This window comes from Azospirillum formosense, assembly GCF_040500525.1.
In the GTDB taxonomy this organism is placed as follows: Bacteria; Pseudomonadota; Alphaproteobacteria; order Azospirillales; family Azospirillaceae; genus Azospirillum; species Azospirillum formosense_A.
On record NZ_CP159402.1, the window covers coordinates 1,232,991 to 1,343,551 of the forward strand.

The following is a 110,561-nucleotide window of genomic DNA, read 5'->3' on the forward strand; positions in this document are numbered from 1 at the left end:
GCTTCCGGCATCATCCGAAGGAATGGGCGTTCCGACCGAAGGCTTGATGTGCCCGCCGGCCCCACGGCGTTACACTGACGTCGGTTACAGTTCGAGTCGGGATTGCGCCTGTTCATCGGTGGAGGCGACCCATGATGAATCTCCCACCCCTCTCGCGGCCACTCACCTCCCACAACGATCCTTCGCGGCCCGGCGGACGGCAGGATGGCGACGGGTGGATCGGCGCGGTGGCCGTCATCGTCCTGTCCATGGCCCTGGCCGTTGCCCTGCTCGGCGTCGATTGGCATCGGATGCTGGTCCGCGGGGAATCGGTGCTGCCGGAAAACCAGCGCTCCATGGTGGTCACGCCCATGCCCCGCTGAACCGCCGTCCAAGCGGCGGTGCGTTGGTCCGATGACCGGCCGGGCCAACGCCCCATCGCTTGGGCCTGCCCGTCTATCGGGGTTGCGGGTCGTCGTAGATCAGGCGGTTGTCCGCGGCCTCGCCGGCCGGGTCACCGATGTCGCGTTTCCACTCGCCGCACCAGTCGGTGGAGAGGGTGATCGGAAAGCGCCCTTCCGTGTCGCGCGGCGTCACCTGCGGCGGAAAGCGGCGGCACAGGCCCTTCGGTCCCCTTTGGCGGATGCCCTGCCCTTCCCAGAACAGGCAGGTGTAGCAATTGTCGATTCGCTTCATCGTGGGGACGCGCTCCTTCCTTCAACGGCGGCGTCCCGGTCCGGCGGCCCGGCCCGGGAGCGGCGGCAGTGTCGGTCAGCCGCCCCCTCCGCGTCGATCAAGAAATGCGCGCCCCGAAGGGTGGAGCGTCACTCGTGCCGCGGCTTGCCCTTGCGCATGTCGTCGGAATGCTGGGCGTAGAAGGCTTTGATATCCGCATCCAGTTCGAGCTTCCGGCGCTCGCCGGACGAACCGGCCGGCTCGTCGGCGAGACGCTGAAACTCCGCCACCGCCTGTTCGAGTTCGCGTTCGTTGTTGATGGGCATCGGTCCCTTCCTTCGTCGTGTCGCTGCCATGGGTAACGTCGCGCGGACGGTGGAGGTTTCACCGCTCCCACAGCGAACGCCGGTCGCATCGGAGAGGCCCTTGATGGTTGCGCGGCGGCCCTCATGTTTAATTCGGGGATCGAGCTATCCGGCGTCCCGCCCGACTCGACTCCGGCAAGGGAGGGAAGCATGACGGGTCGCTGGCGCCGCATCCCCTGGACAACCGCCTTCCATGCCAGTGTCCTTGCCGCCGTCATGGCGGCGCTTCTTCCCCTGAGCGCGGTGCGGGCGGACCAGCTCGACGCGGCGAAGCTGGCGGGGGCCTTGGTCCGCATCTCCGCCACGATCCTGCCCGACAGCCAGAGCGCCCGTTCGCTCGGCACGGAGCGTGAGGGAACCGGCGTCGTCATCGACGGCTCCGGCCTGATCCTGACCATCGGCTACACGATTCTGGAGGCCTCGCAGCTTCAGGTCACCACCGGCGAAGGGCGCGGCTACCCGGCTGAGTTCGTGGCCTATGATCAGGCCAGCGGATTCGGTCTGCTGCGCGCCGGCATGGGCTTCAGCGCCGCTCCGGTCCGGCTCGGCGATTCCGACGCGATCAAGGAGGGGGAGCGCGCCATGGTGCTCACCCGGCAGGGGTCCACCGGGGTGCAGCCGGTGCTGATCGCCGCCAAACGCGAGTTCGCCGGCTACTGGGAATATCTGCTGGACGAGGCGATCTTCACGACGCCGCCGATCATGGGCTTCAACGGCGCCGCCCTGATCGACCGCAAGGGCGAACTGGTCGGGATCGGCTCGCTGATCGTGCGCGACGCGGTGCCGGCCCATGGCGGCATCCCCGGCAACATGTTCGTTCCGGTCTCCGCCCTGAAGCCGATCCTGGCCGATCTGCTGGCCTTCGGGCGGCGGCAGGAGCCGGCGCGGCCCTGGCTGGGCGTCACGCTGCGCGAGGAGCAGGGCCGCCTGATGGTCGAGCGGGTCACCCCGCAGAGCCCGGCCGCGACCGTGGGAATCCAGCCGGGTGACATGATCGTCGGGGTCGCCGGCCAGAGGCCGAAGGGGCTGGCGGACTTCTATCGGAAGGTCTGGGATCTCGGCCCCGCCGGCGTCACCGTGCCGTTGGAGCTTCTGCGCGGCCCAAAGCTGGAGCCGGTCGCCGTTCCCTCCGCCGACCGTTACAGCACGCTGAAGCTGAACCCGACCTTCTGAGAGGCTATCCGGCTGAAAGGCCGTCCGGCCGCCTCGCCGTGGCCGGGCGGATGCGCTACATCCTTGGACCGTGCCCGCACCGCCAGCCAAGGAGTCCCGCCCGTGGATCACCCCGACATCGAGGTCCAGGAGAAGAAGAGAGCCTACGACGGCTATCTCAAGGTCGACGTCTACCGCCTGCGCCACAGGAAGTTCGACGGGTCCTGGAGCGGCGTCCTGCCGCCGCGGGAGGTCTGCGTGCGCGGCGAGGCCGTGGGCGTACTGCTCTACGATCCGGACCGCGACAGCGTGGTTCTGATCGAACAGTTCCGGGTCGGCTCGGCCTCGGCGGGCGGGCGGGCGTGGCTGACGGAGATCGTCGCCGGCCTTCTGGACGAGGGTGAGACGCCCGAGCAGGTGGCGCGGCGCGAGGCCATGGAGGAGGCCGGCTGCACCGTCCAGGACATCGAGATGATCGGCGACTACTACCCCAGCCCGGGCGCCTACGACGAGCATGTCACCGTCTTCTGCGGACGGGTGGACAGCCGGGGCCTTGCCGCGACGGGCGGCTGCGCCGACGAGCACGAGGACATCCGCATCATGGTCGTCCCGGCGGACGAGGCGATCCGGCTGCTCGACGAGAACCGGCTCAACAATTCCATCGCCATCATCGCGCTCGGCTGGTTCGCGCGGAATCGTGACCGGCTGCGCGGCCAGTGGATTGGGAAATAGAAAGAACGATTTGATTTCGTTCAATGCTGCATTTCACAAGCCGACCTTGAATTCCCTGATGCGCAATCCGATAGTGTTGCCCGGTTCATCATTCGATTCGGGAGACAGTCCGTGGACATCCGCACCGGCTTCATCGGCTCCATCGGCAACACGCCGCTGATTCGGCTGGAAGGGCCGTCGAAGGCCACGGGATGCGAGATCCTGGGCAAGGCGGAATTCCTCAACCCCGGCGGCTCGGTGAAGGACCGCGCGGCCCTGGCCATCGTCCGCGACGCCGAACGCCGGGGCCTGCTGCGCCCCGGCGGCACCATCGTGGAAGGCACGGCGGGCAACACCGGCATCGGGCTGGCGCTGGTCGGCAACGCGCTCGGCTACCGCACCGTCATCGTGATGCCGGAGACGCAGAGCCAGGAGAAGAAGGACATGCTGCGCCTGATCGGCGCCGACCTTCGTCTGGTGCCGGCGGTGCCCTATTCCAACCCCGACAACTATGTCCGCTATTCCGGGCGTCTGGCCGAGGAGCTGGCGAAGACCGAGCCGAACGGCGCCGTCTGGGCCAACCAGTTCGACAATGTGGCGAACCGCGAGGGCCATCGCCTGACCACCGGGCCGGAAATCTGGACCCAGACCGAGGGGCGGATCGACGCCTTCACCTGCGCGGTGGGCAGCGGCGGCACGCTGGCCGGCGTCGGGCTGGCGCTGAAGGAGCGCAACCCGGACGTCCGCATTGTCCTGGCCGACCCGATGGGCGCCTCGCTCTACCATCACTACGCCCATGGGACGCTGAAGGCCGAGGGCAGCTCGATCACCGAAGGCATCGGCCAGGGCCGGATCACCGCCAACCTGGAGGGCGCTCCGGTCGATCAGGCGCTGCAGATTACCGACGAGGAAGCGCTGCCGGTCATCTTCGACCTGATCAAGTCGCAGGGGCTGGTGCTGGGCGGCTCGTCGGGCATCAACGTGGCGGCGGCCATCCGCATCGCCAGGGAGATGGGGCCGGGCCACACCATCGTGACGATTCTCTGCGACGGAGGGCAGCGCTACCAATCGAAACTCTTCAATCCTGCCTTCCTGCGTGAGAAGAATCTGCCTGTGCCCGATTGGCTGGATTCGTAAACGCACCCGAGGTTCCATGGAGCTGATCTTCCGCGAGGACGCCTACGCCGCCTCCTGCACCGCCACCGTGACATCCGTGGACGAGCGGGGCATCCGGCTCGACCGCACCGTCTTCTACCCCAACGGCGGCGGCCAGCCCGGCGACACCGGCCGGCTCCGCTTCGCTGACGCCACGCTGCGCATCGTCGACACGGTGAAGGGCGACGGGCCGGACGACGTGATCCATGTGCCGGAGCCCGGCGCCGCCCTGCCCGCCCCCGGCACCCCGGTGGAGGCCGAGATCGACTGGGACCGCCGGCACCGCCACATGCGGATGCACACGGCGCTGCACCTTGTCTGCGCGGTCCTGCCCGGTGCCTCGATCACCGGCGCCCAGGTCGGGGCGGAGCGCAGCCGCGTCGATTTCAACGTCCCGACCGAGGGGCTCGACAAGGAGGCCATCGCGGCGGCCCTGAACCGGCTGGTCGCCGCGGACACGCCGGTCGGCTCGCTGTGGATCACCGACGCGGAGTTGGACGCCAACCCCGAACTGATCCGCACCCTGACGGTGAAGCCGCCGCGCGGCCACGGCCGCGTCCGGCTGGTGGACATCGCCGGGGTCGACCGGCAGCCTTGCGGCGGCACCCACGTGAAGCGGCTGGGCGAGATCGGCGGGCTCGACGTCGTGAAGATCGAGAACAAGGGCAAGCAGAACCGGCGCGTGATCGTCGCGCTGCGGGATTGAACGGGGGACATCCGATGACCGATACGCAAACCACGCTCACCCTCCCCGGCCCGATCGTCGCGACGGCCTGGCTGGCGGAGCGCCTGGGCCAGCCGGGCCTGCGCGTCCTCGACGCCTCCTGGTTCATGCCCGGCTCCGGCCGCGATCCGAGCGCCGAGTTCCTGGAACGCCACATCCCCGGCGCCGTGCGCATCGACATCGACGACGTGGCGCAGCCCGACACCCATCCCCTGCCGCACATGGTGCCGGACGAGGCGACCTTCGCCGCCAAGGTCGGGGCGCTCGGGGTCGGCAGCGGCGACACGGTGGTCGTCTATGACAGCGCCGGCATGGCCACCGCCGCCGCGCGCGTCTGGTGGATGTTCCGCCTGTTCGGGCATGGCCGCGTCGCCGTTCTGGACGGCGGCCTGCCGAAATGGATCGCCGAAGGCCGCCCCCTGGACTCCGGACCCGCCGACCCGGTCCCGGCGGATTTCGCGGCGACCCTGCAGCCGGGCCTGCTGCGCCGGGCCGACGAGCTGCTCGCCAACATCGACTCGCGGGTGGATCAGGTGGTGGACGCCCGCGCCGCCAACCGCTACGAGGGCGCCGTCGCCGAGCCCTGGCCGGGCCGCCGCAGCGGGCGCATCCCCGGCAGCCTCAACCTGCCCTTCAACGACCTGATCGACGCGGAGAGCAAGACGCTGCTGCCGCCCGACACCATCGCGGAGCGGGCGAAGGGCGCCGGCCTCGATCTGGAGCGCCCGATCGTCGCCTCCTGCGGCAGCGGCGTGACCGCCTGCGTGCTCGCGCTCGGGCTGGCCGCGGCCGGCAAGGACGATGTGGCCGTCTATGACGGGTCCTGGGCGGAATGGGGGCTGCGCCCCGATCTGCCGTTGGAAACCGGCCCCCTGGAAAGCAAGCCGGTGACGCGGTGAGCGAGGCTCTGGGCATCCGTCCCTACGAGGCGGCGGATTGCGACGACGTGGTGGCGCTGTGGACCGCCTGCAACCTCGTGGTGCCGTGGAACGACCCGGTGGCCGACATCGCGCTCGCCGTGTCGAAACCGAACGCCACGATCCTGATCGGCCGGGTGGACGACCGGACCGTGGCGTCCGTCATGGTCGGCCATGACGGTCACCGCGGCTGGTTCTACTATCTGGCGGTCGATCCTGCCTGCCGCGGAAGCGGCCATGGCCGGGCGATGGTCCGGGCGGCGGAGGGCTGGCTTGTCGAGTCCGGCATGCCCAAGGCGCAACTCATGGTGCGCACGACGAACCACGCCGTGGTGGCGTTCTATGAGCGGCTGGGCTATGCCACCGGTCCCGTTACCGTGATGCAGAAATGGCTGAAGACCGATTCTCCCTGACACCGCCGCCCCGGACGTCCCTGCCGCAGTCCCGGATCGCGGCGCCGGTGCCGCCGGGCTGCCTGTCCGTCATCGTCACCTATCTGGAGATGACGGCACCGCCGGCCCATTCGCCCCTGCCCCGCCCGGCGGGTGACGTGGCGCTGGTGCGGGCCAACCCGCCAACCGCTTCCTACTACCGCTATCTCTACGACACGGTCGGCGAGCCCTGGCTGTGGCACGAGCGGCGGCGCATGCCGATGCCGGAACTGGGACGCATCGTCACCGACCCGCGGATCGAAATCTGGGTCCTCTACGTGAACGGCACGCCCGCCGGCTACGCCGAGATCGACCGGCGGGAGGAGGACACCGATCTGGCCTATTTCGGGCTGATCCCCGATTTCATCGGCCTGAAGCTCGGCCCCTGGCTGCTCGACACGGCGATCCGGCTGGCCTGGCAGGGCGGGACGACGCGGCTTCTGGTCAACACCTGCACCTTCGACCATCCGAAGGCGCTGCCGCTCTACCAGTCGATGGGGTTCGTGCCGATCCGGCATGTGACCCGCGAGATCCGTGATCCGCGCCTCCTCGGCTGGTTGCCGCGGACCTCGGCCCCGCACATTCCGATCAACGAGTGACGGGCCGACCCGGCCCGCTCGCCCGAGTTCGCTCCACGCCGCTCCGAACGCCAGGACACCGACGCCATGACGAAGGGCATTCTGTTCGCGTTCCTGGCCTTCGCCTTCTTCGCCTGGGGCGATGCGCTGGTGAAGGCGATCGGGCATGGGCTGGACCCCTTCGAGGTCACCTTCTTCGCATACATTCTGCCGTTGCTGCTCTCCCCGGTCTTCATGACCCGGGGCGACCGGCTTGGCGACCTGCTGCGCTGGAACCGGCCCTGGCTGATGACGGTGCGGCTGGTCTTCGTGGCGGCCTCTACCCCGCTCAGCGTCATGTCGTTCCGCAGCCTTCCCTTCGCGGAAGCCTTCGCTATGATCTTCCTGATGCCCAGTTTGGTGACGCTGCTGGCGATCGTCGTGCTGAAGGAGCCGGTGCGCTGGCGTCGCCGGTTGGCCATCGGCGCGGCCTTCATCGGTGTGCTGATCGTCGCCCGCCCCGGCTTCCGCGAGCTGCTGCCCGGCCATTTCGCGGCGCTGGGCTGCGCCTTCAGCTCCGCCGTCGTAGTCATCACCGGGCGGATGATCGGGCATTCCGAGAAGCGCTTCACCCTGATCGGGACGGTCTTTCTGTCCACCGCCGTCGCGTCCGGCCTGCTGATGATCCCCGGCTTCGAGTGGCCGACGCGGGAGCAATGGATTCTGACGGTGGGCTTCGCCACCACGACCTTCGCCGCCCAGGCCCTCTTCACCCTGGCCGCCGCCTTCGCCCCGGCCGATCGCGTGGGGGCGGCCCAGTACAGCCAGATCCTGTGGGCGCTGGCCATCGGGGCGATCTTCTTCGACGAGTGGCCGGACCTGCTGTCGCTGGTCGGCATCGTGATCGTAGTCGGCTCCGGGCTGTTCATCTTCGCCCGCGAGCACGCCCGGCATCCCGACCCTATCCCTGGCCCGGCTCCCGATGCGGAGCCGGAGGTCAGCTCAGAATCTCTCCCAGAGCGGCGACCAGAGCCCGGTTTTCGTCCTCCCGCCCGACCGTGATGCGCAGGCAGTCGGCCAGCCCGTAGTCCTGGGTTGGCTTCACCAGGATGCCGCGGCGCGCCAGATGGTCCAGCACCGCCTGGACACCGAGCGACGGGTCGGTCGGGATGCGCGCCAGGATGAAGTTGCAGACGCTGGGATAGACGCGCACGCCGAGCTGTTCCAGCTCATGGCTCAGCCAGGGCAGCCATGCGCTGTTGTGGGCGAAGGTCGCCTCCTCATGCTCGGTGTCGCCGACGGCGGCCTCCGCCGCGGCCTGGGCGGCGATCCCGACGTTGAAGGGGCCGCGCGTCTGGTTGACCGCCTCGATCACCCCCGCCGGGCCGTAGGCCCAGCCGACTCGCAGCCCGGCCAGCCCGTGCAGCTTGGAGAAAGTGCGCACCATCAGCACGTTGTCGGAGTTCTCGACGATCTCCGTCCCGTCGCTGTAGTTGTCACGGCGGCAATAGTCGGCGTAGGCCGAATCGAGCACCAGCAACGTGTGCGATGGCAGGCCGGCGCGCAGCCGCAGGACCATCTCCGACGGGATGTAGGTGCCGGTGGGGTTGTTCGGGTTGGCGAGGAAGCAGAGCTTCGTCTTCTCGTTCGCCCGGTCGATCATTGCCTCGACATCGACGACCAGATCGCGCTCCGCCGCGATCACCGGCGTCGCCCCGGCGGCGCGGATCGCCTTCATGAAGCCGCGGTAGCCGTGCTCGTGGCACAAAACCTCGTCCCCCGGCCCGGCGAAGGCCTGGGTGACGAGGTGGATCATCTCGTCGGAGCCGTTGGCGCAGGTGATGTGTCCGGCGTCCAGATCGTAGCGCCGGGCAATGGCGTGGCGCAGGCGGTCCTGCGACCAGTCGGGATAGCGGTGGATCTGCGCCGCCATGTGGCGGTAGGCGGTGAGCGCCTTCTTGCCGGGTCCCAGCGGATTGACCGTCAGCGACAGATCCACCCAGGCGCCGCCGTCCTCCGGTGGTCTTGCGGGACGGTAGGGCTTGATCTGGCCAATTCCGGGACGGGGACTCAGCAGCTCCATCAGGCAGGCTCCGTTGTGCGCAGCGGCAAACAGCACGAACGGACTGCATTCAACCCGAAACCGGGGCAACCCGCCAGCGTTCCTTGCGGGTTGCGCTGGTTTACCGCGCCGGAACAAGCCGTTCCGGCGCGGTTGTGAGCATCAGTGGTTCAGGATCTGGCTGAGGAACAGCTTCGTCCGGTCCGACTGCGGGTGGTTGAAGAACTCGTTGGGCGTGTTCTGCTCGACGATCTCGCCGCGGTCCATGAAGATGACGCGGTCGGCGACCGACTTGGCGAAGCCCATCTCGTGCGTCACGCAGAGCATGGTCATGCCGTCCTCGGCCAGACCGATCATGACGTCCAGCACCTCCTTGACCATCTCGGGGTCGAGCGCCGAGGTCGGCTCGTCGAACAGCATGACCTTCGGGCTCATGCACAGCGAGCGGGCAATGGCGACGCGCTGCTGCTGCCCGCCGGAGAGCTGGCCGGGGTACTTGTGCGCCTGCTCGGCGATGCGCACCCGCTTCAGGTAGCGCATCGCCATCTCCTCCGCCTCGGCCTTCGGCTTCTTGCGGACCCATATGGGGGCGAGCGTGCAATTCTCCAGCACGGTCAGGTGCGGGAACAGGTTGAAGTGCTGGAACACCATGCCGACTTCGCGGCGGACCAGCTCGATGTTCTTCAGGTTGCCGGTCAGCTCGATGCCGTCGACGACGATGGAGCCCTTCTGGTGCTCCTCAAGCCGGTTCAGGCAGCGGATCATGGTCGACTTGCCGGAGCCCGAGGGGCCGCAGATGACGATCCGCTCTCCCTTGGCGACCGACAGGTCGATGTTCTTCAGGACGTGGAACTCGCCGTACCACTTGTGCACGCCCTGGCACTGGATGATCGGCTCCCCCTGGGGGAAGCTGCGCGCGGCGCCGGCGGTTTGGGTCATGGTCATCTCTTTTCCCTCTCCCTCAGCGACGGTGACCGCGACGCAGGTCGCGTTCGAGCTTTTGGCTGTATTTGGACATCGAGAAGCAGAACACCCAGTAGATCACGCCGATGAACAGGTAGGCCTCGCGGTAGAAGCCGCGCCAGGCCGGGTCGGACAGCGCCGCCTTGGCCGTGCCCAGCAGGTCGTAGAGGCCGATGATGATGACCAGCGACGTGTCCTTGAAGAAGCTGATGAAGGTGTTCACCAGCGGCGGGATGGAGATGGCGAGCGCCTGCGGCAGGATGATCTTGCCCATCGCCTGCCAGTAGTTCAGGCCGAGAGCGTCTGCCGCCTCGTACTGGCCCTTCGGGATGGCCTGGAGGCCGCCGCGGATCGCTTCCGCCATGTAGGCGGCGGCGAACATGATGAAGGCGATCTGAGCGCGCAGCAGCTTGTCGAAGTTCACGCCGGTCGGCAGGAACAACGGGAACATCACCGAGGCCATGAACAGCAGGCTGATCAGCGGCACGCCGCGGATCAGCTCGATGTAGGTCACCGAAATCACGCGGATGGCCGGAAGCTGCGACCGCCGGCCAAGAGCCAGCAGGACCGACACCGGAAAGGCCACCGACAGGCCGACCACCGAGAGCATCAGCGTCAGCGGCAGGCCGCCCCACAGCGTGTTCTCGACGTAGGTCAGGCCGAGCACGCCGCCCCACATCAGCACGCCCACCGCGGTCAGGCCGGCGATCCAGACGAGGGCCAGCCAGGGCTTCCAGAAGCGCCGGTCGCAGCTCGCCAGGACCAGCGCGATGATGATCACGATGGTGATCAGCGGCCGCCACTGCTCGTCGTACGGGAAGGTGCCGAACATGACGAAGCGCAGCTTCTCGCTAACGAAGGTCCAGCAGGCGCCGCCCTCCTGCCGGCACACATGGGGCGGCGTGCCGAAGCTGTTGGCGTTGAAGATCAGCCAGTCGAGAAGCGGCGGGATCGCCTTGAAGAAAAGCCAGGCGATCAGGATCGTCAGGAGCGCGTTGTACCAGGTGTTGAACAGGTTGTTGCGCAGCCACGCCACGGGACCGACGGTGCTGGACGGCGGGCGTTCGTCGGGAATGCTTCCGGTGGGGACGTTGCCGGTATGGACGTTGTCTGTCATGGCCGTCAGCGCTCCACCAGCGCGATGCGCTTGTTGTACCAGTTCATGAAGATCGAGATGCCCAGGCTGATGACCAGATAGGTGCCCATGATCATCGCCACGCCCTCGATCGCCTGACCGGTCTGGTTCAGCGTCGTGTTGGCGATCGACACCAGATCCGGGTACCCGATGGCGAGCGCCAGGGAGCTGTTCTTGGTCAGGTTCAGATACTGGCTGGTCAGCGGCGGCACGATCACCCGCAGGGCCTGCGGCAGGACGACGAGCCGCAGCGTCTTGCCGCTGTCGAGGCCGAGCGCCCGCGAAGCCTCCGTCTGGCCCCAGTTGACCGCCAGGATGCCGCTGCGCACCACCTCGGCGATGAAGGCGGCGGTGTAGACGACCAGACCGACCAGGATCGCGAAGAATTCCGGGGTGATGACCACGCCGCCGACGAAATTGAAGCCCTGAAGCTTCGGCACGTCCAGCGCCGTCGGCGCGCCGCCGGCGATGTAGGCGATCAGCGGCAGGCCGATCAGCAGGCCCAGGCTCGCCGATCCGATCGGAAAGGGCTGGCCGGTCCGTTCCTGCCGGGACTTGGCCCAGCGCCGCAGGAAGATGACCGCGATCACCGCGATGGCGAGCGCGAAGCCCATCGTGCCCCACACCGGGTCGGCGGAGGGCACCGGCACGAACAGGCCGCGCTGCGACAGGAACACGCCGGGAATCGGGTTCAGCGCCTGCCGCACCGGCGGCATGCTCTCCGACACCAGCGCGTACCAGAAGAAGAGCTGGAGCAGCGGCGGGATGTTGCGGACGATCTCCACATAGGCGGAGGCGATCTTGGCGATCAGCCAGTTGCTCGACAGGCGGGCCACGCCGATCAGCGTGCCCAGCACGGTGGCCAGGACGACGCCGATGATCGACACCTTCAGCGTGTTCAGCACGCCGACCAGGAAGGCCCGGCCGTAGCTGTCCCGCGGATGGTAGTCGATCAGGCTCTCACCGATGCCGAAGGAGGCCTCGCGCTCCAGGAATCCGAACCCCGTCGCGATGGACCGCTTCGACAGGTTGTCGAGCGTGTTGTGAATAAGGAACCAGCCGACCGCGATGACGATGCCGACCACCAGAACCTGGTAGAACACGGCACGGACCGTCGGGTCGCTGAGGGAAAATGAAACACCGCCAGGCGCGCTTGGGCGCGCGGTGTCCCGGGTCTCGCTGGCCACGGTTCTCTCCCCTCACCAGCATGGCGTGAGCGCGCCGGCCGCCTCCCGAACGTCCGCCGCAACCTGCGCCACGTATATCGTCTCCCAAACGGGCCTGCGGCACGGGCATTGATTCTTGTCGCCCTGCAACCGCCCCGCCCGTCGTCAAAAAAGGAAGGACCGCGGGCCTCCCTGTGGTCCGCGGTCCCCCTTTCCGTCCTCAGCGGATCGGCATCGCGTACTGCAGACCGCCGTTGGTCCACAGCGCGTTCAGGCCGCGCTCCAGCTTCAGCGGGGTCTTCATGCCGACGTTGCGCTCGAAGATCTCACCATAGTTGCCCATGGTCTTGATGATGTTGTAGGCCCACTTCTCGTCAAGGCCCAGCGCCTTGCCCATGCCCGGCGAGGTGCCGAGGATGCGCTGGATCTCCGGGTTCTTGCTGTTCACGAACTCATCGACGTTCTTGGACGTGATGCCCATCTCTTCGGCCTGGATGGTGGCGTAGACGGTCCACTTCACCACATCGAACCACTGGTCGTCACCGTGGCGGACGGCGGGGGCCAGCGGTTCTTTGGAGATGATCTCCGGGAGGATGATGTGGTCGTCCGGAACCGGGGCCACGCCGGCGCGGGTGCCGGCCAGGCCGGAGGCGTCCGTCGTCAGCACGTCGCAGCGGCCGGCGAAGTAGGCGGCGTTCACCTCGTCGTTCGACTCGATAACGACCGGGTTGTAGGACATGTTGTTGGTGCGGAAGTAATCCGCCAGGTTCAGTTCGGTCGTGGTGCCGGCCTGGACGCAGACGGTGGCGCCGTTCAGCTCCTTGGCGCTCTTCACGCCGAGCTTCTTGTTCACCATGAAGCCCTGGCCATCATAGTAGGTGACCGGGGCGAAGTTCAGGCCGACCGAGGTGTCGCGGGTCAGCGTGACGGTGGTGTTGCGCGACAGCAGATCGACTTCGCCCGACTGGATGGCGGGGAAGCGCTGCTGGGCCGACAGCGGGGTGAACTTGACCTTGTTCGGGTCGTTGAACAGCGCAACCGCGACCGCGCGGCAGTAATCGACATCGAGACCGGTCCAGTTGCCCGAGCTGTCGGGGTTGCCGAAGCCCGGAAGGCCGGCGTTCACGCCGCACTGAACGAAGCCGCGGCCCTTGACGGCGTCCAGCGTCGGACCGGCCTGCGCGCCGGTGACGGCACCGAACACCACGGCCGCGGCAGCCGCGGCGAGGATTCCCGATTTCATATTAAGCTCCACCCTGTTCTTGCGTTTTTACGCTTAGGTTCATGCAATGCGCGCCCCGCATGGCGGACACGCGCGTGTGACAAGAGTGCACCAACAGCATCCGGCTTGTCGAATCATCCTTAAGCCGTGCATTTGGATTGGTTATCCCTTACAGAGGCTTAGGGAAAAGAATCTTTGGCGGCCGGGTCCGACTTGGAATATCGCGATACGGCCGCCATCACTGTTGTTGCGGGAAGACCCATGAAAGACGCACGAAAAGATACGATCCTCGGGCATGCCGGGCGCAGCCCGCGCGAGAATCACGGAATCGTGAATCCGCCGGTCTATCATTGCTCGACGGTGCTCTTCCCGACGCTGGAGGAGCTGGAGGCCAGCGACCGCACCCCCTTCGACAGCATCAACTACGGGCGCGTCGGCACGCCGACCACGCTGGCCTTCGAACAGGCGGTGGCGGAGCTTGAAGGCGCCTATCGTGCCGTCAACACGGGGTCCGGCCTGAACGCCATCGCCACGGCCCTCCTCGCCTTCACCAAGGCGGGCGACCATGTGCTGATCACCGACAGCGCCTATGGTCCGACCCGCCGATTCGCCAACGACACGCTGGTCCCTTACGGCGTGGAGGTGGAGTATTTCGACCCCACCATCGGCGCCGGCATCACCGCCCTGCTGAAGCCGAACACCAGCGTGGTCTTCCTCGAATCACCGGGCTCGCTGACCTTCGAGGTGCAGGACGTCCCGGCCATCGCCGCCGCGGCCAAGACGGTGGGCGCCACGGTGATGATCGACAACACCTGGGCCACCCCCCTCTTCTTCCAGCCGCTGAACCACGGGGTGGACGTGTCGATCCACTCGGCCACCAAATACATCGTCGGCCATGCCGACGCGATGCTCGGCGTGATCTCCTGCGCCAACGAGGCGCAGTGGCTGGCCGTCAAGAAGGCGGCCACGCGGACGGGCACCTGCGCCGGCCCAGACGACATCTTCCTGGGGTTGCGCGGCCTGCGCACCCTGTCCGTCCGTTTGAAACAGCATGAGGCAAGCGCGCTCGCCCTGGCCGGCTGGCTGTCGAAGCAGCCCGAGGTCACGCGCGTCCTGCACCCGGCCTTCCCGGACTGCCCGGGCCATGCGCTGTGGAAGCGCGACATCGGGCGCTCCTCCGGCCTCTTCTCCATCGTCATGGACGCGGTGCCGAAGCCGGCCCTGTCGGCCATGCTGAATTCCCTGGAGCTGTTCGGGCTGGGTTACAGCTGGGGCGGATTCGAGAGCCTGATCCTTCCGACGCGTCCCGGCGCCGTCCGCACCGCGACCCGTTGGACCGATCCCGGCACCGTTCTGCGCCTGCACGCCGGGCTGGAGGACGTCGACGATCTCATCCGCGACCTGGACGGCGCCTTCACCCGCCTGAGGGCCGCCCGCTAACGGGCGCGTCCGGACCCGCGGCACAAGCACGAGGATTGGACACCATGACGGACACCACCGCGCCCGGCCCCTCCATCGATCCCGCATTTGACGAGGTGATTGCCGCCATCGCCTTCAACGCCGACGGGCTGGTTCCCGCCATCGCCCAGGCCGAAGGAACCGGCGAGATCCTGATGATGGCCTGGATGAACCGCGAGGCCGTGCTGGAAACGCTGAGGACGGGCCGCGTCTGCTACTGGTCGCGGTCCCGCAAGGGGTTGTGGCGAAAAGGCGAGACCTCGGGCCAGACGCAGCGGCTGAAGGATTTCCGCGTCGACTGCGACGGCGATACCCTGCTGGTGATCGTGGAGCAGGACGGCGTCGCCTGCCACACCGGGCGGCGCAGTTGCTTCTACCGCGCCCTGCGTGATGGGAAACTCGAAATTATTCAAGATGTTGAGACCGATCCCTCGGTTCTCTACGGGCACACGCATAAATAAGGCGGTAATAATTAAGACGCTAAACCTTCGCTGCAATGCGAAATGTGTTTGATCTATGTCAAAGTAGGCGGGGTCCCGAGGGAGTAGAACGCTCTTGTCTCTAACCCTCCCTGTATTCGCCTATGCCGGGGGTTCCAATGGAACCCCCGGCTATTTTTTTGCCCAAAGACAAGACCGGCCCGGTTGCAGGGCTCTGATAAAATTATCGTCGATTGACGCAGATCAACGAAGCGGGAGGGCCGAAGAGCTAAACAGTCCTTGTCTCTAACCCTCCCTGTATTCACTTAGCCGGAGATCCATTGGATCTCCGGTTTTTTCTTGTGCGGGTGGCGGGCATTGGGCCGCATGGGGCCCGCATCAGGGACGGTGCCGCGTGCGGGTCCAGCGCATGAGCGCTCCGATGACCGACAGCGGCACGACAATCACCGCGCCGATCAGGATGTAGGGCAACGCCCAATGGAAGAGATCCGCGGTCAACCGTGCGATGTCCTGGATCGTGTCCCAACTGTTGGTCAGGATGCTCGCCGGATTGATGTCCAGGAAGGACAGGACCAGTCCGACCACGAAGCACAGCAGAAGCGTTTTGATGATCCAACCGACCAAGACATCACCTCGTGCTGACGCCGAACGGCGTGGGATTGCTCACGCGCCCCGTGCAACGTCTCCGGCACGGAAACCGTTCCTTGCGGAAGATGGTAATGACGGCGGCGCATGATAACGCCTTAGACCCACCTCATATCGGCGCTTTGGAGTTATCCCCATTTTCTGTGGATAACATTGTGGATGGTTGGTCAAGCCCGTTGGAGTGGCGACCAATTGCCATCACGCCCCCAAATTGGGCATAGTCATTGCGGTGCGAAACCGTTGGATACACTGCAAATCGTCAGGTCGGGACCACAGACACAGGTTTCCCTACTCCCTTGTATATAACGAAAGGAATATGGGGATAACTGTGTTGACCAATTCAGGAATCGGCACGGCGTCCGCTGATGGAGATCAGCGGCTGGCCCGAACCGATGGGGGGCGGACTGTGCTGCAAAGGAGATGGCGACCCCAGCAGGATTCGAACCTGCGACCTATCGCTTAGAAGGCGATTGCTCTATCCAACTGAGCTATGGGGCCCCGGTCCGGATCAGAAGCGCGGACGGTCCATGCGGAAGTTGTCGGCGTAGTTGCGCGGGCGGACGCGGCGCACCGGAGCGTCCTGGACCGTGTAGTCCCACCCCTTGCGCTGGGCGAAGGCGACGGCCTCCTCCGACGTCTCGAAACCGATGCGCACCTGGTTCAGCGTATCGCCGGAGCTGATCCAGCCCATCAGCGGCTCCGGACGGCGCGGGGTCTCGATCTCGTATTCGAGCAGCCAACGATGCGTCTTGGCACGCCCGGACTGAGTGGCCGCTTTGCTCGGCTGGTAGATCCGGACCTTCATGACGCGGCATCTCCTCTGATACGTGCGTGGTGCATCGTTCGAAATTCGTTGGTCGGGGCGCCCGGATTCGAACCGGGGGCCTCCAGTACCCAAAACTGGCGCGCTGACCAGACTGCGCTACGCCCCGACGTCGCGCAGTGGAATACACGAACCCCGCGCGGACGGCAAGACGCAGCCGCATCTATCCCGCAGGGTGGGGCTTCCGTATGATGCCACCCCCTTCGACGCCGCCGAACACTCGCCATGAACAGCCCTTCCATGCCCCCTCCCCGTCTTGCCGTTTTCGCTTCCGGGCTGGACGACTCCCCGGCCGGACGCGCCGTCGTGGGCATCGCCCATGCCCTGCAGCGGCGGGGCTGCGGGCTCGACGTCATCGCCCCGATGGGAGGCGGGCCGCTGCGGGCGGCGCTGCACCCCGGCATCGGCCAGATCGACCTCGCCAAGCGGCACACGGGCACCTCCGTCCTCGCCCTCGCTCGGATCGTCGCGGAGCGCCGACCGGCCGGGCTGATCGGGGTGGGAACCGACGCCGGGACCGTCGCCCTGGCCGCCGCTTGGCTGGCGCGGCAGGGGACGCCGGCCGCGGTGCTGGAGACGGTGCCGGAGGACGCGGCGCATCCCGGCGACGGGTTGCGGCGCACCCTGCGGGGATGGCTGCACCCGCGCGCCGCCGCTGTGGTGAACGGTGCGACCACGGATCCCGACGCAGCCGCCCGGCTCTTCCTGACCGCCTTCGGGCTCCCCGACGGGCGCCCTTAACGCGGCGGCGCCATCACTTCGCGGTGCCGAACGTCGCGTGCACCACGCGATCACCCGGCCGGATTCCCAGCCGCGCGCTCATGCCGCCGTTGATCTCAAGGATTCCCTTCACCGGGCCGGCCGAATTCACCGCGTCCAGCGATTGCGGCACGGCGTTGGCGTGGATGTTCACGATGCGGCCGTCGGCCCCGATGAAGATCATGTCGAGCGGGATCAGCGTGTTCTTCATCCAGAAGCTGGCCGGCTGCGGACGGTCGTAGATGAACAACATGCCGGCGTCCGCGGCCATCTTCTCGCGGAACATCAGCCCCTGCGCCTGCTGCGCCGGGGTTTCCGCCAGCTCGATGTCGAAGCGGTACTTGCCGCCGCCCGCCGTCTCGACGGTCAGGGAGGAGCGGGCGAAGCTCTCCAGCGCCGTCGCCGGCAAGGCCGACAGCAGAATAGCGGCCCCCATCAGAAGCCCACCCAAAAGGACACGCACAGCCCGTCCGATCATCGCGACCAACCCATCCCTTGACGTTCAAGAGCCTGGACGATGCCGCCGCGGCGCACGCCTGTCCAGAGGCGTCTCGTGGAGGGCGTCACGCCGCCGTACGGTCGGTGGCGGTGGTGTAGATGTCCTTGGTCAGCGGCTTGATTTGCTTGATCTGATAACCGGGGCGCGCGCTGAAGCGGCGAATGGCCCGCTCCCCGGCCTCGCGGTCGCTCTCGGCCCAGACAAGATAGTCGCGCCCGCGCGCCCACTCGACGGCCAGCGGGTGCAGCGCGTCGATCTCGCCAACCTGGGTGTTGACGACGGTCACCAGCCATTCCTTGTCGTTCGGATTCCGGCGGTCGGTCAGGATCAGGAGCTGGGGCCGCTGTTTGGTCTGCGCTTCGGACAGGCGCCGCTGGATCTCCGACTGCTTGCGCCGCGCCTCGACCGTGTCGGCCATGCACTCGTCGATCTCCTTGACGATGGCCTCCTCTTCCCGCTGCAGCCGGCGGATCGTCGCCTCCAGCTTGCCGATGGAGTCCTTGGCGGCGCGCAGACGGCTGCGGCTCTGCGCCACCTGCGCATCGACCGCCAGCATCACGTTGCCCAGCCATGCCCCGATGGCGATGATGCCAAGAATGATGAGGAAGTTGATCATCATTTGGCGGGCGCCCTGATCCGGCCGGGGTTGGGGCGGCCCTGGGTCTTCTGGAACGTCTTGGTGAATCCCATCTTGAAGGGAAACGCCACCTCGACGAGTTGCCTGGCCTCTTCCGCGTTGGACGCCCAGACCTCCGCCACGTTGGCGCAGCGCCAGATCGGGTTGACCTGGGACTTGTCCCCGCCGGAGGACGCCTTCTCCTGGGCGACATTCACCAGGAACTTCGACAGGCCGGCCTGGGGATCGCCCACCTCATGCACGAACACGGGGGGCTGAAGGGCGATCTCCGCGATCGCCCGCTCCATCTTGCGGTTCTCGGTTTCGGCGCGGTGCTTCTCGGCGGACACCTGGTTGCGCCGCTGCACCTTGCCGTTCACCCGGTCCTGAAGCTCGTGGATCTCGGAATGAAGGACGTAGATGCGATTCTCAAGCTGGTCGAGGCCTGCGGAGCGATGGAGAAAATCGGGAAGGAAGCGTTTCAGCATCATGGCGACCGGAACGGCGGCCAGCATCATCGCGGCGATGGTCAGCAGGAGCAAGGTGGTGTTGGACATCGGCGGCCTGCCCCCTCTCCGTCTTTCCGGCTCCCGGTCTCAGCCTGACGTGGCCGGTCGAACCGGCCTGCGGACAGCGCGAGTCGCGCGAATCAGGCTGGCCGATTCGTTCCATTACGTCAACTGCGTGACCTCTGTGAACGCAAAACTTTCCAAAGATTATCCGGTTCGGACCATCTTCGTGATTGCCGCAGCGGCAACGCGCCGCACCTCGTCGCGCAGCGGGCCGGGGCGCGGCGCGTCGGCCAGGGTGGTGAACCAATGCTCCGGCGGGTTGCGCCCGGCGGCGCGCGACCAGGTCAGCTCCCGCAGCACGCCCTCCGCCTGCGGCGTCGGCGGCACCGCCGGGTCGATGCCGTTCAGCACCGCCCAAATTCCCGCCCAGCAGCGCCCGACGGACCAGGGGTTGTAGCCGCCGCCTCCGACGACCATCAGGCGCGGCGCCAGTCCCATCAGCGCCCGGACCGCCCGCCACAGCGCGCCGTTCGACAGCTCCAGCCGGCTCAGCGGGTCTTCGGCGAGCGCGTCGGCCCCGGTCTGGATGACCAGCGCCTGGGGGCGGAACGCCCGCCCCACCGGCAGGATCGCCGTCTCCAGCAGGTAATCCATCTCGGTGTCGTTGAACTCCGGAGGAACCGGCAGGTTGACGGCCATCGCGCCGGGGCGGTCCTCCGCCTTGCCGGTGAAGGGCCAGCGCCCGTCCTCATGGACCGACAAGGTCAGCACGCGGTCATCATCGGCGAAGGCTTCCTCCACCCCGTCGCCATGGTGGGCGTCGAGATCCACATAGAGCACCCGGTCGATCCCGGAATCGAGCAGGGCCAGGATGCCCAGCACCGGGGCGTTGAGATAGCAGAAGCCGCTGGCCCGTCCCGGACGGGCGTGATGGGTGCCGCTGGCCGGGCTGTAGACGATGCCGGCGGGCGCCTCCGCCAGCAGGCGCCCGGCCAGGATGGCGGCGCCGGTGCTGATGGCGGGACGGCGGTACATCTCCGGAAAGATGGGATTCTCCAACCGGCCGAGGTTGTAGCGCTCCCCCGTCGCGGCGTCCACGCGCTGGTCGGCCTCGGCGCGGTGCAGGGCGGCGATGTAGTCCGGGGCGTGGAAGCGGGCCAGTTCCCCCGGCGTCGCCATCGGGCTGTCGCGGTAGACCGCGTCGGGCAACCAGCCCATGGCGCGGCTGAGGTCGATGGCGGTGGACACCCGCGGGATGGCCAGCGGGTGCTTCGCGCCGTAGCTGGACCCCCTGTAGATCTCGCTGCCGAGGAACAGCGGGCGGGCGGGGAAGTCGGGCGGAAAGTCGGGTGGCGATTCGGTCGGCATGGGGTGGAGAGGTGGAGCGGCCACGCCCGTCCGTCAACGTCCCGCGCACGAAGCCCCTCATCGCCCCTTGCCGTGGCCGCGCGGCGATCTCTTTTCTTGAGGGGTATGGGCGAAAACTTCCGCGGGGGAGGCACGGCATGGACGGTGCGTGGCGTCTGGCGGGGGTGGCCGCCGCGATTCTCGTGACCGGCGGGCTGGGGGCTCCGGTCCTGGCCGACACGCCGGTCGATCTGGAACTGGTGCTGGCCGTCGACGTGTCCGGCAGCGTGGACGCGGAGGAGGGCCGCCTCCAGCGCGAGGGCTACGTCGCCGCCCTCACCGATCCGAAGGTCCAGGCGGCCATCCGCGGCGGCCCCTTTGGGCGCATCGCCGTCACCTACGTCGAATGGGCCGGCGACAGCTTCCAGCGCATCACCGTTCCCTGGACCCTGCTGAGCGACACGGGCAGCGTCGAGGCCTTCGCCTCCTCCATCGCCGAATCGCCCACGCTGAGCGCGCAATGGACCTCGATCAGCGCGGCCATCGACTTCAGCGCCCGTCTGTTCAGCGACAACGGCTTCGAGGGGACGCGGCGGGTGATCGACGTGTCGGGCGACGGGGTCAACAACCGCGGCCGTCCGGTGCAATGGGCGCGCGACGAGGCGGTGGCCGCGGGGATCACCATCAACGGCCTGCCGATCCTGAACGACCGGCCCAACCCCTGGGGCGGGGCGGCGCCGACGAACCTTGACGGCTATTACGAGGAGCACGTGATCGGCGGGCCCGGCGCATTCCTGGTCCCCGCGGTCAGCTTCGAAGCCTTCGCCGACGCCATCCTGAGCAAGCTGCTTCTGGAAATCTCCGGACTTCCTCCCGACCCCGACGCGCACGCACGCACGGGCCTCGCCAGCCGCTAGCCGGATCGTTGCAACATTGGCTCAACAAACATTACCTATGGAAGGCCGGTCATCCGGTTCGAAACCTGCGAGCGAGACCATGCCGATCAAGACGATCCTGCTGCACATGTCGAACGACGACCGCCACACCCAGCGGCTTGAGGTCGCGGTCGGTCTCGCCAGACGCTTTTCCGCCTTTGTCGAGGTGCTGTTCGTCGCCACGCCGGTGTCCATGCCCGCCGCGGTGACCGGCCGCGCCGCGTCCTACGCCTTCATCGCGGAGGCCACGGCCATCGCCCACGAGAAGGCCGAACAGATCGAGCAGGAGGTTCGGCAGGCGTTGAAGGACTGCTCCTACTCCTGGACGATCGAGGAAGGCGACCATGTGGAACTGCTGGCCGCCCGCGCCGTCTATGCCGATCTGGCCGTGGTCACGCAGAGCCACGACGACGAGCGCGGCGAGCGGGTGACGCTGCAGGTGCCCGACCGGCTGCCGCTGACCAGCCCCTGCCCCGCGCTGATCCTGCCCCACGCCGCGGCGACGGCGTCGGCGATCGGGCGTCATGTGGTGGTTGCATGGAAGAACACGCGGGAGGCCGGCCGCGCCGTGCGCAACGCCCTGCCCTTCCTGAAGGAGGCGGAGAAGGTCACCGTGGTCACCATCGACCCGCCGGGCCACAGGCTGGACAGCGGGCGCGATCTGATGATCTGGCTGGAGCGCCACGGCGTGCGAAGCCAGCATCAGGCCAACATCTTCCGGGGCGGCGACGTCGGCGACGTCCTGATCAGCGCCTGCCGCGAGGTGGGCGGCGACCTGCTGGTGATGGGGTCCTACGGCCATTCCCGCCTGCGGGAGATGGTGCTGGGCGGCGCCACCCGGACGGTGCTGGCGAAGCTGGAGGTGCCGGTGCTGATGTCGCACTGACCGGCGAATTGCCGGGCGGCGAGGGGCCGCCCGGCATCCGTACTTGGAGTTTCGGACCCAGTGCGGCGGCCGAAGCCCGGCCGGCACATGAGGCCATATCAGTCTGAAGCGAATGAAAAGTCGCCTCAGAGGAAGAACACCCAGGTCACCAGGACGAACAGCGGCACCAGGATGCCGAAGGACCACAGCATGTAGCCGAAGAAGCTTGGCATCGCCACGCCGCGCTCCTCGGCGATGGCCTTGACCATGAAGTTCGGCGCGTTGCCGATGTAGGTGTTGGCGCCCATGAACACCGCACCCGCCGAAATCGCCGCCAGGGTCACCGCGAGGTCGGTCATCAGCACCTGCGCGTCGCCGCCGGCGGTGTTGAAGAAGATCAGATAGGTCGGCGCGTTGTCGAGGAAGCTGGACAGAATGCCCGCCGCCCAGAAATAGGCCGCCGGCACCGGCTGGCCGTTCTGGTTCACCGCCGCGATGATGGCGCCCAGCGCACCGTCCGTGCCCGCCCGCAGGATGGCGATGGCCGGGATGATGGTCAGGAAGATCGCGGCGAACAGCTTCGCCACCTCCAGGATCGGCCCCCAGGTGAAGGCGTTCAGGCGGCGGCTGTGCGCGCTGGTCAGCTTCAGCGACAGCCCGGTGATGCCGAGGAGCAGCAGGTTGCTGACGATCGTCTCCAGCGGCACATGGATGTGGTAGATCTCCACCCCCACCCCCGGATGCCAGACGCCGCTGAGCAGGACGGCACCGACGATGGCGACGAGAAGGAGCAGGTTGACCGCCCCCTCGATCCGCACCGGCTCCCGCTCATGCACGCCCTCGATCAACGGGTGCTTGCCGGGGTCCTTGGTGTGGAGATAGAGGTCGACCAGGAAATAGATCGCCAGCAGGCAGCCGGCCACCAGCATCATCGGCCAGAACAGGTGCACGGTCGGCCAGAAGAAGCTGACCCCCTTCAGGAAGCCCAGGAACAGCGGCGGATCGCCCAGCGGCGTCAGGGAGCCGCCGACGTTCGACACCAGGAAGATGAAGAAGACGATGGTGTGCACCTTGTGCCGCCGGTGCTCGTTGGCGCGGATCAGCGGCCGGATCAGCAGCATGGAGGCGCCGGTGGTCCCCATCAGGCTCGCCAGAAGCGTGCCAAGCCCCAGCCCCAGCGTGTTCGCCAGCGGCGTCCCAACCAGGGTGCCGGCGATCCGCACGCCGCCCGCCACCGTGAAGAGGGCGGTCAGCAGCACGATGAAGGGGATGTATTCGAGAAGGAGGGTGTGCAGCAGTTCGTAGGTGGCGAGCCCCGCCCCAAAGGTCAGCGCGAAGGGCAGCAGGAAGGCGATGGCCCAGCCGGCGGCGACCTTGCCGAAATGATGGTGCCAGAAGGACGGCGCCAGCAGCGGCATCAGCGCGATGGACAGGAGAATCCCGGCGAAGGGAATCACCCAGAACACGCTCAGATCCCGCCCGTCGAGATGCGGAGCCCCCGCCGCTTCCGCCGCCAGGGCCACCCCTGGCAGTCCAGCGGCGGCGAGGCCTGCCAGTGCGGCCAGGGGTACGGACAGTGAACGGGTGAGGCGGTGTCGGGTGGGTCGGGCGTCGGTCATAACACGCATTCATCTGTAATATCAGTTACCGAAGTATGCGTCTCCGAAAGGGCTAAGCCAAGCCGGATCGCCCCCACGGAATCACCTTACCCGCCGTGCGTGAAAAACGTGTCTCTAGCCGCAGGGCTTCAGTTCGAGGGGACTCGGGACCGGTCCGCCGATCCAGCCGTGAAGCGGGCGGCACTCTTCCCCCGCGCACAGCCTGTGGTCCGGCGTGTGGGACGAGGCGGCCAGCACCAGCCGCTCCAACGGCGGCACCGCCGGCACCCATATCCACCAGCCTTCGGCGAGGCGGGCACCCTGCGGCGGTTCCATCCCGGCGCCGGTGCCCTTCACGCGGGCTTCGATCAGGACGAGACGACCGTCCTCGATGCGCCAATCCTCCCTCCATTCGGTCCTTTCCACCGAATGGGTCCAGGACAGGGTGAAGGCCGGTCCCGGCAGGGCGGCGAGAACCGCCCCGCCGAGCGCCGACAGGCACAAGGCCACGCTCATGCCGTCTTCATCATGCCGGGGCGCTGCTCCGCCCAAGGCGCCGCAGGCGATGGCGCTGCCACAGCAGGAACGCCGCCGTCATGGCGAAGCCGACCTCGTCCGTCACCGGCAAGGCCACGACGAACAGGAAGGCGGCGGCGGCCGAGAACACCCGCTCCGCCAGGTTGAGAGGCGTCCAGAAGAAGCCGATGGTCGCCGCTCCCCACAGGCCGATGGCGATCAGCGCCTTGAACAGGACGTAGACTACGGCCAGCGGATCGGTGGTTTGGAGCATCAGCGCGGGGGAATACACCGCCATGAAGGGCACGACGTAGCCAGCCATGGCGATCCGCGTGGCGATGAATCCGACCTGCATGTGCCCGGCCCGGCAGATGGACGAGGCGGCCAGCGCCGCCAGCGCCACCGGCGGGGTCAGGTCGGCCATGATGCCGAAGTAGAAGACGAACATGTGCGACACGATCAGCGGCACGCCCATCTGCAGCAGGGCCGGCGCCGCGATGGCCGCCGTGACGATGTAGTTGGCCGTCGTCGGCAGCCCGGTGCCCAGCAGGATGCAGGCCAGCATGGTGAGGATCAGCGCGACCAGCAGATTGCCGCCGGACAGTTGGACGATCGTCCCGGCGAAGCTGGAGGCCAGACCGGTCAGGGTCAGGATCCCGATCAGCACGCCCACCAGCGCGCAGGCCACGCCGACGCCCACGGCGTTCTTGGCGCCGTCGGCGAGGCTGTTCACCAGCATCGCCAGAGTCTCCCGCCCGCCTTTCACGATCAGGCAGGGAATGACCAGAAGACCGACGATGGCGAAGGCCAGATGCTCCGTCCGCCAGCCCATCCGCCACAGCGCCGCGGCAAGGAGCCCCAGCACGACCCAGAAGGCAACGCGCAGGGCCATCGGCCCGATGGAGCCGACGATTGTCGTGCCGAGGATCAGCGCGATGGTCAACGCGATGCCGATCACCCCCGCGAACAGCGGCGTGAAGCCGGAGAACAGGAGGTAGACCAGCGCCGCCAGAGGCAGGATCAGGTACCAGCCCTCGATCAGCGCGCGGGACACGCTGGGGCATTGGTCCTTCGGCAAGCCGATGAGGTTGCGCTTGCCCGCCTCCAGATGGACCATCCAGAAGGCGCTGCCGAAATAGAGGATGGCCGGGATCGCCGCGGCGATGGCGATGTCGCTGAAGGGAACGCCGATGGTTTCGGCCATGATGAAGGCGGCGGCCCCCATGACCGGCGGCATGAGCTGCCCACCCATGCTGGCCGTCGCCTCGACCGCCCCGGCGAAGGCCGGGCGGTAGCCGAAGCGCATCATCAGGGGAATGGTGAACTGGCCGGTGGTCAGCACGTTCGCCACGCCCGAGCCGTTGATCGTCCCCATGAAGCCGGAGGAGATGACCGCCACCTTCGCCGGCCCCCCCTTGGCCGACCCGACGAGGCCCAGCGACACGTCGTTGAACAGCTTGATCATGCCGGCGCGCTCCAGGAAGGCGCCGAACAGGATGAACAGGAAGATGAAGGTCGCGGAGACGAAGGTGGGCGTGCCGTAGATGCCCTCGGTCGAGAGGTACAGGTTGTCGATGACCTGATCGATGTCGTAGCCGCGGTGGGCCAGCCCGAAGGGCAGATGCCGCCCGAACAGAGCGTAGGGGATGAAGACGCCGCAGATGATCGGCAGCGCCCAACCCATGATGCGCCGGGCGCCCTCGAACACCAGCGCGATGGTGATCGCGCCGACGATCAGGTCCGTCATGTTCGGATCGCCGGCCCGCTGGATCAGATCGACCTCGAACACGTAGTGATACAAGCCCAGCGTGAAGGCGCCGAGGCCGAGCAGCCAGTCGTACCAGGGCACGCTGCGCCTCTCCCCGTGCGAGCGGAAGCCGAACAGGGTGAAGGTCATCAGCAGGAGGAAGCCGACATGGACCGAGCGGACGACCATGCTGGACAGCGGGTTGAACGCCGCCGTCCAGATCTGGAACAGCGAGAAGGCGACGGCGATGGCGAAGACGGCCTTTCCGGACACGCCTTCGAAGGCAACGACCGTCGAGGGATTCTCGCGGTCGATGGCCTGGCGGATCTTGTTGTCCGCGTCTTGGGAGGATGCGCTCATCGCACGGGGGTTCCGGGACGACGGGGCGCGCTTACATCAGGCCCTTTTCCTTGTAGAACTTCTCCGCCCCCGGATGCAGCGGCACCGGCGACTGGATGGTGGCCGCGTCCAGCTTGATCTGCTTGGCGGCGGCATGGGCGGCGGCCATGGCGTCGAGATTCTCGAACATCGCCTTGGTCATCGCATAGACCGCGTCGTCCGACACGCCGGCGTGGGTGACCAGCAGGTTGCGCACCGCCGCCGTCGGCACCGGCTCGCTCTGGCCGCTGTAGCTGTTGGCCGGGATGGTCTCGGCGATGTAGGCCGGGTCGCCGACCTTCTGGATCACGTCGGCCGGGATCGAGACGATGGTGATGTCCTGCGAGGTCGCCAGATCCTTGATCGCCGCCACGCCGAGGCCGGCGGAGATGAGCGTCGCGTCGAGCTGCCGGTTCTTGATCAGGTCCACCGATTCGGCGAAGGGCAGATACTCGGTTTTGGAGAAGTCCTTGTAGCCCAGCCCGGCGGCGGCGAAGATCGCGCGGGCGTTCAGCTCCGTCCCCGACTTCGGCGCACCCACCGACACGCGCTTGCCCTTCAGGTCGGCCAGCGTCTTCACGCCGGAATCCTTGCTGGCGACGATCTGGATGTAGTTGGGGTAGATGGCGGCGACGGTGCGCAGCTTGGTCAGCTTGGTCTTGAAGCCGGCCTCCTCGTCGCCCTTCCAGGCGCCGCTCAGCGAATCGCCGAGCGAGAAGGCGATCTCGCCGCGCTCCGACTGGAGGAGGTTCAGGTTCTCCACCGAGGCCTTGGTCGCCTGGACGGTGACCTTGGCCCCCGGAATGGCCTTGCCGTAGATGCCGGACAGCGCGACGCCCAACGGGTAATAGACGCCGCTGGTGCCGCCGGTGAGGACGGTGACGAACTGCTCGGCCTGGGCCGGCAGCGCGGTGAGCATGCAGACGCCGACCGCGGCCAGGAAACGCTTCATTCTTCTATCCTCCCAAAAGGCTGTCCGTAGCGGATCGTTCGTAAGACGCGTTGGTTTGCGTCGGATTGTTGGCTATCCTAACTTGTGGTCGGTGGGTCCGCCAGTCCGTAGGAACCGATAGGCGCGCGGCGGTTCGGCACAAGCCCCCTCCCTTCGGAGGAGGCCGAACGGCGTCTTGACCGGACGGGACGGCGCCCCTCTATCCTTGTTGCGGTTGGTCCTGCGCCACACTTTATCGCGCAGATTTGGCAGAACCGTCGAAAGAAGCGTCGCGAAGGTCGGGGCAACAGAACGTCACCAACAATGGGAGGACAGCGGATGCCGTGTACCGTTTCCATGACCGTCAACGGAAAGGCGGTCTCGCGCGAGGTGGAGGAGCGGACCCTGCTGGTCACCTTCCTCCGTGACCAGCTTGGCCTGACCGGCACCCATGTCGGTTGCGACACCAGCCAGTGCGGCGCCTGCGTCGTCCACATCGACGGGCGGTCGGTGAAGTCCTGCACCATGCTGGCCGCCCAGGCCGACGGCGCCGCGGTCACCACCATCGAGGGTCTGGCGGCGGCCGACGGCACGCTGCACCCGATGCAGGCGGCCTTCCGCGAGCATCACGGCCTGCAATGCGGCTTCTGCACGCCGGGCATGGTGATGAGCGCCGTTGATCTGGTGACCACCAACCCCTCCCCCAGCGAGCATGAGGTCCGCGAAGGTCTGGAGGGCAACATCTGCCGCTGCACCGGCTACCACAACATCGTCAAGGCGGTGATGGCCGGGGCGGAGGCGATGCAGGGCGGCACGATGAAGGCCGCCGCCGAATAAAGGTCGGAAAAAGGCTCTCATGGGAGGAACACGAAGATGGCGAACCCCACCGGCATCGGCGCTTCCGTGCGCCGGCGCGAGGACGCGCGCTTCCTGACCGGGCGCGGCACCTACACCGACGACATCAACCGGCCCGGCCAGACCCACGCGGTCTTCGTCCGGTCTCCCTACGCCCACGCCCGCATCACCGGCATCGACGCGGCCGAGGCCATGCAGGCCCCCGGCGTGATCGCCGTGCTCACCGGCGCCGACATGGAGGCCGACAAGGTCGGCAGCCTGCCCTGCGGCTGGCAGATCCATTCCAAGGACGGTTCCCCGATGAAGGAGCCGCCGCATTTCCCGATCGCCCGCGACCGCGCCCGCTACGTCGGCGACGCCGTCGCCGTGGTCATCGCCGAGACGCGCGAGCAGGCGAAGGACGCCGCCGAGCTGGTCATGGTCGATTACGAGGAGCTGCCGGCGGCGGTGACCTCGCTGAAGGCGCTGGAGGGTGGCGCGCCGCTGGTCCATGACGACGTCGGCGGCAACCTCTGCTTCGACTGGCATCTCGGCGACGCGGCGGCGGTGGACGCGGCCTTTTCGCAGGCGGCCCATGTCGCGAAGCTCGATCTGGTCAACCAGCGGCTCGTCCCCAACGCCATGGAGCCGCGGGCGGCGCTCGGCGAGTACGACCGGGCGACCGGCGAGCACACGCTGACCACCACCAGCCAGAATCCGCACGTCATCCGCCTGCTGATGGGCGCCTTCGTGCTGGGCATTCCGGAGCACAAGTTGCGCGTCGTCGCGCCCGACGTCGGCGGCGGCTTCGGCTCCAAGATCTTCCATTACGGAGAGGAAGCCGTCGTCACCTGGGCGGCGAAGAAGGTCGGGCGCCCGGTGAAATGGACCGCCGAGCGCTCCGAGAGCTTCCTGACCGACGCCCACGGCCGCGACCATGTCAGTCACGCCGAGCTAGCGATGGACAAGGACGGCAATTTCCTGGCGCTGCGCGTCGCGACCATCGCCAACATGGGCGCCTACCTGTCGACCTTTGCGCCCTCGATCCCGACCTACCTCTACGCCACGCTGCTGGCCGGCCAGTACAAGACCCCGGCGATCTACGCCGAGGTGAAGGCGGTCTTCACCAACACCGTGCCGGTGGACGCCTACCGCGGCGCCGGCCGTCCGGAGGCCTGCTACCTGATCGAACGGCTGGTCGAGGTCGCCGCCGCCGAGACGGGAATCGACAAGGCAGAGCTGCGCCGCCGCAACTTCGTGCCGGCCAGCGCCATGCCCTACCAGACCCCGGTGGCGCTGCAGTACGACACCGGCGACTTCGCCAAAAATCTCGACATCGCCCTGCCGCTGGTTGACTACGACGGCTTCGCGGCGCGCAAGGCCGAATCCGCCCGGCGCGGCAAGCTACTCGGCATCGGCTTCGCCACCTACATCGAGGCCTGCGGCATCGCGCCGAGCAACGTCGCGGGCGCGCTGGGCGCGCGGGCCGGTCTGTACGAGTCGGCGGAGGTGCGGTTCCACCCGACCGGTTCCGTGACGGTCTTCACCGGCTCCCACAGCCATGGGCAGGGGCACGAGACGACCTTCGCGCAGCTCGTCTCCGAGCGCTTCGGCGTGCCCATCGAAAATGTGGAGATCGTCCACGGTGACACCAGCAAGATCCCCTTCGGCATGGGCACCTACGGCTCTCGCTCGCTGGCGGTCGGCGGGTCGGCCATCGTCAAGGCGATGGACAAGGTGGAGCGCAAGGCCAAGAAGATCGCCGCCCACATGCTGGAGGCCGCCGAGGCCGACATCGAGGTGAAGGACGGGCGCTTCGTCGTGGCCGGCACCGACAAGGCGCTGACCATCGGCGACATAGCCCTCCAGGCCTACGTCCCACACAACTTCCCGCTCGACGAGCTGGAACCGGGGTTGGACGAGCAGGCCTTCTACGATCCCAAGAACTTTACCTACCCCAACGGCTGCCACGTCTGCGAGGTGGAGATCGACCCCGACACCGGCGTGGTGCAGGTGGTCAGCTTCGCGGCCGTGGACGATTTCGGGCGCGTCATCAACCCGCTGATTGTCGAGGGGCAGGTCCATGGCGGGCTGGTCCAGGGCATCGGGCAGGCGCTCTACGAGAACTGCGTCTATGACGAGGAGTCCGGGCAGCTCATCACCGGCTCCTACATGGACTACTGCATGCCGCGGGCGGATGACGTGCCGTCCTTCACGGTGCGCTACCACGAGGACCAGCCCTGCACCCACAACCCGCTGGGCGTGAAGGGCTGCGGCGAGGCTGGAACCATCGGCGCGTCGGCCGCCGTGATGAACGCGGTGGTGCATGCCCTGTCCGAGTACGGCGTCACGCATCTCGACATGCCGGCGACCCCCGAGCGGGTCTGGCAGGCGATCCGGCGCCACACCCCCGCCCAGGCGGCCGAGTAAGAGGGAGGAGACATCATGTACGCCTTCACCTATCACCGCCCCAAGAGCGTCGCCGACGCCGTCGCCCTGCTCGGCCAGTTCGAGGAACCGAAGCTGCTGGGCGGCGGGCAGACGCTCCTGCCGACGCTCAAGCAGCGCCTCGCCCGGCCGAGCGACCTGATCGACCTCGGCCAGATTCCGGAGCTTCAGGGCATCCGGGAGGAAGCCGGCGGCCTGACCATCGGCGCCTTCACCCGTCACGCCCAAGTGGCCCACTCCGACGTCGTGCAGCGCGTCATCCCGGCTCTGGCGAGCCTCGCCGAGGGCATTGGCGACCGGCAGGTGCGCAACATGGGCACGCTCGGCGGGTCGATCTGCAACGCCGACCCCTCCGCCGACTACCCGGCTGCGGTCGTCGCGCTGAAGGCCACGGTGCGGACCGACCGGCGGGAGATCGCGGGCGACGACTTCTTCACCGGCATGTTCGAGACGGCGCTGGAGTCCGGCGAGATCGTCACCGCCGTGCATTTCCAGACGCCGGACAAGGCTGCCTACGCCAAGTTCCGCAACCCGGCCAGCCGCTACGCCATCGTCGGCGTCTTCGTGGCCGTGTTCGGCAGCGAGGTGCGCGTGGCCGTGACCGGCGCCGGCCCCTCCGTCTTCCGGGCGGACGACATGGAGGCGGCGCTGGCCCAGGACTTCCGCGCCGACGCCCTCAACGGCGCGTCGGTGCCGGCGGACGGGCTGAACGCCGACATCCACGCCAGCGCCGACTACCGCGCCCATCTGGTACGGGTGATGGCGCGGCGCGCGGTGGAGGCGTGTGGGTAAGGCCCTTAACCTCCAAAGTCCCCTCTCCCCTCTGGGGAGAGGGTCAGGGTGAGGGGGGTGCGCTTTTGCCGAATGTTCCGTAACGCACATCCCCCTCACCGGCCCTCTGGGCCACCCTCTCCCCGGAGGGGAGAGGGTTACATCAACCCGTAAGGCGTTCTGCCCATCATGCCCAACACCCTCCCCGCTTCCGTCGATGACACGCTGGACCTGCTGCGGCGGGGGAACTACGTCGCCGACCGCTCGCTGGCGACGGCGCTGTACCTCGCCCTGAAGCTGCGCCGCCCGCTGTTCCTGGAGGGCGAGGCCGGGGTCGGCAAGACCGAGATTGCCAAGGTGCTGTCCGCCACGCTGGGCCGTCGCCTGCTGCGGCTGCAATGCTACGAGGGGCTGGACGTCGCCGCGGCGGTCTATGAATGGAACTACGCCCGGCAGATGATGGAGATCCGGCTGGCCGAGGCGTCAGGCGACCGCGACCGGGAGGCGCTCGGCGCCGACCTCTTCTCCGAACGCTTCCTCATCAAGCGCCCGCTGCTCCAGGCGCTGGAGCCCGATCCGGCCGGGGCGCCGGTCCTGCTGATCGACGAGCTGGACCGCACCGACGAACCGTTCGAAGCTTATCTCCTCGAAATCCTCTCGGACTTCCAGGTATCGATTCCCGAGTTCGGCACGGTCACGGCGCCAGAGCCGCCCATCGTCATCCTGACCTCCAACCGCACCCGCGAGATTCACGACGCGCTGAAGCGGCGCTGTTTCTACCATTGGGTCGATTACCCCAACGCCGAGCGCGAGCGCGCCATCCTGGCGGTGAAGGCGCCGGAGGCCGACGCCCGGCTGGCCGCCCAGGTTGTCGGCGTCGTGCAGAGCCTGCGCGGGATGGACCTTTACAAGGCGCCGGGCGTGGCGGAGACGCTGGATTGGGCGCAGGCGCTGGTGGAACTGAACCAGCTGGAGCTGGAGCCCTCGGTCATCAACGACACGCTGGGCACGCTGCTGAAGTACCAGGACGACATCGCCCGCATCCAGGGCAGCGAGGCCGCGCGCATCCTGGCCCAGGTCAAGACGGAACTCGCCGCCTCCACGGCGCGGTGAACAAGGCCATGCAGGGCGGCCTCGCCATCAACCTGATGCATTTCGCCCGCGCGCTGCGGGCGGCGGGATTGCCGGTCGGGCCGGGCAAGCTGCTCCAGGCCGTCGAGGCGGTGGAAGCGGTGGGGATCGGCAACCGGACGGACTTCTACTGGGCGCTGCACGCCGTCTTCGTGAACCGGCGCGACCAGCGCGAGGTCTTCGACCAGGCCTTCCACGTCTTCTGGCGCAACCCGGACATCCTCAAGCGGATGATGGGGCTGATGCTGCCGACCATCCGCACGGAGTCGCCGGACACCCAGGACCCAATGTCCCGCCGTGTCGCCGACGCGCTGCGCGGCACCGCGCCGGAGGCCGAGGGGCCGGAAAAGTCTGAGATCGAGGTGGACGCCTCCTTCACCGTTTCGGCCCAGGAACGGTTGCAGGAGAAGGATTTCGAGAAGATGTCGGCGGCGGAGATGGCCGAGGCCAAGCGGATGCTCGCCCGCATCGCCTTGCCAGTGGCCGAGGTGACGACCCGCCGCCACCGCCCCGACCCGCGGGGGACGCGCGTGGACCCGCGGGCGACGCTGCGGCGGATGCTGCGCTCCGGCGGCGATCTCGCCGATCTGGCACGGCGCAGCCGCCGCACGCGGCCGCCGCCGCTGGTCGTGCTGTGCGACATCTCCGGCTCCATGACCCGCTATTCGCGGATGCTGCTGCATTTCATGCATGCGGTCAGCAACGACCGTGACCGGGTGCACAGCTTCGTCTTCGGCACCCGCCTGACCAACATCACCCGCCATCTGCGGCACAAGGACGTGGACGTGGCGCTGGACGCCGTGTCGGCGGCGGTGGCCGACTGGTCGGGCGGGACGCGCATCGGCACGGCGCTGCACGCCTTCAACCGGACCTGGGCGCGCCGGGTCCTCGGCCAGGGGGCGGTGGTCCTGCTCATCACCGACGGGCTTGACCGGGATGCCGGCGAAGGGCTTGCGGCGGAGGCCGAACGGCTGCACAAGAGCTGCCGCCGACTGGTCTGGCTGAACCCGCTCTTGCGGTGGGAGGGGTTCGCACCAAAATCCAGCGGTATCCGGGCCTTGTTGCCGCATGTGGACGACTTCCGCCCGGTCCACAACCTGAACAGTCTGGCCGGGCTCGCCGACGCGTTGAACCGCGACGGGCCGCGACGGGCCGAAAGCCTGCGCAAGTGGCTGAAGGAGGCCGCATGAGGGACGATATTCTGGAGCAGGCCGCGGGCTGGCGCGCGGAGGGCCGCAAGGTGGCTCTGGCGACGGTGGTCGCCACCTGGGGCTCATCCCCCCGTCCGGTGGGCAGTCAGATGGCCGTGGACGACGCCGGTTCGATGATCGGCTCGGTCTCCGGCGGCTGCATCGAGGGTGCCGTGGTGCACGAGGCGCGCAAGACCATGGAGGATGGCGAGCCCCGGATGATTTCCTTCGGGGTCAGCAACGAGATGGCCTGGGAGGTCGGGCTGGCCTGTGGCGGCCGGGTGCAGGTCTATGTCGAGGCCGTGGAATGAAGCGCGACATCACCGAACGGCTGTTGGCCGCCCGCAAGGCCGGGCGCCCCGTGGCCCTGGTCACCGACCTCGGCACCGGTCTGCAGACGCTGGTCTACGAGGACGCCGTCCACGGCGGCTTCGGGCTGGAGGACGATCTTCTGGCCGAGGTGCGGGAGCGGCTGCGCCAGGATCGGTCCGGCCTCCTCACCGATCCGGAGGATGAGGAGGACGGCGTCCAGCTGTTCGTCCAGACCCACAACCCGCCGCTGCGCCTGCTGGTGGTCGGCGCCGTGCACATCGCCCAGGCGCTGGCCCCCCTCGCCGCCCTGACCGGCTACGCCGTCACGGTGATCGACCCGCGCGGCTCCTTCGCCACGGAATCGCGCTTCCCCGGCGTTGCCCTGCATGATTCCTGGCCGGACGAGGCCCTGACCGATTTGAAGATCGACAATCGCACCGCCGTGGTGACCCTGACCCACGACCCCAAGCTGGACGACCCGGCCCTGCTGGTGGCGCTGCGCTCCCCGGCCTTCTACGTCGGGTCGCTCGGCAGCAAGCGCACCCACGCCAAGCGGCTGGAGCGGCTGAAGGAGCAGGGCGTGACCGACGCGGAACTGACGCGCATCCACGCCCCGGTCGGGCTGGACATCGGCGCCGTGACACCGGCGGAAATCGCCCTGTCGGTCATGGCCCAGATTACCGCCGTGCGGCGCAAGGCCGGCGCGGCCTGACAGGAGTTCATCGCCATGTTTTTCGGCCCGCTGCCCCTGCGGGAGCTGGAGGGCGCCATCCTGGCGCATTCGGTCCGCCGCGGCTCCGTCAGCTTCAAGAAGGGCCGCATCCTCAGCGCCGAGGACGTGACGGCGTTGCGCGACGCCGGCTTCACCACGGTGACCGCCGCCAAGCCCGGTCCCGACGACGTGGGGGAGGACGCGGCGGCGGCCCGCATCGCCGCCGCCCTGAAGGGGCAGGAGATCACGGTGGGCGCCGCCTTCACCGGCCGCGTCAACCTGTTCGCGGAGTCGCGCGGCCTGTTCGTTCCGGATATCGAACGGATCAACGCGCTGAACCTCATCGACGAAAGCGTAACGGTCGCCACCCTGCCCGCCTTCGCGCCGGTCGAGCCCGGCCAGATGGTCGCCACGGTCAAGATCATCCCCTTCGCCGCCCCCCGCGGCGCCGTGGAGGGGGCGGAGGTCGAGGCGTCCGCCGGGATGCCGGCGCTGCGCGTCGCCCCCTTCCGCCCCGTGACCGCCGCGCTGATCCAGACCCGCCTGCCCGGCGTGAAGGACAGCGTCCTCGACAAGACCGTGACCGTGACGCGGCAGCGTCTGGAGGCGATGGGCGGGCGGCTGGTCCGGGATTCACGCTGCTACCACGGCGAGGCGGCTCTGGCCGACGCCATCGCCGCGGCGGGGCGCGTCGACCTGCTGCTGATCGCCGGGGCCTCGGCCATCACCGACCGGCGCGACGTTCTGCCGGCGGGCATCGAGCGGGCGGGCGGCGTGATCGAGCATTTCGGCATGCCCGTCGATCCCGGCAATCTGCTGCTGCTCGCCCGCATCGGGGAAACGCCGGTGCTCGGCCTGCCCGGCTGCGCGCGGTCGCCCAAGCTGAACGGCTTCGACTGGGTGCTCCAGCGCATTGCCGCGGGGATTCCGGTGACGCGGGCCGACGTCATGCGCATGGGGGTCGGTGGCCTGCTGGCCGAGATCCCCAGCCGGCCCCTGCCCCGTGCCGGCGCCGTCGCGGAGGAGCCACCGCGCGCGCCGCGCATCGCCGCTCTGGTGCTGGCGGCCGGACGGTCGAGCCGGATGGGCGGCAGCAACAAGCTGCTCGCCGATGTCGGGGGTGAGCCGCTGGTCGTCCGCACGGTCGAAGCGGTTCTGGCCTCGCAGGCCAGGCCGGTGGTGGTGGTGACCGGCCACATGGCGGAGGCGGTGTCCGCGCCGCTGGCCGGGCGCCCGCTGACCATCGTCCACAACCCGTCCTTCGCCGACGGGCTCAGCGCCTCGCTGCGCGCCGGGCTGGCCGCCCTGCCGGCGGATGTCGACGGGGTGGTCGTGTGCCTCGGCGACATGCCGCGGGTCACGCCGCAGGCCATCGACCGGCTGATCGCCGCCTACAACCCGCTGGAGGGCCGGACCGTCTGCGTCCCGACCGTCCAGGGCAAGCGCGGCAACCCGGTCCTGTGGGACCGCGGCTTCTTCGCGGAGATGGCGAAGCTGAGCGGCGACGCCGGGGCCAAGACCCTGCTGGCAACCCACGCCGATCAGGTGGTGGAGGTGCCGGTGGAGGATGGCGGCATCCTCTACGACGTCGACACGCCGGACCTGCTGGCGGAGCTGCGCGGGTAAGGCTCAGGCCGCCCGTTCGATCACCAGATCCAGCCAGCGGCGGGAGATCGTCCGGGCCACCGTCTCGGCGGCTGGCAAATGGCGCTCCAGCGCGGCGTCCAGCCCGTCGAGGACGGCCCGGTTGTGCTCCCGCGAGTCGACGCCGAACTTTTCCGCCCAGCCGCGGACGATGGCGGCGTCGGCCTCCGGGTGGAACTGGAAGGCGTAGAGGTTGCGGCCAAGCCGGAAGGCCTGACGCATGCAGGCTTCGCTCCAGGCCAGCGGCACGGCACCCTCGGGAAATTCGAAGGTGTCGTAGTGCCACTGCACCATGTGCAACTCCGGCCCCAGCCCGCCGAGCAGCGGATCGTCCGAAGCGGCGTTGAACAGCCGGACCGCGCCCACGCCGATTTCCGCCACCGAATGGCGGTAGACGCGGGCGCCGAAGGCGCGGGCGGCCAACTGCGCGCCCAGGCAGATGCCAATCACCGGGCGCTCCGCCGCCGCGAAGGCGCGGATCAGCTCCATGACCTGCGGAAAGTGCGGACCCTGCGCGTCGTTCCAGGCGTCCTGCGGTCCGCCGAGAACCAGCAGCCCGTGATAACCCTCCGGCGTGGCGGGCAGCGCCTCCCCTTCGTCCGCGGCAATGGTGACCAACGTCGCGCCGAACTCGGCCAGCGCGTCCCCCACGAGTCCGGCGGGGGCGTTTCGGTTGTTCTGAACGACCAGGATGCGCATGGAGGGGCCACGTCGGTGAAAGCGGATGCCCCGTTCATGAGCGGCGGAGGCGGCGAAATCAAGCAGCGCAAGGCGGCTATGCGCAGCGCCGCGGGACGGCGTAGAGTGCGGGGACGCGAAGGAAGCCTGCAACTTCCCCAGGGAGACGAGATTGATGCTGACCCGGATTCGCACGCTGGCGGGGGCGGCCGCCCTTGCCGGCACCCTGCTTTTCCCCGCTCTGGCCGCGGCGCAGAACGGCACGGTGACCTTCCTGCATTTCAACGACATCTACGAAATTTCCCCGGTCAAGGGCCGCGGCGGCTTCGCTCCCCTGATGACGGTTCTGAAGGCGGAGCGGGAGCGCAACGCCGGAGCCCTGACCACGGTCGGCGGCGATTTCCTCTCCCCATCCCTGCTGTCCGGGACGACGCGGGGGGCGCAGATGCCCGACCTGTTCAACGCCATGGGCGTCGATGTCGTCGGCTTCGGGAATCACGAGTTCGACTTCGGCACGGAGGTGCTGAAGGCCCGCATCGCCGAATCGAAATTCCCCTGGGTCGGCACCAACATCGCCGGGCCGGACGGCCAGCCGCTCCCCGGTTCGGTCGTCACCTGGACGAAGACGGTCGGCGACGTCAAGGTCGGCTTCCTGGGCGTCCTGACTCCGGAAACCGCGCATCTGTCCGGCGGCGGGGCGGAAGCGACCTTCACCAACGTGCAGGCCGCGGCGGCCCTGGCGGTGAAGGCGCTGCGCGACGACGAGGCCAACGTCGTCGTGGCGCTGACCCACCAGACCATCGCGGAGGACCGCGATCTGGCCGTCAAGGTGAAGGGCATCGATCTGCTGCTGGGCGGCCACGACCATGACCCGATCAGTTTCTACGAGGGCTCGACCCTGATCCTGAAGGCCGGGGCTGACGGCCATTATCTCGGCGTCATCGATCTGGCGGTCAGCACGAAAGCCACCGACAAGGGGCCGGCGACCAGCGTGGCGCCCGCCGGCTGGCGCTTCGTCAGCACCGCCGGGGTGGCCCCGGACGCCGAGGTCGGGGCCTTGGTCAAGCGCTACACCGACCAGCTCGACGCCACGCTGGCCGGGGTGATCGGACGGACGGAGACCGATCTGGACAGCCGCAAGGACGTCGTCCGCTCGCAGGAGACGACGATGGGCAACCTGATCGCCGACGCGCTGCGCGACGGGCTGAAGGCCGATGTCGCCATCACCAACGGCGGCGGCATCCGCGCCGACACGCTGCACCCGGCGGGAAGCGCGCTGACCCGCAAGGACATCTTCGCGGAGCTGCCCTTCGGCAACGTCGCCGTGCTGACGCTGCTGTCCGGCGCCGACCTGCTGGCCGCGCTGGAGCATGGCGTGTCGAAGGTGGAGGACAAGGCCGGACGCTTCCCGCAGGTGTCGGGCCTGACCTTCACCTACGACCCGAAGCTGCCGTCGGGCACCCGCGTGACCGGCGTGACGGTGGGCGGCCAGCCTCTCGACCCCGCCAAGACCTACCGCGTGGCGACCAACGACTACATGCTGAAGGGCGGCGACGGCTACGCCGCGCTGACCCGGGGCCGGACGGTGGTGGACGCCTCCGGCGCCGTGCTGATGGCGACGATGGTCATGGATTACGTGGAGGCGAACAAAACCGTCGCCCCGAAGGTCGAAGGCCGCATCGTCGCGAAGTGACCGGAGCGCGCGCAAAAAAACGCCCCTGGACCGGCTGGTCCGGGGGCGCAAGGCCAGGATGGATCGTTGGTGAAGCGTCAGGCGCTGCGGCGAACGTGGCGCGCGGCCCCTTCGGCCCGCGCGTTCAGCCGCCGCACCGCGTCGTTCGCGGTTTTCGCCGACAGCTCCGAAATCTTGACGCTGCGGTTCAGCAGAAGTTCCATCTCGTCTTTGACCATGCTGCTCTGCGCGGCGTAGAGGTCCTGGACGGACCGGCTGCGCATCATCGCGTTGACGCCCTCGGCGTTGCGGGCCATGGCCTCCTGGGCGAAGCTCATCCATTCGCGCATGATGGACTGCATACCGTCCATCAGCACGGACCCGCACTGCGTCATGACGTCCATGTTCTCGCGGGCCTGCTGGGCGACCTCGCCCTGGGCCTGCGCGGACAGGCCCATCATGCGGTTGAGCTGGTCGGAAGTCTGTCCGGCGACCTGACCGGCCACCTGGGTCGCCTTTCCCATCATGTCGCTGGCCGTGTCGGCGCCGCGCTGGGTCGTCTCCGCGGCGGTCTCCGCCATGCGGCGGGTGGTGTCCTCGGCAACATTCCGGCCCTTGGCGGCGGTGTCGCGCGCGATGGTCTGCGCGTCCTTCTCTGAAGCCATCTGCCTTGCTCCTGGTTTCGTTCCGTCCGAATCGGACGCTCCCCCCAATTTTTCTTGGATGCCGCGAATTTTGTGCAGTGCGACACAAGCATCCATATACCATGGTAGCGAAGAATGGTTCCACAACTCTAAAAAATAGTCTTCCCTACTTTTTTGCAGTGATCGTCAAGTCTCCGCCAGCATTTATTGCAAAGAAATTTTTATCAAATTTCGTGGAATCTTTTCATTGATCCGAAGAAATCGCCACTGCAACGCCATAAGTGAGATGCGCCGAGCCCGGGCACACCCCAAATTTTGAGGTAAGCAACCCTGAGCCGGTGCGCTGCCCGTCCTGGTCCGACACCGGCCCACCCGCGGAGGATGCCCATGCTCATCGGCGTACCGACGGAAATCAAAAACCATGAATACCGCGTCGGGCTGACCCCGGCCTCGGTCGGCGAACTGGTTCTTCACGGACACAGCGTGCTGGTGCAGGCGGGAGCCGGCGCCGCCATCGGGCTGGACGACGGCCAGTATGAGGCCGCCGGCGCCGAGATCGCCCCGGACGCCGCGACGGTCTTCGCCCGCGCGGAGATGGTCGTGAAGGTGAAGGAACCCCAGCCGGAGGAATGCGCGATGCTGCGCCGGGGGCAGGTCCTGTTCACCTACCTGCACCTGGCCCCCGATCCCAAGCAGACCAAGCTGCTGCTGAACTCCGGGGCGGTCGCCATCGCCTACGAGACGGTGACCGATCCCCGCGGCGGCCTGCCGCTCCTGGCGCCGATGAGCGAGGTGGCCGGCCGCATGTCGGTGCAGGCCGGCGCCCATTGCCTGGAGAAGGCGCAGGGCGGGCGGGGCGTCCTGCTCGGTGGCGTGCCCGGCGTTCCGGCGGCGAAGGTGGTGGTGCTGGGCGGCGGCGTGGTCGGCACAAACGCCGCCCGCATGGCCATGGGGCTGGAGGCGAAGGTCGTCGTCATCGACCGGTCGCTGCCCCGCCTGAAGGAGCTGGACCTGCAATTCGGCGCCAAGCTGCAGACGCTCTATTCGACCGTCGACACGATCGAGGAGCATGTGCTCGATGCCGACCTCGTCATCGGGGCGGTCCTGGTGCCGGGCGCCGAGGCGCCGAAGCTGGTGACCAGGGCGATGGTGAAACGGATGCGGCAGGGCGCCGTGGTGGTGGACGTCGCCATCGACCAGGGCGGCTGTTTCGAGACCTCGCGTCCCACCACCCACGCCGAGCCGACCTATCTGGTGGACGGAGTGGTCCATTACTGCGTGGCCAACATGCCGGGGGCGGTCGCGCGCACCTCGACCTTCGCGCTGAACAACGCCACCCTGCCCTTCACGCTGGCGCTCGCCGACCAGGGCTACCGTGCGGCGCTGGCCCGCGACCCGCATCTGCGGGCCGGGCTGAACATCCACGCCGGGGCCGTCACCTGCAAGGCGGTGGCCGACGCCCAGGGGCTGGGCCACCAGCCGGCGGAAGAGGCGCTGCGGCTTTGACGAGCGTTGCCGGAGGGGGCGGCCGCGACCGCTCCTTCCGGGGGGATGACTCTCAAGCTGACGGCAGCCGCGAGAATCGGAAATCGCAGTGGCTGGCGCCGCCCGCGAGGGTTTGCGTTCGTTCCAGATGGATGCCACGTGTCGCATAGGCGTCGAAATCGAGACCGCAAAGGTTCGGCAGAAGGTCCTTGTCGCCGTGCCGGGCCGCGAACTTGCAGAAGCCGCAGGCTCTGTAGTTGATGCCGAACTCGAAATCGTCCCCTGGACCCGGCTCGACGAAGTCGTAGACGAAATCCTCGGCAAATCGCTCCCGGCGGCTCTTCTCCGCCTGCTCGCGCAGAAACGCCTGATTTTCCGGTGACAGGAACTCACGCCCCGCGGCGAGACGCTCCGCCTCGGGAACGGTGAGCAATTGGGCCTTGTAGGCTTCCCGCTCGATATCGCCGATCACCGGCAGCGGCACGCGATGCCGCCGGAGCACGCGGCTGATGGCCATGAACCCCAGGAGACGCATAAAGAAGTCGCTCATGCGGCTTTCCGCGCCCCCGACATAGGGCATCTGGGCAAGCACGAGACCGAACTCGTCCATCACCTCCCGCTTGATCCCCTCGATGCCGGACGGATGCACATGCGCGCGCACCATGCCCTCGGCAAGGTCGAGGCGTTGGCGCATGGCTGCTTCCATCGCACCGCGATGCTCCTCGTAGAAGGGATGGATGGTCCCGGTCATGCGTCCTCTCCCACACTCTCGAAGGCGGTCGGTTTCGTTGGCGGTCGGTCGGCCCCGGCCGGCTCACGGGCGCTTCCCGCCGAACCGGGCGGCGATCTCCCCGACGATGCCGCGGCGGAACAGCAGCACGCAGGCGACGAAGATCACGCCGATCACCACCGGCACCGGCAGGTTGCTCGCCGCCAGATAATTCTCCAGCGTCACGACCAGCGCCGCCCCGACCACCGGGCCGAACAGAGTCCCGATGCCGCCCAGCAGGGTCATCAGCACCACCGCCCCGGACATCTGCCACTGCACGTCGGTCAGGGTGGCGAGCTGGAAGACGATGGCCTTGGTGCCGCCGGCCAGACCGGCCAGGGTGGCGGACAGGACGAAGGCCATCAGCTTGTAATGGTCGGTGCGGTAGCCGAGCGAGATGGCGCGCGGCTCGTTCTCGCGGATCGCCTTCAAGACCTGGCCGAAGGGCGAATGGACGGTGCGCCAGATCACCACGAAGCCGAACAGGAAGACCGCCAGAACCGTGTAGTACATCGCCATCGGCTGGCTGAGGTCGATGACCCCGAACAGATGGCCGCGCGGCACCGCCTGGATGCCGTCCTCGCCGCCGGTGAACTTGAGCTGCAGGGCCATGAAGAAGACCATCTGCGACAGCGCCAGCGTGATCATGGCGAAGTAGATGCCCTGCCGCCGGATCGCCAGCGCCCCGAAGGCCAGCCCGAGCGTCGCGGAAAAGGCGGTGCCGAGAAGGATTCCCACTTCCGGCGGCAGCCCCCAGACCTTCACCGTGTGGGCGGTGATGTAGGCGGCCCCGCCGAAGAAGGCGGCGTGGCCGAAGCTGAGCAGACCGGCGAAGCCGATCAGCAGGTTGAAGGCGCAGGCGAACAGCGCGAAGCACAGCACCTTCATCACGAAGACGGGGTACAGCACGTAGGGCGCGGCGATCAGGACCAGCAGCAGCACCGCGAGCGCCAGCAGGCCCGGCATCGCCGGCCTGCCGGTGGCGGGGGCCGCGGTTTCGCGGCGGACGGCGTCGATCTCGGTCGCCATGGGTCACCTCTCCCGCCCGAACAGGCCGGCGGGCTTGATCAGCAGCACCACGGCCATGATGACGAAGACGACGATGTTCGACGCCTCCGGATAGAACACCTTCGTCAGACCTTCCAACAGCCCCAGGCCGTATCCCGTCAGCACCGCCCCCAGAATCGACCCCATGCCGCCGATCACCACCACGGCGAAGACGACGATGATGAGGTTGGAGCCCATCAGCGGCGACACCTGATAGATCGGCGCGGCCAGCACGCCGGCCAGCCCGGCCAGCGCGACGCCGAAGCCGTAGGTCGCCGTGATCATCAGCGGCACATTGATGCCGAAGGCCTGGACCAGCACCGGATTCTCGGTGGCGGCGCGCAGGTAGGCGCCGAGCTTCGTCCGCTCGATGGCGTACCAGGTGGCGAGGCAGACGACCAGCGAGGCGACGACGACCCAGCCGCGGTAGTTGGGCAGGAACATGAAGCCCAGGTTCTGCCCGCCCTTGAGCGCGTCCGGGATCGGATAGGGCTGGCCCGACACGCCGTAGAAATGGCGGAAGGCGCCCTCGACGATCAGCGCGAGACCGAAGGTCAGCAGCAGCCCATAGAGATGGTCGAGCTTGTAGAGACGGCTGAGCAGCGTCTTTTCCAACACCACGCCGAAGGCGCCGACGACCAGCGGCGCCAGCAGCAGCGCCCACCAGTAGCCGATCCCCGCCATGGTCAGCAGCAGCCACGCCACGAAGGCCCCCAGCATGTAGAGCGCGCCGTGGGCGAAGTTGATGACGTTCAGCATGCCGAAGATGACCGCCAGCCCGAGGCTGAGCAGCGCGTAGAAGGACCCGTTGATCAGCCCCAGAAGAAGCTGCCCGAACAGCGCCTGGGGCGGGATGCCGAAGATTGTGGACATGTCGCTCGCTTCCGGCCGTTCTGCGCGGCGGGTGATCGCCCCGGCGTTCCGTGCCCGCATGCGGCGGCGGACGTAACGCCGGGGCGGGCGGGGATCAGCCCGGCAGCTTGCAGCCGCTTTCCGCCATGGTGGCGAAGGCCTCGTCGCCGGGGATGGTGCGGATGATCTCGTAATAATCCCACGGCCCCTTGGACTCGCTGGGCTTCTTCACGCGGGCCAGATACATGTCGTGCACCATGCGCCCGTTCGGCAGGATCTTGCCGTTCTTGGCGAACATGTCGTTGACCGGCATCTCCTTCATCTTGGCGGCGACCGTCGGCCCGTCGTCGGTTCCCGCCGCCTCGACGGCCTTCAGGTAGTGCTTGACCGAGGAATAGCTGCCGGCCTGCACCATGGTCGGCATCTTGCCGGTCTTCGCCTTGTACTTCTCCGACCAGGCGCGCTTCTCGTCGTCCATGTCCCAATAGAAGCCGGTGGTCAGGACGAGGTCCTGGGCGACCTGGAGCCCCAGCGCGTGCACGTCCGACAGGAAGATCAGCAGCCCGGCCAGTTTCTGCTGCCCGCTCTGCGTCAGGCCGAATTCCGACGCCTGCTTGATCGAGGTGATGGTGTCGCCGCCGGCGTTGGCGAGGCCGATGACCTGCGCGCCCGACGACTGCGCCTGCAGCAGGAAGGAGGAGAAGTCCGCCGTGTTCAGCGGCGCCCGCACCGCGCCGACGACCGTGCCGCCGGCCTTCTTCACCTGCGCCGCCGTGTCGGTTTCGAGCTGGTGGCCGAAGGCATAGTCGGCGGTCAGGAAGAACCAGCTCTTGCCGCCCTCCTTCACGATGGCCTGCCCGGTGCCGACGGCCAGCGCGCGGGTGTCGTAGGCCCAATGGAAGCCGGTGGGCGAGCAGGCGTCGCCGGTCAGGCGCGAGGTCGCCGGCCCCTGCATCAGGAAGATCGTCTTCTTCTCGCGCGTCACCTCCTGCACCGCCAGGGCGACGCCGGAGTTCGGCACGTCGACGATGACGTCCACCCCGTCGCGGTCGATCCATTCGCGGGAGAGGTTGGAGCCGATGTCCGGCTTGTTCTGGTGGTCGGCCGCGATCACTTCGATGGGCTTGCCGAGAACCTTGCCGCCCGCCTCCTCCACCGCCATGCGGACAGCGACCACCGAACCCTCGCCACCCAGATCGGCGTAGAGGCCGGAGCGGTCGTTGAGGACGCCGATCTTCACGACGTCGCCGGAGACTTTGCCCTGCTGGGCCTGCGCGGAACCGACGGCCAGCGCGGCAAGCGCCGCTCCGGCAAGCAGACGTGCAATCATTCCATTCCTCCCGGTTCGAATTCGAACGTTTCTGCTTGTTGATTCAGACACCCAGATACGTGTGCAGCTTCTCCATGTTGGCGGCGAGCTGGTTGTTCGGGATCATGTCCACCACATGACCCTCCTCCATCATGTAATGGCGGTCGGCGATGGTGGCGGCGAAGCGGAAGTTCTGCTCAACCAGCAGGATGGTGAAGCCGCGCTGCTTGAGCTTGCGCACGGCCACGCCAATCTGTTCGATGATCACCGGGGCCAGCCCTTCCGTCGGCTCGTCGAGAAGGATCATGGTGGCGCCGGTGCGCAGGATGCGCGCGATGGCCAGCATCTGCTGCTCGCCACCCGACAGGCGGGTGCCCTGGGTCGAGCCGCGGCCCTGGAGGTTGGGGAACAGCTCGTAAATCTGCTGGACCGTCATGCCGCCGTCCTTGACGACGGGCGGCAGCGTCAAATTCTCATCGACGCTGAGCGAGGCGAAGATCCCGCGCTCCTCCGGCACATAGCCGATGCCCAGGCGCGGGATCCTGTGCGGCGCCATGCCGATCAGTTCCTGCCCCTGGAAGCGGATGGAGCCCGTGCGCCTGCCGACGATTCCCATGATGGAACGCATGGTGGTCGTCTTGCCGGCGCCGTTGCGGCCCAGCAGGGTCACGACCTCGCCCTGGCGGACCTCCAGGTTCACCCCATGCAGGACGTGGCTCTCGCCGTAGAAGGCCTGGAGATCGGAGACCTCCAGCATCGCGGTCCTCACCGCAGCGCCGTCAGGCATGACCGCTCCCCATATAGGCTTCACGGACCTTCGGATGGCGCGACACCTCGGCGTAGGGGCCTTCGGCCAGCACCTCGCCGCGGGCCAGGACGGTGATCCAGTCCGACAGGTTGGCGACGACGGACAGGTTGTGCTCCACCATCAGGATCGTGCGGTTGGCCGAGACCCGCTTGATCAGCGCGGCGATGCGGTCGATGTCCTCGTGCCCCATGCCGGCCATCGGCTCGTCGAGCAGCAGCATCTCCGGTTCCAGGGCCAGCGTCGTGGCGATCTCCAGCGCGCGCTTGCGGCCGTAGGGAAGCTCCGCCGCCGGCAGATGGGCGTAGCCGGACAGCCCGACATCCTCCAGCAGTTCCATCGCCCGCCCGTTCAGCCGGTCGAGCACCGATTCCGATGTCCAAAACTGGAAGGAATTGCCGAGCGGCCGCTGCAGGCCCACCCGCACATTCTCTAGAACCGACAGATGCGGGAACACCGCCGAGATCTGGAAGGAACGGATGATGCCCAGCCGCGCCACGTCCGCCGGCTTCACCGCGGTGATGTCGCGCCCGTTGAAGAGGATGGCGCCGTTGCTGGGCTGAAGGAACTTGGTGAGCAGATTGAAAACGGTTGTTTTTCCGGCCCCGTTGGGACCGATCAGCGCATGGATGGACCCCCGCCTTACCCGGAGACTGACGTCGCGGACGGCGACGAAGCCCCGGAATTCCTTGGTCAGTCCGCGCGTCTCCAGAATGACGTCACTTGCCATATCCTCCCCATCCCCTGTTTTTCAGCAGCCTTCCGCGAGGCCGCCTGTTGTTTGGTTCAGGTTAGCAGCAATCTGTCACACGTACAGCTTACGGAAAGAACTTAATCCCGTCCATCCGGAAGCGGTCGAGGCGCGACAATGCGGTGCCGGACAGCGAGTCCGGCTGGGGAAACGGGTGTGTGGGAGGCCGGAACGCGAGCATGAAAAAAGCGGCCGCGCAGGGCCGCACACCGACTCGCGGCACGCCTCCGAACCCGAGGCCGGAGGCGTGCCTTTCTCTTTCGACGCAGGAGCCGGAAACCGCGGTACCGATACGACTCAGGCGGTAGCGGATCAGGCCGCCGAGGTCAGCGGAAAGCCGCTGTAGTCGAGCGACGCGGACCAGAAGCGCTCGAGCTTGCGCAGAGTCTCGTTCGCCTTGACCAGTTCCTCGTCGCTGAAGCCGGCCTTTTCCAGCGCCGTCAGGTGGCGCTCGAACATGCGGCTGATCTTCTCGCGCAGATCGAGACCCTTCTCCGACAGGCGGACGCGCACCGACCGGCGGTCGTGCGGCGAGCGCTCCTGCCCGAGATAGCCGTTCTCGACCATCTTCTTCACGTTGTAGGACACGTTGGAGCCGAGATAGTAGCCGCGCGCCGTCAGTTCGCCGACGGTCATCTCGTCTTCGCCGATGTTGTAGAGGATCAGGCTCTGGACGTTGTTGATGTCCTGGATACCGAGCCGGTCAAGCTCGGTCTTCAGCACCTCGAGAAAGTGGCGGTGAAGCCGTTCGATCAAGAGGATGCTTTCATAATAGGGTTTGCGCACCGCGGTCTCCTTTGGCTCGTACCGGACATGGGCCGACCTGTGGCCTTTCCGGGGTCCTTAAGGGGAGATTAACCGATCATTGTCCGGCAATCACCTCAATAATGCCCCAAAAGCACAGCCCGGGTTGTAGAACAGCCTGGCCCTGCGGAATACCCCCGTCCTGCCGTGCCAAGCCCCGTCGCGTGCCGGAAGGTGCCCGGAATCCGGGCGTCCCGGCGGCATTCCCGCCCGGCGAACCGGGCGGCAAGCCGACCCGTCCCACCCGACCCCCGACAGCAACCGTCAGGCAACAACAACGGTCAGGTTTGAGACAAGTCCCGCAAGGATTTCCCCGATACTAACGCAGAAACGCGCGGAATGTGCCCGTATCCGTGCACGTTCAGAGTGCAATAAAGGGGGGCGGACCTCTTCATTCGGTAAAGCGCAAATCCCCGCCGACGGGTTCGGCGAAGTAACCGGCCACCTCTTCAGCCGTCACGTCGGTCAGAGAGGCCGGCGACCAGCGCGGATTCCGGTCCTTGTCGACCAGAGCCGCGCGGATGCCCTCGTAGAAGTCATGGCGGGCGAGGAAGGCGAGGCTGAGGCGAAGCTCCTGGACCATGCAGCCGTCGAAGTCCAGCTTGGCGCCGCGGCGCAGCGCCTCCAGCGTCACCGTCAGGCTGGTCGGCGACACCCGCTTCAGCGTGGCGAGCTGGCCGGCGGCCCACTCCGTGCCTTCGGCCTCCAGGGCGGCGACGATGGCCTCCACCGCGTTGTGGGCATAGCAGCGGTCGATGGCCGCGCGGTGGGCGGCGACCGGGGGTTCGCCGGCGTCCCCGCGATGGTGCGCGACCGCCTCGTCGGCCGGCACGCCATCGGCCAGCTCGGCGATCAGGGACTCCAGCCTGGCGCTGGGAACGAAGGCGTCGGCGGCGCCGACCTCGATCATGTCCGCCGCCTTAAGACGGTCTCCGGTCAGGCCCAGCCAGATGCCGACCTGTCCGGGCAGGCGCGGCAGGAAATAGGTGCCGCCGACGTCCGGATAGAGGCCGATCCCCGTCTCCGGCATGGCGAACATCGTCCGCTCCGTCACGATTCGGTGCGAGCCGTGCACCGACAGGCCGACACCGCCGCCCATGCTGATGCCGTCGATCAGCGCGACATAAGGCTTCGGGCAGGTGTGGATCAGACGGTTGAGGACGTACTCCTCGCTGAAGAAGGCGCGGATGGACGCGCCGTCGTCCTGCCCCGCCTTGGCGGCCTTGCCCGTCTCGTACAGGTTCACCACGTCGCCGCCGGCGCAGAAGGCCTTCTCCCCCGCGCCCTGCACGACGATGGCCTTGACCTCCGGGTCGGCGATCCAGGCGCGCAGCTGCGGATCGAATTGGCGGATCATGCCCAGCGTCAGGGCGTTCAGCGCTTTCGGGCGGTTCAGCGTCACCAGCCCGATGGCGCCGCGGCGTTCGAACAGGATCTCGGCGGGTTCGCTCATGGTTCCGGTCGTTTCCATTTGTTCGTTTGTGGGGCGAATTTGTTGGTTTCGGGCGATGATACGGGCGGCGGGCGGCGTGTCAAACCGCCGTTTCGCAGCGCAGCGTCGCGGAACACCGCCCCGGCCTCAGCCGTTGCCGCACCCACAGTCATGAGCGGGACAGTTCCATGATGGCAGCTTCAGCAGCGCAAGCGTCACGTCAGGAGGGAGCGGGCCGCAAGACGGCCATCGTCCTCAACCGGTCCGCGGGAACGCTGGCCGGACAGCCGATCGACGACACGGTGGCGGCGATCCGCAGCGCCTTCGAGCGGCACGGGGCGGAGGTGTCGCTGACCGCGGTGGAGCCGTCCGATTGCGAATCGGAAATCCGCAAGGCCATCGACTCCGACGCGGAGCTGGTCATCGTCGGCGGCGGCGACGGGACCATCCACACCGCGGTCAACATGATCCTGCCCACCGGCAAGATCCTGGGCATCCTGCCGCTCGGCACCATGAACCTGCTGGCGCGCGACCTGAAGACCCCGCTCGACCTCGACGAAGCCTACGAGGCCCTGGCCGCCGGCGAGGTGAGCAGCATCGACGTGGCGGAGGTGAACGGCGAGGTCTACCTGAACAGCTCCGTCCTCGGCTTCTACCCCCAAGTGGTCCAGGAGCGCGAGGAGAAGCGCAAGCGGCACCGCCTGCTGAAATGGCCGGCGATGGCGCTGGCCATGGTCCGTACCTTCCGTCGCCTGCCCCTGCTGGACGTGCGGATCGACTGGGGCGACGGCCCGCGCCGCGTGCGCACGCCGATCCTCGTGGTGTCCAACAACCCCTTCGACGGCGAGGCGGGCAGCATGCTCCTGCGCCGCAACACGCTGGCGTCCGGCAAGCTCGGCGTCTACGTGGCGCGGCAGCGCGACCCCTGGGGGCTGCTGCGGCTGATGGGGCGCACCGTGCTCGGAACCTGGCAGCATGATGAGGAGTTGGAAACGCTGACGGCCACGCAACTGACGGTGCACAGCCGGCGGAGGCGGCTGAAGATGGTTAACGACGGCGAAATCCTGCAGATGGAGCCGCCGCTGAACTACCGCATCCGTCACAAGGCTCTGAAGATCCTTCTGCCCAAGGCGCCGGCCGAGGGGGATGGACCGGCGGACGGCGCGTGAGCAGAGAATTCGTCAGGGAGGTGTCGTGAAGAAGCTCGCCCACATCTCGGACCTGCATTTCGGGCGGATCGACCCGCTGGTGGTCGACGGCCTGCTGGCCGACCTGACGGCGGCGCGGCCCGACCTGATCGTCATCTCCGGCGACCTGGTCCAGCGCGCCAAGGCCCGCCATTTCCTGGAGGCACGGGCCTTCCTGGAGAAGCTGCCCTTCCCCTATCTGGTCGTCCCGGGAAACCACGACATCCCGGTCTACAATGTGGTCCGCCGCTTCCTCGACCCGTTCGGCAACTACAAGCGCTACATCACCAAAGACCTCAGCCCCTTCCACATCGATTCGGAAATCGCCGTGCTGGGGATCAACACGGCGCGCTCGGTCATCGCGGACTTCTCCGAGGGGCGCATGAACAAGGCCCAGATCAAGCGCGTCCGCGAGGTGTTCTGCGAGGTGCCGGACACCGTCTTCAAGGTGCTGTTCACCCACCACCCCTTCCTGCCGCCGCCCGACGCGCCGAAGACGAAGCTGGTCGGGCGGCACAAGCTGGCCCTGCCGGCGCTGGAAAGCTGCGGGGTGGACCTGCTGCTGGCCGGGCATCTGCACCGCGCCTATTCCGGCGACATCATGACCCACCACACCCAGGTGGCCCGCTCCATCCTGGTCGCCCAGGCCTCCACGGCGACCTCCACCCGGCTGCGCAACGAGGCCAACGCCTACAACCTGATCACCATCGAACAGCCTCGCGTCACCTTCGAGGTGCGGTCGTGGGAGGGGGCGGCCTTCACCGGCGGCCTCGTCTCGCAATGGCGCAAGGACGGGCACCGCTGGGTCATGGAAATGCAGGACTCGGGATTCAGACCTGTGAGCGGTGCGGCTTGAGTCGCGGCGGCCATGCGGCGTAGGATCGCGCCGCAAGTATTAAGAGCACATCAGGTCCCCCGCATGTCCGCTTCGCATTTCCGGTCCCCGGCGTCCTTCCCGCGCACCCGGCTTCGCCGCAACCGCGCCGACGCCTGGACCCGCCGCCTCGTCGCCGAGAACCGCCTCACCGTGGACGACCTGATCTGGCCGGTCTTCGTCATCGAGGGGCAGAACCAGCGGGTGCCCGTGGCCTCCATGCCCGGCGTGGAGCGGCTGACCATCGACCTGCTGACCGAGGCGGTGGCCGCGGCCGGCGACCTTGGCATCCCCTGCGTCGCCCTGTTCCCGGTCGTCGGCGCCGAGGGCAAGTCGGAGGACGCGGCGGAAGCCTACCGCCCCGACAACCTGATGAACCGCGCCATCCGCGCGCTGAAGGCCGCGGTGCCGCACGTCGGCATCCTGGGCGACGTGGCGCTGGATCCCTACACCACTCACGGCCACGACGGGCTGATGCGCGACGGCTACATCCAGAACGACGAGACGGTCGAGGTGCTGGCCCGGCAGGCGCTGTCGCAGGCCGACGCCGGCGTGGACATCGTCGCACCGTCGGACATGATGGACGGCCGCATCGGCCTGATCCGCGACCGGCTGGACAGCCACGGCCACGAGCTGGTGCGGCTGTGCTCCTACGCCGCCAAATACGCCTCGGCCTTCTACGGCCCCTTCCGCGACGCGGTGAATTCCGGCGGTTTCCTGAAGGGCGACAAGAAGACCTACCAGATGAACCCCGCCAACACCGACGAGGCCCTGCACGAGGTCGCCCTCGACCTTCAGGAAGGGGCGGACATGGTGATGGTCAAGCCGGGCCTGCCCTATCTCGACGTCATCCGCCGGGTGAAGGACACCTTCGCGGTTCCGACCTTCGCCTACCACGTCTCCGGCGAATACGCGATGCTGCGCGCCGCCGCGCAGAACGGCTGGCTCGATTACGACAAGGCGCTGCTGGAGACCCTGACCGGCTTCAAGCGCGCCGGCTGCGACGCCATCCTGACCTACGGCGCCGTGGACGCGGCGCGTCGGCTGCAGGAGGGGTGATCCGCCCGCGCGGGGCCGCGCTGCGGCACGGCCCCCTCGCCGTCCATCAAGTTCGGCCGGTTACTTCGGCGTGCCCTTCCACACCTGGAACTGCGGCGTTTCCAGCAGCAGGTCGGCGTGGCCGAAGGCCGTCTTGAACAGCTTGCCGACCCCCGCCGTCCGCTGCGTCACCGCGACCAGAGAGCCGCGCAGCTTCAGATACTGCTTGGTGCCGGCGACCAGGGCTTCCAGCATCCCGAAATCCTCGTCCTTGCCGCGGTGGAGCGGCGGGTTCGAGACGATCAGCCCGAAGCGCTCCCGCGCGCCGAGCCCGGCCAGCCCGTCGCTCAGCACGCATTCGGCGTCCGGCACGTTCTGGCGGGCGGCGTGCAGCGCCACCGCGTCGATGTCCAGCAGGGTCAGCCGGGCGTCCGGCGTGCGCTCCCGCACCGCCCGGGCGATCACGCCGGCGCCGCAGCCGAAGTCCAGGACGGCGGTGCCCGCCGCGATCTCCGGCAGGACCTGGAGCAGGCATTCCGTGCCGGTGTCGAGACGGCCATGGGCGAACAGGCCGGGATAGGACACCAGATCGAGCGCGCCGTCACGCCCCGGCAGCGGCAGGGCGACGGTTTCCCGCCAATCCTCCAGATTGCCCTTGGCCGAATCGCTGGTCCTGCGGGTTTCCAGCAGGCGGGCGCGTCGCTTGATGGTCAGAGTCTCGACGCCCTCCGCCAGACCGTCGAAGCGCTTCGGCGCGGAGGTGATGCCCTCGTCGTTGCTGCCGGCGATCCACAGCGGCGCCCCCAAGGGCAGGCGGGCGGCCAGGGCGTGCAGGGCCATCTCGAAGGCGGCCCAGCCGCGCGGAAGGCGCAGCACGGCACCGTCGAAGGCGCCGTCGGCGGGCCAGGGCGTGGCCGGCTTGCCGTCCAGCCCCAGGCGGTGCCAGGAGACGACCTCCGCCCCGCCGTCGGCCAGGGCCTCCTCCATGGCGCCGTCGGTGTCGCCGGCCACCAGGATGCGGCCCTGCGGGCGGCGCTCGGCCAGGGCCTCCGCGGCGACGCCGGCCACGGTGGAATCGCGGTCGGTCGCGCGGTTGGACAGTCGGCTCACAGGCTTCTTCCTCTTATCCCCGGTCGCGCATCAGGCGCGCCTTGTCGCGCTGCCACGTCCGTTCCTTCTCGGACTCTCGCTTGTCGTGCTTCTTCTTGCCGGCGGCCAGACCCACCTCGACCTTGGCGATGCCGCGGTCGTTGAAATAGACGGACATGGGGATCAGCGTGATCCCCTTCTGCTTGATGGCCCCCATGAGCTTGCTCAGCTCGCGGCGGTGCACCAGCAGCTTGCGCGGCCGCTTGGTCTCGTGCTGAAGCCAGCGGCCCGCCTGCCCGTATTCCGGGATGTAGGCGTTGAACAGGTACAGTTCCCCGTTCTTGAGGCCGGCGTACGCCTCGTTGATGCTGGCACGGCCGCCGCGCAACGACTTCACCTCGGTGCCGGTCAGGATCAGACCGGCCTCCATGGTGTCTTCGATGAAATAGTCGAAGCGTGCGCGGCGGTTCTGTGCCGCGATGCGCCTTGGTTCGGGCTCGCGGGCGGCCACGTATCCTCCTTCCCTGGGGCGGGGTGCTGCCGTCCCTTAGGACAGCAGCCCGGCCTTCGTCATCGCGTCGCGGACGGTGGTCCGCGTGCTCTCCGACGCGGCGACCAGCGGCAGGCGAACCTCGTCCGAGGACTTGCCGAGCAGGCTCGCGGCGTATTTCACCGGGGCCGGGCTCGTCTCCACGAACATGGAATCGTGCAGCGGGGTCAGCAGGTCGCGGTACTTGTAGGCGGTGGCGAGATCGCCCTTCCGCCAGGCGTCCTGCATCGCGGCGCACTGGGCCGGCGCGATGTTCGCCGTCACCGAGATGCAGCCGACGCCGCCCTGCGCGTTGAAGGCCAGCGCCGTCGCGTCCTCGCCCGACAGCTGGATGAAGTCGGGACCGACCTCCTGCAGCAGGCGGACCGGGCGGGCCAGATCGGCCGTGGCGTCCTTCACGCCGATGATGTTCGGCAGCTTGGCGAGGCGGGCCATCGTTGCCACCGACATATCCACGACACTGCGGCCGGGAATGTTGTAGATAACGATCGGCAAATCCGCCGCGTCATGGATCGCTTTGAAATGCTGGTACAGACCTTCTTGCGTCGGCTTGTTGTAATAGGGCGTGACGACCAGCGCCGCGGTGGCGCCCGCCTTCTTGGCGTGCTGGGTCAGCGAGATCGCCTCCTCGGTGGAGTTCGACCCGGTGCCGGCGACGACCGGAACCTTCCCGCCCGCGGCCTCGATGCACAGCTCGACGACCCGGTTGTGCTCCTCGTGGGAGAGGGTGGGCGACTCGCCCGTGGTGCCGCACGGCACGAGACCGTGGGTGCCCTGCGCAACCTGCCACTCGACGAAGGACTGGAAGGCGGCCTCGTCCACTTTCCCGTTTTTAAACGGGGTCAAAAGAGCGACGATGGAACCGTACAACATGCCTGCCACCTCCGACGGACTACAAGAAAAGTGTCGCGCACCTTAGCCGCACCCGTTCCCCCGAGCAAGAGCGCCCGGATGATCATCCGACATGCCACCCGTTCCGCCATTGCCGCCACCCTGCTGGGGCTGATCGCGCTGTCCCAGCCCGCCGGGGCGGCCAGCCTGACGGCGCAGGACCTCGCCGTCTACCGGCAGGCCTTCAAGGCCGCCGACAACGACCGCCACGACGAGGCGCTGCGCATCGCCGCCCAGGCCTCCAACAAGCTGCCGGCCAAGGTGATCCGCTGGATGGCCCTGGCGACTCCCGGCGGTGGCAGCTTCGACGAGATCGCCGCCTTCATCCGCGAGAACGGCGACTGGCCCAACCAGGCGCAGCTCCGCCGCCAGGCGGAAAAGGCGATGCCCATCGACCTCGACGAGGACCGGGTGCTCGCCTGGTTCAAGCAGTACCCGCCGCTGTCCAACGAAGGCTTCATGCGGCACGCCGACACGCTGCTGGCGACCGGCAACGCGGAGCGGGCGGTGCGCATGGTGCGCGACCGCTGGGTGGAGGCGAACTTCACCTCCGCGGACGAGGAGCAGTTCCTGGCCCGCTACCGCTCGCATCTGCGGCCGCAGGAGCACAAGGCGCGCATCGACCGGCTCCTGTGGGAGCGCCAGGAAGCGGCGGTGCGCCGCATGCTGCCCTTCTTCGACGAGGCCTATGACTTGCTGATCGAGGCGCGGATCGCCCTGGACAGCGACGCCAAGAACGCCGACGCGGCCCTCGCCCGCGTCCCCGCCTCCCTGCGCAACGACCCCGGCCTGCTGTTCGACCGCGCCCGCTATCGCCGCCGCAAGGGCGACGACGCGGGGGCGCTGGAGATCATCGCCCAGGCGCCCAAGGACATGGGCCGCCCGCAGGCCTGGTGGACGGAGCGCCACATCCTGGCCCGCCGCGCCATGGTGAACGGCGACCACAACCTCGCCTACCGTCTGGTGACGGCGCACGGACAGACCGAGGGAAGCGGCGCGGCGGAGGCGGAGTTCCTCGCCGGCTTCCTGGCGCTGCGCTTCCTCGACGACCCGTCGAGCGCCTTCAACCATTTCCACAAGCTCTACCGCTCCGTCGGCGCGCCGATCAGCAAGGCGCGCGGCGCCTACTGGTGCGGACGCGCGGCGGAGGCGCTGGGCCAGACGGCGCAGGCCAAGGACTGGTACGCCAAGGCCGCCCAGTACGGGACGACCTTCTACGGCCAGCTCGCCGCCCGCCACACCGGGACCGGGCGCATCGCCCTGCCCGCCGAGCCGCGCGTGTCGAACGCCGACGCCACCGCCTTCGAGCGTCGGGAGGTGGTCCGCGTGACCAAGCTGCTGGCGGAGATCGAGGGCAACACCGACGAGCGGGTGACCGCCTTCGTGCGCCGCATCAGCCTCGACGCCAAGGAGCCGGCGGATTACGTGCTGGCGGCCAAGCTGGCCCGCGAGGTCGGGCGCCGCGACCTCGCCGTCGCCGCCGCCAAGGACGCCGCGCAAAACGACGTGTTCCTGGTCGAAGCCGGCTACCCGATGATCGAAAGCCGCCCGTCCGCTCCGGAAATCGCCCTGGTGCACGCCATCATCCGCCAGGAGAGCACCTTCAACACCCGCGTGGTGTCGTCCGCCGGGGCGCGCGGCCTGATGCAGCTCATGCCCGGGACGGCGCAGTTGGTCGCCAGCAAGCTGGGCGTCAAGCACGACAACGCCAAGCTGATCAGCGACCCGGACTACAACGTGCGGCTCGGCTCGACCTATCTGGCCGACATGATCGACCGCTTCAACGGCTCCTACATCATGGCCATCGCCGCCTACAACGCCGGCCCGACCCGTGTCCGCCAGTGGATCGAGACCTACGGCGACCCGCGCGGCGAGGCCATCGACGCGGTGGACTGGCTGGAGCTGATCCCGATCTACGAGACCCGCAACTACGTGCAGCGGGTGATGGAGGCCATGCTGGTCTACCGGGCGCGCATCCAGGGCGCCAAGGCGGAGCTGAACCTGGACAAGGAAATCCGTCGCTGATCCCCCGCCGGTCCTTCGTCCCCACCGGACGAAGGACCGGCGCAACGATAAAAAACGAATATTCGAAAGTCCCGAAAGCCGGCTTAACTCTGTCACATACCGAAATCGAAATCGTCCAATTTTCGCCCTTTTCGTCCGAAGTGGTAACTCTTCTTCCTATCCGGAAGATGAATTGCATTTAATGCTCTATTAACCACAAGACGAGAGAATTCCCACGCACGGACGGACCGTGTTTCTCTTTATTCCGTGATTGGGAGCCTACCATGCCAGCACCGATGGTCGCCGATGAAGTCCGCCAGGCGTGCCGCATCCACGCGCGCCTTTTAGACGCCTTCATCACCTTGACGGAACAGGAACTGGCGCAGCTCGCCCCTGGTTTCGCCGAGGAAAGCCTCATGGAATCGCTGGAGAAGATGCGCGCCGCCCGCAAGAGCTACGGCGCCCTGGGTGGTGTCGTCGCCCTGGAGGTGGTGGCGTCGAACGCCGCCTGACCAAGGGCTTGGCGTTCGGGTCGGCCTTCCGTTCGGGAACAGGGGACCGCTAATCCTGCGGCGTGTCCCCGTTGCCCGCGCCACCCGACTGACGGCGCTGCACCTCGCGCCATTTGGCGACGTTCCGATTGTGATCCGGCAACGTCTTCGCAAAGACATGCCCGCCGGTGCCATCGGCGACGAAATACAGGAAGTCGTGTTTTTCCGGGTGCAAAGCCGCCTGGATGGACGCCCGCCCCGGGTTGGCGATCGGCCCCGGCGGAAGTCCCGCCGCGACGTAGGTGTTGTAGGGCGACTCGAACTTCCAGTCGTTGCGGGTCAAGGCCCGCCCCAGCTCCCCGCTGCCATCGGTCAGCGCGTAGATCACCGTCGGGTCCGACTGGAGCTTCATGCCGGTCTCCAGGCGGTTGACGAAGACGCCGGCCACCTTGGCACGCTCCGCCGCGACGCCGGTCTCCTTCTCCACGATGGACGCCATGGTCAGCGCCTGCTGCGGAGTCTCGTAAGGCAGATCCGGGCCACGGTTCTTCCACGCCTCGTTCAAGGCCTGGGTCATGGCGTGCTGCATCCGCTCGACCAGGGCCGAGCGCGAATCGCCGAAGGAATAGTGATAGGTTTCCGGCAGAAGCGTTCCGTCCTTCGGAAGCGCCTTCAACTCGCCGTTCAGCGCCGGCTCGGCGTCGAGCAGGGCCACCACCTGGGCGGAGGTCAGCCCCTCCGGCACCGTGAAGCGGCGGACCACGGTCTTGCCCTGGCGCAGCATCTCCAGAACGCCGTCGACGCTGATCCCGGCGGGGAACGCATACTCGCCGGCCTTCAGCGGCCCCTGAAGCTTGGCCGCGAACAGGAAGAGGATCGGGGAGTCGACGACCCCCGCATCCTCCAGCGTCAGCGCGATGGCTTCCAGCCCGCTGCCGCGCGGGATGACCACCGTCTCGGCATGTTCGAGCGGTCCGGGGGCCATCACACGTAGGGCACCCCAGAACGCCACGCCGCTGCCCGCGGTGAGGACGGTCAACGCCCCCGCCGCGATTCGGAGGCCCCAACCCATCGGCGCTCTCCGCGATGCTTCGCCGCTCAGGCGAATTCCTTGAAGATCAGCGAGGCGTTGGTGCCGCCGAAGCCGAAGGAGTTCGACAGGGCGGCCCGCACGCGGCGCTCCTGCGCAACCTTCGGAACGAGGTTGACGCCGAGGCAGCTGTCCGACGGGTTCTCAAGGTTCAGGGTCGGCGGAACCAGGCTGTGGTTGATCGCCTTGATCGAGTAGATCGCCTCGACCGCGCCGGCGGCCCCCAGCAGGTGGCCGATGGCCGACTTGGTGGAGGACATGGCGAGGTTGTCCATCGCCGAGCCGAACAGACGCTTCACCGCGCCCAGCTCGATCTCGTCGCCCAGCGGCGTGGAGGTGCCGTGCGCGTTGACGTAGTCGATGTCCGACGGCTCCAGCCCGGCCCGCTTCAGCGCGTTGCGCATGGCGCGGAACCCGCCGTTGCCATCCTCCGCCGGGGCGGAGATGTGGTAGGCGTCGCCGGACATGCCGTAGCCGACCACTTCGGCGTAGATGTGGGCGCCGCGCTTCTTGGCGTGCTCCAGTTCCTCGAGGACGACGACACCGGCGCCCTCGCCGATCACGAAGCCGTCGCGGTCCTTGTCATAGGGACGCGACGCCTTTTCCGGCGTGTCGTTGAAATTCGTCGACAGGGCGCGCATGGCGGCGAAACCGCCGACGCCCAGGCGGCTGACCGCCGCTTCCGTGCCGCCGGCGACCATCACGTCCGCGTCACCCAGCATGATCAGGCGCGAGGCATCGCCGATGGCGTGCGCGCCGGTCGAGCAGGCCGTGACCACCGCGTGGTTCGGGCCCTTGAAGCCGTGCTGGATGGAGATGTGGCCGGACGCCAGATTGATGAGGCAGGCCGGAATGAAGAAGGGGGAGATGCGGCGCGGGCCCTTTTCGGCCAGCGTGACCGCACCGTCGGCAATGCCCGGCAGACCGCCGATGCCCGAGCCCACCATGACGCCGGTGAGTTCGCGCTCTTCCTCGGTCTGGGGAACCCAGCCGGAATCCTTGATCGCTTCGTGGGCGGCGGCGATGGCGAAGATGATGAAATCGTCCATCTTCCGCTGGTCCTTCGGCGGGACGAAGACATCGGGGTTGAACAACCCCTCGCCATCGCCGCGCGGGACCTGCCCGGCAACTTTCGAGGCCAGATCGGAGGCGTCAAAACCCGTGATGGCGCGGATGCCCGATTGGCCGGCGGTCAGACGCTCCCAGTTGAGCTTATGGCCGACACCGAGCGGCGTGACCAGACCAAGGCCGGTAACGACGACACGTCTCATGGGGTATTCCTTGACCTTTCCTCGGAAAACTCAGCGACGGCCAGGCCACTTTGGAAAGCTGCCTGGCCTTTCACGCCAGCGCCTGATCAGGCGGCGGCGTTCGCCTTGATGAAGTCGATGGCGTCCTTCACCGTCAGGATCTTCTCGGCGGCGTCGTCCGGAATCTCGCAGCCGAACTCCTCCTCGAAAGCCATAACCAGCTCGACCGTGTCGAGGCTGTCGGCGCCGAGATCGTCGATGAAGGAGGCGTTCTCCGTCACCTTCGACTCCTCGACCCCGAGGTGGTCCACAACGATCTTCTTAACGCGCTCGGCGACATCGCTCATTTTTTAAGACCTTCCAATCCTTGAGACCGCTCGGGCGAATTCGGCCGGCTCAACACGCGGCTGCGTGCCTTCCTGCCACAAAAAGCCCCGTCCGATAACACATTTTTACAGCCTTGACCAGCGCCCGCGGGAGCCGGTCCGAACCTGTGGTTCAGGCAGCGAATCCGCCTCAGATCATGGCCATGCCGCCGTTGATGTGCAGCGTCTGGCCGGTGACATAGGCGGCCTCATCGCTCGCCAGGTACACGACTCCGGCGGCGATTTCCCCCGGCTCGCCCATGCGGCCGGAAGGAATGGCGGTGAGCAGCTTGTCCTTCTGCTCGGAATTCAGGGCGTCGGTCATCGCCGTGGTGATGAAGCCCGGCGCGACGCAGTTCACGGTGATGCCGCGCGATGCGACCTCCGCGGCCAGCGACTTCGACATGCCGATCATGCCGGCCTTGGAGGCGGCGTAGTTGGCCTGGCCGGGGTTGCCGGTGACGCCGACGATCGAGGTGATGCCGATGATGCGGCCCCAGCGGCGCTTCATCATGCCGCGCAGCACGGCGCGCGACAGGCGGAAGGCGGCGGTCAGGTTGACGTCCAGCACCGACTGCCAGTCGTCGTCCTTCATGCGCATGGCCAGCTGGTCGCGGGTCAGGCCGGCGTTGTTCACCAGGATGTCGATCTGGCCGAGGGCGGCCTCCGCGTCCTTGGCGAGCTGCTCGGTGCCGGCGGCGTCGGCGAGGTTGCCGGGCACCACCAGGGCACGCTCGCCCAGTTCGGCGGCGAGCGCCTCCAGCGGGGCGACGCGGGTGCCGGAGAGCGCGACGGTGGCGCCCTGCACGTGCAGCGCGCGGGCGATCTGCGCCCCGATGCCACCCGAGGCGCCGGTGACCAGCGCCTTCTTTCCGGTCAGGTCGAACATGGAATGCCTCACAGGGTCTTCAAGAACGATTCGACGTCGGCCGGGCCCTGTACGGAGGTGCCGGCCATTTCCTTGTCGATGCGCTTGGCGAGACCCGACAGCACCTTGCCGGAGCCGAGTTCGACCAGCGTGTCGACGCCCTGCTCCTTCATATAGAGCACGCTCTCGCGCCAGCGAACCATGCCGGTCACCTGCTCCACGAGAAGGCGGCGGATCTCGTTGGGGTCCGACACGGCCGACGCGGTCACGTTGGCGACCACCGGAACCGCCGGCGCGTTGATCGTCACCGCGGCCAGGGCCTCGGCCATGGCGTCGGCGGCGGGCTGCATCAGCGGGCAGTGGAAGGGCGCGCTGACGGGCAGGCGCACGGTGCGCTTCAGCCCGCGCTCCGCCGCGATCACGATGGCGCGCTCGATGGCCTCGGCGTGGCCGGAGATCACCACCTGCCCCGACGAATTGTCGTTGGCGACGGTGCAGACCTCGCTCTGGCCCGTGGGGGTCTTGGCGGCGTCGGCGGCGATGGCCTGGGCCTGCTCCAGCTCGGCGCCCAGCAGGGCGGCCATGGCGCCCTGCCCGACCGGCACGGCCTTCTGCATGGCCTGGCCGCGCAGCTTCAGCAGGCGCGCGGTGTCGGCCAGCGTGAAGGCGCCGGCGGCGCACAGGGCCGAATACTCGCCGAGCGAATGGCCGGCGACGAAGGCCGCATGCTTGGCCAGGTCGAGCCCGCCCTGGTCCTTCAGCACCCGCATGACGGCGACGCTGACGGCCATCAGGGCCGGCTGGGCGTTCTCGGTCAGCGTCAGGTCGGCCTCGGGGCCTTCGAACATCAGGCGGGACAGGCGCTGGTTCAGCGCGTCGTCGACCTCTTCAAAGGTGAGCCGCGCGACCTCGAACGCCTCGGCCAGCTCACGTCCCATGCCGACGGCTTGGCTGCCCTGGCCCGGAAAGACGAACGCCCTGGTCATGCTGTCTGGGAACCCTAGTAAAAAGGCGCGCCACCCGCGGCGCCGCCGTTGAATTCGGCGACAGTCATAACCGGCCTTTCGGGCAAGTCAAGCGATGCTCAACGTTGAAGGGCTGGAATTGGTGCCTTTCTGTTGCATTTCCGGCATTTTTTCATTGCTGCGATGCAAAGGCGAACGGAGAAAAGGGCCTTTCCAAGGCCTTCCGAAGGCCGTGGCCGCGGAATCGCCCGGCGGCTCGTGTTTCCGCTTGTCGGGATAGGGCTTTTGTGCATACTGCGCCGCTTCATAACTCCTTGCCGGTGGCCCGCGTGCCGTCGGCTAGGCCCGGGCGGCTGATCCTGTCCATAGGGGATGGGGCGCAGCGCCGGACCATGAACAGCCATGGGGAGTACGATGGCTCTTTACGAGTGCGTGCTGATCGCGCGCCAGGACATCTCGGCCGCCCAGGCCGAGCAGCTCGGCGAGCAGTTCGCCCAGATCATTCGCGACAACGGCGGCCAGGTCGCCAAGACCGAATACTGGGGCCTGAAGACGCTCACCTACAAGATCAAGAAGAACCGCAAGGGTCACTACACCCTGTTCAACCTTGATGCCCCCGCCGCCGCCGTCCTCGAGATGGAGCGGAACATGAGCATCAACGAGGACGTGCTGCGCTTCATGACCGTCCGCGTCGATGCGCTGGACGCCAACCCGTCGGTGATGATGCAGAGCCGCGGCGAGCGTGGTGACCGCGGCGATCGCGGCGACCGCGGCCCGCGCCGCTTCGAGGATCGTGGCCCGCGCCCGCCGCGCCGCCAGGAGCCCACCGTTGCCGAAGGGGAGAACGCCTAAATGTCCGACAAGCAGACCTCGGGCGCTCCGGCCCGCACCGGTGGCGGTCCCCGCCGTCCGTTCTTCCGCCGCCGCAAGACCTGCCCGTTCTCGGGCGCGAACGCCCCGGCGATCGACTACAAGGACGTCAAGCTCCTGTCCCGCTTCATCTCCGAGCGTGGCAAGATCGTGCCGAGCCGCATCACCGCGGTTTCCGCGAAGAAGCAGCGCGAACTCGCCCGCGCCATCAAGCGCGCCCGTTTCCTGGCCCTGCTTCCCTACGTGGTGAAGTAAGGACCGAAGCGGACAACAGGCAAAGGTAATCCCATGGCCTCGCCCCTGGCCGCCCCTCTGGCGGCTGCCATCGGTGTCGGCGTGGTCAGCGCTTTCTTCTACCTCGCCGTTCTGTTCGGCGGGTTCGGGGCGCTGATCCTGGGCTATCTGGCGCCGCTGCCGCTGTTCCTCGCGGGATTGTGGCTCGGCTCCACCGCCTCCCTTCTCGCCGGCGCGGCGGGAACGGTGGCGGTCCTGGCGGTGTCGTCCAGCGTCCTGGTGTCTCTCGCCTATCTGGTGACCGCGGCTGTCCCGGTCATCCTGGTGGTGCGGCAGGCGCTGCTGGCGCGGGCGGCGGCCGACGGGGGTGTGGAATGGTACCCTCCGGGCCGGCTCCTGATGGCGCTGACCGGAATGGGACTGGCGGGCCTTCTGGGTGCCGCGGTTCTGACGCTCGATCAGCCCGGCGGGCTGGAGGGCGCGGTGCGGGAGACGCTGGGCCGCATGGCGGACCAGATGTTCTCCGCGCAGGGCCAGCCGGCCCCGGACCCGCAGGACATCTGGATGGCCGAGGTGTTGCCGGGCTTCGCGGTGATCTCATGGCTCGTCATGACGATCGTCAACGGTGCCTTGGCGCAGGGCGTCCTGATGCGGTTCGGCCGCAACCGGCGCCCCGCCATGCGGCTGGACGACGTGGAACTGCCCCGGTGGCTGACCACCGCGTTCCTGCTGACCATGGTGGCTGCCTCGCTGGCGTCGGACCCGGTCGGGTTCCTCGCGGTCAACGCCGCGCTGGTCCTGGCCTTGCCATTCGCCTTTGCCGGGCTTTCGGTGGTGCATGTGTTCGCCCGGAGCCGATCGGCCAAGCTGCCGATCCTCATCGGGTTCTACATGTTCCTGTTTCTTTTCGGTTGGCCGATCGTGCTGATGGTCGGTCTGGGCATGATCGAGCAATGGATTGGGCTGCGTCGCCGTCTCCGGCCCGCCGGCCCCGATCAGGAGGACGAGTGATGGAAGTTATTCTGCTGGAGCGGGTCGAGAAGCTCGGCCAGATGGGCCAGGTCGTGAAGGTGCGTCCCGGCTTCGCCCGCAACTATCTGCTGCCGCAGAAGAAGGCCATGCGCGCCACCAAGGCGAACATGGCGTTCTTCGAGAAGCAGAAGGCCCACCTGGAGGCCGTCAACCTGGAGCGCCGCAAGGACGCCGAGCAGGTTGCCGCCAAGATGAACGACGTGACGGTCGTCGTGATCCGTCAGGCCGGCGAGACCGGCGTGCTGTACGGTTCGGTGACCCCGCGCGACGTCGCGGACGCCCTTGACGCCGCCGGCTACAAGGTCGACCGCAAGCAGGTGTCGATCGAGACCCCGATCAAGACGCTGGGCCTGTTCAAGCTGCGCGTCGTCCTGCACCCCGAGGTGAGCGTCTCCGTCACGGTGAACGTCGCCCGCTCGCAGGAAGAGGCCGAGCTGCAGCTGTCCCGTGGTGGCATGGTCACCGCGGCCGACCTGCGCGACGACGAGGACGAGATCGAGGAGGCCCCCGAGGCCGCCGAGGCCGAGGTTTCCGAGGAGGGCTGACCGCCCGCTCAACGAGACCAGTCCGCTCGTCCGGAAGCCGCCCGCCCCCCAGGGGGCGAGGCGGCTTTTCCGCTTTCGGCGCTCCGCGTCGTCCGGCCCTTCCTCCTTCCGGCCCCTCCTCCTTCCGGATGCGCCGGACGCTCCGCGCCCTGCCCCGTCCGGCGGGTTGCCACTCCCCGCCCCCGTCCCCGACTCTCGTTCCCGGTTGCTCGCCCGTGGCGATGAAACCGTACCGAGTCGTGTTCGACGGATGCGGAGACGCGCGATGCTGCTTGCCCGCCTGCTCAGCCCGGCCCTGACGGCCGGCGCCCTGGACATCGTCGGTGCCGACGGACGGAGGCACCGGGTGGGGACCGGCAGCCCGTCGCTCACCCTGCGCCTGCATGACCGGGCGCTGCACCGCGACCTGGTGGTCAATCCGCGGCTGCGCTTCGGCGAAGCCTACATGGACGGCCGCCTGTCCATCGAAGGAGGCACGGTCTATGATTTCCTGGCGCTGCTGAGCGCCGGTTCGGACAATGTCCAGGGTGTTCTCGGCAGTCTCCGGGAGGCCGCCTCCCCGGCGCTGCGGCTCATCCAGCAGAGCAATCCCCTGCGGCGGTCGCGGCGCAACGTCGCCCATCACTACGACCTGTCGCGGGCCTTCTTCGAACTGTTCCTCGACCGCGACCTGCAATATTCCTGCGCCTATTTCCCCACGGCCGACACCGGTCTGGACGAGGCGCAGGAGGCCAAGAAACGGCACATCGCGGCGAAGCTGCTGCTCCAGCCGGGCATGCGCGTCCTCGACATCGGCTGCGGCTGGGGCGGCATGGCGCTCTACCTCGCCCGCATGACCGGCGCCCAAGTCACCGGCATCACCTTGTCCCGCGAGCAGTTCGCCGTGGCGCGCGAGCGGGCAGCCCATGCCGGGTTGGCCGGGCAGGTGCGCTTCGAACTGCGCGATTATCGCGAGATGGAGGGGCGCTTCGACCGCATCGTCTCGGTCGGCATGTTCGAGCATGTCGGCGTGCCCCATTACCCGACCTTCTTCGCCAAGCTGCGCGACCTGCTGGCCGAGGACGGGGTGGCGCTGCTTCATTCCATCGGACGATCGGACGGGCCGGGCTCCACCAACCCATGGTTCCGCAAATACATCTTCCCGGGCGGCTACTCGCCCGCGTTGTCGGAGGTGATCCCGGCGGTGGAGAGGGCCGGGCTGTGGAACACCGACGTCGAGATCCTGCGCCTGCATTACGCCGAAACGCTGCGCCATTGGCGGGAGCGCTTCGCGGCCCGGCGCGAGGAGGCCCGCGCCATGCACGACGAGCGCTTCTGCCGGATGTGGGAGTTCTATCTGGCTGGGGCGGAGATCAGCTTCCGCTACCAGGGGCACATGGTTTTCCAGATGCAGTTGGCCCGCTCGCTGGGCGCCGTTCCGCTCGTCCGCGACTACATGCAGCGCGCCGAAACGGCCCTGGCCGACGCGGTGCCGCGGCCCCTGCGCACCGGCCGGAACGTCGGTGCCGGCAACGCTTGACCAGAGGCGCCCGCGCCACATCGACCCACAGGTTTTGCACGGGTCCAAAGCTTTGATAAAACGTGCCGTTTCCGGCTTACCCCCAGCTTTCACCGGCTGTGGGCAAAAGTTACTCACAGGAATGTGGGTAGATTTACCCCGATCGCACAGCTTTGCGTCCCGCCCTTTGCTAAAGTGCCGCCATGGATGACAAGACCACCCAGCTTTTCGAGCCGCGCCCCCTCGACGGCGGGCTGTCCCGTGCCGGTGCCGCGAAGCCGACGGCGGAATACCGCACGCCGCCGCACAACGAGGAGGCGGAACAGGCGCTTCTCGGCGCCATCCTGGTGAACAACAAGGCGTACGAGAAGGTCGGCGAGTTCCTGCGCGCCGAGCATTTCTACGACCCGGCGCACCAGCGCATCTATTCGGCCATCGCCAAGATGGTGGAGCGCGGCCAGATCGCCAACCCGGTGACGCTGAAGGCCTATTTCGACAACGACGCCGAATTGGCGCCGGACGGCGGCGCCGGCTATCTGGCGCAGCTCGCCGCCAACGTCGTGACGGTGGTCAACGCGGGCGATTACGGCAAGACGATCCACGACCTCTTCCTGCGCCGGCAGTTGATCGAGGTCGGCACGGACATGGTGAACGAGGCGTACCAGCACGACCTCGACATCGACGCCATGGACCAGATCGAGACGGCGGAGAAGCAGCTCTTCGACCTCGCCTCGACCGGCGACGTGCGCGGCGGCTTCATCGCCTTCTCCGAGTCGCTGAAGGCGGCCATCGCCACGGCGGAGACGGCCTTCCGCCGGTCCAGCCACGTCACCGGCGTGACCACCGGCCTGCGCGACATGGACCGTAAGCTGGGCGGCCTGCACCCGTCGGACCTCATCATCCTCGCCGGGCGCCCCTCCATGGGCAAGACGGCGCTGGCGACCAACATCGCCTTCAACGCCGCCAAGGCGCACATGCGCAGCAACGGCGGCGAGGGCGCGCCGGTCGGCTTCTTCTCGCTGGAAATGTCGGCGGAGCAGCTCGCCACCCGTATCCTGGCCGGCGAGGCCGAGGTGTCGGGCGACAAGATCCGCCGCGGCGAGATCAAGGACAGCGACTTTCCCAAGTTCGTGGCGGCCAGCCAGGAACTTAGCCGCGTCCCCTTCTTCGTGGACGACACGCCGGCCTTGACCATCGCCGCGGTGCGCACCCGCTGCCGCCGGCTGAAGCGCACGCACGGTCTGGGCATGGTGGTGGTGGACTATCTTCAGCTCCTGCGCGGCGGCTCGACCAAGGGCAACGAGAACCGCGTGCAGGAAATCTCGGAGATCACCCGCGGCCTGAAGGCCATCGCCAAGGAGCTGGAAGTGCCGGTGCTGGCGCTGTCCCAGCTCAGCCGCGCGGTGGAAATGCGCGAGGACAAACGGCCGCAGCTCGCCGACCTGCGCGAATCGGGCTCCATCGAGCAGGACGCCGACGTGGTGATGTTCGTTTACCGCGAACAGTACTATCTTGAGCGCGCCGAGCCGGCCCGCCGGCCGGAGGAGACGGAGGACAAGTACAACGACCGCTACGCCAACTGGCAGAAGCGCTACGCCGAGGTGCACAACACCGCGGAGGCGATCATCGCCAAGCAGCGCCATGGCCCGATCGGCAGCGTCCGCATGTTCTTCGACGGACAGTTCACGAAATTCGGCGACCTCGACACGACCCATGACTTCGGCCCCACTGAGTGATCCGCTGGCCCGCGCCGGCGCCGTCCTGACCATCGACCTCGGCGCCATCGTCGCCAACTGGACGCAGCTCCGCGACCGGGTGGCCCCGGCGGAATGCGCCGCCGTGGTCAAGGCGAACGCCTATGGCCTGGGGGTGGAGCGCGTCGTTCCGGCGCTCGCCGCCGCCGGCTGCCGGACCTTCGTGGTCGCCCAGTTCGAGGAGGCGCTGGCGGTGCGCGCCGTGGCGCCGGCGAACGCCCGCGTCCTGTCGCTGGGCGGCCTGCCCGCCGGCACCGCGCCGGACTTCACCGCCCGTCGCATCCTGCCGGTGCTCAACCATCTGGGCGACATCGCCGCGTGGCAGGCCCACGCCCGGGCGCGGGGCACCGCCCTGCCCGCCGTGGTCCACATCGACACCGGGATGAACCGACTCGGGCTCGGCCCGGACGAGCTGGACACGCTGGTCGGCGACCTCTCCCGGCTGGACGGGGTCGATGTCCGGGTGTGGATGACCCACCTCGCCTGCGCCGACGAGGATTCGGTGATGAACAGCCAGCAGCTCGGGCGCTTCCGCTCGGCGGTCGGACGGCTGCCCGCGGCCGAGGCCAGCTTCGCCAACTCGTCCGGGATCTTCCACGGGTCGGCCTTCCATTTCGACCTCGTGCGGCCCGGCTGCGCGCTCTACGGCGTGAATCCCACGCCCGCCGCGGCGAACCCGATGCGGGACACCATCCGGCTCGACGCCCGGCTGCTTCAGGTGCGCAACGTTGACAGCCCTATGACCGTTGGCTACGGTGCGACGCACCGCGTTGCGGCGAGAGGCAAAATCGCAACCATCGCAGTGGGTTATGCCGACGGATATCTGCGCTCGCTCAGCGGGCGCGGCCATGTCTTCGTCAACGGCGTGGCCGCTCCGGTGGTTGGGCGCGTTTCGATGGATCTGGTTACGGTGGATGTCAGCCACCTTCCCGACGAGGCGGTGACGCCCGGCGGGCTGGTGGAGCTGATCGGTCCGAACCGCCCGGTGGACACCGTGGCGAGCGAGGGCGGAACCATCGGCTACGAGATCCTGACCTCGCTGGGCGCGCGTTACCACAGGGTCTACCGCGACCCGCCGCCGCCTGAGGTCGCTTGATGGGTTTCCTTGCCGCCACCGGACGGGCCTTCCTGATCTTTCTGGAAGCCACCGGTAAGCTCGCCATGTTCACCGGTTCCGCCCTGTCGCACTGCGTGCGCCCGCCGTTCTATCCACGGCAGATCCTGCGCCAGATGGTCGACATCGGCTATTACTCGCTCCCGGTGGTCGGGCTGACCGCCCTGTTCACCGGCATGGTGCTGGCGCTGCAGAGCTATTCCGGCTTTTCCCGCTTCCAGGCGGAGGGCGCCATCGCCACGGTGGTCGCCCTGTCGGTGACGCGGGAACTGGGGCCGGTGCTGGGCGGCCTGATGGTCGCCGGCCGCATCGGCGCCGCCATGGCCGCCGAGATCGGCACCATGCGCGTGACCGAGCAGATCGACGCGCTGTCGACCCTGTCCACCAACCCGTTCAAATATCTGGTGGCGCCGCGCCTGATCGCCGGGCTGACCATGCTGCCGCTGCTGGTGCTGGTCGCCGACATCATCGGCGTGTTCGGCGGCTTCCTGGTCGGCGTCTACCGGCTGGACTTCAACCCGGCCTCCTACATCGGCCGGACCTGGGAGTTCCTGGAGCCGATCGACGTGATCTCCGGTCTCGTCAAGGCGGCGGTGTTCGGCTTCATGGTGTCGCTGATGGGCTGCTACCACGGCTACCATTCGCGCGGCGGCGCCCAGGGCGTGGGCGCGGCGACGACCAACGCCGTGGTGTCCGCCTCCATCCTGATCCTGGTGTGGAACTACCTCATCACCGGCATCTTCTTCTCGACGAAGTGAGCGCAGAGCAATGAGCGAGTCCATGTCGCAGGTTCCCCCCGCTCATCCGCCGAAGATTGCGCTGAAGAACGTGCACAAGGCGTTCGGACCGAAGGTGGTGCTCAACGGCATCGACCTGGAGGTCGGGCGCGGCGAATCGCTGGTCGTCATCGGCGGGTCCGGCACCGGCAAGTCGGTGATGCTGAAGTGCATCCTCGGCCTCCTGTCGCCGGACAGCGGCTCCATCCGCGTCGATGGCGAGGAGACGACCAAGCTGCGCCCGCGCGAGCGGGAGAAGCTGCTGCACAAGTTCGGCATGCTGTTCCAGGGCGCCGCCCTGTTCGACAGCCTGAAGGTCTGGGAGAACGTCGCTTTCGGCCTGATCCAGGGCGAGCACATGCCGCGCGCCAAGGCCAAGGATATCGCCATCGCCAAGATGGGCGCCGTCGGCCTCGGCCCGGAGGTGGGAGAGCTGTTCCCGTCGGAGCTGTCGGGCGGCATGCAGAAGCGCGTCGGCCTCGCCCGCGCCATCGCCGACGAGCCGGAGATCATCTTCTTCGACGAGCCGACGACCGGCCTCGACCCGATCATGGCCGACGTGATCAACGAGCTGATCGTGAAGTGCGTGAAGGACCTCGGCGCCACCGCCGTGACCATCACCCACGACATGGCCTCGGCCCGCAAGATCGCCGACCGCGTGGCGATGATCTACCAGGGCCGGATCATCTGGACCGGCCACGCGAACGACATCGACAACTCCGGCAACCCCTACGTGGACCAGTTCGTCCACGGGCGGGGCGAAGGGCCGATCAAGATGCAGGTGCGGGCGCTCTGACGCGCCCGGCCGGCGGGCCCCAGGGCCGGTTTGTGCAAAATTAACCTGCCGCCCGGTAGGGTCGGCCACCAAGAACGCCGGCCGCCACAGGCCGGCGCCCCATCGGAGAGACGATCATGGCGGACATCACCACGAACGGACTGGCCTTCGCGAGCTTCATGCTGAGCGCCAAGATCCTGGAGACGCTCCAGGCCAAGGGGCTGCTGACCAACGAAGAGACGGTGCAGACCATCAAGAACACCCACGAGCAGCTTCTCAAGAACGACAACCAGCTGTCGCTCGAAGCCGCCGACGCGCTCGCCCATTTCTTCGCCGGTCCGACCGACGGGAAGTGACCGTCAGGGCGCCGGACGCGCCGCCGACCGCGCGAGGTTGTCGCGCAGCTCCGGCAGCAGGACGGCGCCCAGCATGGCGATGACCGGCAGCAGGGCGTAATCGCCCTCGGCCGCCGCGGCGATCAGCTCCCCGCGGGTCAGAAGTTCCAGCCGCATCTCCTCCAGGTCCCCGGAGTCCGCATCGGCCACCTTGCGGGCGTTGCGGGCGTGGAACATGTGGCAGACGCAGCCGCGCTGGTTGGCCTGCACCACGTAGGAGCCGAGCGCGGTCCACTCCTCCGCGGCGTAGCCGGTCTCCTCCAGCAATTCCCGCTTCGCCGCGGCCAACGGCTCCTCGCCGGGGTTCAGGGCGCCGGCGGGAAAGGTCTGGCTGACGCGGCGCGGGCCATGCTTGTAGGTGCGCAGCATCAGGACGCGCCCGTCCTCGTCCTCGACGAACATCTGGACGAAGTCCGTCTGCTCGACCTGATAGAAATTCTCCACCCGCCTCCCTTCCGGCGTCTCGACGGTCTCGGCGTGCACCGTCAGGAAGGGCCCCGCGTCCAGCAGGGTCCGGCGCTCCAGGACCGTCCAGGGTTTCAGGTCCCCGCTCATGCCGCGGCGGCTCCGGTCGCGGTTTCGTAGGGCGGCTGGGTGTAGCCGGCCGGCGACAGGGTGAAGATTTCGCAGCCCGTCTCGGTGATGCCGACCTGATGCTCGAACTGGGCGGACAGGGAGCGGTCGCGGGTGACGGTGGTCCAGCCGTCCGACAGGATCTTCACGTCCGGCTTGCCGGCGTTGAGCATCGGCTCGATGGTGAAGACCATGCCCGGAACCAGCAGCACCCCGGTGCCGCGCTTGCCGAAATGGTCGACGTGCGGCGCGTCGTGGAACACCCGGCCGATGCCGTGCCCGCCGAAATCGCGCACCACCCCGTAACGGTGGGATTCGGCCAGGGTCTGGATGGCGTGGCCGACGTCGCCCAGATGGTTGCCCGGCTTGGCCTGCGCGATGCCGGCCATCATCGCCTTGTAGGTGATGTCCACCAGCTTGCGCGCCTTCACCCCGATCTTGTCGCCGACGAAGAACATCCGGCTGGTGTCGCCGTACCAGCCGTCGAGGATCACCGTCACGTCGATGTTCACGATGTCGCCGTCGACCAGCGTCTTGTCGTCGGACGGAATGCCGTGGTTCACCACGTGGTTCGGCGAAATGCAGCTTGCCGCCGGATAGCCGTGGTAGCCGAGGGTCGCGGGGATGGCGCCGTTGTCCCGCATGAAGGTTTCGATCAGCCGGTTCAGATGGCCCGTGCTGACCCCCGGCACCACCTGGGGCGTGATGTGGTCGAGCGTCGCCGCGGCCAGCCGCCCGGCCTTGCGAATCGCCTCGAACTCCTCCGGGCCATGCAGCGGGATCTTCCGCGCGTCCTTGTCCGCCACCGTGTCACCTCACATCCGTTGTTCATCGTGATTCCGGAAGAGAACCTACCACCGGAACGGCCGAGAAAAGCCCCAGCTTTTTATCACCTCTGCCATAGGATTTAGAACGTCAGCTTGCTATATGTGGGGCGCTGCCGCTCCAACCAAACGCTAGACCTTTGGCAAAGCCAACAACCCGCTATGTCTGCCAGGCTTGCGGCGCGTCCTTCCCGAAATGGGCGGGCCGCTGCGACGCCTGCGGCGAATGGAACACCCTCGTCGAGGAAGCCGCCCCGGAAGCCGCCCCCAAGGGATTGGGCGTGGCGCGCGGACGCCGGCTGGACTTCGTCGGGCTGGCCGGCTCCAGCGAGGCGCCGCCGCGCCGCATGACCCGCATCGAGGAGTTCGACCGCGTCTGCGGCGGCGGCCTCGTCCCCGGATCGGCGATCCTGATCGGCGGCGACCCCGGCATCGGCAAATCGACCCTCCTCCTTCAGGCGATGGCCCGGCTGTCCCAGGAACACCGCTGCGCCTACGTCTCCGGCGAGGAGGCGGTGGATCAGGTGCGGCTGCGCGCCGTCCGGCTGGGCTGCGCCGCGGCACCGGTCCAGCTCGCCTCGGCGACCAGCGTGCGCGACATCGTCGCCTCGCTGGACGGCACGGACGGGCCGGAGGTCGTGGTGATCGATTCGATCCAGACCATGTATGTGGACAATCTGGACAGCGCCCCCGGCACGGTCGCCCAGGTCCGCGCGAGCGCGCAGGAGCTGATCCGCGTCGCCAAGCGGCGCGGCTGCGTCCTGCTTCTGGTCGGCCACGTCACCAAGGAAGGCACCATCGCCGGTCCCCGCGTGCTGGAGCACATGGTCGACACGGTGCTCTATTTCGAGGGCGAGCGCGGCCACCAGTTCCGCATCCTGCGCGCGGTGAAGAACCGCTTCGGCGCGACGGACGAGATCGGTGTGTTCGAAATGACCGACGGCGGTCTGGGCGAGGTCGCCAACCCCTCCGCCCTGTTCCTGGCGGAGCGGCGCGGCGACGTGTCGGGCGCCGCGGTCTTCGCCGGCATGGAGGGCACCCGCCCCGTGCTGGTCGAGGTCCAGGCGCTGGTCGCCCCCTCCCCGCTCGGCACGCCGCGGCGCGCGGTGGTCGGCTGGGATTCGGCGCGGCTCGCCATGGTCCTGGCGGTGCTGGAGGCGCGCTGCGGCGTGCAGATCGGCGCCAACGACGTCTATCTGAACGTGGCCGGCGGGCTGCGCATCACCGAGCCGGCGGCGGACCTCGCGGTCGCCGCGGCTCTGGTCTCGTCCCTGACCGGGGAGCCGGTGCCCGCCGACGCCGTGGTCTTCGGCGAGATCGGCCTGTCGGGCGAGGTGCGCGCCGTGGGCCAGAGCGATTCCCGGCTGAAGGAAGCCGCGAAGCTGGGGTTTTCAACGGCGATCTTTCCGGCTAGACGGAACGGCAAGAAGCCGGGGCGCGGCGACACCGGCCTGAAATCGGTCGAGCTGCAGCAGCTCAGTGAACTGCTGCCGCTGTTCCAGGCCGGATCGGGGACCCGACCGCCGCGCGACCGGGATTAGAGCGTCTGGTTTGACACGAGCATCTGAAGCGAAAGCGCACGAGGCGTAGCGGCGTTATGGACACCTTCCCGATCAACCCGGCCGATCTGGCCGTCATCGTCGTGCTTCTGCTGTCGGCGTTGCTGGCCTTCACCCGCGGCATGGTGGCCGAGGTGCTGTCGGTCGCGGCCTGGGTCGGTGCGGCGCTGATCACGCTGAACGCCCTGCCCCACGTGCTGCCCATCGCGCAGACCTACATCCATGTCGAGATGGCCGCCTACGCCGCGTCGGCGGTGGCGCTGTTCGTCGTCAGCCTTGTGGTTCTGACGATCCTGGGCCGCGTGGTGTCGCGCGGGGTGCAGAATTCCGGCCTCTCGGCGCTCGACCGCTCGCTGGGCTTTGTCTTCGGGTTGCTGAAGGGTGCAATCCTCGCCTCCGTCGCCTATCTCTTCTTCGCTTGGCTGGTGCCGAACCCGGCGGAGCATCCGGCGTGGCTGCAGAGCGCCAAGACCCGGCCGATGCTGGTGTCCGGCGCCGCCATGATTTACGAGGTCATGCCGGACTCGCTGCGCAAGGACGGGCTGGGCCAGATGGACATGGCGCGGGAGCGCGCGCGGCAGGCGGTGGAGGCCAAGGAGGCCCTGGACCGTCTGTCCACGCCGGTTCCCGGGGCGCCGAAGACCGGTGGTGCGTCGCAATCCGATACCGGCTATAAGGACCGGGACCGCGGCGACCTTGAGCGACTGATCCAGAACGCACGCTGAACGCCGCGCGGTGCAGAGTGCCTGTGTGTAACGCCCCGCTGGCAAGAGGCCGCCGGGGCAATGCCCTTTGGTGATGCTGTGTATGACGAGGATCTTCCGATGCTGACGACGCATCCGTTCGACGACGACAAGCTGCGCGAGGAGTGCGGCGTGTTCGGCATCCACAGCCATCCGCAGGCGGGGGCCATCACCGCGCTCGGCCTGCATGCGCTGCAGCATCGCGGCCAGGAAGCCTGCGGCATCGTCAGCCACGACGGCGACCGCTTCCATCTGGAGCACACCCTGGGCCTCGTCGGCGATCACTTCTCGTCGGAAGCGATCATCGGCAAGCTGAAGGGCCCGCAGGCCATCGGCCACGTCCGCTACGCCACCACGGGCGACACGACGATCCGCAACGTCCAGCCGCTCTACGCCGACTTCGAGTTCGGCGGCTTCGCGCTGGCCCACAACGGCAACCTGACCAACGCGCACACGCTGCGCCGCCAGCTCGTCCGCCGCGGCTGCCTGTTCCAGTCCACCACCGACACCGAGACCATCGTCCATCTGATGGCCATCGCCCGTGGCGGCTCGCCGGTGGACCGGCTGATCGAGGCGGTGCGGCAGGTCGAAGGCGCCTTCTCCCTGGTGGCGCTGACCCCGAACGAGGTGATCGGCGTGCGTGACCCGCTGGGCGTCCGCCCGCTGGTCCTGGGCAAGCTGGGCGACACCTACATCGTGACCAGCGAGACCTGCGCCCTGGACATCGTCGGCGCCGATTACGTGCGCGACGTCGAGCCGGGCGAGATGGTCGTTTTGAACGACCAGGGCGTACAGAGCCTGCGCCCCTTCCAGCCGCAAGGCCGCCGCTTCTGCATCTTCGAGTACATCTACTTCGCGCGTCCCGACAGCGTGATGGAGGGGTCCTCCGTCTACAACGCCCGCCAGCGGATCGGCGCCGAGCTGGCCCGCGAATCGGGGATCGAGGCCGATGTGGTGGTGCCGGTGCCCGACAGCGGCGTGCCGGCGGCCCTCGGCTACGCCACGCAGAGCGGCGTGCCCTTCGAGCTGGGCATCATCCGCAACCACTATGTCGGCCGCACCTTCATCGAGCCGACCGACCAGATCCGCCATCTGGGCGTGAAGCTGAAGCACAACGCCAACCGCGCCATGATTGAGGGCAAGCGGGTGGTGCTGGTGGACGACAGCATCGTGCGCGGCACGACCTCGAAGAAGATCGTCGAGATGGTGCGCGCTGCCGGGGCGAAGGAGGTGCACATGCGCATCTCCAGCCCGCCGACCTCGCACCCCTGCTTCTACGGCATCGACACGCCGGAGCAGAGCAAGCTGCTGGCCCACCGCATGTCGGTGGAGGAGATGCGCGACTTCATCCAGGCCGACAGCCTCGCCTTCATCTCGCTGGACGGCCTTTACCGCGCCATGGGCGCGGAGCGGCGCGACCCGCAAAACCTGACCTTCTGCGACGCCTGTTTCACCGGCGACTACCCCATCGCGTTGACCGACGCGCTGGATCACCCGCCGGTCGAGGCGAACGTCCGCATCCGCGCCTGACCGCCTGACCACCGCCGCGACGGGCCGGCCGCAACCCAGCGGACCGGCCCGTTTGCCAATCCCGCTACCGAACTTCGTCGAGTCGCCGCCATGTCCCGTCTTTCCGGCCGCACCGCCCTCATCACCGGCGCCTCGCGCGGCATCGGCGCCGCCGTCGCCAAGCGCTTCGCCGCCGAAGGCGCCCACGTCATCCTCGCCGCCCGCACCGTCGGCGGACTGGAGGAAACCGACGACGCGATCTTCCAGGCCACCGGCCGCAACGCCACGCTGGTCCCGCTGGACCTGCGCCAGTTCGACAAGATCGACCAGCTCGGCTACTCGATCTTCGAGCGCTTCGGGAAGCTCGACATCCTGGTCAGCAACGCCGGCGTCCTGGAGGCGCTGGGGCCGGTCGCCCATTACGATCCGAAGCTGTGGCAGCGCGTGATGGACGTGAACGTCACGGCCAACTTCCGCCTGATCCGCTCCTTCGACCGCCTGCTGCGCGCGTCCGACGCGGGGCGCGCCATCTTCGTGACGTCGGGTGCCGCGAACGCGCCGTACCCCTACTGGAGCCCGTACGGGGCCAGCAAGGCGGCGCTGGAGATGATGGTGAAGACCTACGCGATGGAAATCGCCTCGTCGAACCTGCGCGTCAATCTGGTCGATCCCGGCATCGTGGCGACCAAGCTGCGCATGCAGGCTTTCCCCGGCGAGGACCAGACCAAGCTGGCCCAGCCGGACGACGTGGCCGAGGCCTTCGTGGCTCTGGCCGAGGCCTCCTGCACCCGCCACGGCGAGGTCGTGTCGGCGCAGGGATAAGAGTTTCGGGGCAAGAGTTTCGAGGGGTGGCGGCAACGAGCCTCCACCCCTCACACCCGATCAATCGTCCGCGTACGGATTTTTCTGCTTGCGCAGGAGCAGCCGCACCGGCACGCCCGGCAGGTCGAACGTGTCGCGCAGATGCGCGATCAGATAGCGCTGGTAGCTTTCCGGCAAGTCCAGCGGCTTGTTCACGAACAGCGCCACGGTCGGCGGGCGCGTCTTCACCTGCGTGGCGTAGCGGATCTTCACGCGGCGGCCCTCGACCAGGGGCGGCGGGTGGTGATCCAGCACGCCCTCGATCCAGCGGTTGAGCTGGGCGGTCGGGATGCGGCGGTTCCACTGCCCGTACGTCGACAGGATCGAGTCCAGCAGCGTGTCGAGCTTCCTGCCCTGCAGGGCGGAGATGGTCACGACCTCCACGCCCTTGATCTGCGCCAGGGCGGCCTGGAGCTTGTCCTCGACCTGACGCAGGGCCATGGCGCGGTCGTCCACGGCGTCCCACTTGTTCAGGGCTATGACCAGGGCGCGGCCCTCCTCCACCACCATGCGGGCGATGGTCAGATCCTGCTTGTCGAGGATCTGGTTGGCATCGACCACGAGGAGGACGACCTGGGCCATGCGGACGACGCGCAGGGCGTCGGCGACGGCCAGCTTCTCCACCTTGGCGTCGACGCGGGCGCGCCGGCGCATGCCGGCGGTGTCGACCAGACGGAACTTGCGGCCGCGCCACTCCCAATCGACGCTGATGGCGTCGCGCGTCATGCCGGCCTCGGGACCGGTCAGCACGCGCTCCTCGCCGATCAGGGCGTTGAGCAGGGTGGACTTGCCGACGTTCGGCCGACCGACGATGGCGATCTGGATCGGGCGGGCGCGCTCCTCGTCGGTTTCCGGCTGGTCGCCGACGGGCAGTTCCTCGCCATCCTCCCCCTTGAGGGGGGGCGGGGCCTTCTCGACCGCCTCCGGCTCCGGCGGGGCATAGGGCAGCAGGGCCTGGACGAGATCGGCCATGCCCTCGCCATGCTCGGCCGACAGCGCGAGGGGCTCGCCAAGGCCAAGCTCGAAGGCCTCGTAGAGACCGGTCATCCCCACCTTGCCCTCGGCCTTGTTGGCGACGAGGATGACGGGGGTCTTGCCCTTGCGCAGCAGGGCCGCGAAATGGCGGTCGAGCGGCGTGATGCCGGTGCGGGCGTCCACGATGAACAGCGCCACGTCGGCGCGTTCCAGGGCACGTTCGGTCTGGCGGCGCATGCGCGCCTCCAGGCTGTCGTCGGTGACGTCCTCCAGGCCGGCGGTATCGACCACGGTGAAGGACAGCCCGCCCACGCGGGCGGGGGCCGAGCGCCAGTCGCGCGTCACGCCGGGCGTGTCGTCGACCAGCGCCAGCTTCTTGCCGGCCAAACGGTTGAACAGTGTCGATTTGCCGACATTCGGCCGACCGACGAGAGCGACGGTGAAGGACATCGGGCCGGGGGCCTTATAAAGAACCAGGGGCGGCGATCAGCGGTACGCCACCAGCGTACCGTTCTCGCCCAGGACATATAGGGTGTTGTTCGCCACGACCGGGGGCAAATAGGTGGAGGCCGGCAGCGAATAGCGGGTCAGCACCTGCCCGTCGGCGGGCGACAGGGCGAGCATCTGGCCGTTCGACCCAGTGACGTAGAGCTTGCCGCCCGCCAGGACCGGACCGGACCAGGTGATCGGCCCCTTCTTGTCCTCCGGATCGGTGAACTGCGCGAGCTGGGCGACCCAGCGCGCGTGGCCGGCCTGACGGGTCAGGGCGACCAGCTCCGAATCGTTGGTGACGACGAACAGATGGTCGCCGGCGAGCCAGGGGGTCTGGGTGCCGCCGATCTCCGCTTCCCACAGGCGGATGCCGATGCGCTCGTCGATGGCGACCATGCGACCGGAATGGCCGATGGCGTAGACGACGCCGCGGTCGATCACCGGCAGGCCGCGGATGTCGGCAAGGCTGCTCAGGGCGCCGCTGCGGCGGATCGCCGCCAGGCTCTCCTGCCACGCCACGCGCCCGTTCTCCGGGCGCAGCCCGTACAACTCGCCGGAGGAGTAAGGGGCGACGACCAGGGTCGGCGAGGCCGCCGGGCTGACGGCGCCCAACAGGCCCGCCGTTTCCAGGATGCCCTGATGCGACCACTGGACGGCGCCGTCGGAGGCCGACAGGGCGGTGAGCTGGTTGTCCAGCGTCAGGACGAGGACACGCCCGCCCTCCACGGTCGGAGCGCCGCGGACCGGACCCGGAACGCGCTTGCGCCAGACGATCGAGCCGTTGGCGGGATCGAGCGCCACCACCTCGCCGAAGCCGGTGGCCGCGAAGACGCGCCCGTCGGCGTAGGCGACGCCGCCGCCGCTGGCGCCGCCGCGCTCCTTCTCCGGCTTGGTGTCGACGCGCCAGAGCTGGCGCCCGGTCCGCTCATCGAGGGCGGCGACGTGCGAGTCGGCGTCCATGGCGAAGATGCGCCCGTCGGCGATGACCGGCGTCGCCAGAAGCGAGCGGGAGCTGCTGGCTCCGGTGCCGACGTCGCCGCGCCACGCCTCGGCGGGCGTGGCCGACAAGGCGAGGTTCCCGCCGGCGTGTTCCGGCGTGCCGCCGGGCTGCGCCCAGGACGGGTTGGCGACGGCGGTCGGCAGGGCGACCGGGGTGCCGACCAGCCGCTGGTCGACCTCGACCTTGCGCTCGCGGGTCAGGACGGACACCCGCTCGCCCGGCAGGGGCGGATCGGGGGTCTTGCCGAACCACCCGCTGACGGTGTCGCAGCCGCTGAGCAGCACGGCCAGCAGCGGGGCGGAAAGCAGGGCGGTGCGCAGGGAGAGGCGCTTCGCGGTCGGGTGCGCGGTCGGGGCGGCCATGGGAATGCGGGTCATCAGCTCTTGCCGTAGAGGGTGGCGAGATCGGCGGCGCGCGACCGGACGCCGGCCGGAGCCTGCGAGTCGTCGGCCAGTTGCTGGAACAGGGTCCGAGCCTTGTCCTTGTCCCCGGCACGGGCGGCGAGCACGGCGCTCATCTCGCGGGCGGAGAAGCGCCAGGGATTGGCGTCCGCCGTCAGCGGCTGGAGCCGCGCCTGGAGCTGGGCCGGATCACCGGAGTCGAGCTGATGCATCACCGACAGCAGGGCCGCCAGCTCGCGGTAGACCGCGGCGGCGCCGGCATTGCCGGACAGCTTGTCGTAAACGGCCACGGCCTCCGCCGTCTTGCCCTCGCGCGCCAGCAGGGCGGCGGCGTTCAGCTGGGCAAGCGCGGCCATGCCGGGATCGGCCTTGCCGGCGAAGGCGGCCAGCGCCTCGACGCCCTTGTCCGGCCCTTGCCCGGCCTGGGCCAGGGCGGCGGCCAGGGCCGTCGTCTCGCTCTCCTTCTGCGACTGCTGCCAGTTGCGCCAGGCGACCGTGCCGCCCGTCGCGGCGACGACCGCCAGCGCGGCCGCCAGCATGATGCCGCCGTAGCGCTTGAAGACGCGCTCCATGCGGTCGCGGCGCAGATCCTCGTCGACTTCGCGGAAAATATCGCTCATGGCTCTACAGCGGCATCCTACGGCACGAAAACCGTTACAGCGGGGATTGCGCCCGCGCGCGGCTGCGGCGGGCGGTTCTGATGGTTCAAAGGGCCGGATAGCATTGGGCGCCGCACGTGGTCAAGGCGCAACGGCGCCCGTGCGGGCATTTAAGCGGATTGCGACCCGCTGCGGACCGCGACGGCGGTCCCGGTCGCACAGGCGACCGGAACCCGCCGGCGAATGATACCATGGGAGTCCGAAGCGAAGGAGGGCGCGCTCTGAGGCTGCGCGCCGGGTGTGATCAGGCGGGATTGCGCCATTTGATGGAGCAGCCCATGCTGGGAATCTGGTCGGTCGGCCCCTGCCCCGTCTGCGCGATGCGCACCATCGCATGGAACAATTCGCGCGGAGCGTCGGGGATCGGCTCGCGCTTGGAGGCGTCCAGCCGCCCGCGGTACTGCAGGCAGAGGTCGGCGTTGAAGCCGAAGAAGTCGGGTGTGCAGACCGCGCCGTAGGCCCGCGCGACCTCCTGCGTCTCGTCGAGCAGGTAGGGGAAGGTGAAGCCATGCTCCGCCGCGAAGCGCTTCATGTTGTCGAAGCCGTCGTCGGGATAGGCGTCGGTGTCGTTGGACATGATGGCGACGGCGCCGATGCCGTGGGGCCGCAGCGCGTTGACCTCCTCGACGATTCGCCCGATCACCGCCTTCACGTAGGGGCAATGGTTGCAGATGAACATGACCAGTGTGCCGCTCGGCCCCTGGACGTCGGCCAGGCTGTAGGTCTTGCCATCGGTTCCCTTCAGGCTGAAATCCTCCGCCTTCCGGCCGAAGTCGCACACCGGTGTTTCCGCCGCCATCGCTGTCTGTCCTCCTCGTTGGGCCATGTTGGCTTATGTTGGCCGATGAATGCGCCGCTGCCGCCGGCGCGGGGTCGGGCATGAGTATATGAGGTGAGGCGAAAGCCGGAATCGGAAAGGCCGCGGCGGCACCTTGTTCGTGCCTGCTCGCGGCCCTGCCGGTCTCCAACCCGTGTTCTTGTGTTCTGCCCTGCCCCGCCGCGCTCGATCCCGGCCCCTTACGAGGCCATCGCGGCGGCGGCGATCACCGCCTGGGTGCGGTTCTTGACGCCCAGCGATTTGAAGATCGCCGTGACGTGGATCTTCACCGTGCCCTCGGACAGGCCGAGTTCGTAGGCGATCTGCTTGTTCGACTTGCCGGCCCGCAGGCAGTCCAGGACTTCCCGCTGGCGCTGGGTCAGGCCGTAGGCGCTGCGGTCCGCTCCGTCCAGGCGGCCACGGCGCGGCGCGGCGTCGGAGGCGGCGGTCGCGGCGGTGAGCGCGCCGGGAGGCACATAGATGCCGCCGGAGAAGACGAGGTTCAGCGCGCCCATCATCACCTTGACGCTGCTGGACTTGGGGATGTAGCCGGTGGCCCCGTGGTCGAGCGCGCCGCGGATGTCGCTCAGCGCCTCGGAGGCGGAGATCACCACCACCGGAACGCCCGGCTGGAGACTCTGCACCTCGCGCAGCCCGTCGAAGCCTGGCCAGTTCGGCATGTGCAGGTCCATCAGCACCACGTCGAACCCGCCGCCGATGCGGCATTGCTGAAGAACCTCGTCGAAGGTGCCCGCCTCGACGAAGATCGCGTCGCCGTGAAGCTGCTCCAGAAGACGGCGCAGGCCTTCACGGAAAAGGAGATGGTCGTCACCGATCAGAATCTTCATGGCCCCGTCCGCCTTCGTTTTTCCCGTTGCTTCGGATCAGCCCTCCCCGGACTAACCGGGCCACCCCATTGGCGATCCACCAACCCTTTCGCCCTGTGGCTTGAAGAACTGCTACCACATTCGGAAGAGGGGCAATATCCGGACAAGGGCCATAGGTCATTTGCGGCCGGGAACCACCGTCCCATACAGCGAAGGCCGACTGAACGAAACGGGAACTATGACCTAGCGTCTATGTCTCTGCACGAAAGAAAGCGGCAGCGGAATTCTTTCCATGTTTGGTTGTTCAAAACGATGGCGGCGGCGGTCACCGGCGGCAAAACACCCACCGCGCGCAGAGGGTTAGCACCAATGATCGAAATGCGCGAGAACCTACCCGATCGGTGCGCCGTCCCGTACGAATGGCCGGCTCATTTCCTGTGCGAACACCCCACTTTGCGACACACACCTGTACTGGCCTTTCAGCGCAGCTCGTCACAAAAGAGTTATCGCTTGGAGCGATCCTGTCGCCATTCAGATGCGCTTGACGATCTTGAGTGATCATCTATCGTTTGATTTACGTGTTACACGACTAATTTATAAACTGTTTGTCACAGTGTCAAGTTTTTTTCCAGGTTTGATGGATATATACCAGAAATTCGATGCAGTCTTTAAACGAAATCACTTAAGCGAAGACACAGAGCGCCGACGGATAGAGAGCACGAGACAAGCCTAAAACACAGGCGGCGATAATGCCCGACAAGGGCTTGCCGTGGATGCCTCCTCCAAACAGAGCTGACCCATGCACATGAACCATGAGTACGCCCAAGAGAAAGCATCGCACTCGACCCGCAACGCGGTGACCCCAATGCACGTCTGCCTGATTCTCGACAACAATTCCCTCACCGACACCGTGGTGCAGGCGCTCGACCGGGCCGGTCGCCATCGTGTGACCGTCTTCCACGACATATCGGAACTGACGCAGAGCACGCTGACGCCCGATGCGATCCTGATCGGCCTTCAGCAGTTCACCGCGCTGCGCGAGAACGAACCGATGGTCTATCTGCGGCTGTCACGCCGGTCGCGGATCGTCGTGGTGCTGTCGTCGCGGGAATTGCTGGACGCCGCACACATCCTGGCCTTTGCCGATGCGTGGGTGTTCGAGGACATCAACGTGGACCGCATCAACGAACTGCTGGATCTGGGGCTGGAGGGGCACTGTCTGATGCCCAAGCAGTTCCTGTCCCGGCTGGGCGTCGATGAGATCCGGCTGACGCTGCTGCCGCGGTTGTCGGAACCGGAGTTCGAGACCCTGCGCCTGCTCGGCCAGGGGCTTAACAACCGGACGATCGCCAACCAGCTCGATCTGTCCGAGGCGGTCATCAAGTCGATGGTGCGCAGTGTCCTGTCCAAGCTGCACTTCCGCAACAGAACGGAAGCCGGCGTCTTCGCCGCGCGACAGCAGGGCGCGTTGCAGTCCGCCCGGGAGGGCATGGTGCCGCCGCACATGCACGCGGCCCCGGCCCACCGGACCGGCACGTCCTGACGTCACGTCGGACGCGCTTCGCCCTGATCAACCGAAAGAATCCCGGCCACCGTGCCGGGATATTTTCTGTCCGCCCTTTGGGCTCTCATCGCCCCCCGGCCATGCCGAAGCGGCTCACCTCTCCCCTGGGGCCGGACGCGCAAGCAAGGACGCGCAAGTCATCAGACGCGCAAACGCCGGACCGGCCCGCCACCCCGGAAAGGGCATGGCGGGCCGGTCCGGCGCCTGCGCCGGCGGAGATGACCGCGGGAAAGCGGTTACTGGTGAGCCGCCGCCGCGGTCACCGCACCGGCTCCGGCCAGCTCGCCGCCGATGCCGTTGTTCAGCGCCCAGATGGCGGCCTGGGTGCGGTTGGAGGCGTTGATCTTGCGCAGCAGGCTCTTCAGGTGAACCTTCACCGTCGCCTCTGTGATGTTCAGGTGGTTGGCGATCATCTTGTTGCTGTCGCCGTTCAACAGGCAGCGCAGGATCTGGACCTCGCGCTGCGACAGGCCCTTGCGCGACACCGGCATGTCGGTGCCGTTCCCGTTCACCCGGCCGGAGATCAGCAGCGCCGCGAGATGGGTCGGAAACACCTTCTCGCCCATCATCACCAGGCGCAGCGACTGGGCGAGCGCGTCGGAGGACAGGTCCTTCATCAGATAGCCGTCGGCCCCGGCCTCCAGCGCGTTGGCGAGGCGGCGGGTGCACAGATCGCTGGTCAGGATGACCATGCGCGCCTCGGGAAGCTGGGCGCGCAGGCGCCGCATGCCGTCGGCCTCCTCCTCGCCCCCGTTCACCAGATCGAGCAGGATGAGCTGCGGCCGCAGGCCGTTCTCCACGGAATTCAGCGCCTCGCGCAGATTCCCTGCCTCGGCGGCGATCTGAAAGGGTGAGTCGTCGAGAAGCCTCTTCAGGCCTTCGCGGAACAGCTTATTGGAGTCGATCAGAAAAGCACGCACTGGTTCCATTGGTCAGCTCCCGCGATTTTTGGAAAATTGCTCTGACTCCCTGGGCAATCTTGTAGGTTACCAATCACCCGAGGTTTCCCCACCCGTGCCCCACCGATGGCATTGACGTGCCGATATTTTGGATGACCTTACCCCTGTGTCGTGCAACACGGTACCACTCTGTGGGATTAAAAGAAGAACGCATTGGACATATGCGCAAAGCTACTTTTAATCATGGATTACTGCATCTCTTTTAAAGTACACACCATCTCCAATCGAATGGATACTTTGCCGACTTCTCTACCACTTTCTTGCGGCGGGGCGCACGCTTTGGGTGCGCATGGGGAAAAGCCGGCTCATGGGAGTTGCCGAAAGTTCCCGACCCCAAACGGACAGGAGGCACTCATGCCGAAGAAGCGCATCCGCTCCTTGCCACGCCCGTCCTATGATCGCCACAGCCCCCTCGCCGTAGGTCATAACACCATGCGGAGGGAGCCTTCGCGACGGATGCGGTGCGTGACTCGATGTGGACGATGATCGGCGCGGCGGCGGCCGGCTACCTGCTGCTTCTCGCCCGAAGCGCCTGGAAGCAGGGGGAGATGCGCCAGTTCCTGCGCAGCCTCGCCATCGTGCTCGCCCTGTGCGCGCTGGTCGCCGGCGCGGTCCTCGCCGCGATCCTGCTCGATCTGCGCTGACCCCCGGCAAGCCGGACGCCGCAGCAAGCGAGGCGCGGAGGCAGGCCGGAACGCACGAAGGCCCCTCCCCGCCTGACGGCGGAAAGGGGCCTCCCCGGACCGGTCTGCCGTGGATGGACGGTCAGATCTGGCCGCGCTCGTGGGCCTGACGCATCAGCACATACTGGCGCATCATCTGGTTGCGGAAGCGGTAGCGGGTCCAGCCCGGCTCGACCACCGGAGCCAGCACGCCGCCATAGTCCTCCCGGCAGAGCCGCTCCAGTATGCCGAGCGCCTCCTTGGTCGGCGGAACGCCGTTCGGGCCGGCCAGTTCCTTCGGGTCGAAGGTTCCGTAGGAGTCCGCCGGGCACAGGGCGCAGGCCAGCAGCACGTCCTCCAGCTCGGCGCGGCGTTCGGCGGCCAGGGCACGGGCGTAGGAGTCGACGATGCCGCGCTCCGCCTCCTGCAGGCAGCGGGTGACCGCGTAGGCGAGGTCGTCCCGCTCCACCACCGTCGAGCCGCGGCTGACCGCGCTGCGGGCGGCGTGCAGGCCGAGAAGCTGGGCGTAATAGGGCAGACCGCGGACGAACTCGCAAACGCGGTCCACGGCCTCCGGCGCAAAGGCGATGCCGGCGTTCTCGGCCCCGGCGTTGATGAGGCGGCCGATCTCCACGTCGGTCATCAGCGGCAGATGCACCGGCACCAGCGAGCGCTGGATCGACGGGTGCTTGCCCAGGAGCTGGTCGAGGTTCTCCGCGACGCCGACCACCAGGAGGGTCACCGGGATGGAGCTGTCGGTCAGGTTCTTGAACAGCTCGGCCAGCTTGTTGCGGAAGTCCTCGTCGGTGACGCGGTCGTACTCGTCGAGGATCAGCAGCACATGGGTGGCGTGGATGCCCGACAGGACCTCGTTCAGCTCCGTCACGCTGAACCCGCCCTCGGGCAGAAGCTCATTGAAGCTGGTGAAGCTGCGGCGCGAGGCGAAGGGGTTGTCGATCCCCGACCGGTAATAGGTCGAGGGGATCTTCTTCAGGAAATGGCGGAAGATGTCCTCGAAGCTCAGCTCCGCGCTGCAGGTCAGCTTCAGCGAGAGGTAGCCGGCCTGGCCGGCGATCTTCTCGATGGCGTTGGCGACGGAGGTCTTGCCGCGGCCGCGGTCGCCGAACAGGATGACGTGCGCCCGTTCCTCCTCGATGGCGGAGATGATGCGCTTCAGCGTGTCGGTCCGGCCGATGAACAGCGAGTTGAGCTGCTGCTTGGGCCGCGTCGGCGTGAAGGCTTCGCGCAGCAGACCGTTCAGTTCGGGAGTGAGCCCCTTCAGCATCGCCGGCGCACCGACCGCCCCCGGTCCGCGCAGGCCGCCATTGACGGTCATGGTGAAGCGCGGGAGGTCCGTGTCGGCGGGGGCCGCCTGACCGCGCAGGCCGCCCAAGCCGCCGCCTCCGCCGAGCGGGCTGTTCAGCGCATCGTGCCGCAGCCCCGACGGGCCGCGCATCGTCTCGCCCAGCCCACCGCCAAGCCCATTCCCCGCCGCTCCGCCGACCGGGCGCAGGTGCGGGGCCGGACGGCCCGCGAGGGGGCTCTGGGATTGCATCGGCGGATGCCCGTGTGCCGCATTCCCCGGGGTGGAGCCCGGTCCGGCCGCTCCACCACCCGTGATGCCGCCACCCATGGACATCCGGTCATCCGCATCGGCGGTCGCCCGCCGCTTCCGAAAGAAGTTTCGCATCCGTCCCGATCCCAGAATTCCGCGTTGTCGTCACCAGCCGGCCCTGGCCGGTGGCCTGATCGTCGCGTCGCCCGCCCCGCTCCGGCCGGCCCCGGCTTGGCTGGGGCTGCCCGGCGGCTGCGGTGAACGCATTCCGGATGTAAGCGATGCGTCGCCAAGGGTTGCCTGGGATTTCGGATTATTATCCGGAGGAGGTCCAGCCCTTATGGCGACTCCTTTCGGATGGGGCGACGCCTCAGAAGCCGGCGGCGTGACCCAGCAGGGTCCAGACGAACAGGGTGCCGAACAGCGCCGTCAGGCCGGCAAGCTCGCGCAGGAAAACCAGGATCGTCATGGCAATCTCCCTTGATCGGTTGGCCGCGCCGCGGCGGGCGCCATCGGAACGCCAGATGTCGGCGGCGATGGAGAAAACCTAACAGAACAAAAAATGAACGACAAGCGCAATGTTCCTTATTTGTTCCAATCCCCCCCTCCGTACCGACGCTGCGGAACGCCGACGTTGGCAGCCGGCGTCGCGTTTCACGCTGCGGCTGGCACCTCCGCACCACCGGAACCATATGGTCTTGTGGTGAGCGGTTGATGTAAGGAGAAGGTTCGCGGCCGAAGCGTTCCGCCCGCAAGGAGGGACTTCCAGACACCGGACCGCGATCCGAACGAACGGACCACCATGGACAGCGCCAACCAGCAAACCGGCGACGGACCGAACGGCGCCGTTCCCACTTCCCAGGGCCATTCCCCTCAAGCCAACCGCATGCCCGCCCTCGTCCTGGGAGCCCTGGGCGTCGTGTACGGGGACATCGGGACCAGCCCGCTCTACACCATGCGGGAGTCCTTCACCCACACCGGCCTGCCGCTCGACGAGCCGACCATCCTCGGCATCCTCTCGCTGGCGACCTGGGCGCTCATCATCGTGGTGACGCTGAAATACGTGCTGCTCGTGATGCGGGCGGACAACAAGGGCGAGGGGGGCGTTCTGGCCCTGGGCACCCTGGCCCACCGCGGGCTCAGTTCCACCGCGGGCAACCGGGCCATCATGGCCCTGGCGATTCTCGGGATGGCGCTGTTCTACGGCGACAGCCTGATCACGCCGGCCATCTCGGTGCTGAGCGCGGTCGAAGGGCTGAAGGTCGTCACGCCGTCCCTGTCACCCTACGTTGTCCCGATCACGCTGGCCGTTCTGACCCTGCTGTTTCTGTTCCAGAGGCAGGGCACCGGGCGGGTCGGTATCTTCTTCGGCCCGATCATGGGGGTTTGGTTCGCCACCCTGGCGGTGCTCGGGCTGATGCAGGTGCTGCATTGGCCGGACGTTCTGCGCGCGTTCAACCCGCTGTACGGGGCGGCGCTGTTCGTCGACCACGGCTGGGTGGCCTTCCTGACCCTGGGCGCCGTGGTCCTGGCGGTCACCGGGGCCGAGGCGCTCTACGCCGACATGGGGCATTTCGGGCGGGCGCCGATCCGCATCGCCTGGCTGTATCTGGTCCTGCCGGCGCTGCTGCTGAATTATTTCGGGCAGGGCGCCATGCTGCTCCACCAGCCGGAAACGCTGGAGAACCCCTTCTTCCATCTGGCGCCGGAGTGGGCGCAGCTCCCGCTGGTCCTGCTGTCGACGGCGGCCACGGTCATCGCCAGCCAGGCGGTGATTTCCGGCGCCTTCTCGCTGACCCGGCAGGCGGTGCAGCTCGGCTATCTGCCGCGGCGCGAAATCCGCCACACCTCGGAGCATGAGGTGGGCCAGGTCTACATCCCGCGCAACAACTGGCTGCTGCTGATCGGCGTGGTGATACTGGTGATCGGCTTCGGGTCCAGCAGCAATCTGGCCGCCGCCTACGGCGTGTCGGTGACGGGGGCCATGGCGATCGATACGATCCTGGCCGCCGTGGTGGCGTGGCGGCTGTGGCGCTGGAACCCGCTGCTGGTCGTCGCCGCCTTCTCCACCCTGCTGGTGATCGACCTCGCGCTGTTCGGGGCGACCCTGCTGAAGGTGCCGGACGGCGGCTGGTTCCCGCTGCTGATCGCGGCGGCGGTCTACACGCTGATGACCACATGGCGCCGCGGCCGCCGCATCCTGGCGGAACGGCTCTACGCCGACGCCCTGCCGATGGACCTGTTCCTGCAGCGTGTCACGCCGCAGTCGCCGCAGCGCGTCGCCGGCACGGCCGTGTTCATGACCGGCAACCCCGACGTCGTCCCGCACGCCCTGCTCCACAACATCAAGCACAACCGGGTGCTGCACGAGCGGGTGGTCGTCATGACGGTCATCATGGAGGAGGTGCCCCGCGTCTCGCCGGACCGCGCCGTCCTGGTCGAGAAGCTGGGCAAGGGCTTCTTCCGTGTGGTCCTGCGCTTCGGCTATCTGGAGCAGCCGCACATTCCCCGCGCGCTGGAGCGATGCCGCCGCTTCGGCCTGCATCTGGACATGATGGAGACGTCGTTCTTCCTCGGCCGCGAGACGCTGATCCCATCGCGCTCGACCGGCCTGCCCGGCTGGCGCGAGCCCGCCTTCATCCTGTTGTCGAAGACGGCCCTGTCGGCCACGGAGTTCTTCTGCATCCCGCCGGGCCGGGTGGTGGAGTTGGGCACCCAGGTGGAGATCTGACCGCCCGTCGCGAGCGGGCCGATCCCGACCCCATCAGTCCCGCGCCACGATGGGGGTCAGGCCGAACCGGGCGGCGGCGGCTTCCAGCCGCCCGTCGCGCTTGACCGTCTCGACGAACCGGTTGACCCGGTCGAGCCACACCGGGTCGCCCGGCGCCACCGCGTAGGCGTAGGGCGTGGGCTGGACCGGAGCGTCCGGCGTGATCAAATGCGCCCATTGATGGACGGCGAGCACCCTGCGGCCATAGGGGTAGTCGGTCAGAAAGGCGTCGGCGCGTCCCGACTGCACCTCCTCCTCCCGCTCCTGGGGGCCGGAGACGATGCGGATGCTGGCCTTGCGGAGGGATCGGCTGGCATAATCGTCCATGACGGTGCCCTTCTGCACCGCCACGACCATGCCGTCCTGGTCCAGATCGTCCCATCGCAGGATGCGCGGATGCGTCTGGGAGGAGACGGCGTAGATGCCGCTGCGCAGGTAAGGCTGGCTGAACACGATCTTTTCAGAACGGGCGGCCGTGACGCCGATCCCGAACATGCCGATGTCGCAGCGGTCGCCCAGCAGGTCGGCGACGACGGTCGAAAAACCGCTTTCCACGAAGCTGACCCGCACGCCCAGATCCTGGCCGAACGCCCACGCCATGTCGACATCCAGGCCCTGCAGCTCGCCGCTGTACGGATTGCGGAAGGAGATGGCGTAATAGTCCGGCCAGATGCACACGCGCATCAATCCCGTGCGCTGCACCCGGTCGAGCCGCGCCTCGGCCCGGACCGGCGCCGCGCCGCCCAGCAGGATCATGGACGGGAGGGCGGCGTGGAACGCCACCGCCGACAGTGCGATGAAAAGACGCCGCACGGCCTTGTCCCCCGAAATCCGGCTCACACTGCGGCAGGATAGCACCTTGCCCCCCGTCTGCACAGCGCGGGCTTGCGCTTCGCCCGCCCGCTGTTAAGATTCGCGCGAACTCATCATACCCCACGGAGCCGCGCGTGATGGCCAAGCTTGCCCTGCTGCAGCATCGGGGCGCCCTTCTCGCGTTGGCTTTCTTGTCCTTGATGGCCCTTTTGTTTGAGTTCACCTACGACATCCATGCCGACCGCACCCTGACGTTGAAGAATGCGGCGGAAAATATCGACAATCTGACAAGCGCTCTGGAATCCTCGGTCAGCCGCACGGTCCAGACCGTGGACATCATGCTCGCGTCCGTGGGCGACGCGGTGATCCTCGGCCATCTGCTGGACGCCCCGCCGGTCCAGGGCCGCGAGGATGGGGCGCTGGGCCCCCTGCTTCAGGACCGGCTGCGACGGTCACCGCACATCCGCGGCTTCTCGGTCCTCGATCGCCGGGGCGTCATGGTGGCGACGACGGAGGATTCCCGGCTGCTCGGCACCCCCTTCGCGGAGACGGATCTGTTCCGCGCCCACCTGTCCGGCCAGAGCAAGGGTCTTCATATCGGGATCCCGGTGCGGGGGCGTTTTCTGACGCCGGCCGGCGTCGCGGAGGACCGGTCGGGCAAATGGGTCCTGCCGATGAGCCGGGCCATTCGCGGCGCGGACGGGACGTTTCTCGGGGTCGCGATCGCCTCGGTCAACCCCGAGTATCTGCAAGGTGTCTTCCGCGCGGTGCGCAACGGGCTACACGGCACGGTGTCCCTCTACCGCCGCGACGGCCTGCTCCTGACCCGGTTTCCCCAGGACGGGGCCGAGGGCACCGGCCTGCCGATGGCGGGGATGGAGCTGTTCCGGAACCAGCTTCCGGTGTCGGAAGGCGGCGTGTTCCACGAGACCACCCCGGACGGGATCGATCGCATCACCGCCTATCGCGCCACGCCGGTCTGGCCTCTGGTCCTGGTGGTCAGCCGCAGCGAGGACGAGGAACTGGCCAGCTGGTGGACCAACCAGATCGAAATCGCGGTCGTCTCGCTGGGCTCCGGGCTTATCATCCTGCTGTTCACCGCCGTGCTGCTCCTGCTGCGCCGCAGGGATGCCCAACTGGAGGACGGCAACGCCCGCTTCAACGCGCTTCTGGAAACCGCCGTGGAAGGCATCCTGACGGTGCGCGCGGACGGCGTCATCGAATCCGCCAACAGCGCGGCCCACCGGATTTTCGGTTACCCGCCCGGCGGCCTGGTCGGACGCCATGTGCAGGAGCTGATGGAGCATCGGCATCACGTGGCCCACAACCGCGTCATGGAGGCCATCGCCGCGGGCGCCCGGCGGATCGGTCCGAATTTCTCCCGCGAGGTGAGCGGCCTGCGGATGAGCGGGGAGGTGTTTCCCCTCGACCTGTCCCTGGCCGAGGTGCAGACGCAGCAGGGCATCCTCTTCGCCGCCTTCTTCCGCGACCTGTCCGAGCGCAAGCGGGTGGAGCGGGCACTGACCGAGGCCAAGGAGAAGGCCGAGGCCGGGCAGCGCAGCAAGATGGAGTTCCTGGCGACCATGAGCCATGAGATCCGGACGCCCATGAACGGGGTGATCGGCATGGCCGGGCTTCTCCAGGAAACCAACCTCGACGAGGAGCAGCGCGGTTACGCCGACACCATCCGCGACTCCGCGGAATCGCTGCTGACCATCATCAACGACATCCTGGACTTCTCCAAGATCGACGCCGGTCGCCTCACGCTGGAGATCACCGACTTCGAAGCGGTGCCGCTGGTCGAGAGCGTCGTGGAATTGCTGGCCCCGCGCGCCGCCGCCAAGGGGCTGGAGCTGGCCAGCTACGTCCCGCCGGACTTGCACGGCCCGCTGCGCGGCGATCCCGGACGGCTGCGCCAGATCCTGATCAACCTCGCCGGCAACGCGGTCAAGTTCACCGATCAGGGCAGCGTCACCATCGTCCTGTCCGTCAAGCCGAACAGCCCGTTCACCGAAGCCGACGGGGCTGACGCGGACGGCAGCGGGGGCGAGGCTCCGCAGGAAACGCCGGTGACCGTCCGTTTCGAGGTGCGGGACACCGGCATCGGCATCGCCGCGGCCGACCACAAGCGCCTGTTCTCCATGTTCAGCCAAGTGGACGGCTCGTCGGCCCGGCGCCATGGCGGAACCGGGCTGGGCCTCGCCATCTGCAAACGCCTGACCGAACTGATGGGCGGGCGGATCGGCGTCCACAGCATGCCCGGCGAGGGCAGCGTGTTCTGGGCCGTCATTCCGCTGTGGCGCGGCGCGGCGGCGGAGACCGCGCCCGTGGCGGAGGAGCCGGACGCTTGGACCGGACGGCGCGTTCTTCTGGTGGACGATCTGGCGGTGAATCGCGACCTGCTGGCCCGCCAACTCGCCGCGCTGGGGCTGGAAACCGAAGCCGCCGCCACGGGAGAGGACGCCCTGCGCCGGCTTCGGGACGCCGGCGCCGAAGGGCGCCCATTCGACGCGGCCATCCTCGATCATTGCATGCCGGGCCTGACCGGGCCGGAGCTTGCCATGCGCATTCGCGCCGAACCGGCGCTGGCCACCCTGCCCCTGGCGTTGGCCACCTCCCACCGCATGGGGGACCCGGAGGGGGATGCCGCCGGCGTGGCGGTGCGGATCCTCAAGCCGATCCGCGCAACGGCGCTCCGCACCGCCGTCTCGTGCCTGTTCGCTACGCCGCCGAGGTCCTTCCCGCCGAGAGGTTCGGCGCCGGCGGCCGCCGTCGGCCATGGACGGGCGACGGCCCCATCGCTCCCATCCGGATCGCTTGTGACCGGCAGATCGGCCTTGTCCGCCCCCCTCCGCCGCCGCGTCCTGGTGGCGGAGGACAACCCGGTGAACCTGCAGGTGACCCTCGCCCTGCTGCGCCGGGGTGGCCACGCGGTCGATTCCGTGTCGAACGGGCTGGAAGCGGTCAACGCCGTCGCCGCCCTGCCCTACGACCTCGTCCTGATGGATGTCCAGATGCCCGAAATGGACGGCCTGGCGGCGACGCAGGCGATCCGCCGGATGGGCGGACCGGCGGCGCTTGTGCCGATCGTCGCCATGACCGCCAACGCCATGGAGGGGGATCAGGCCGTTTGCCTGGCCGCCGGCATGAATGATTATCTGGCCAAGCCCATCGTGGCCGAACAGCTGCTGCAAACCGTCGCGCGGTGGACCGGTCTCCCGGAGCCAAGCGAGCCGAGCCAGCCGGCACCGCGTTCGGAAACGGCCCTCCCATCCGCGATCGACCACGCCAAGCGCCGGGATTTGCGCGACGCCATCGGCGACGAAGGCTTCGCGCTTCTGATGGACATCTTCCGCCGCGAGACGCCAAGCCATCTCGACCAACTCCGGCTGGCGGCCCTGCATCAGGACTTTACGGCGGTGGAACGCTCGGCCCACATCCTGAAAGGCTCGGCCGGCAATGTGGGCTTTGCCGAGGTTTCGATGCTGGCCGGCGAACTGGTTGCCGCCGCCCGCCGTAGGGATGCCGCGGGCATCGGCGGCGATCGCATCCAGCGTTTGGATGCCGCCCTGAAGGAGGCCGCAAAGGATGCCGCCAGGGACGCAGGGCGCACCGCCACCCCGAAGGACGTTGACCGGGTTGCTCTGGAAACGATCGGTCCCCGGACGGACGGCTCCGGGACGACCTAGCCTCCCCGGACCATTCGGAGCGTCATCCGGGGCCGACCAGCCACAGAGTCACTTCCTGTCGGACACCACCCGGTCGCACAACCGGGGCTTGTCGCCCCTCAGCGCTGGCCGCCGCAGACGCGGGCGACGAAATTGTCGATGTCGCCGTTGAGGGTCACGGCGCGCCGGGCCAGCTCTCCGGCCGACGAAAGCACCTGACTGGCGGCGGCGCTGGCGTCCTGGGCGCCCGAGGACACGCTGGTCACCGCGTCGGCCACGGTGCGCACGCCGGCCGACGCCTCGCGGATGGACCGGCTGATCTCGTCAATGGCCGCGCTCTGCTGTTCGGCGGCGCTGGCGATGCCCACGGCGATCTCGTCGATGTCGTGGATCATGCCGCCGACATGCTGGATCACCGTCGCCGTGGCGCGGGTCACCGACTGGACCTGGGAAATCTGGGCGGTGATGTCCTCGGTCGCCTGGGCCGTCTGGTTGGCGAGATTCTTCACCTCGGTCGCCACAACCGCGAAGCCCTTCCCGGCCTCTCCGGCGCGCGCCGCCTCGATCGTCGCATTGAGCGCCAGCAGGTTCGTCTGGCTGGCGATGTCGTTGATGAGCTGGACGACGGCGCCGATCTGGTCGGAGGCGGCGAGAAGGGAGCGGATGGTGGCATCCGCCTCCCGCACCTTCTCCACGGAACTGCGGGCGAGATCGGCGGTGCGGGACACGCCCTGGGCCACCTCGCCGATGGCGCCCGACACTTCGCCGGTCGCCGCCGCTACCCCGTCCACGTTGGACGACACCTGCTCCGCCGCCGAGGCCGCGGAGAAGGACTGCTCGCTGGCCGTCGCGGCCGTCGCCGTCATGGCCGTGGAGGACGCTTCGAGCTGGGCGGCGCTGGCCGACAGGCTTTGCGCGACCTCCTTGATGTTGGCGCCGATGCGGGTGGCGCTTTCCACGAATTCGCGGCTCTTGCCGTCCATGGCGGCCAGCCCGTCGTTGATCTGGCGCGCATAGGCGCCGAATTCCCCGACCATGCCGGTCATCACGATGCGCCGGTAATATTGCCCCTCCGCCGCGTGCTGCATCGCGGCGTTGGCCTCCTTGCCGAAGGACTCGACGCGGTCGAGCAGGCGGTTGATGGTGCGCAGCATGTCCGCGATGGGGCTGCTGCCTTGGATGTTCAGGATGCGCGGCTGAAGGTCGCCCTTCTCTGCCGCGGCGATCACCGTCATGGCTTTCCGGATGGTCCGGTTGGTGAGCCTCAGCCAGCGGATCGCGGCGAGACAGGCGATGACCGCCAGCAGGGCCGGCACGGCGGCGGTGACGCTGCCGGTGGCGAGGCCGTGCACCGCCTGCGCCGCTGACAGCAGGGCGACCAGGGCGATGGCGGCGAGCGATTTAGAGACTGAAGACAAACTCGTCATAGCTCGTGCCCTTGTCGCGCAGGAGTGTTTCCAGCATGGCGCCGGAGGCCGCCATCGCCGCGATCCGGTCGGCGTGCCGCGCCTCTTCCGCCAGCAGCGCGGCGTAGAGTCCCGCCGCCGCATCCACCGCCGGCCGCGCTGGAACGCGCCGGCTGGAATGGTAGCCGGTGATGGTCCGCCCGGACCCGCTGTCGGGATTGCCGAAGACCGGCGTGACGTGGGCGAACACCCAGTAATGGTCGCCGTTCTTCGCCCGGTTGATCACGTAGGCGAAGATTTCGGTCCCGGCCTCGATGCGGCTCCACAGCAGCTTGTAGACGCACCGGGGCATAGCCGGATGGCGGACGATGTTGTGCGGCCGTCCCAGGAGGTCCGCCTCGCTGTAGCCGCTGACGCGCAGGAACACATCGTTGGCGTAGGTGATGCAGCCCTTGAGGTCGGTCTTCGAGACGATGATCTCGTCGCGGTGAAAGGTCCGCTCCTGTCCGGTCAAGCCACCGTGTGTGCCGCCTATGCCGACCGCCATGACCGTCCGCCTCTCGAACACCTGAAAAACAGGTCACCAACCCAACCGCTGGTAATAAGTTTTGCTAATAACTCATAGCGTACGTAATAATCGGTTGGCTTTAAAAACGGGCCGTCGCCAGCTGCGACAAATTGTACCGCTCACCGCTGGAACTGCGGCGGCTCACATGCCCGGTTCGTAGACGACCACCCGGTTGCGCCCCTCGCGCTTGGCCCGGTAAAGCGCGAGGTCGGCGCGGTGAATCGCTTTTTCCAGCGTGTCGTAGGCGCTGTCCAGCGTGGAGATGCCAATGCTGCTGGTCAGGTGGAAGCGGCCTTCGGGGCCCGGAATCGCCATGCGGGACAGGTGGCGGCGCACCCGCTCCGCCACCACGCGGGATTCCTCCGCGGTGGCGCCGGGCAGCACGACCACGAACTCCTCGCCGCCCAGCCGGCCGAGAATGTCGTACTCGCGCAGGATGGCCTGGCAGCCGCCGGCCACCATGCGCAGGGCGTCGTCGCCGGTGGCGTGGCCGTAGCTGTCGTTGATGCGCTTGAAGTGGTCGACGTCCAGCACGAAGACCGACATCGGCTCGTTGAAGCGGTGGGCGCGGGCCAGCTGCGAACGGGCCAGCTCCATGAAGGAGCGCCGGTTGTAGATCCCCGTCAGCGGATCGCGGGACGCCATGTCCCGCAGCGCCTCCTCCATGTTCCGGCGGTCGGTGTAATCGTAGATCCAGGCCAGATTCACCTGGACCCCCTGGATCACCGCCTGGTTGACGGTGAACAGGGTCCAGAAGGACGAACCGTCGGCCCGGCGGAACTGCACCTCCATGTTGGTCACCGATCCGAAGGAGCGCAGGCGGTCGATCACCCGCTCCCTCTGGTGCCGGTCCAGATAATAGTCGCGGGCCTGTCGGCCGATCAGATCCTCGCGGGTCAAACCGATCAGCTCGGCGAAGCGGGTGTTGACGAAGATGATCTTGCCGTCATCGCGGCGGGACACCGACACGCCGATCGGGCTCTGCTCCAGGATGGCCTGGAGCCGCTCCTCGCTGGGCAGACCCTCGGTCAGGTCGTGGATCACGCCGACGATGCCGCCCAGATTTCCGGTGCTGTCGCAGAAGACCGCCTTGGTCAGGCTGGACAGGCGGGTGGTACCTCCGACGAAGGGAACCGCCTCCTCGTAGCTGCGCTGCCCCCATGTGACGGTCAGCTCGCGGTCCTGGTCGGTGTGGGCCTTGGCGATGCGCGGGTCCATCACCGCGAAGGCGGTCTTGGCGATGATGCTGCGACGTTCCAGCCCGGTGTAGCGCTCGAAGGCGTCGTTGCAATCGGTGTATTCGCCGGCCGCGTTCTTCACGAAGACGGGAACCGGCAGGGTCTCGAACAGCACCTCCTTCATCAGCAGCTGGTCGCGCAGGGCGGCCTGGGCCTGCCGGTGGTGGGTGACGTCGGTGTAGACGCGCAGCGAATGCCGCTCCCCCAGCGGGCCGGTCAGAGGGCCAACCGATTCGGACACCCAGACGGTTTGGCCATCCAGGCAGCGCAGCGGCCGTTCCCCCGACGCGTCGGGCAGCGCCGGGCGCTTGGCATCGTCCGGCTCGAGCGCCGCGAGATCGCAGCCGGTCAGGCCGCCGGGCGCGTAGCGCAACAGACCGTGCAAAGCCGAATTGGCGTAGAGGATGGTCCCCGTGTCCGTGGTGACGCAGACCCCCGACGGCAGCGTGTCGAACGCACGCCACAGCGCAGACCGGGTTTCCTCCGCATCCCCAGAAGGACTCATTGAACCGACCGAATCCAGCATGGCCCCCACAGCGTCATGGAAGATTCTTGCGCCACGATAGGGCAAACCACGAGTACGTTAGCCGATGCGCCTTTTTGCCCCTGTGTGCCATCTTGTCGCGCTATGGTGGTGATCGCCTATTTTGAGCGCAAAATCCATCGATTTGTGAACGTTTCAATTGCAACTTTCACACGCTCCTCCGCGGCCTCGTCCGCCGGAAGCCCCATCCTCAGCCACTCCGGCCGATAGTCGAAGCGGCGGACCAGAACCCCGGCCCGACCCAGCGCGTCGTAAAGTCCAGGCGCCCGGGGATCGTCCACAAGACGAAAAAGCGACGTCCCGCCGGCGACGCGCAGCCCGGCCGCCGCCAACCGAGCGTCGAAGCGGGCCGCGGCGTCGGCGAGACGGTGCCGGGTGGCGGCGATCCACGCCGAATCCGACAGCGCCGCGGTGGCGACGGCCAGCCCCGGACCCGACACCGCCCAGGGTCCCACGGCGGCGCGCGCATCCCGGAGCAGCGCCGGTTCGCCGAGCAGGAAGCCGAGCCTGACCCCGGCCAGCCCGAAGAATTTCCCGAAGGAGCGCAGGACGACCAAACCGGGTCTTCCGGCCGCCGACGCCACGCTGCACGCCGGAGCGACCTCGGCGAAGGCCTCGTCCACCACCAGCCAGCCACCCCGCGCCGCCTGCCGCTCCGCCAGGGCCAGCAGGGTTTCGCTCGGGACGATGCGGCCGTCCGGGTTGTTCGGGTTCACCACCACCACCACGTCGGCGTCGCAGGCGTCCAGCGAATTGGCCCCGGCCACGCGATGGCCGGCCGCGGCCCAGCCCGCGGCGTGCTCCGCGTAGGTCGGACCGAGCACGGCGACCGTTCCCAAAGGCCGCATCCGCGGCAGAACCAGGATCAGCGCCTGGGACCCGCCCGCCGCCAGAACGTGGTCCGGCGACGGCGCGCCGTAGAAGGCCGCCGCGGCCTCCCGCAGCGCCGTTTCGGCAGCGCGCCCCGGCAGGCGCGCCCAGGCCTCGGCCGGGATGGGCGGCAGCGGGCAAGGCCAGGGGTTGATGCCGGTGGAGAGGTCCAGCCAAGGCTCGGGCGCTCCGGGAAAGGCCGCCCGCGCGGCGTCGAGGTCGCCGCCGTGAATGATCCCACCCTGCGCGATCCCTTCGCGGACGATCCTCTTGGACCCCGCCGCCGATTCCGCCATCATCCCGCCCCTTCCCTTCCCCAGAGGATTCCGTCCCGTGGAGCTTCATCCGTCCGTGCTCGCCGCCGCTCTCCTCATCGAGGCCGCCGCCGGCTATCCGGACGCACTCTACGCCCAAATCCGTCACCCGGTGGTGTGGATCGGGGCGCTTATCGCCCAGCTTGACCGCGCGCTCAACCGCGAGCGTGATTCCTTCGCCGTCCGCAAGGCGGCGGGGGTGCTGGCCCTGCTCGCCCTGCTGCTGGTGGTGGGCGGCGCGGCGTCGGCGGTGGCGGGGCTGTGCCGGCATCTGCCGCTCGGCGGTCTTCTCGAAGCGGCGCTCGCCTCCACCCTGCTGGCGCAGCGCAGCCTGCACGACCATGTCGCCGCGGTTGCCGCCGCCTTCCGCGACGGCGGGCTGGAGGCAGCGCGCGAGGCGGTGTCGCGCATCGTCGGCCGCAACCCGGCAAGCCTCGACGAGCACGGCGTCAGCCGGGCCGCCATCGAAAGCCTGTCAGAGAATTTTTCGGACGGGGTGGTGGCTCCGGCCTTCTGGCTGCTGGTCGGCGGGTTGCCGGGAATCGCGCTCTACAAGGCGATCAACACCGCGGACAGCATGATCGGCCACCGCACCCCCCGGCACGAGGCGTTCGGCTGGGCGGCGGCGCGGCTGGACGATCTGGTCAACCTGCCCGGCTCCCGCCTGTCGGCGCTGCTGATCTGGGTCGCCGCCCGCTTCACCGAGGGCGCCGACGCCACCGAGTCCTGGCGGTCGGTGCGGCGCGACGCCCACCGCCACCGCTCGCCCAACGCCGGCTGGCCGGAGGCGGCCATGGCCGGAGCGCTCGACCTCCGGCTCGGCGGGCCGCGGGTCTATGGCGCGGTGCGGATCGAGGACGCCTGGATGGGGCCGGGCCGCACCGCCGCCACCGCGCAGGACATCACCCGCGCGCTTCACCTCTACCGGCGCGCCTGCATCGCTCTGGTCGCCGGCGCGCTGCTGCTGGCGCTGACCCTCTGAGGGCACCAAAGGAAAAGGGGCTCCGAAGAGCCCCTTCCCTGTACAGACGAACCAGCGTCAGACAAGCCGGCCTCAAGCGACCCGGAAGTTCTTGAACTGCCAGGGATCGTCGTGGTCGATGTCCTCGGGGAACAGCCGTTCGCGGTCCTGCAGCGGAGTCCAGTCGCCATAGGCGCCGACCAGTTCGCCGAGATAGGGCTTGGCGATCTCCAGGATGCGCTGGAAGTCGATCTCGTCCGGCTCGACGAGGCCACGGTTGGGGTTTTCCAGGGCCCAGACGATGCCGGCCAGGACCGCCACCGTGACCTGCAGCGAGGTCGCGTTGTTGTAGGGCACCAGGGCGCGCGCCTCGTCGATGCCCAGGCGGGAACCGAACCAGTAGATGCCCTTCTTGTGGCCCATCAGCAGCACGCCCAACTCGTCGGTGCCGCTGACGATCTCGTGCATCATCAGACGCTGGCTCGGCTGCATGTACCAGTTCTTACCGGCCAGCTCATGCACCGACTTCACCGCGTCATCGCAGGGGTGATAGGCGTAATGCACGGTCGGGCGGTAGGTGACGTGGTTGCCGTCGCGCTGGGTGTAGTAGTCGGCGATGGAGATCGCCTCGCTGTGGGTGATGAGGAAGCCGTGGAACGGCCCCTCCAGCGGGGTCCAGGTGCGCACGCGGGTGGAGGCGCCGGGGCGCATCAGGTAGATGGCGGCGTCGCAGCCGAACTCGTGGCGGCGGCCATCGGCCGGGAAATGCTTCTCGTGGCTGCCCCAGCCGAGTTCGGTGGGCTGGCAGCCCTCGCCGACGAAGCCGTCGATCGACCAGGTGTTGACGAACTCGCCCACCTTCTTCGGCTCGTTGGAGACCTGGGTGTCGCGCTCGGCGATGTGGATCACCTTGACGCCCAGCTTGGCCGCCAGGGCGCCCCAGCCGGCGCGGTCCTTCGGGACCTCCGTCGATTCGCCGGTGTCGGCGGCAACGTTGAGCAGCGCCTGCTTCACGAAATGCGAGACGAGGCCGGGGTTGGCGCCGTGGGTCAGAACGGCGGTCGGCCCGCCCTCGAAGGCGGCGCGGTGCGACAGCGCGGTCTCGCGCAGGGCGTAGTTGGAGCGCAGCGACGGCGACAGCGACGGGTCGGTGTAGCCGCCGGCCCACGGCTCGACGCAGGTGTCGATGTAGAGCGCGCCGACCTTGTGGCAGAACTCGAACAGGGCGACGGAGGACACGTCCACCGACAGGTTGACCAGGAAATCGCCCTTGCCCAGCATGGGCTCCAGCACCTGGACGTAATTCTCCCTCGTCAGCGGCAGGTTGATGAATTTGACGCCAAGCTCATCGGCCTCGGCATGACCGCGCTCCTCGGCGGTGACGATGGTGATCTGGTCCTTCGTGATTCCGATGTGGCGCAAAATCAGGGGCAAAACTCCCTGGCCAATCGATCCGAAGCCGACAATGACCATGCGGCCGGTGAAGGTGATGTGCTTGGTGTCCAGGGTCATCTAAGACGGTCCCCCGTGGTTGGCGTGACAGAAATACAGCCCGTCACCCTCGCGCCTCTTGCAGAGGCGGAGGGTGGCGGACCAACGATGGTTTACGGTGATTTTTTAGGGATATCCACAGCTTTCCCGCGATGCGGGACTTATGCCACGCAGCTCTTGAGGACGTAGCCGGGGGTTTCCAGCAGCGGCGCGTCCGAAACCTCGACCACGCGGGCCTGGTCGAACCCGTTGAAAGCGGTGCGCAGGCAGGAGCCGTAAGCCCCCAGCTGGCCCAGCTCGATCCAATCGCCGGCGCGGATGTCCGCGGGCAGGTGGAACGGGCCGTTCATGCGGTCCGCGCTGTCGCAGGTCGGGCCGTAGAAGGCGAAGGCCTCCACCGGCTCGTCGCCCATCGGCGCGAACGGACGGATCATGCGGGCCGGGAATCGGAAGCCGGGGACGCCGGCGTCCGACAGGGCGCCGTAGACGCCGTCGTTGATGAACAGCTCGTTGCCGCGGCGCTTGATCACCTGCACGACCAGCGACACGCCCGGCGCGACCAGCGCGCGGCCCGGCTCGCACCAGACGCGGCAATGGGCCGGCAGGTCGAGCTTGGCCACGCCGCGGGCGATGGCCTCCATGAAGTCGCCGAGCGGCGGCGGCGTGACGCCCGGATAGGAGACGGGGAAGCCGCCGCCCACGTCCAGAACGTCGATCACCACGCCCGACTCCGCGATGATGCGGCCGGCCAGCTCCAGCGCCCGCTCATAGGCGGACGGGTCGAGCATCTGCGAGCCGACATGGAAGGACACGCCGACCTTCGGAGCCACCATGCGCACGGCCTGGAGCAGCTCGACCGCCTCCGCCGCCGGAGCGCCGAACTTGCCGGACAGGTCGTAGACCGCGTTGCCCTTGGGCAGGGCCAGACGCACGACGAGGCCGAGGTCAGGGGCGTCGCCCGTCTCCTCCAGGATCTTCTGGAGCTCCTCCATGCTGTCGAGCACGAAGTCGCGCACGCCGTACTGCTGGTAGGCGGCGCGGATCGCCTCGCGGCCCTTCACCGGGTGCATGTAATGCAGCACCGCGTCCGGGAACATCTGGCGGATCAGGCGGATCTCACCGGGCGAGGCCACGTCGAAGTGGCGCACGCCGCCGGCCCACAGGGCGCGCAGCACCGCCGGCTCCGGGTTGCACTTCACGGCGTAGAGCACGTCGCCGGCCACGGCGGCGTCGAAGGCGGCGACGAAGCTGGACGCGGTGTCGGCCAGGACGCCCGGACGGATGCAATGCATCGGCTCCTCGGGACGGGCCAGCGCCACCGCCTGATGGACGGAGGTGCGGCGGTCCGACACCGGCGAAGCGCCGAAGGACGGGGCGGAGACGGAAACGCCGCGGCGCAGCGGGGCGACGGCGGAACGGGAACGGATGAAGCCCATGGCGCACTCCTTACCCTGGGCCACCCGGCGCGGGGCGGTCCAGCGAACAGACGGGAATCCGGCACGGCCGTCGAAGCCGTTGATCGGAATTCGGGTTGTGGTGAAAGGCGACGGAGAAAAGCCGGGTCAAACGCTCACGAGCGGGCTAGCAGCTCCGCAGGTTCAAAGCGTCGATGTCCGGCTATGGGCTACCGTCTGAGAGCCCTGCCGTGGAGAGCCAACATGCCTACCTCCCTCTCGGGACCGGCCCACTGATGACCGGTTCTGCCAAAAAGGACGCGGTACGTCGTTGCATAACCACAGAGGGCCATTGGCACGTGCGAGTGCGTCGTGCCCGATGAATTACGCTTTTTCCCCGGCGATTCAAGTGATTTTTTGATGACAGGCCCGGATTGCCCCGGCGGCGGCCTGTGATCGGCCAGGAATTGCAAGGACGGCGGCGATCAGCGGGGCGCCGCGTCCGCCGCCTCGGCGAAGGTCGGACGGTCGGAGCCGAGCACATGATCCATGAACCAGAAGCGCAGGAATCCCCGCACCGCGACGCCGGGGTCGAGCCGGCCGCTCTCCACCTGCTGGCGGACGTGGGCGAACTGCCCCTCCAGCAACCGGTGATGGTTGCGGTGGGCCACGAAACGGCTGGGCGCCACACGGCGCAGCACCCCTTCCTCCATGGCGAAATGGGCGTGGACATGGTCGTGCAGCAGCCCGACAAGGTCGAGGATCTCGCCGGCCGGCGCTCCGCGGCGGCTCATTGCGTCCAGTTCGTTCATGAGTTCGGCGAGTTGACGATGCTGCGCGTCGAGCGGCCCCACCCCGACGTCGAACGCGCTGTTCCAGGCGATCAGGGTCTGCCCTTCCGGCGCCAGGGAGGCATGGCGCACCAGCGCGGCGTAGTCGCCGTCATGGCGAATCTCATGCCCGCACAAGGCGGCGTCCAGCGTGCCCGCCACCGTGCACAGGAAGTCCGAGGTGACGTCGCATTCGCGCACATAGTCGATCAGGCGGCCGAACTGCTGGTCCAGCATCGCGTGATGGCCGGCATGCTCCTCCCACCGCGCGAACCCGGCGGCGCGGATGATGACCTCCTCATGGTCGAAATGCATGCGCATCTCGTCCGCGAAGCGGCTGAACCGGGGAACCATCGAGTCGCGGGAGGCGCCGGCCGCGCATTCGCGGCGGATGGCATCGACTTGGTCCATCAGCGAGCTGTGGGCCGCATCGATGAAGCCGTTGCCCGTGCGCGGGACGGTGTGGCCGTCCGTGGTCATGGAGCCTCCGAAGCGGGTGATGCGCCGCCATGGGATCGGCGCCGATAGCCAAGGGCTTGTAACAGCCCCGCTTTTCGCCGGCAATCGGCTGCGGCGAAAGGTAACGGTCCTCGCCGGATCATCGCGGGCGCGTCATGGAGCCGCGCCGGGTTCCGGTTCGAACTTCGGAAAACGGTCGGCGATCACGTCGCCGGTGAAGGAGGCCACCCAGCCGTCCGGGCGCGTGAAGAACCGGATGGCGGTGAAATCCGGGTCCGGCCCCATGTCGAACCAATGCTTCGTCCAGGCCGGGATGCTCAGCAGATCGCCGGCCCCGCACACGATGCGGTACACCTTCTCGTCCATGTGCAGGTAGAAGGCGCCGCCGCCTTGCACAAAGAACCGCGCCTCGTCCTCGTCGTGGGTGTGCTCCGCGCGAAAGGCGGCGCGTCGGGCCGCGGCGTCCGGTAAGCCGCGCGGCATCCGCACGACGTCGGCGGACTGGAAGCCGCGCGCCTCCTTCAGGGCCGCCACCGGCCCGGCATAGGCGTCCAGCACCGTCTGGGCGTTGGCGGTGTCGGGAATGGCCTGCGGCGCCGGCCACCGCTCGAACAGCACGCCGGCCAGCGCCAGATGGGCGGTGACCAGCGCCGGATCGGCGGAGGAGAGTTCGATAACCGTGGGATCGGTGTCGCTGTAGACGGACAGACGTGCCATGGCCGCCTCGTTGTGCAGATGCACCCAGCATGGGACGAAGCGGTGACCGGCGCAACCGAAACGGTTGAAGCCATACCTCGGTATGCTCGCAAGGAACGAATCAGCGGCGGATCGCCAGCCCCAGCGAAACAACCAGTCCGACCGCCAGCAGAAGACCGACGAATCCGCCGACTCCGGCCCAGCCGAAGCCGTGCCAGAAGACCCCGCCGAGCGTCCCGGCGATGGTGGAGCCCATGTAGTAGCAGAACAGGTAGATCGCCGAGGCCTGCCCGCGGTTGACCGGCGCCCGCTGCCCGATCCAGCCCGAGGCGACGGTGTGGACCCCGAAGAAGGCGAAGGTGAACAGGGCGATGCCCGGCGTCATCGTCCACAGGCTGTCCGGCGTCATCAAGGCCAGACCGGCCGCCATCATCGCCGCGGCGGCGGCCAGCACCCGGCCCCGCCCCAGCCGCACCGCCAGTCCGCCGAACAGCGGCGAGCTGACGACCCCGCAGAGATAGACCGTGAAGACCGCCCCGACCGCGACCGGGCGCAGGTCGAAGGGCGGTGCCAGCAGACGGAAACCGATGTAGTTGAAGACGGTGACGAAGGCTCCCATGGACAGGAACCCCATGGCGAACAGGGCGAGCAGCCCGCGGTCCATCAGGTGCCCGCGCCACGCCTCGGCCAGCTCCCGCACGCCCGCCGGCCGGCGCTGGAAATGGCGCGAGGCGGGAAGCGCCACCCACACCGCCACGGCGGCGGCGATCCCCAGCGTGCCGATCACCCCCATCGCCATGCGCCAGGACGCGACGTCGGCGACCAGCGCGGTCAAGGCCCGGCCCGACATGCCGCCCAGCGCCGTCCCGCCGATGTACAGCCCCATCGTCACCCCGGCGGAGCGCGGGTCCACCTCTTCCGACACATAGGCCATGGCGACGGCGGGCAGGCCGCTGAGCGCCATCCCCTCCAGCGCCCGCATCAGCAGCAGCGACGCCCAGTCCGGCGCCATCGCCCCGCTGATTCCCAGCGTGCCGGAGGCGAGCAGCGAGAGGGCCATGATCGCCTTGCGCCCGAAGCGGTCGGACACCGCCCCGGCGATGAGAAGGGCGAAGGCGAGGACGCCGGTGGACACCGACAAAGCGAGGCTCGACTGAGCGGGGGTGACGCCGAACGCCCGTGTGAACTCCGGCATCAGCGGCTGCACGCAGTAGAGGGCGGCGAAGGTCGAGAAGCCGGCGACGAAGAGGATGCGGCTCGCCCGCTTGTAGGCCGGCGTGCCGGCGACGAGATAGTCCGCCGCCACCCTGTGCTGTCCGGGCGTTCCCTGCCCCGCCGGCTCGATCTGAACCCTGCCGAAATCGCCGTCCGCCACGTCGGTCCGTCCCCATGATGCGCCGCAACATACACGCGGAAGGGGAATGTGCGCCCGCGACGGCGTCCTGTCCAACGGATCGGACGCAGTGCAGCAATATGATTCCGTTATGACAACGGGCCGCCCGGTTGCCTCAGGGGATCAGCGCGCCGAGGTCGAATTCCTTGGCGAAGGCCAGCATGGCGCCGCAGGCGCTGGCGGAGGACACGCGCAGCACGCCGTTGCCGACGACCGTCGGGAACTTGCTCTTCTGAAGCGCCTGCTGGGCGCGCTCCAGATCGGCCACCGTCAGCACCATCCCGGCCAGGAAGGGGCGCGGAACCGCCAGGGCCGGGTCGCTGGTCCAGCCCCAATGCAGCGCGGCGGGATTGGCCACCACGATGGGGGCGCTGCCGGTCGGCACGACGCGCGACGGCCCCCGCGCCTCCACCACCGTGCCGAACAGCCGGGCGTAGGCGGCGGCGGTGGCGTCGGGATCGTCGGCGGCAACCACCAGGGCGGCGAGCCCCGTCACCGTGTTGTCGTGCTGGATCAGCTCCGGACGCCAGACCACGTCCGGGGTGTGATGCTGGCACAGGAAGACCCGCCCGCCCCACTCCGGCACCCCGTCGATGGCCGTGGTGGTGAAGCGCGCCGGCTGCGCGCCGCCCGGCAGCTCGACGGGACGGCCGAACTCCACCGGCTCGCCCGCCGGATAGCCGGCCTCGACCAGAAGCCGCTGCGCCGCCCGTGCGTCGTCGGTCTTCAGGGCCGCCGCGGCGATGCCCTCACGGGTCTTCAACACGTCGCTGTAAAAGGCGGTGAAGGGGTGCGGCTGCTCGATGGCGAGCAGTTCCAGATAGTCGCCCGCCCCGAACATCATGGTGTGGTTGGCCGACTTCAGCTCGCCATGCCGGCCCTTCGGCGAGATGGTGAAGCCCATGCGACGGTAGGCGTCCTGCGCCTTCTCCAGATCGCGGACGACGATGACGAGATGGTCGATGCCGTTGATTCCGTGTGCGCCCATGACCCTGCCCTTCCGCTTTGCCGGCTTTTCGCGTCCGGCCAGCCATAGTGCAACGGGGCGGCACCGCGCAAGCGTCAGGGCACAGGCATCAGGGCGCCAGCGGCCGCTCGCGCCACGCGGCGACGGCGTCCGGCATGGGCGGCGATTCCCCATGCTCGCCGTGGATCGCCAAAATCTCCGCCGGGGCGACCACGGCGCCGCGCGCCACGAAGGCGCCCTGCACCACGGCCAGCGCCGCCGTGCCCGTGGCGGTCTCCACCCGGTGCTCGATGAAGAAATACTTGTCGTCCCAGCACAGCACGCGGGTCGCCAGTTCGAAGCGCTGGAAGGGCGCCAGCGGGCGGCGGAAGCGCACGTTGGCCGCGCCGATCACCGGCTGCCAGCGGTGACGCAGGATCGACCGCCCCATGCCGGAGCGCAGCATCAGATCGACCCGCCCCAGGTCCATGACGCTGAAATAACGGGCGTTGGTCATGTGCATGTTGAGGTCGAGGTCGGTCGGCCACACCCGGAAGCGCAGCCGCGCCGGCTCCAGAAAGCCCACCGGCCGACCGGTCAGAGCGGCCGCGATCACGGCGATCAGGCGGAACAGCAAATTCATAACCCCATCCCCTCCGGCTTGGCCGGGCGGACAGGACCGCACCGGCTCAGGCGCTCTTGGACGCCAACCCGCGCTCGTCCAGCGCGGCCTGCACCTGGGCCTCGATCTCCCGCAGTTCGCCCACGGTCGCCTCCAGGTCCTGGCGCTGCTGCTCCAGGTCCTTCAGCCGCGCGTCGATGCGCTTCTGCAGGACCTTCAATTGCTCCACCCCGCCATCGACGTTGTAGAGGTCGAGATACTCGCGGATCTCCGCCAGCGAGAAGCCCAGCCGCTTGCCCCGCAGGATCAGCTTCAGCCGGGCGCGGTCGCGCTTGGTGTAGACCCGGTTGTTGCCCAGGCGGTTGGGCGAGAGCAGCCCCTTCACTTCGTAGAATCGAAGGGCGCGCGGCGTGATTCCCAGTTCCTCCGCCAACTGATTGACCGTGTAGAGCTGTTCCATGGTGGGGGGCACGCCTTCCGTCACGTCGCGCCGCGGCGGCATGGGGAACGAGGGCCGCTCGCTCCACGCCGCCGGACGGCGTCTCCGTTCCTACCACACACACCACGGCGTGACAAAGCCGCGCGCCTTTCCCCGGTCATCCCTCCGGCTTCGGCAGGCTTTCGGCGATCAGCTCCTTCTTCGACAGCTTGCCGACCGCCGTCTTGGGCAGTTCGGCGCGGAATTCGATCAGCTTCGGCATCTCGATCCGCGAGATCTTGTCGCGCAGGAAATCCTTCAATTGCTCGGCCGTCAGGCTGGCTCCGGGCTTGAGCTGGACGAAGGCCTTCGGGCTTTGGCCGCGGTAATCGTCGGGGACGCCGATGACGCAGACGGCAACCACGTCGGGGTGCTGGTAGATGGCCTCCTCGATCATGCGCGGATAGACGTTGTAGCCACCGCAGATGATCAGGTCCTTCAGCCGGTCGAGCAGGAAGACGTAGCCGTCCTCGTCCATCAGCCCGACGTCGCCGGTGAACAGCCAGCCGCCGACGACGGTGCGCCGGCTCTCCTCGTCCTTGTTCCAGTAGCCGGCCATGACGTTGGGGCCGGACAGCACGACCTGCCCCTTCTCGCCGGGCGGCAGCACGCGGTCGGGGTCGTCCAGTGCGCGGATCTGCACCATGATTCCGGGCAGAGGCAGGCCGATGGAGCCCTCCTTGTTGACTCCGGTCAGCGGGTTGCAGGCGCAGACCGGCGAGGCCTCGCTGAGGCCGTAGCCCTCGACCAGAACGCAGCCGGTGGCCTCCTCGAACTGGCGCTTCAGCTCCATCGGCAGCGGCGCCCCGCCCGAGATGCAGTAGCGGATCGACCGCATCGGATGGCGCGCCACGTCGGGATGGCTCAGCAGCGCCTTGTACATGGTCGGCACGCCGGGCAGCAGGGTGGGCTTGCGCCGCGCGATGGTCTTCAGCACCTGCAGCGTGTCGAAGCGCGGCAGCATGACCAGTTCCGCCCCCGCCGCCAGCCCCATGTTCAGGATCACCGTCATGGCGAAGACGTGGAAGAAGGGCAGGACGGCGAGCATCCGCTCCTCCCCCAGCGCCATGCCGGGGAACCAGGCCTGCACCTGCCGGGCGTTGGCCACGAGGTTGGCGTGGGTCAGCATCGCCCCCTTGGGCACGCCGGTGGTCCCGCCGGTGTATTGCAGCACCGCCACGTCGCGCCGCGGGTCCACCCGCACCGGCGCCATCGCGCCGTCGTTGGCGAGCAGCGCGTCGAAATCCACATGCCGCCCGTCCTGGGGGATGCTGGCCAGTTCGCTGCGCTTCAGCACGCGGAACAGAACACTCTTCACCGGGGACAGGATGGAGGCCATGCGGCAGACGACCACCGTCTTCAGCCGCGTGCGGTCCAGCATCGCCTCGATGCGCGGATGGATCTGCTTCAGATCGAGCGTGACCATGATCTCGGTCCCGGAATCCTCGATCTGGTGCTCCAGCTCCCGCTCGACGTAGAGCGGGTTGTAGTTCACCACCGTGCCGCCGGCCTTCAGAATCGCGAAATAGGCGATCACGTAGGTCGGCGTGTTCGGCAGGCACAGCCCCACCCGGACGCCCGGCTTCACCCCCATCGCCGCGAAGCCCTTGGCCGCCCGGTTCACCAGCCCCAGCACTTCCGCGTAACGGTAGCGGCGGCCGAGGAAGTCCAGGCATGGACGGTCGGCGTAGCGGCGGGCGGCCTCCTCGAACAGCTCGGCCAGCGGGGTCACGGCGATCGGCTGGTCCCAGGCGATCCCGTCCGGGTAGTGGGCCAGCCAGGGATGGGCCGGCGTGTCGTCGCCCAGGCTGTCCCGCCGCGCAAGATTCTCGGTCATCTCCGATCCTCCCGGCTGCGCGTGGGGTCAGGACAAGCGGCGACGGAAAGCGGAGCGGTGCGTTCGGAGCCCGGGCGCGGCGGCGGTCTGCATGGTTTCACTCCCCTTGGATGATTTGATGGTCCCGGATCGTTCAGGCGCCGGAAACGTTTTGGTTATGACGTTGACGTAAACGTAAAGCTCGCCTACTGTCAAGGTCCGACAAGCACGAATCCAGGGGAGAGAGACCGATCCATGGTTGAGGACATCCTGCGCGAACTCCAGTCACGCTCCACCAGCTTCCGCAGCCTGAGGGCCGATGTCCGCTTCGCGCTGGAGGATGGCGAGGCGGTGCGGGTCAACGCCCGCGAGACGCCCGTCGCCATCGCGCGGGAGGGCGCCGGGGACGCCGATCCCGACTGCACCATCCGCATCTCCGCCGAGAATTTGAAGAAGCTGATGGACGGGCGGCTGAACCCGATGCTGGCCTTCACCATGGGCAAGCTGAAGGTGGACGGCTCGATGGGCGTCGCCATGAAGCTGGCGCAGCTCCTCGACGACTGAGCGCCCACGACCGAGAGACGGGAACCGGACGGCGGCACCATAAGCCGCCGCCGCACAACGACCACGATAGGCGACCACAGGGAGGGAACATCCATGACGCACGCCCTGCGCGCGGCGCTGGCGGCCGCCGGCCTGCTGCTGTCCGCGGCCGCGGCCCACGCCGCCGAGCCGCGCACGCTGACCTACCGGATCCTGATGGGCGACGATCCGGTCGGCACGGAAACCGTCCGGCTGGACCCCCAGGGCGAGGTGACGAAGGTCGCCGTCACCGCCTCGACGCGGGTGAAGGTGCTGTTCATCAACTTCCGCTACGACCACAAGCGGGAGGAGGTCTGGAAGGGCCGGACGCTCGAATCCATGAGCGCCCAGACCGACGACGACGGAACGCCCCACGCCATCCGCATGATGCGGACCGGCGGCGGCTATTCCGTCACCGTGGACGGCAAGGCCGGACAGGCCGGCGCCGACGCCCTGCCCCTGACGCTGTGGACTCCGGAGGTGCTGAAGCGCCC

108 protein-coding genes and 2 tRNA genes (1 of these 110 only partly in view) are annotated in these 110,561 nt (G+C 68.1%); 50 read left to right on the plus strand and 60 right to left on the minus strand.

Annotated elements, in window-relative coordinates; genetic code table 11:
* Nucleotides 1-131: 131 nt before the first annotated feature.
* Nucleotides 132-362, plus strand: coding sequence for a hypothetical protein (locus ABVN73_RS05850; protein ID WP_353859326.1), 231 nt, complete (start codon nt 132-134; stop codon nt 360-362).
* A 73-nt stretch (nt 363-435) separates the two neighbouring features.
* On the opposite strand, the gene ABVN73_RS05855 is transcribed toward ABVN73_RS05850, so the two are convergent.
* Nucleotides 436-675 (minus strand): hypothetical protein, encoded by a 240-nt coding sequence (locus ABVN73_RS05855; protein WP_014240444.1) that lies wholly within the window; start codon nt 673-675, stop codon nt 436-438.
* A gap of 128 nt (nt 676-803) precedes the next feature.
* Nucleotides 804-980: a hypothetical protein gene (locus tag ABVN73_RS05860; protein WP_353859327.1), complete on the minus strand. Its 177-nt coding sequence runs from the start codon at nt 978-980 to the stop codon at nt 804-806.
* 189 nt (nt 981-1,169) lie between these two features.
* On the opposite strand from ABVN73_RS05860, the gene ABVN73_RS05865 reads away from it, so the two are divergent.
* The 8 genes from ABVN73_RS05865 to ABVN73_RS05900 all read left to right on the plus strand — a co-directional run bounded on the left by ABVN73_RS05865 (nt 1,170) and on the right by ABVN73_RS05900 (nt 7,728).
* Nucleotides 1,170-2,192, plus strand: coding sequence for a S1C family serine protease (locus ABVN73_RS05865; protein ID WP_353859328.1), 1,023 nt, complete (start codon nt 1,170-1,172; stop codon nt 2,190-2,192).
* A 102-nt stretch (nt 2,193-2,294) separates the two neighbouring features.
* The gene (locus ABVN73_RS05870) at nt 2,295-2,903 is read left to right on the plus strand and encodes an NUDIX domain-containing protein (RefSeq protein ID WP_353859329.1); all 609 of its coding nucleotides are present in this window, start codon (nt 2,295-2,297) and stop codon (nt 2,901-2,903) included.
* A 111-nt stretch (nt 2,904-3,014) separates the two neighbouring features.
* Nucleotides 3,015-4,019: a cysteine synthase A gene (locus tag ABVN73_RS05875; RefSeq protein WP_035673815.1), complete on the plus strand. Its 1,005-nt coding sequence runs from the start codon at nt 3,015-3,017 to the stop codon at nt 4,017-4,019.
* A gap of 16 nt (nt 4,020-4,035) precedes the next feature.
* Nucleotides 4,036-4,743 carry an alanyl-tRNA editing protein gene (locus ABVN73_RS05880; protein ID WP_353859330.1) on the plus strand — a complete coding sequence of 236 codons (708 nt, stop codon included), beginning with the start codon at nt 4,036-4,038 and terminating at the stop codon, nt 4,741-4,743.
* A 14-nt stretch (nt 4,744-4,757) separates the two neighbouring features.
* Nucleotides 4,758-5,660 (plus strand): 3-mercaptopyruvate sulfurtransferase, encoded by a 903-nt coding sequence (gene sseA, locus ABVN73_RS05885; RefSeq protein WP_353859331.1) that lies wholly within the window; start codon nt 4,758-4,760, stop codon nt 5,658-5,660.
* Nucleotides 5,657-6,091: a GNAT family acetyltransferase gene (locus ABVN73_RS05890; RefSeq protein WP_353859332.1), complete on the plus strand. Its 435-nt coding sequence runs from the start codon at nt 5,657-5,659 to the stop codon at nt 6,089-6,091. Before sseA ends, ABVN73_RS05890 begins: the two co-directional genes overlap by 4 nt.
* A complete protein-coding gene (locus tag ABVN73_RS05895; protein WP_353859333.1) occupies nt 6,067-6,708 on the plus strand; it encodes a GNAT family N-acetyltransferase in 642 nt (213 codons plus the stop codon). Before ABVN73_RS05890 ends, ABVN73_RS05895 begins: the two co-directional genes overlap by 25 nt.
* Nucleotides 6,709-6,774: 66 nt before the next feature.
* Nucleotides 6,775-7,728 (plus strand): EamA family transporter, encoded by a 954-nt coding sequence (locus ABVN73_RS05900; RefSeq protein WP_200478664.1) that lies wholly within the window; start codon nt 6,775-6,777, stop codon nt 7,726-7,728.
* Here ABVN73_RS05900 and ABVN73_RS05905 read toward each other — a convergent pair.
* From ABVN73_RS05905 to ABVN73_RS05925, 5 genes are all read right to left on the minus strand, one after another.
* A complete protein-coding gene (locus ABVN73_RS05905; RefSeq protein WP_353859334.1) occupies nt 7,664-8,785 on the minus strand; it encodes a histidinol-phosphate transaminase in 1,122 nt (373 codons plus the stop codon). The two genes, ABVN73_RS05900 and ABVN73_RS05905, sit on opposite strands and share 65 nt — an antisense overlap.
* A gap of 105 nt (nt 8,786-8,890) precedes the next feature.
* A complete protein-coding gene (locus ABVN73_RS05910) occupies nt 8,891-9,667 on the minus strand; it encodes an amino acid ABC transporter ATP-binding protein (RefSeq protein WP_119508431.1) in 777 nt (258 codons plus the stop codon).
* A 22-nt stretch (nt 9,668-9,689) separates the two neighbouring features.
* Entirely contained in the window at nt 9,690-10,808 is a 1,119-nt protein-coding gene (locus ABVN73_RS05915; protein WP_353859335.1) for an amino acid ABC transporter permease, read from the minus strand.
* 5 nt (nt 10,809-10,813) lie between these two features.
* Entirely contained in the window at nt 10,814-12,013 is a 1,200-nt protein-coding gene (locus ABVN73_RS05920; RefSeq protein WP_353859336.1) for an amino acid ABC transporter permease, read from the minus strand.
* A 199-nt stretch (nt 12,014-12,212) separates the two neighbouring features.
* Nucleotides 12,213-13,235 carry an amino acid ABC transporter substrate-binding protein gene (locus tag ABVN73_RS05925; RefSeq protein ID WP_035673801.1) on the minus strand — a complete coding sequence of 341 codons (1,023 nt, stop codon included), beginning with the start codon at nt 13,233-13,235 and terminating at the stop codon, nt 12,213-12,215.
* A 240-nt stretch (nt 13,236-13,475) separates the two neighbouring features.
* On the opposite strand from ABVN73_RS05925, the gene metC reads away from it, so the two are divergent.
* Nucleotides 13,476-14,654 (plus strand): cystathionine beta-lyase, encoded by a 1,179-nt coding sequence (metC, locus tag ABVN73_RS05930; protein WP_353859337.1) that lies wholly within the window; start codon nt 13,476-13,478, stop codon nt 14,652-14,654.
* A gap of 44 nt (nt 14,655-14,698) precedes the next feature.
* Nucleotides 14,699-15,133 (plus strand): phosphoribosyl-AMP cyclohydrolase, encoded by a 435-nt coding sequence (hisI, locus tag ABVN73_RS05935; RefSeq protein WP_353859338.1) that lies wholly within the window; start codon nt 14,699-14,701, stop codon nt 15,131-15,133.
* Between the two features lie 357 nt (nt 15,134-15,490).
* Here hisI and ABVN73_RS05940 read toward each other — a convergent pair whose 3' ends face one another.
* The 4 genes from ABVN73_RS05940 to ABVN73_RS05955 all read right to left on the minus strand — a co-directional run bounded on the left by ABVN73_RS05940 (nt 15,491) and on the right by ABVN73_RS05955 (nt 16,689).
* Nucleotides 15,491-15,736, minus strand: a complete 246-nt coding sequence (locus ABVN73_RS05940; RefSeq protein WP_353859339.1) for a DUF6460 domain-containing protein — start codon at nt 15,734-15,736, stop codon at nt 15,491-15,493.
* A 442-nt stretch (nt 15,737-16,178) separates the two neighbouring features.
* A tRNA-Arg gene (locus tag ABVN73_RS05945) sits at nt 16,179-16,255 on the minus strand.
* 10 nt (nt 16,256-16,265) lie between these two features.
* Nucleotides 16,266-16,562 (minus strand): ETC complex I subunit, encoded by a 297-nt coding sequence (locus ABVN73_RS05950; RefSeq protein WP_014240426.1) that lies wholly within the window; start codon nt 16,560-16,562, stop codon nt 16,266-16,268.
* A 49-nt stretch (nt 16,563-16,611) separates the two neighbouring features.
* Nucleotides 16,612-16,689 (minus strand) — tRNA-Pro (locus tag ABVN73_RS05955).
* 116 nt (nt 16,690-16,805) lie between these two features.
* Between ABVN73_RS05955 and ABVN73_RS05960 the strand changes: the two genes are divergently transcribed.
* Complete coding sequence (locus ABVN73_RS05960; RefSeq protein WP_353859340.1) at nt 16,806-17,321, plus strand: glycosyltransferase; 516 nt, start codon at nt 16,806-16,808, stop codon at nt 17,319-17,321.
* A 13-nt stretch (nt 17,322-17,334) separates the two neighbouring features.
* On the opposite strand, the gene ABVN73_RS05965 is transcribed toward ABVN73_RS05960, so the two are convergent.
* The 4 genes from ABVN73_RS05965 to ABVN73_RS05980 all read right to left on the minus strand — a co-directional run bounded on the left by ABVN73_RS05965 (nt 17,335) and on the right by ABVN73_RS05980 (nt 20,334).
* Nucleotides 17,335-17,775 carry a DUF192 domain-containing protein gene (locus ABVN73_RS05965; protein WP_353859341.1) on the minus strand — a complete coding sequence of 147 codons (441 nt, stop codon included), beginning with the start codon at nt 17,773-17,775 and terminating at the stop codon, nt 17,335-17,337.
* Between the two features lie 127 nt (nt 17,776-17,902).
* The gene (locus ABVN73_RS05970) at nt 17,903-18,457 is read right to left on the minus strand and encodes a hypothetical protein (RefSeq protein ID WP_353859342.1); all 555 of its coding nucleotides are present in this window, start codon (nt 18,455-18,457) and stop codon (nt 17,903-17,905) included.
* Nucleotides 18,454-19,011, minus strand: a complete 558-nt coding sequence (locus ABVN73_RS05975; protein WP_353859343.1) for a hypothetical protein — start codon at nt 19,009-19,011, stop codon at nt 18,454-18,456. The genes ABVN73_RS05970 and ABVN73_RS05975 overlap by 4 nt, the downstream gene beginning before the upstream one ends.
* Nucleotides 19,012-19,170: 159 nt before the next feature.
* Complete coding sequence (locus tag ABVN73_RS05980; RefSeq protein WP_353859468.1) at nt 19,171-20,334, minus strand: acetoin utilization protein AcuC; 1,164 nt, start codon at nt 20,332-20,334, stop codon at nt 19,171-19,173.
* 137 nt (nt 20,335-20,471) lie between these two features.
* Between ABVN73_RS05980 and ABVN73_RS05985 the strand changes: the two genes are divergently transcribed.
* On the plus strand, nt 20,472-21,230 hold the full coding sequence (locus ABVN73_RS05985; RefSeq protein ID WP_353859344.1) for a DUF1194 domain-containing protein: 759 nt from the start codon (nt 20,472-20,474) through the stop codon (nt 21,228-21,230).
* 79 nt (nt 21,231-21,309) lie between these two features.
* Nucleotides 21,310-22,134 (plus strand): universal stress protein, encoded by an 825-nt coding sequence (locus ABVN73_RS05990; protein ID WP_353859345.1) that lies wholly within the window; start codon nt 21,310-21,312, stop codon nt 22,132-22,134.
* A 125-nt stretch (nt 22,135-22,259) separates the two neighbouring features.
* Here the strand turns inward: ABVN73_RS05990 and ABVN73_RS05995 are convergent, their stop codons facing one another.
* The 4 genes from ABVN73_RS05995 to ABVN73_RS06010 all read right to left on the minus strand — a co-directional run bounded on the left by ABVN73_RS05995 (nt 22,260) and on the right by ABVN73_RS06010 (nt 27,304).
* On the minus strand, nt 22,260-23,636 hold the full coding sequence (locus tag ABVN73_RS05995; protein ID WP_353859346.1) for a sodium:proton antiporter: 1,377 nt from the start codon (nt 23,634-23,636) through the stop codon (nt 22,260-22,262).
* 210 nt (nt 23,637-23,846) lie between these two features.
* On the minus strand, nt 23,847-24,227 hold the full coding sequence (locus ABVN73_RS06000) for a DUF1850 domain-containing protein (RefSeq protein WP_353859347.1): 381 nt from the start codon (nt 24,225-24,227) through the stop codon (nt 23,847-23,849).
* Nucleotides 24,228-24,237: 10 nt separating this feature from the next.
* Nucleotides 24,238-26,334, minus strand: coding sequence for a TRAP transporter permease (locus tag ABVN73_RS06005; protein ID WP_353859348.1), 2,097 nt, complete (start codon nt 26,332-26,334; stop codon nt 24,238-24,240).
* A 31-nt stretch (nt 26,335-26,365) separates the two neighbouring features.
* Nucleotides 26,366-27,304, minus strand: coding sequence for a TAXI family TRAP transporter solute-binding subunit (locus ABVN73_RS06010; RefSeq protein ID WP_353859349.1), 939 nt, complete (start codon nt 27,302-27,304; stop codon nt 26,366-26,368).
* A 318-nt stretch (nt 27,305-27,622) separates the two neighbouring features.
* Between ABVN73_RS06010 and ABVN73_RS06015 the strand changes: the two genes are divergently transcribed.
* The 8 genes from ABVN73_RS06015 to ABVN73_RS06050 all read left to right on the plus strand — a co-directional run bounded on the left by ABVN73_RS06015 (nt 27,623) and on the right by ABVN73_RS06050 (nt 36,307).
* Complete coding sequence (locus ABVN73_RS06015; protein WP_149648721.1) at nt 27,623-28,120, plus strand: (2Fe-2S)-binding protein; 498 nt, start codon at nt 27,623-27,625, stop codon at nt 28,118-28,120.
* A 36-nt stretch (nt 28,121-28,156) separates the two neighbouring features.
* Entirely contained in the window at nt 28,157-30,547 is a 2,391-nt protein-coding gene (locus tag ABVN73_RS06020) for a xanthine dehydrogenase family protein molybdopterin-binding subunit (protein WP_353859350.1), read from the plus strand.
* Nucleotides 30,548-30,562: 15 nt separating this feature from the next.
* Nucleotides 30,563-31,357, plus strand: coding sequence for a xanthine dehydrogenase family protein subunit M (locus ABVN73_RS06025; protein ID WP_353859351.1), 795 nt, complete (start codon nt 30,563-30,565; stop codon nt 31,355-31,357).
* A 168-nt stretch (nt 31,358-31,525) separates the two neighbouring features.
* Nucleotides 31,526-32,449: a MoxR family ATPase gene (locus tag ABVN73_RS06030; RefSeq protein ID WP_145686312.1), complete on the plus strand. Its 924-nt coding sequence runs from the start codon at nt 31,526-31,528 to the stop codon at nt 32,447-32,449.
* 8 nt (nt 32,450-32,457) lie between these two features.
* A complete protein-coding gene (locus tag ABVN73_RS06035) occupies nt 32,458-33,657 on the plus strand; it encodes a VWA domain-containing protein (RefSeq protein WP_353859352.1) in 1,200 nt (399 codons plus the stop codon).
* On the plus strand, nt 33,654-33,968 hold the full coding sequence (locus ABVN73_RS06040) for an XdhC family protein (RefSeq protein WP_114859690.1): 315 nt from the start codon (nt 33,654-33,656) through the stop codon (nt 33,966-33,968). The genes ABVN73_RS06035 and ABVN73_RS06040 overlap by 4 nt, the downstream gene beginning before the upstream one ends.
* Nucleotides 33,965-34,681 (plus strand): XdhC/CoxI family protein, encoded by a 717-nt coding sequence (locus ABVN73_RS06045; RefSeq protein WP_353859353.1) that lies wholly within the window; start codon nt 33,965-33,967, stop codon nt 34,679-34,681. The genes ABVN73_RS06040 and ABVN73_RS06045 overlap by 4 nt, the downstream gene beginning before the upstream one ends.
* A gap of 15 nt (nt 34,682-34,696) precedes the next feature.
* A complete protein-coding gene (locus tag ABVN73_RS06050; RefSeq protein ID WP_353859354.1) occupies nt 34,697-36,307 on the plus strand; it encodes a molybdopterin-binding/glycosyltransferase family 2 protein in 1,611 nt (536 codons plus the stop codon).
* A gap of 3 nt (nt 36,308-36,310) precedes the next feature.
* Here the strand turns inward: ABVN73_RS06050 and ABVN73_RS06055 are convergent, their stop codons facing one another.
* Nucleotides 36,311-37,024: a type 1 glutamine amidotransferase gene (locus ABVN73_RS06055; RefSeq protein ID WP_353859355.1), complete on the minus strand. Its 714-nt coding sequence runs from the start codon at nt 37,022-37,024 to the stop codon at nt 36,311-36,313.
* 154 nt (nt 37,025-37,178) lie between these two features.
* Between ABVN73_RS06055 and ABVN73_RS06060 the strand changes: the two genes are divergently transcribed.
* Entirely contained in the window at nt 37,179-38,696 is a 1,518-nt protein-coding gene (locus tag ABVN73_RS06060; protein WP_353859356.1) for a 5'-nucleotidase C-terminal domain-containing protein, read from the plus strand.
* Between the two features lie 77 nt (nt 38,697-38,773).
* On the opposite strand, the gene ABVN73_RS06065 is transcribed toward ABVN73_RS06060, so the two are convergent.
* The gene (locus ABVN73_RS06065; RefSeq protein WP_353859357.1) at nt 38,774-39,340 is read right to left on the minus strand and encodes a phasin family protein; all 567 of its coding nucleotides are present in this window, start codon (nt 39,338-39,340) and stop codon (nt 38,774-38,776) included.
* 366 nt (nt 39,341-39,706) lie between these two features.
* Here ABVN73_RS06065 and ald point away from each other — a divergent pair, with 366 nt between their 5' ends.
* Nucleotides 39,707-40,825: an alanine dehydrogenase gene (gene ald / locus ABVN73_RS06070; RefSeq protein WP_353859358.1), complete on the plus strand. Its 1,119-nt coding sequence runs from the start codon at nt 39,707-39,709 to the stop codon at nt 40,823-40,825.
* A 52-nt stretch (nt 40,826-40,877) separates the two neighbouring features.
* Here ald and ABVN73_RS06075 read toward each other — a convergent pair whose 3' ends face one another.
* The 8 genes from ABVN73_RS06075 to ABVN73_RS06110 all read right to left on the minus strand — a co-directional run bounded on the left by ABVN73_RS06075 (nt 40,878) and on the right by ABVN73_RS06110 (nt 48,594).
* Entirely contained in the window at nt 40,878-41,555 is a 678-nt protein-coding gene (locus ABVN73_RS06075) for an L-2-amino-thiazoline-4-carboxylic acid hydrolase (RefSeq protein ID WP_353859359.1), read from the minus strand.
* A gap of 63 nt (nt 41,556-41,618) precedes the next feature.
* Complete coding sequence (locus tag ABVN73_RS06080; RefSeq protein ID WP_353859360.1) at nt 41,619-42,602, minus strand: branched-chain amino acid ABC transporter permease; 984 nt, start codon at nt 42,600-42,602, stop codon at nt 41,619-41,621.
* A 3-nt stretch (nt 42,603-42,605) separates the two neighbouring features.
* Nucleotides 42,606-43,493, minus strand: a complete 888-nt coding sequence (locus tag ABVN73_RS06085) for a branched-chain amino acid ABC transporter permease (protein WP_353859361.1) — start codon at nt 43,491-43,493, stop codon at nt 42,606-42,608.
* Between the two features lie 94 nt (nt 43,494-43,587).
* A complete protein-coding gene (locus ABVN73_RS06090; RefSeq protein ID WP_353859362.1) occupies nt 43,588-44,802 on the minus strand; it encodes an ABC transporter substrate-binding protein in 1,215 nt (404 codons plus the stop codon).
* 43 nt (nt 44,803-44,845) lie between these two features.
* Nucleotides 44,846-45,568: an ABC transporter ATP-binding protein gene (locus ABVN73_RS06095; protein WP_353859363.1), complete on the minus strand. Its 723-nt coding sequence runs from the start codon at nt 45,566-45,568 to the stop codon at nt 44,846-44,848.
* Nucleotides 45,561-46,316 (minus strand): ABC transporter ATP-binding protein, encoded by a 756-nt coding sequence (locus tag ABVN73_RS06100; protein ID WP_353859364.1) that lies wholly within the window; start codon nt 46,314-46,316, stop codon nt 45,561-45,563. The genes ABVN73_RS06095 and ABVN73_RS06100 overlap by 8 nt, the downstream gene beginning before the upstream one ends.
* 333 nt (nt 46,317-46,649) lie before the next feature.
* Nucleotides 46,650-47,123, minus strand: coding sequence for a MarR family winged helix-turn-helix transcriptional regulator (locus tag ABVN73_RS06105; RefSeq protein WP_014240398.1), 474 nt, complete (start codon nt 47,121-47,123; stop codon nt 46,650-46,652).
* A 409-nt stretch (nt 47,124-47,532) separates the two neighbouring features.
* The gene (locus ABVN73_RS06110; RefSeq protein WP_353859365.1) at nt 47,533-48,594 is read right to left on the minus strand and encodes an enoyl-CoA hydratase/isomerase family protein; all 1,062 of its coding nucleotides are present in this window, start codon (nt 48,592-48,594) and stop codon (nt 47,533-47,535) included.
* A gap of 167 nt (nt 48,595-48,761) precedes the next feature.
* Between ABVN73_RS06110 and ABVN73_RS06115 the strand changes: the two genes are divergently transcribed.
* The 3 genes from ABVN73_RS06115 to hemB all read left to right on the plus strand — a co-directional run bounded on the left by ABVN73_RS06115 (nt 48,762) and on the right by hemB (nt 51,693).
* Nucleotides 48,762-49,742: a diacylglycerol kinase family protein gene (locus ABVN73_RS06115; protein ID WP_353859366.1), complete on the plus strand. Its 981-nt coding sequence runs from the start codon at nt 48,762-48,764 to the stop codon at nt 49,740-49,742.
* A gap of 25 nt (nt 49,743-49,767) precedes the next feature.
* On the plus strand, nt 49,768-50,616 hold the full coding sequence (locus tag ABVN73_RS06120; RefSeq protein ID WP_353859367.1) for a metallophosphoesterase: 849 nt from the start codon (nt 49,768-49,770) through the stop codon (nt 50,614-50,616).
* 63 nt (nt 50,617-50,679) lie between these two features.
* Complete coding sequence (hemB, locus tag ABVN73_RS06125; protein ID WP_014240393.1) at nt 50,680-51,693, plus strand: porphobilinogen synthase; 1,014 nt, start codon at nt 50,680-50,682, stop codon at nt 51,691-51,693.
* Between the two features lie 60 nt (nt 51,694-51,753).
* Here the strand turns inward: hemB and ABVN73_RS06130 are convergent, their stop codons facing one another.
* The 3 genes from ABVN73_RS06130 to dapA are packed head-to-tail and all read right to left on the minus strand — an operon-like array spanning nt 51,754 to nt 54,184.
* Complete coding sequence (locus ABVN73_RS06130; protein ID WP_353859368.1) at nt 51,754-52,782, minus strand: methyltransferase; 1,029 nt, start codon at nt 52,780-52,782, stop codon at nt 51,754-51,756.
* A 13-nt stretch (nt 52,783-52,795) separates the two neighbouring features.
* Nucleotides 52,796-53,272 (minus strand): SsrA-binding protein SmpB, encoded by a 477-nt coding sequence (gene smpB / locus ABVN73_RS06135; RefSeq protein ID WP_038527736.1) that lies wholly within the window; start codon nt 53,270-53,272, stop codon nt 52,796-52,798.
* Between the two features lie 36 nt (nt 53,273-53,308).
* A complete protein-coding gene (dapA, locus tag ABVN73_RS06140) occupies nt 53,309-54,184 on the minus strand; it encodes a 4-hydroxy-tetrahydrodipicolinate synthase (protein ID WP_353859369.1) in 876 nt (291 codons plus the stop codon).
* A 78-nt stretch (nt 54,185-54,262) separates the two neighbouring features.
* Between dapA and ABVN73_RS06145 the strand changes: the two genes are divergently transcribed.
* Both ABVN73_RS06145 and ABVN73_RS06150 read left to right on the plus strand, forming a co-directional pair.
* Nucleotides 54,263-56,227 (plus strand): lytic transglycosylase domain-containing protein, encoded by a 1,965-nt coding sequence (locus ABVN73_RS06145; protein ID WP_353859370.1) that lies wholly within the window; start codon nt 54,263-54,265, stop codon nt 56,225-56,227.
* 263 nt (nt 56,228-56,490) lie between these two features.
* Nucleotides 56,491-56,718 (plus strand): hypothetical protein, encoded by a 228-nt coding sequence (locus ABVN73_RS06150; protein WP_149165813.1) that lies wholly within the window; start codon nt 56,491-56,493, stop codon nt 56,716-56,718.
* A 49-nt stretch (nt 56,719-56,767) separates the two neighbouring features.
* Here ABVN73_RS06150 and mltG read toward each other — a convergent pair whose 3' ends face one another.
* From mltG to fabD, 5 genes are all read right to left on the minus strand, one after another.
* Nucleotides 56,768-57,769: an endolytic transglycosylase MltG gene (mltG, locus tag ABVN73_RS06155; protein ID WP_353859371.1), complete on the minus strand. Its 1,002-nt coding sequence runs from the start codon at nt 57,767-57,769 to the stop codon at nt 56,768-56,770.
* Between the two features lie 26 nt (nt 57,770-57,795).
* Nucleotides 57,796-59,058 (minus strand): beta-ketoacyl-ACP synthase II, encoded by a 1,263-nt coding sequence (gene fabF, locus ABVN73_RS06160; protein WP_353859372.1) that lies wholly within the window; start codon nt 59,056-59,058, stop codon nt 57,796-57,798.
* A gap of 86 nt (nt 59,059-59,144) precedes the next feature.
* Nucleotides 59,145-59,384, minus strand: a complete 240-nt coding sequence (locus ABVN73_RS06165) for an acyl carrier protein (RefSeq protein WP_014240383.1) — start codon at nt 59,382-59,384, stop codon at nt 59,145-59,147.
* 169 nt (nt 59,385-59,553) lie between these two features.
* The gene (fabG, locus tag ABVN73_RS06170) at nt 59,554-60,291 is read right to left on the minus strand and encodes a 3-oxoacyl-[acyl-carrier-protein] reductase (protein WP_353859373.1); all 738 of its coding nucleotides are present in this window, start codon (nt 60,289-60,291) and stop codon (nt 59,554-59,556) included.
* Between the two features lie 8 nt (nt 60,292-60,299).
* A complete protein-coding gene (gene fabD / locus ABVN73_RS06175; RefSeq protein WP_353859374.1) occupies nt 60,300-61,256 on the minus strand; it encodes an ACP S-malonyltransferase in 957 nt (318 codons plus the stop codon).
* A gap of 393 nt (nt 61,257-61,649) precedes the next feature.
* On the opposite strand from fabD, the gene rpsF reads away from it, so the two are divergent.
* From rpsF to ABVN73_RS06225, 10 genes are all read left to right on the plus strand, one after another.
* Nucleotides 61,650-62,087 (plus strand): 30S ribosomal protein S6, encoded by a 438-nt coding sequence (gene rpsF, locus ABVN73_RS06180; protein ID WP_353859375.1) that lies wholly within the window; start codon nt 61,650-61,652, stop codon nt 62,085-62,087.
* A complete protein-coding gene (gene rpsR, locus ABVN73_RS06185; RefSeq protein ID WP_014240379.1) occupies nt 62,088-62,360 on the plus strand; it encodes a 30S ribosomal protein S18 in 273 nt (90 codons plus the stop codon).
* A 33-nt stretch (nt 62,361-62,393) separates the two neighbouring features.
* Nucleotides 62,394-63,350 (plus strand): DUF2232 domain-containing protein, encoded by a 957-nt coding sequence (locus ABVN73_RS06190; RefSeq protein WP_353859376.1) that lies wholly within the window; start codon nt 62,394-62,396, stop codon nt 63,348-63,350.
* Nucleotides 63,350-63,916: a 50S ribosomal protein L9 gene (gene rplI, locus ABVN73_RS06195; RefSeq protein ID WP_137138574.1), complete on the plus strand. Its 567-nt coding sequence runs from the start codon at nt 63,350-63,352 to the stop codon at nt 63,914-63,916. Before ABVN73_RS06190 ends, rplI begins: the two co-directional genes overlap by 1 nt.
* 265 nt (nt 63,917-64,181) lie before the next feature.
* Nucleotides 64,182-65,435, plus strand: a complete 1,254-nt coding sequence (locus ABVN73_RS06200; RefSeq protein WP_353859377.1) for a cyclopropane-fatty-acyl-phospholipid synthase family protein — start codon at nt 64,182-64,184, stop codon at nt 65,433-65,435.
* 182 nt (nt 65,436-65,617) lie between these two features.
* Nucleotides 65,618-67,150 (plus strand): replicative DNA helicase, encoded by a 1,533-nt coding sequence (locus ABVN73_RS06205; protein ID WP_353859378.1) that lies wholly within the window; start codon nt 65,618-65,620, stop codon nt 67,148-67,150.
* On the plus strand, nt 67,128-68,264 hold the full coding sequence (alr, locus tag ABVN73_RS06210; RefSeq protein WP_353859379.1) for an alanine racemase: 1,137 nt from the start codon (nt 67,128-67,130) through the stop codon (nt 68,262-68,264). Before ABVN73_RS06205 ends, alr begins: the two co-directional genes overlap by 23 nt.
* Entirely contained in the window at nt 68,264-69,040 is a 777-nt protein-coding gene (locus tag ABVN73_RS06215; RefSeq protein WP_353859380.1) for an ABC transporter permease, read from the plus strand. Before alr ends, ABVN73_RS06215 begins: the two co-directional genes overlap by 1 nt.
* A gap of 22 nt (nt 69,041-69,062) precedes the next feature.
* Entirely contained in the window at nt 69,063-69,854 is a 792-nt protein-coding gene (locus tag ABVN73_RS06220; RefSeq protein ID WP_038530840.1) for an ATP-binding cassette domain-containing protein, read from the plus strand.
* A 116-nt stretch (nt 69,855-69,970) separates the two neighbouring features.
* Nucleotides 69,971-70,189: a hypothetical protein gene (locus ABVN73_RS06225; protein WP_353859381.1), complete on the plus strand. Its 219-nt coding sequence runs from the start codon at nt 69,971-69,973 to the stop codon at nt 70,187-70,189.
* 3 nt (nt 70,190-70,192) lie between these two features.
* Here the strand turns inward: ABVN73_RS06225 and ABVN73_RS06230 are convergent, their stop codons facing one another.
* Together ABVN73_RS06230 and map are read right to left on the minus strand one after the other, a co-directional pair.
* On the minus strand, nt 70,193-70,783 hold the full coding sequence (locus ABVN73_RS06230; protein WP_353859382.1) for an NUDIX hydrolase: 591 nt from the start codon (nt 70,781-70,783) through the stop codon (nt 70,193-70,195).
* Nucleotides 70,780-71,607, minus strand: a complete 828-nt coding sequence (gene map / locus ABVN73_RS06235; RefSeq protein ID WP_353859383.1) for a type I methionyl aminopeptidase — start codon at nt 71,605-71,607, stop codon at nt 70,780-70,782. The genes ABVN73_RS06230 and map overlap by 4 nt, the downstream gene beginning before the upstream one ends.
* Before the next feature lie 158 nt (nt 71,608-71,765).
* Here map and radA point away from each other — a divergent pair, with 158 nt between their 5' ends.
* The 4 genes from radA (at nt 71,766) to ABVN73_RS06255 (ending at nt 76,258) form a co-directional block, all read left to right on the plus strand.
* Nucleotides 71,766-73,166 carry a DNA repair protein RadA gene (gene radA, locus ABVN73_RS06240; protein ID WP_353859384.1) on the plus strand — a complete coding sequence of 467 codons (1,401 nt, stop codon included), beginning with the start codon at nt 71,766-71,768 and terminating at the stop codon, nt 73,164-73,166.
* A gap of 56 nt (nt 73,167-73,222) precedes the next feature.
* Nucleotides 73,223-73,909 carry a CvpA family protein gene (locus ABVN73_RS06245; RefSeq protein ID WP_353859385.1) on the plus strand — a complete coding sequence of 229 codons (687 nt, stop codon included), beginning with the start codon at nt 73,223-73,225 and terminating at the stop codon, nt 73,907-73,909.
* Nucleotides 73,910-74,008: 99 nt separating this feature from the next.
* Nucleotides 74,009-75,457, plus strand: coding sequence for an amidophosphoribosyltransferase (gene purF / locus ABVN73_RS06250; RefSeq protein WP_353859386.1), 1,449 nt, complete (start codon nt 74,009-74,011; stop codon nt 75,455-75,457).
* Between the two features lie 90 nt (nt 75,458-75,547).
* Complete coding sequence (locus ABVN73_RS06255) at nt 75,548-76,258, plus strand: SDR family NAD(P)-dependent oxidoreductase (protein ID WP_014240364.1); 711 nt, start codon at nt 75,548-75,550, stop codon at nt 76,256-76,258.
* Between the two features lie 60 nt (nt 76,259-76,318).
* Here the strand turns inward: ABVN73_RS06255 and der are convergent, their stop codons facing one another.
* The 5 genes from der to ABVN73_RS06280 all read right to left on the minus strand — a co-directional run bounded on the left by der (nt 76,319) and on the right by ABVN73_RS06280 (nt 81,489).
* Nucleotides 76,319-77,722, minus strand: a complete 1,404-nt coding sequence (gene der / locus ABVN73_RS06260) for a ribosome biogenesis GTPase Der (protein WP_353859387.1) — start codon at nt 77,720-77,722, stop codon at nt 76,319-76,321.
* Between the two features lie 36 nt (nt 77,723-77,758).
* Complete coding sequence (locus tag ABVN73_RS06265) at nt 77,759-79,141, minus strand: PQQ-binding-like beta-propeller repeat protein (protein WP_353859388.1); 1,383 nt, start codon at nt 79,139-79,141, stop codon at nt 77,759-77,761.
* Nucleotides 79,141-79,785, minus strand: coding sequence for a hypothetical protein (locus tag ABVN73_RS06270; protein ID WP_353859389.1), 645 nt, complete (start codon nt 79,783-79,785; stop codon nt 79,141-79,143). Before ABVN73_RS06270 ends, ABVN73_RS06265 begins: the two co-directional genes overlap by 1 nt.
* A gap of 283 nt (nt 79,786-80,068) precedes the next feature.
* Nucleotides 80,069-80,623 carry a thioredoxin family protein gene (locus tag ABVN73_RS06275; protein WP_353859390.1) on the minus strand — a complete coding sequence of 185 codons (555 nt, stop codon included), beginning with the start codon at nt 80,621-80,623 and terminating at the stop codon, nt 80,069-80,071.
* A gap of 218 nt (nt 80,624-80,841) precedes the next feature.
* Entirely contained in the window at nt 80,842-81,489 is a 648-nt protein-coding gene (locus ABVN73_RS06280; RefSeq protein ID WP_353859391.1) for a response regulator transcription factor, read from the minus strand.
* Between the two features lie 844 nt (nt 81,490-82,333).
* Between ABVN73_RS06280 and ABVN73_RS06285 the strand changes: the two genes are divergently transcribed.
* Nucleotides 82,334-83,011: a LuxR C-terminal-related transcriptional regulator gene (locus ABVN73_RS06285; protein ID WP_035674675.1), complete on the plus strand. Its 678-nt coding sequence runs from the start codon at nt 82,334-82,336 to the stop codon at nt 83,009-83,011.
* Nucleotides 83,012-83,268: 257 nt separating this feature from the next.
* Here the strand turns inward: ABVN73_RS06285 and ABVN73_RS06290 are convergent, their stop codons facing one another.
* Nucleotides 83,269-83,961 carry a response regulator transcription factor gene (locus tag ABVN73_RS06290; protein ID WP_059398793.1) on the minus strand — a complete coding sequence of 231 codons (693 nt, stop codon included), beginning with the start codon at nt 83,959-83,961 and terminating at the stop codon, nt 83,269-83,271.
* 491 nt (nt 83,962-84,452) lie between these two features.
* On the opposite strand from ABVN73_RS06290, the gene ABVN73_RS06295 reads away from it, so the two are divergent.
* The gene (locus ABVN73_RS06295) at nt 84,453-84,635 is read left to right on the plus strand and encodes a hypothetical protein (RefSeq protein WP_353859392.1); all 183 of its coding nucleotides are present in this window, start codon (nt 84,453-84,455) and stop codon (nt 84,633-84,635) included.
* Between the two features lie 121 nt (nt 84,636-84,756).
* On the opposite strand, the gene ABVN73_RS06300 is transcribed toward ABVN73_RS06295, so the two are convergent.
* The gene (locus ABVN73_RS06300; RefSeq protein ID WP_353859393.1) at nt 84,757-86,208 is read right to left on the minus strand and encodes an ATP-binding protein; all 1,452 of its coding nucleotides are present in this window, start codon (nt 86,206-86,208) and stop codon (nt 84,757-84,759) included.
* Nucleotides 86,209-87,010: 802 nt separating this feature from the next.
* Between ABVN73_RS06300 and ABVN73_RS06305 the strand changes: the two genes are divergently transcribed.
* Nucleotides 87,011-88,939, plus strand: a complete 1,929-nt coding sequence (locus ABVN73_RS06305; protein WP_353859394.1) for a potassium transporter Kup — start codon at nt 87,011-87,013, stop codon at nt 88,937-88,939.
* 33 nt (nt 88,940-88,972) lie between these two features.
* Here ABVN73_RS06305 and ABVN73_RS06310 read toward each other — a convergent pair whose 3' ends face one another.
* Entirely contained in the window at nt 88,973-89,791 is an 819-nt protein-coding gene (locus ABVN73_RS06310; protein ID WP_353859395.1) for an ABC transporter substrate-binding protein, read from the minus strand.
* 200 nt (nt 89,792-89,991) lie between these two features.
* Between ABVN73_RS06310 and ABVN73_RS06315 the strand changes: the two genes are divergently transcribed.
* Nucleotides 89,992-93,480, plus strand: a complete 3,489-nt coding sequence (locus ABVN73_RS06315; RefSeq protein ID WP_353859396.1) for a response regulator — start codon at nt 89,992-89,994, stop codon at nt 93,478-93,480.
* 98 nt (nt 93,481-93,578) lie between these two features.
* On the opposite strand, the gene ABVN73_RS06320 is transcribed toward ABVN73_RS06315, so the two are convergent.
* From ABVN73_RS06320 to cobD, 4 genes are all read right to left on the minus strand, one after another.
* A complete protein-coding gene (locus tag ABVN73_RS06320) occupies nt 93,579-94,886 on the minus strand; it encodes a methyl-accepting chemotaxis protein (protein WP_353859397.1) in 1,308 nt (435 codons plus the stop codon).
* The gene (locus tag ABVN73_RS06325; protein ID WP_353859398.1) at nt 94,861-95,412 is read right to left on the minus strand and encodes a PAS domain-containing protein; all 552 of its coding nucleotides are present in this window, start codon (nt 95,410-95,412) and stop codon (nt 94,861-94,863) included. The genes ABVN73_RS06320 and ABVN73_RS06325 overlap by 26 nt, the downstream gene beginning before the upstream one ends.
* A 162-nt stretch (nt 95,413-95,574) precedes the next feature.
* Nucleotides 95,575-97,176: a diguanylate cyclase gene (locus ABVN73_RS06330; RefSeq protein ID WP_353859399.1), complete on the minus strand. Its 1,602-nt coding sequence runs from the start codon at nt 97,174-97,176 to the stop codon at nt 95,575-95,577.
* A 137-nt stretch (nt 97,177-97,313) separates the two neighbouring features.
* Nucleotides 97,314-98,384 carry a threonine-phosphate decarboxylase CobD gene (cobD, locus tag ABVN73_RS06335; protein WP_353859400.1) on the minus strand — a complete coding sequence of 357 codons (1,071 nt, stop codon included), beginning with the start codon at nt 98,382-98,384 and terminating at the stop codon, nt 97,314-97,316.
* 34 nt (nt 98,385-98,418) lie between these two features.
* On the opposite strand from cobD, the gene cbiB reads away from it, so the two are divergent.
* Nucleotides 98,419-99,381, plus strand: coding sequence for an adenosylcobinamide-phosphate synthase CbiB (gene cbiB / locus ABVN73_RS06340; RefSeq protein WP_353859401.1), 963 nt, complete (start codon nt 98,419-98,421; stop codon nt 99,379-99,381).
* A gap of 72 nt (nt 99,382-99,453) precedes the next feature.
* Here the strand turns inward: cbiB and ABVN73_RS06345 are convergent, their stop codons facing one another.
* From ABVN73_RS06345 to ABVN73_RS06385, 9 genes are all read right to left on the minus strand, one after another.
* Nucleotides 99,454-100,872 carry a saccharopine dehydrogenase C-terminal domain-containing protein gene (locus ABVN73_RS06345; protein ID WP_353859402.1) on the minus strand — a complete coding sequence of 473 codons (1,419 nt, stop codon included), beginning with the start codon at nt 100,870-100,872 and terminating at the stop codon, nt 99,454-99,456.
* 140 nt (nt 100,873-101,012) lie between these two features.
* Nucleotides 101,013-102,287 carry a type III PLP-dependent enzyme gene (locus tag ABVN73_RS06350; RefSeq protein ID WP_353859403.1) on the minus strand — a complete coding sequence of 425 codons (1,275 nt, stop codon included), beginning with the start codon at nt 102,285-102,287 and terminating at the stop codon, nt 101,013-101,015.
* 443 nt (nt 102,288-102,730) lie between these two features.
* Nucleotides 102,731-103,555 (minus strand): hemerythrin domain-containing protein, encoded by an 825-nt coding sequence (locus tag ABVN73_RS06355; protein WP_353859404.1) that lies wholly within the window; start codon nt 103,553-103,555, stop codon nt 102,731-102,733.
* A 132-nt stretch (nt 103,556-103,687) separates the two neighbouring features.
* On the minus strand, nt 103,688-104,251 hold the full coding sequence (locus ABVN73_RS06360; RefSeq protein ID WP_353859405.1) for an acireductone dioxygenase: 564 nt from the start codon (nt 104,249-104,251) through the stop codon (nt 103,688-103,690).
* Nucleotides 104,252-104,351: 100 nt separating this feature from the next.
* Nucleotides 104,352-105,605 carry an MFS transporter gene (locus tag ABVN73_RS06365; protein WP_353859406.1) on the minus strand — a complete coding sequence of 418 codons (1,254 nt, stop codon included), beginning with the start codon at nt 105,603-105,605 and terminating at the stop codon, nt 104,352-104,354.
* Nucleotides 105,606-105,738: 133 nt separating this feature from the next.
* On the minus strand, nt 105,739-106,611 hold the full coding sequence (locus ABVN73_RS06370) for a VOC family protein (RefSeq protein ID WP_353859407.1): 873 nt from the start codon (nt 106,609-106,611) through the stop codon (nt 105,739-105,741).
* An 88-nt stretch (nt 106,612-106,699) separates the two neighbouring features.
* Nucleotides 106,700-107,212 (minus strand): thioesterase family protein, encoded by a 513-nt coding sequence (locus tag ABVN73_RS06375; RefSeq protein ID WP_353859408.1) that lies wholly within the window; start codon nt 107,210-107,212, stop codon nt 106,700-106,702.
* A gap of 46 nt (nt 107,213-107,258) precedes the next feature.
* On the minus strand, nt 107,259-107,651 hold the full coding sequence (locus ABVN73_RS06380; RefSeq protein WP_094302185.1) for a MerR family DNA-binding transcriptional regulator: 393 nt from the start codon (nt 107,649-107,651) through the stop codon (nt 107,259-107,261).
* Between the two features lie 136 nt (nt 107,652-107,787).
* A complete protein-coding gene (locus ABVN73_RS06385) occupies nt 107,788-109,506 on the minus strand; it encodes a long-chain fatty acid--CoA ligase (RefSeq protein WP_353859409.1) in 1,719 nt (572 codons plus the stop codon).
* Nucleotides 109,507-109,740: 234 nt separating this feature from the next.
* Between ABVN73_RS06385 and ABVN73_RS06390 the strand changes: the two genes are divergently transcribed.
* A complete protein-coding gene (locus tag ABVN73_RS06390; RefSeq protein WP_353859410.1) occupies nt 109,741-110,049 on the plus strand; it encodes an SCP2 sterol-binding domain-containing protein in 309 nt (102 codons plus the stop codon).
* 93 nt (nt 110,050-110,142) lie between these two features.
* A protein-coding gene (locus tag ABVN73_RS06395; RefSeq protein WP_353859411.1) for a DUF6134 family protein crosses the window boundary here: on the plus strand, nt 110,143-110,561 show its 5' portion. It continues 214 nt past the right edge of the window; only the first 419 of its 633 coding nucleotides appear in the window; the start codon lies at nt 110,143-110,145; its stop codon lies off the right edge, out of view.

Excerpts from the sequence above, each read along its gene's own strand:
- ABVN73_RS05850 (WP_353859326.1), top strand. The coding sequence starts at position 132 with ATGATGAATCTCCCACCCCTCTCGCGGCCACTCACCTCCCACAACGAT.
- ABVN73_RS05855 (WP_014240444.1), bottom strand. The coding sequence starts at position 675 with ATGAAGCGAATCGACAATTGCTACACCTGCCTGTTCTGGGAAGGGCAG.
- ABVN73_RS05860 (WP_353859327.1), bottom strand. The coding sequence starts at position 980 with ATGCCCATCAACAACGAACGCGAACTCGAACAGGCGGTGGCGGAGTTT.
- ABVN73_RS05865 (WP_353859328.1), top strand. The coding sequence starts at position 1,170 with ATGACGGGTCGCTGGCGCCGCATCCCCTGGACAACCGCCTTCCATGCC.
- ABVN73_RS05880 (WP_353859330.1), top strand. The coding sequence starts at position 4,036 with ATGGAGCTGATCTTCCGCGAGGACGCCTACGCCGCCTCCTGCACCGCC.
- sseA (WP_353859331.1), top strand. The coding sequence starts at position 4,758 with ATGACCGATACGCAAACCACGCTCACCCTCCCCGGCCCGATCGTCGCG.
- ABVN73_RS05895 (WP_353859333.1), top strand. The coding sequence starts at position 6,067 with ATGGCTGAAGACCGATTCTCCCTGACACCGCCGCCCCGGACGTCCCTG.
- ABVN73_RS05900 (WP_200478664.1), top strand. The coding sequence starts at position 6,775 with ATGACGAAGGGCATTCTGTTCGCGTTCCTGGCCTTCGCCTTCTTCGCC.
- ABVN73_RS05910 (WP_119508431.1), bottom strand. The coding sequence starts at position 9,667 with ATGACCCAAACCGCCGGCGCCGCGCGCAGCTTCCCCCAGGGGGAGCCG.
- ABVN73_RS05915 (WP_353859335.1), bottom strand. The coding sequence starts at position 10,808 with ATGACAGACAACGTCCATACCGGCAACGTCCCCACCGGAAGCATTCCC.
- ABVN73_RS05925 (WP_035673801.1), bottom strand. The coding sequence starts at position 13,235 with ATGAAATCGGGAATCCTCGCCGCGGCTGCCGCGGCCGTGGTGTTCGGT.
- metC (WP_353859337.1), top strand. The coding sequence starts at position 13,476 with ATGAAAGACGCACGAAAAGATACGATCCTCGGGCATGCCGGGCGCAGC.
- hisI (WP_353859338.1), top strand. The coding sequence starts at position 14,699 with ATGACGGACACCACCGCGCCCGGCCCCTCCATCGATCCCGCATTTGAC.
- ABVN73_RS05950 (WP_014240426.1), bottom strand. The coding sequence starts at position 16,562 with ATGAAGGTCCGGATCTACCAGCCGAGCAAAGCGGCCACTCAGTCCGGG.
- ABVN73_RS05960 (WP_353859340.1), top strand. The coding sequence starts at position 16,806 with ATGAACAGCCCTTCCATGCCCCCTCCCCGTCTTGCCGTTTTCGCTTCC.
- ABVN73_RS05965 (WP_353859341.1), bottom strand. The coding sequence starts at position 17,775 with ATGGGGGCCGCTATTCTGCTGTCGGCCTTGCCGGCGACGGCGCTGGAG.
- ABVN73_RS05970 (WP_353859342.1), bottom strand. The coding sequence starts at position 18,457 with ATGATGATCAACTTCCTCATCATTCTTGGCATCATCGCCATCGGGGCA.
- ABVN73_RS05975 (WP_353859343.1), bottom strand. The coding sequence starts at position 19,011 with ATGTCCAACACCACCTTGCTCCTGCTGACCATCGCCGCGATGATGCTG.
- ABVN73_RS05980 (WP_353859468.1), bottom strand. The coding sequence starts at position 20,334 with ATGCCGACCGAATCGCCACCCGACTTTCCGCCCGACTTCCCCGCCCGC.
- ABVN73_RS05985 (WP_353859344.1), top strand. The coding sequence starts at position 20,472 with ATGGACGGTGCGTGGCGTCTGGCGGGGGTGGCCGCCGCGATTCTCGTG.
- ABVN73_RS05990 (WP_353859345.1), top strand. The coding sequence starts at position 21,310 with ATGCCGATCAAGACGATCCTGCTGCACATGTCGAACGACGACCGCCAC.
- ABVN73_RS06000 (WP_353859347.1), bottom strand. The coding sequence starts at position 24,227 with ATGAGCGTGGCCTTGTGCCTGTCGGCGCTCGGCGGGGCGGTTCTCGCC.
- ABVN73_RS06005 (WP_353859348.1), bottom strand. The coding sequence starts at position 26,334 with ATGAGCGCATCCTCCCAAGACGCGGACAACAAGATCCGCCAGGCCATC.
- ABVN73_RS06010 (WP_353859349.1), bottom strand. The coding sequence starts at position 27,304 with ATGAAGCGTTTCCTGGCCGCGGTCGGCGTCTGCATGCTCACCGCGCTG.
- ABVN73_RS06015 (WP_149648721.1), top strand. The coding sequence starts at position 27,623 with ATGCCGTGTACCGTTTCCATGACCGTCAACGGAAAGGCGGTCTCGCGC.
- ABVN73_RS06020 (WP_353859350.1), top strand. The coding sequence starts at position 28,157 with ATGGCGAACCCCACCGGCATCGGCGCTTCCGTGCGCCGGCGCGAGGAC.
- ABVN73_RS06025 (WP_353859351.1), top strand. The coding sequence starts at position 30,563 with ATGTACGCCTTCACCTATCACCGCCCCAAGAGCGTCGCCGACGCCGTC.
- ABVN73_RS06030 (WP_145686312.1), top strand. The coding sequence starts at position 31,526 with ATGCCCAACACCCTCCCCGCTTCCGTCGATGACACGCTGGACCTGCTG.
- ABVN73_RS06035 (WP_353859352.1), top strand. The coding sequence starts at position 32,458 with ATGCAGGGCGGCCTCGCCATCAACCTGATGCATTTCGCCCGCGCGCTG.
- ABVN73_RS06040 (WP_114859690.1), top strand. The coding sequence starts at position 33,654 with ATGAGGGACGATATTCTGGAGCAGGCCGCGGGCTGGCGCGCGGAGGGC.
- ABVN73_RS06045 (WP_353859353.1), top strand. The coding sequence starts at position 33,965 with ATGAAGCGCGACATCACCGAACGGCTGTTGGCCGCCCGCAAGGCCGGG.
- ABVN73_RS06050 (WP_353859354.1), top strand. The coding sequence starts at position 34,697 with ATGTTTTTCGGCCCGCTGCCCCTGCGGGAGCTGGAGGGCGCCATCCTG.
- ABVN73_RS06055 (WP_353859355.1), bottom strand. The coding sequence starts at position 37,024 with ATGCGCATCCTGGTCGTTCAGAACAACCGAAACGCCCCCGCCGGACTC.
- ABVN73_RS06060 (WP_353859356.1), top strand. The coding sequence starts at position 37,179 with ATGCTGACCCGGATTCGCACGCTGGCGGGGGCGGCCGCCCTTGCCGGC.
- ABVN73_RS06065 (WP_353859357.1), bottom strand. The coding sequence starts at position 39,340 with ATGGCTTCAGAGAAGGACGCGCAGACCATCGCGCGCGACACCGCCGCC.
- ald (WP_353859358.1), top strand. The coding sequence starts at position 39,707 with ATGCTCATCGGCGTACCGACGGAAATCAAAAACCATGAATACCGCGTC.
- ABVN73_RS06075 (WP_353859359.1), bottom strand. The coding sequence starts at position 41,555 with ATGACCGGGACCATCCATCCCTTCTACGAGGAGCATCGCGGTGCGATG.
- ABVN73_RS06080 (WP_353859360.1), bottom strand. The coding sequence starts at position 42,602 with ATGGCGACCGAGATCGACGCCGTCCGCCGCGAAACCGCGGCCCCCGCC.
- ABVN73_RS06085 (WP_353859361.1), bottom strand. The coding sequence starts at position 43,493 with ATGTCCACAATCTTCGGCATCCCGCCCCAGGCGCTGTTCGGGCAGCTT.
- ABVN73_RS06090 (WP_353859362.1), bottom strand. The coding sequence starts at position 44,802 with ATGATTGCACGTCTGCTTGCCGGAGCGGCGCTTGCCGCGCTGGCCGTC.
- ABVN73_RS06095 (WP_353859363.1), bottom strand. The coding sequence starts at position 45,568 with ATGCCTGACGGCGCTGCGGTGAGGACCGCGATGCTGGAGGTCTCCGAT.
- ABVN73_RS06100 (WP_353859364.1), bottom strand. The coding sequence starts at position 46,316 with ATGGCAAGTGACGTCATTCTGGAGACGCGCGGACTGACCAAGGAATTC.
- ABVN73_RS06110 (WP_353859365.1), bottom strand. The coding sequence starts at position 48,594 with ATGAGCGAACCCGCCGAGATCCTGTTCGAACGCCGCGGCGCCATCGGG.
- ABVN73_RS06115 (WP_353859366.1), top strand. The coding sequence starts at position 48,762 with ATGATGGCAGCTTCAGCAGCGCAAGCGTCACGTCAGGAGGGAGCGGGC.
- hemB (WP_014240393.1), top strand. The coding sequence starts at position 50,680 with ATGTCCGCTTCGCATTTCCGGTCCCCGGCGTCCTTCCCGCGCACCCGG.
- dapA (WP_353859369.1), bottom strand. The coding sequence starts at position 54,184 with ATGTTGTACGGTTCCATCGTCGCTCTTTTGACCCCGTTTAAAAACGGG.
- ABVN73_RS06145 (WP_353859370.1), top strand. The coding sequence starts at position 54,263 with ATGATCATCCGACATGCCACCCGTTCCGCCATTGCCGCCACCCTGCTG.
- ABVN73_RS06150 (WP_149165813.1), top strand. The coding sequence starts at position 56,491 with ATGCCAGCACCGATGGTCGCCGATGAAGTCCGCCAGGCGTGCCGCATC.
- mltG (WP_353859371.1), bottom strand. The coding sequence starts at position 57,769 with ATGGGTTGGGGCCTCCGAATCGCGGCGGGGGCGTTGACCGTCCTCACC.
- fabF (WP_353859372.1), bottom strand. The coding sequence starts at position 59,058 with ATGAGACGTGTCGTCGTTACCGGCCTTGGTCTGGTCACGCCGCTCGGT.
- ABVN73_RS06165 (WP_014240383.1), bottom strand. The coding sequence starts at position 59,384 with ATGAGCGATGTCGCCGAGCGCGTTAAGAAGATCGTTGTGGACCACCTC.
- fabG (WP_353859373.1), bottom strand. The coding sequence starts at position 60,291 with ATGTTCGACCTGACCGGAAAGAAGGCGCTGGTCACCGGCGCCTCGGGT.
- fabD (WP_353859374.1), bottom strand. The coding sequence starts at position 61,256 with ATGACCAGGGCGTTCGTCTTTCCGGGCCAGGGCAGCCAAGCCGTCGGC.
- rpsF (WP_353859375.1), top strand. The coding sequence starts at position 61,650 with ATGGCTCTTTACGAGTGCGTGCTGATCGCGCGCCAGGACATCTCGGCC.
- rpsR (WP_014240379.1), top strand. The coding sequence starts at position 62,088 with ATGTCCGACAAGCAGACCTCGGGCGCTCCGGCCCGCACCGGTGGCGGT.
- ABVN73_RS06190 (WP_353859376.1), top strand. The coding sequence starts at position 62,394 with ATGGCCTCGCCCCTGGCCGCCCCTCTGGCGGCTGCCATCGGTGTCGGC.
- rplI (WP_137138574.1), top strand. The coding sequence starts at position 63,350 with ATGGAAGTTATTCTGCTGGAGCGGGTCGAGAAGCTCGGCCAGATGGGC.
- ABVN73_RS06200 (WP_353859377.1), top strand. The coding sequence starts at position 64,182 with ATGCTGCTTGCCCGCCTGCTCAGCCCGGCCCTGACGGCCGGCGCCCTG.
- ABVN73_RS06205 (WP_353859378.1), top strand. The coding sequence starts at position 65,618 with ATGGATGACAAGACCACCCAGCTTTTCGAGCCGCGCCCCCTCGACGGC.
- alr (WP_353859379.1), top strand. The coding sequence starts at position 67,128 with ATGACTTCGGCCCCACTGAGTGATCCGCTGGCCCGCGCCGGCGCCGTC.
- ABVN73_RS06215 (WP_353859380.1), top strand. The coding sequence starts at position 68,264 with ATGGGTTTCCTTGCCGCCACCGGACGGGCCTTCCTGATCTTTCTGGAA.
- ABVN73_RS06220 (WP_038530840.1), top strand. The coding sequence starts at position 69,063 with ATGTCGCAGGTTCCCCCCGCTCATCCGCCGAAGATTGCGCTGAAGAAC.
- ABVN73_RS06225 (WP_353859381.1), top strand. The coding sequence starts at position 69,971 with ATGGCGGACATCACCACGAACGGACTGGCCTTCGCGAGCTTCATGCTG.
- ABVN73_RS06230 (WP_353859382.1), bottom strand. The coding sequence starts at position 70,783 with ATGAGCGGGGACCTGAAACCCTGGACGGTCCTGGAGCGCCGGACCCTG.
- ABVN73_RS06245 (WP_353859385.1), top strand. The coding sequence starts at position 73,223 with ATGGACACCTTCCCGATCAACCCGGCCGATCTGGCCGTCATCGTCGTG.
- purF (WP_353859386.1), top strand. The coding sequence starts at position 74,009 with ATGCTGACGACGCATCCGTTCGACGACGACAAGCTGCGCGAGGAGTGC.
- ABVN73_RS06255 (WP_014240364.1), top strand. The coding sequence starts at position 75,548 with ATGTCCCGTCTTTCCGGCCGCACCGCCCTCATCACCGGCGCCTCGCGC.
- der (WP_353859387.1), bottom strand. The coding sequence starts at position 77,722 with ATGTCCTTCACCGTCGCTCTCGTCGGTCGGCCGAATGTCGGCAAATCG.
- ABVN73_RS06265 (WP_353859388.1), bottom strand. The coding sequence starts at position 79,141 with ATGACCCGCATTCCCATGGCCGCCCCGACCGCGCACCCGACCGCGAAG.
- ABVN73_RS06270 (WP_353859389.1), bottom strand. The coding sequence starts at position 79,785 with ATGAGCGATATTTTCCGCGAAGTCGACGAGGATCTGCGCCGCGACCGC.
- ABVN73_RS06275 (WP_353859390.1), bottom strand. The coding sequence starts at position 80,623 with ATGGCGGCGGAAACACCGGTGTGCGACTTCGGCCGGAAGGCGGAGGAT.
- ABVN73_RS06280 (WP_353859391.1), bottom strand. The coding sequence starts at position 81,489 with ATGAAGATTCTGATCGGTGACGACCATCTCCTTTTCCGTGAAGGCCTG.
- ABVN73_RS06285 (WP_035674675.1), top strand. The coding sequence starts at position 82,334 with ATGCACGTCTGCCTGATTCTCGACAACAATTCCCTCACCGACACCGTG.
- ABVN73_RS06290 (WP_059398793.1), bottom strand. The coding sequence starts at position 83,961 with ATGGAACCAGTGCGTGCTTTTCTGATCGACTCCAATAAGCTGTTCCGC.
- ABVN73_RS06300 (WP_353859393.1), bottom strand. The coding sequence starts at position 86,208 with ATGCAATCCCAGAGCCCCCTCGCGGGCCGTCCGGCCCCGCACCTGCGC.
- ABVN73_RS06305 (WP_353859394.1), top strand. The coding sequence starts at position 87,011 with ATGGACAGCGCCAACCAGCAAACCGGCGACGGACCGAACGGCGCCGTT.
- ABVN73_RS06315 (WP_353859396.1), top strand. The coding sequence starts at position 89,992 with ATGGCCCTTTTGTTTGAGTTCACCTACGACATCCATGCCGACCGCACC.
- ABVN73_RS06320 (WP_353859397.1), bottom strand. The coding sequence starts at position 94,886 with ATGACGAGTTTGTCTTCAGTCTCTAAATCGCTCGCCGCCATCGCCCTG.
- ABVN73_RS06325 (WP_353859398.1), bottom strand. The coding sequence starts at position 95,412 with ATGGCGGTCGGCATAGGCGGCACACACGGTGGCTTGACCGGACAGGAG.
- ABVN73_RS06330 (WP_353859399.1), bottom strand. The coding sequence starts at position 97,176 with ATGAGTCCTTCTGGGGATGCGGAGGAAACCCGGTCTGCGCTGTGGCGT.
- cobD (WP_353859400.1), bottom strand. The coding sequence starts at position 98,384 with ATGATGGCGGAATCGGCGGCGGGGTCCAAGAGGATCGTCCGCGAAGGG.
- ABVN73_RS06345 (WP_353859402.1), bottom strand. The coding sequence starts at position 100,872 with ATGACCCTGGACACCAAGCACATCACCTTCACCGGCCGCATGGTCATT.
- ABVN73_RS06350 (WP_353859403.1), bottom strand. The coding sequence starts at position 102,287 with ATGGGCTTCATCCGTTCCCGTTCCGCCGTCGCCCCGCTGCGCCGCGGC.
- ABVN73_RS06355 (WP_353859404.1), bottom strand. The coding sequence starts at position 103,555 with ATGACCACGGACGGCCACACCGTCCCGCGCACGGGCAACGGCTTCATC.
- ABVN73_RS06360 (WP_353859405.1), bottom strand. The coding sequence starts at position 104,251 with ATGGCACGTCTGTCCGTCTACAGCGACACCGATCCCACGGTTATCGAA.
- ABVN73_RS06370 (WP_353859407.1), bottom strand. The coding sequence starts at position 106,611 with ATGGGCGCACACGGAATCAACGGCATCGACCATCTCGTCATCGTCGTC.
- ABVN73_RS06375 (WP_353859408.1), bottom strand. The coding sequence starts at position 107,212 with ATGAATTTGCTGTTCCGCCTGATCGCCGTGATCGCGGCCGCTCTGACC.
- ABVN73_RS06380 (WP_094302185.1), bottom strand. The coding sequence starts at position 107,651 with ATGGAACAGCTCTACACGGTCAATCAGTTGGCGGAGGAACTGGGAATC.
- ABVN73_RS06385 (WP_353859409.1), bottom strand. The coding sequence starts at position 109,506 with ATGACCGAGAATCTTGCGCGGCGGGACAGCCTGGGCGACGACACGCCG.
- ABVN73_RS06390 (WP_353859410.1), top strand. The coding sequence starts at position 109,741 with ATGGTTGAGGACATCCTGCGCGAACTCCAGTCACGCTCCACCAGCTTC.